Origin of the sequence: Nocardioides yefusunii (assembly GCF_004014875.1) — a bacterium.
In the GTDB taxonomy this organism is placed as follows: Bacteria; Actinomycetota; Actinomycetes; order Propionibacteriales; family Nocardioidaceae; genus Nocardioides; species Nocardioides yefusunii.
This window is the reverse complement of record NZ_CP034929.1, coordinates 1,833,551-1,948,893: the sequence shown is the minus strand read 5'-3', so window position 1 is coordinate 1,948,893 and position 115,343 is coordinate 1,833,551. Positions and strand designations below refer to the sequence as shown.

At 68.8% G+C, this 115,343-nt stretch carries 97 protein-coding genes and 2 pseudogenes (2 of these 99 running past the window's edge); 76 read left to right on the top strand and 23 right to left on the bottom strand.

All coding sequences use genetic code 11. The annotated features are described in order from the left end of the window. Together EOV43_RS08825 and EOV43_RS08820 are read left to right on the top strand one after the other, a co-directional pair. On the top strand, positions 1-2,681 hold the 3' portion of the coding sequence (locus EOV43_RS08825) for a LysM peptidoglycan-binding domain-containing protein (RefSeq protein ID WP_164878799.1). It extends 7 nt beyond the left edge of the window; only the last 2,681 of its 2,688 coding nucleotides appear in the window; the start codon falls outside the window, past its left edge; its stop codon occupies positions 2,679-2,681. A 1,174-nt stretch (positions 2,682-3,855) separates the two neighbouring features. Beyond that, on the top strand, positions 3,856-4,461 hold the full coding sequence (locus EOV43_RS08820; RefSeq protein WP_128220959.1) for an RNA polymerase sigma factor: 606 nt from the start codon (positions 3,856-3,858) through the stop codon (positions 4,459-4,461). 140 nt (positions 4,462-4,601) lie between these two features. Here the strand turns inward: EOV43_RS08820 and EOV43_RS08815 are convergent. The 4 genes and pseudogenes from EOV43_RS08815 to EOV43_RS08800 all read right to left on the bottom strand — a co-directional run bounded on the left by EOV43_RS08815 (position 4,602) and on the right by EOV43_RS08800 (position 12,072). After that, positions 4,602-5,761, bottom strand: a pseudogene (locus tag EOV43_RS08815) (IS3 family transposase). A 648-nt stretch (positions 5,762-6,409) separates the two neighbouring features. Continuing rightward, positions 6,410-7,855: a hypothetical protein gene (locus tag EOV43_RS08810; protein WP_128220958.1), complete on the bottom strand. Its 1,446-nt coding sequence runs from the start codon at positions 7,853-7,855 to the stop codon at positions 6,410-6,412. Positions 7,856-9,099: 1,244 nt separating this feature from the next. Further along, positions 9,100-10,581, bottom strand: coding sequence for an RCC1 domain-containing protein (locus EOV43_RS08805; RefSeq protein WP_239022303.1), 1,482 nt, complete (start codon positions 10,579-10,581; stop codon positions 9,100-9,102). A gap of 327 nt (positions 10,582-10,908) precedes the next feature. Further along, a complete protein-coding gene (locus EOV43_RS08800) occupies positions 10,909-12,072 on the bottom strand; it encodes a MalY/PatB family protein (protein WP_128220956.1) in 1,164 nt (387 codons plus the stop codon). Between the two features lie 221 nt (positions 12,073-12,293). Between EOV43_RS08800 and EOV43_RS08795 the strand changes: the two genes are divergently transcribed. From EOV43_RS08795 to EOV43_RS08770, 6 genes are all read left to right on the top strand, one after another. Beyond that, complete coding sequence (locus tag EOV43_RS08795; RefSeq protein ID WP_164878800.1) at positions 12,294-13,616, top strand: NtaA/DmoA family FMN-dependent monooxygenase; 1,323 nt, start codon at positions 12,294-12,296, stop codon at positions 13,614-13,616. Positions 13,617-13,715: 99 nt separating this feature from the next. Beyond that, positions 13,716-14,537, top strand: a complete 822-nt coding sequence (locus EOV43_RS08790; RefSeq protein ID WP_128220954.1) for an ABC transporter permease — start codon at positions 13,716-13,718, stop codon at positions 14,535-14,537. Position 14,538: 1 nt separating this feature from the next. Continuing rightward, positions 14,539-15,282, top strand: coding sequence for an ABC transporter ATP-binding protein (locus tag EOV43_RS08785; RefSeq protein WP_128220953.1), 744 nt, complete (start codon positions 14,539-14,541; stop codon positions 15,280-15,282). Positions 15,283-15,289: 7 nt separating this feature from the next. Then, entirely contained in the window at positions 15,290-16,294 is a 1,005-nt protein-coding gene (locus EOV43_RS08780; RefSeq protein WP_128220952.1) for an ABC transporter substrate-binding protein, read from the top strand. A gap of 94 nt (positions 16,295-16,388) precedes the next feature. Beyond that, positions 16,389-17,081 (top strand): SDR family NAD(P)-dependent oxidoreductase, encoded by a 693-nt coding sequence (locus tag EOV43_RS08775; RefSeq protein ID WP_164878801.1) that lies wholly within the window; start codon positions 16,389-16,391, stop codon positions 17,079-17,081. Positions 17,082-17,125: 44 nt separating this feature from the next. Then, positions 17,126-18,007, top strand: coding sequence for a sulfurtransferase (locus tag EOV43_RS08770; protein ID WP_128220950.1), 882 nt, complete (start codon positions 17,126-17,128; stop codon positions 18,005-18,007). A 129-nt stretch (positions 18,008-18,136) separates the two neighbouring features. Here EOV43_RS08770 and EOV43_RS08765 read toward each other — a convergent pair whose 3' ends face one another. Both EOV43_RS08765 and EOV43_RS08760 read right to left on the bottom strand, forming a co-directional pair. Continuing rightward, positions 18,137-18,505 (bottom strand): DUF5997 family protein, encoded by a 369-nt coding sequence (locus EOV43_RS08765; RefSeq protein ID WP_206611300.1) that lies wholly within the window; start codon positions 18,503-18,505, stop codon positions 18,137-18,139. Positions 18,506-18,561: 56 nt separating this feature from the next. Beyond that, positions 18,562-19,485 carry a PfkB family carbohydrate kinase gene (locus EOV43_RS08760; protein WP_164878802.1) on the bottom strand — a complete coding sequence of 308 codons (924 nt, stop codon included), beginning with the start codon at positions 19,483-19,485 and terminating at the stop codon, positions 18,562-18,564. Positions 19,486-19,632: 147 nt separating this feature from the next. Between EOV43_RS08760 and EOV43_RS08755 the strand changes: the two genes are divergently transcribed. Together EOV43_RS08755 and ilvD are read left to right on the top strand one after the other, a co-directional pair. After that, positions 19,633-20,634, top strand: a complete 1,002-nt coding sequence (locus EOV43_RS08755) for a phosphatase PAP2 family protein (protein WP_164878803.1) — start codon at positions 19,633-19,635, stop codon at positions 20,632-20,634. A gap of 130 nt (positions 20,635-20,764) precedes the next feature. Then, positions 20,765-22,612 carry a dihydroxy-acid dehydratase gene (gene ilvD, locus EOV43_RS08750; protein WP_128220947.1) on the top strand — a complete coding sequence of 616 codons (1,848 nt, stop codon included), beginning with the start codon at positions 20,765-20,767 and terminating at the stop codon, positions 22,610-22,612. 193 nt (positions 22,613-22,805) lie between these two features. Here the strand turns inward: ilvD and EOV43_RS15985 are convergent. Continuing rightward, a pseudogene (locus tag EOV43_RS15985) lies at positions 22,806-23,201 on the bottom strand (DUF1697 domain-containing protein); the annotation flags it as partial. A gap of 147 nt (positions 23,202-23,348) precedes the next feature. Between EOV43_RS15985 and EOV43_RS08740 the strand changes: the two are divergent. After that, positions 23,349-25,079 (top strand): ABC transporter ATP-binding protein, encoded by a 1,731-nt coding sequence (locus EOV43_RS08740; protein ID WP_128220945.1) that lies wholly within the window; start codon positions 23,349-23,351, stop codon positions 25,077-25,079. Further along, positions 25,076-27,046: an ABC transporter ATP-binding protein gene (locus EOV43_RS08735; RefSeq protein ID WP_128220944.1), complete on the top strand. Its 1,971-nt coding sequence runs from the start codon at positions 25,076-25,078 to the stop codon at positions 27,044-27,046. Before EOV43_RS08740 ends, EOV43_RS08735 begins: the two co-directional genes overlap by 4 nt. A 91-nt stretch (positions 27,047-27,137) precedes the next feature. On the opposite strand, the gene EOV43_RS08730 is transcribed toward EOV43_RS08735, so the two are convergent. Next, on the bottom strand, positions 27,138-28,724 hold the full coding sequence (locus EOV43_RS08730) for a long-chain-fatty-acid--CoA ligase (protein ID WP_128220943.1): 1,587 nt from the start codon (positions 28,722-28,724) through the stop codon (positions 27,138-27,140). A gap of 206 nt (positions 28,725-28,930) precedes the next feature. Here EOV43_RS08730 and EOV43_RS08725 point away from each other — a divergent pair, with 206 nt between their 5' ends. Then, positions 28,931-30,118, top strand: coding sequence for a TetR/AcrR family transcriptional regulator (locus tag EOV43_RS08725; RefSeq protein ID WP_128220942.1), 1,188 nt, complete (start codon positions 28,931-28,933; stop codon positions 30,116-30,118). Between the two features lie 70 nt (positions 30,119-30,188). Here the strand turns inward: EOV43_RS08725 and EOV43_RS08720 are convergent, their stop codons facing one another. Further along, the gene (locus EOV43_RS08720; protein ID WP_239022041.1) at positions 30,189-31,391 is read right to left on the bottom strand and encodes an oxygenase MpaB family protein; all 1,203 of its coding nucleotides are present in this window, start codon (positions 31,389-31,391) and stop codon (positions 30,189-30,191) included. Positions 31,392-31,640: 249 nt separating this feature from the next. On the opposite strand from EOV43_RS08720, the gene EOV43_RS08715 reads away from it, so the two are divergent. From EOV43_RS08715 to EOV43_RS08700, 4 genes are all read left to right on the top strand, one after another. Next, positions 31,641-33,299 (top strand): succinic semialdehyde dehydrogenase, encoded by a 1,659-nt coding sequence (locus EOV43_RS08715; protein WP_128220940.1) that lies wholly within the window; start codon positions 31,641-31,643, stop codon positions 33,297-33,299. Continuing rightward, a complete protein-coding gene (locus EOV43_RS08710) occupies positions 33,296-33,769 on the top strand; it encodes a DUF4334 domain-containing protein (RefSeq protein WP_128220939.1) in 474 nt (157 codons plus the stop codon). Before EOV43_RS08715 ends, EOV43_RS08710 begins: the two co-directional genes overlap by 4 nt. 45 nt (positions 33,770-33,814) lie before the next feature. Then, positions 33,815-34,981, top strand: coding sequence for an acyl-CoA dehydrogenase family protein (locus EOV43_RS08705; protein ID WP_128220938.1), 1,167 nt, complete (start codon positions 33,815-33,817; stop codon positions 34,979-34,981). A 307-nt stretch (positions 34,982-35,288) separates the two neighbouring features. Continuing rightward, positions 35,289-36,461, top strand: coding sequence for an IS30 family transposase (locus EOV43_RS08700; protein ID WP_128222230.1), 1,173 nt, complete (start codon positions 35,289-35,291; stop codon positions 36,459-36,461). Positions 36,462-36,535: 74 nt separating this feature from the next. Here the strand turns inward: EOV43_RS08700 and EOV43_RS08695 are convergent, their stop codons facing one another. After that, positions 36,536-37,582, bottom strand: a complete 1,047-nt coding sequence (locus EOV43_RS08695) for a hypothetical protein (RefSeq protein WP_206611299.1) — start codon at positions 37,580-37,582, stop codon at positions 36,536-36,538. 99 nt (positions 37,583-37,681) lie between these two features. Here EOV43_RS08695 and EOV43_RS08690 point away from each other — a divergent pair, with 99 nt between their 5' ends. From EOV43_RS08690 to EOV43_RS08680, 3 genes are all read left to right on the top strand, one after another. Next, on the top strand, positions 37,682-38,269 hold the full coding sequence (locus EOV43_RS08690; protein ID WP_128220937.1) for a TetR/AcrR family transcriptional regulator: 588 nt from the start codon (positions 37,682-37,684) through the stop codon (positions 38,267-38,269). A 101-nt stretch (positions 38,270-38,370) separates the two neighbouring features. Further along, positions 38,371-38,946 (top strand): thymidine kinase, encoded by a 576-nt coding sequence (locus tag EOV43_RS08685; protein WP_128220936.1) that lies wholly within the window; start codon positions 38,371-38,373, stop codon positions 38,944-38,946. Between the two features lie 7 nt (positions 38,947-38,953). Next, positions 38,954-39,406, top strand: a complete 453-nt coding sequence (locus tag EOV43_RS08680) for an antitoxin Xre/MbcA/ParS toxin-binding domain-containing protein (RefSeq protein WP_206611298.1) — start codon at positions 38,954-38,956, stop codon at positions 39,404-39,406. A 97-nt stretch (positions 39,407-39,503) separates the two neighbouring features. On the opposite strand, the gene EOV43_RS08675 is transcribed toward EOV43_RS08680, so the two are convergent. The 10 genes from EOV43_RS08675 to pstC all read right to left on the bottom strand — a co-directional run bounded on the left by EOV43_RS08675 (position 39,504) and on the right by pstC (position 54,510). Next, entirely contained in the window at positions 39,504-42,122 is a 2,619-nt protein-coding gene (locus tag EOV43_RS08675) for a hypothetical protein (RefSeq protein ID WP_128220935.1), read from the bottom strand. A gap of 227 nt (positions 42,123-42,349) precedes the next feature. Next, the gene (locus tag EOV43_RS08670) at positions 42,350-43,183 is read right to left on the bottom strand and encodes a phosphate ABC transporter ATP-binding protein (protein WP_378529053.1); all 834 of its coding nucleotides are present in this window, start codon (positions 43,181-43,183) and stop codon (positions 42,350-42,352) included. A gap of 337 nt (positions 43,184-43,520) precedes the next feature. Next, positions 43,521-44,753 (bottom strand): Ig-like domain-containing protein, encoded by a 1,233-nt coding sequence (locus tag EOV43_RS08665; RefSeq protein WP_128220933.1) that lies wholly within the window; start codon positions 44,751-44,753, stop codon positions 43,521-43,523. A 55-nt stretch (positions 44,754-44,808) separates the two neighbouring features. Beyond that, positions 44,809-45,414 (bottom strand): hypothetical protein, encoded by a 606-nt coding sequence (locus EOV43_RS08660; RefSeq protein WP_128220932.1) that lies wholly within the window; start codon positions 45,412-45,414, stop codon positions 44,809-44,811. Positions 45,415-45,449: 35 nt separating this feature from the next. Next, positions 45,450-46,730: a substrate-binding domain-containing protein gene (locus EOV43_RS08655; RefSeq protein WP_164878804.1), complete on the bottom strand. Its 1,281-nt coding sequence runs from the start codon at positions 46,728-46,730 to the stop codon at positions 45,450-45,452. 86 nt (positions 46,731-46,816) lie between these two features. Next, positions 46,817-47,746, bottom strand: a complete 930-nt coding sequence (locus tag EOV43_RS08650; RefSeq protein ID WP_128220930.1) for a sortase — start codon at positions 47,744-47,746, stop codon at positions 46,817-46,819. Then, positions 47,743-50,577, bottom strand: coding sequence for a hypothetical protein (locus tag EOV43_RS08645; protein WP_128220929.1), 2,835 nt, complete (start codon positions 50,575-50,577; stop codon positions 47,743-47,745). Before EOV43_RS08645 ends, EOV43_RS08650 begins: the two co-directional genes overlap by 4 nt. Beyond that, positions 50,574-52,367: a substrate-binding domain-containing protein gene (locus EOV43_RS08640; protein WP_128220928.1), complete on the bottom strand. Its 1,794-nt coding sequence runs from the start codon at positions 52,365-52,367 to the stop codon at positions 50,574-50,576. The genes EOV43_RS08645 and EOV43_RS08640 overlap by 4 nt, the downstream gene beginning before the upstream one ends. After that, on the bottom strand, positions 52,364-53,473 hold the full coding sequence (gene pstA / locus EOV43_RS08635; protein WP_239022040.1) for a phosphate ABC transporter permease PstA: 1,110 nt from the start codon (positions 53,471-53,473) through the stop codon (positions 52,364-52,366). The genes EOV43_RS08640 and pstA overlap by 4 nt, the downstream gene beginning before the upstream one ends. Beyond that, positions 53,470-54,510, bottom strand: coding sequence for a phosphate ABC transporter permease subunit PstC (gene pstC / locus EOV43_RS08630; protein ID WP_239022039.1), 1,041 nt, complete (start codon positions 54,508-54,510; stop codon positions 53,470-53,472). Before pstC ends, pstA begins: the two co-directional genes overlap by 4 nt. Before the next feature lie 213 nt (positions 54,511-54,723). On the opposite strand from pstC, the gene EOV43_RS15705 reads away from it, so the two are divergent. The 28 genes from EOV43_RS15705 (at position 54,724) to EOV43_RS08495 (ending at position 85,003) form a co-directional block, all read left to right on the top strand. Then, a complete protein-coding gene (locus tag EOV43_RS15705) occupies positions 54,724-54,984 on the top strand; it encodes a hypothetical protein (protein WP_239022038.1) in 261 nt (86 codons plus the stop codon). A gap of 353 nt (positions 54,985-55,337) precedes the next feature. Then, positions 55,338-56,408, top strand: a complete 1,071-nt coding sequence (locus tag EOV43_RS08625) for an ABC transporter substrate-binding protein (protein ID WP_239022037.1) — start codon at positions 55,338-55,340, stop codon at positions 56,406-56,408. Next, the gene (locus EOV43_RS15425) at positions 56,405-58,051 is read left to right on the top strand and encodes a hypothetical protein (RefSeq protein WP_164878797.1); all 1,647 of its coding nucleotides are present in this window, start codon (positions 56,405-56,407) and stop codon (positions 58,049-58,051) included. The genes EOV43_RS08625 and EOV43_RS15425 overlap by 4 nt, the downstream gene beginning before the upstream one ends. A gap of 11 nt (positions 58,052-58,062) precedes the next feature. Then, entirely contained in the window at positions 58,063-59,070 is a 1,008-nt protein-coding gene (locus tag EOV43_RS08615) for a hypothetical protein (protein WP_128220926.1), read from the top strand. A gap of 137 nt (positions 59,071-59,207) precedes the next feature. Continuing rightward, entirely contained in the window at positions 59,208-60,191 is a 984-nt protein-coding gene (locus EOV43_RS08610) for a FecCD family ABC transporter permease (RefSeq protein WP_239022036.1), read from the top strand. After that, positions 60,188-61,297 (top strand): FecCD family ABC transporter permease, encoded by a 1,110-nt coding sequence (locus tag EOV43_RS08605; RefSeq protein ID WP_239022035.1) that lies wholly within the window; start codon positions 60,188-60,190, stop codon positions 61,295-61,297. The genes EOV43_RS08610 and EOV43_RS08605 overlap by 4 nt, the downstream gene beginning before the upstream one ends. Positions 61,298-61,368: 71 nt before the next feature. Then, a complete protein-coding gene (locus EOV43_RS08600) occupies positions 61,369-62,142 on the top strand; it encodes an ABC transporter ATP-binding protein (protein ID WP_239022034.1) in 774 nt (257 codons plus the stop codon). Next, positions 62,139-63,377, top strand: coding sequence for an alpha/beta hydrolase (locus EOV43_RS08595; protein ID WP_128220924.1), 1,239 nt, complete (start codon positions 62,139-62,141; stop codon positions 63,375-63,377). Before EOV43_RS08600 ends, EOV43_RS08595 begins: the two co-directional genes overlap by 4 nt. 62 nt (positions 63,378-63,439) lie before the next feature. Beyond that, on the top strand, positions 63,440-63,859 hold the full coding sequence (locus EOV43_RS08590) for a Fur family transcriptional regulator (RefSeq protein WP_128220923.1): 420 nt from the start codon (positions 63,440-63,442) through the stop codon (positions 63,857-63,859). An 88-nt stretch (positions 63,860-63,947) separates the two neighbouring features. Beyond that, positions 63,948-66,110: a catalase/peroxidase HPI gene (gene katG, locus EOV43_RS08585; protein ID WP_128222223.1), complete on the top strand. Its 2,163-nt coding sequence runs from the start codon at positions 63,948-63,950 to the stop codon at positions 66,108-66,110. A gap of 297 nt (positions 66,111-66,407) precedes the next feature. Further along, on the top strand, positions 66,408-66,944 hold the full coding sequence (locus tag EOV43_RS08580; protein WP_128220922.1) for a MaoC family dehydratase: 537 nt from the start codon (positions 66,408-66,410) through the stop codon (positions 66,942-66,944). 11 nt (positions 66,945-66,955) lie between these two features. Next, on the top strand, positions 66,956-67,987 hold the full coding sequence (locus EOV43_RS08575) for an LLM class flavin-dependent oxidoreductase (RefSeq protein ID WP_128220921.1): 1,032 nt from the start codon (positions 66,956-66,958) through the stop codon (positions 67,985-67,987). Further along, positions 67,984-69,210, top strand: coding sequence for a CaiB/BaiF CoA transferase family protein (locus tag EOV43_RS08570; RefSeq protein ID WP_128220920.1), 1,227 nt, complete (start codon positions 67,984-67,986; stop codon positions 69,208-69,210). Before EOV43_RS08575 ends, EOV43_RS08570 begins: the two co-directional genes overlap by 4 nt. Then, positions 69,210-70,622, top strand: coding sequence for an MmgE/PrpD family protein (locus EOV43_RS08565; RefSeq protein ID WP_128220919.1), 1,413 nt, complete (start codon positions 69,210-69,212; stop codon positions 70,620-70,622). Before EOV43_RS08570 ends, EOV43_RS08565 begins: the two co-directional genes overlap by 1 nt. Positions 70,623-70,625: 3 nt before the next feature. Beyond that, positions 70,626-71,876 (top strand): RidA family protein, encoded by a 1,251-nt coding sequence (locus tag EOV43_RS08560; protein ID WP_128220918.1) that lies wholly within the window; start codon positions 70,626-70,628, stop codon positions 71,874-71,876. A 9-nt stretch (positions 71,877-71,885) separates the two neighbouring features. Beyond that, on the top strand, positions 71,886-72,404 hold the full coding sequence (locus tag EOV43_RS08555) for an FAS1-like dehydratase domain-containing protein (RefSeq protein WP_128220917.1): 519 nt from the start codon (positions 71,886-71,888) through the stop codon (positions 72,402-72,404). After that, positions 72,401-72,892 (top strand): MaoC family dehydratase, encoded by a 492-nt coding sequence (locus EOV43_RS08550; RefSeq protein WP_128220916.1) that lies wholly within the window; start codon positions 72,401-72,403, stop codon positions 72,890-72,892. The genes EOV43_RS08555 and EOV43_RS08550 overlap by 4 nt, the downstream gene beginning before the upstream one ends. Further along, positions 72,889-74,067: an acetyl-CoA acetyltransferase gene (locus tag EOV43_RS08545; RefSeq protein WP_128220915.1), complete on the top strand. Its 1,179-nt coding sequence runs from the start codon at positions 72,889-72,891 to the stop codon at positions 74,065-74,067. The genes EOV43_RS08550 and EOV43_RS08545 overlap by 4 nt, the downstream gene beginning before the upstream one ends. After that, entirely contained in the window at positions 74,064-74,495 is a 432-nt protein-coding gene (locus EOV43_RS08540; RefSeq protein ID WP_128220914.1) for a Zn-ribbon domain-containing OB-fold protein, read from the top strand. The genes EOV43_RS08545 and EOV43_RS08540 overlap by 4 nt, the downstream gene beginning before the upstream one ends. A 77-nt stretch (positions 74,496-74,572) precedes the next feature. After that, positions 74,573-75,733: an acyl-CoA dehydrogenase family protein gene (locus tag EOV43_RS08535; protein ID WP_128220913.1), complete on the top strand. Its 1,161-nt coding sequence runs from the start codon at positions 74,573-74,575 to the stop codon at positions 75,731-75,733. Continuing rightward, positions 75,733-76,557: an HpcH/HpaI aldolase/citrate lyase family protein gene (locus tag EOV43_RS08530; protein ID WP_128220912.1), complete on the top strand. Its 825-nt coding sequence runs from the start codon at positions 75,733-75,735 to the stop codon at positions 76,555-76,557. Before EOV43_RS08535 ends, EOV43_RS08530 begins: the two co-directional genes overlap by 1 nt. 272 nt (positions 76,558-76,829) lie before the next feature. Continuing rightward, positions 76,830-79,175 (top strand): Ig-like domain repeat protein, encoded by a 2,346-nt coding sequence (locus tag EOV43_RS08525; RefSeq protein ID WP_164900545.1) that lies wholly within the window; start codon positions 76,830-76,832, stop codon positions 79,173-79,175. A gap of 165 nt (positions 79,176-79,340) precedes the next feature. Continuing rightward, positions 79,341-81,320, top strand: a complete 1,980-nt coding sequence (gene thrS, locus EOV43_RS08520; RefSeq protein WP_128220910.1) for a threonine--tRNA ligase — start codon at positions 79,341-79,343, stop codon at positions 81,318-81,320. Between the two features lie 8 nt (positions 81,321-81,328). Further along, positions 81,329-81,856: an HIT family protein gene (locus EOV43_RS08515; protein ID WP_128220909.1), complete on the top strand. Its 528-nt coding sequence runs from the start codon at positions 81,329-81,331 to the stop codon at positions 81,854-81,856. 2 nt (positions 81,857-81,858) lie between these two features. Further along, positions 81,859-82,653, top strand: coding sequence for an inositol monophosphatase family protein (locus tag EOV43_RS08510; RefSeq protein ID WP_128220908.1), 795 nt, complete (start codon positions 81,859-81,861; stop codon positions 82,651-82,653). An 11-nt stretch (positions 82,654-82,664) separates the two neighbouring features. Continuing rightward, positions 82,665-83,291: a phosphatidylinositol phosphate synthase gene (pgsA, locus tag EOV43_RS08505; protein ID WP_128220907.1), complete on the top strand. Its 627-nt coding sequence runs from the start codon at positions 82,665-82,667 to the stop codon at positions 83,289-83,291. 80 nt (positions 83,292-83,371) lie between these two features. Next, positions 83,372-84,337: a pyridoxal 5'-phosphate synthase lyase subunit PdxS gene (pdxS, locus tag EOV43_RS08500; protein WP_128220906.1), complete on the top strand. Its 966-nt coding sequence runs from the start codon at positions 83,372-83,374 to the stop codon at positions 84,335-84,337. A 120-nt stretch (positions 84,338-84,457) separates the two neighbouring features. Continuing rightward, positions 84,458-85,003 carry a DUF6891 domain-containing protein gene (locus EOV43_RS08495; protein WP_128220905.1) on the top strand — a complete coding sequence of 182 codons (546 nt, stop codon included), beginning with the start codon at positions 84,458-84,460 and terminating at the stop codon, positions 85,001-85,003. A gap of 76 nt (positions 85,004-85,079) precedes the next feature. Here the strand turns inward: EOV43_RS08495 and EOV43_RS08490 are convergent, their stop codons facing one another. Further along, positions 85,080-85,619 carry an NADPH-dependent FMN reductase gene (locus EOV43_RS08490; protein ID WP_206611296.1) on the bottom strand — a complete coding sequence of 180 codons (540 nt, stop codon included), beginning with the start codon at positions 85,617-85,619 and terminating at the stop codon, positions 85,080-85,082. Between the two features lie 165 nt (positions 85,620-85,784). On the opposite strand from EOV43_RS08490, the gene pdxT reads away from it, so the two are divergent. The 8 genes from pdxT (at position 85,785) to EOV43_RS08450 (ending at position 93,014) form a co-directional block, all read left to right on the top strand. After that, positions 85,785-86,399 (top strand): pyridoxal 5'-phosphate synthase glutaminase subunit PdxT, encoded by a 615-nt coding sequence (pdxT, locus tag EOV43_RS08485; protein WP_128220904.1) that lies wholly within the window; start codon positions 85,785-85,787, stop codon positions 86,397-86,399. Between the two features lie 37 nt (positions 86,400-86,436). Next, positions 86,437-87,204 (top strand): YebC/PmpR family DNA-binding transcriptional regulator, encoded by a 768-nt coding sequence (locus tag EOV43_RS08480; RefSeq protein ID WP_128220903.1) that lies wholly within the window; start codon positions 86,437-86,439, stop codon positions 87,202-87,204. 176 nt (positions 87,205-87,380) lie between these two features. Then, complete coding sequence (gene ruvC, locus EOV43_RS08475; RefSeq protein ID WP_128220902.1) at positions 87,381-87,974, top strand: crossover junction endodeoxyribonuclease RuvC; 594 nt, start codon at positions 87,381-87,383, stop codon at positions 87,972-87,974. A 53-nt stretch (positions 87,975-88,027) separates the two neighbouring features. Beyond that, positions 88,028-88,627, top strand: a complete 600-nt coding sequence (gene ruvA, locus EOV43_RS08470; protein WP_128220901.1) for a Holliday junction branch migration protein RuvA — start codon at positions 88,028-88,030, stop codon at positions 88,625-88,627. Between the two features lie 74 nt (positions 88,628-88,701). Further along, complete coding sequence (gene ruvB, locus EOV43_RS08465; protein ID WP_128222221.1) at positions 88,702-89,775, top strand: Holliday junction branch migration DNA helicase RuvB; 1,074 nt, start codon at positions 88,702-88,704, stop codon at positions 89,773-89,775. A 61-nt stretch (positions 89,776-89,836) separates the two neighbouring features. After that, a complete protein-coding gene (yajC, locus tag EOV43_RS08460) occupies positions 89,837-90,154 on the top strand; it encodes a preprotein translocase subunit YajC (protein ID WP_128220900.1) in 318 nt (105 codons plus the stop codon). Between the two features lie 2 nt (positions 90,155-90,156). After that, entirely contained in the window at positions 90,157-90,705 is a 549-nt protein-coding gene (locus EOV43_RS08455) for an adenine phosphoribosyltransferase (RefSeq protein WP_128220899.1), read from the top strand. A gap of 20 nt (positions 90,706-90,725) precedes the next feature. Further along, positions 90,726-93,014, top strand: a complete 2,289-nt coding sequence (locus tag EOV43_RS08450) for a RelA/SpoT family protein (RefSeq protein WP_239022033.1) — start codon at positions 90,726-90,728, stop codon at positions 93,012-93,014. A 105-nt stretch (positions 93,015-93,119) separates the two neighbouring features. Here the strand turns inward: EOV43_RS08450 and EOV43_RS08445 are convergent, their stop codons facing one another. Further along, positions 93,120-94,367 carry a DUF349 domain-containing protein gene (locus tag EOV43_RS08445; RefSeq protein ID WP_128220898.1) on the bottom strand — a complete coding sequence of 416 codons (1,248 nt, stop codon included), beginning with the start codon at positions 94,365-94,367 and terminating at the stop codon, positions 93,120-93,122. A gap of 88 nt (positions 94,368-94,455) precedes the next feature. Here EOV43_RS08445 and EOV43_RS08440 point away from each other — a divergent pair, with 88 nt between their 5' ends. The 19 genes from EOV43_RS08440 (at position 94,456) to EOV43_RS08350 (ending at position 113,514) form a co-directional block, all read left to right on the top strand. Next, complete coding sequence (locus EOV43_RS08440) at positions 94,456-95,178, top strand: MBL fold metallo-hydrolase (RefSeq protein ID WP_128220897.1); 723 nt, start codon at positions 94,456-94,458, stop codon at positions 95,176-95,178. A 6-nt stretch (positions 95,179-95,184) separates the two neighbouring features. Next, positions 95,185-96,540, top strand: coding sequence for a histidine--tRNA ligase (gene hisS / locus EOV43_RS08435; RefSeq protein ID WP_128220896.1), 1,356 nt, complete (start codon positions 95,185-95,187; stop codon positions 96,538-96,540). Further along, entirely contained in the window at positions 96,537-98,333 is a 1,797-nt protein-coding gene (gene aspS, locus EOV43_RS08430) for an aspartate--tRNA ligase (RefSeq protein ID WP_128220895.1), read from the top strand. Before hisS ends, aspS begins: the two co-directional genes overlap by 4 nt. A gap of 6 nt (positions 98,334-98,339) precedes the next feature. Then, positions 98,340-99,761, top strand: a complete 1,422-nt coding sequence (locus EOV43_RS08425) for a replication-associated recombination protein A (protein WP_239022032.1) — start codon at positions 98,340-98,342, stop codon at positions 99,759-99,761. 11 nt (positions 99,762-99,772) lie between these two features. Next, entirely contained in the window at positions 99,773-100,282 is a 510-nt protein-coding gene (locus EOV43_RS08420; protein ID WP_128220893.1) for a hypothetical protein, read from the top strand. After that, entirely contained in the window at positions 100,282-100,599 is a 318-nt protein-coding gene (locus EOV43_RS08415; protein ID WP_128220892.1) for a DUF6167 family protein, read from the top strand. Before EOV43_RS08420 ends, EOV43_RS08415 begins: the two co-directional genes overlap by 1 nt. Next, positions 100,599-103,313, top strand: a complete 2,715-nt coding sequence (alaS, locus tag EOV43_RS08410) for an alanine--tRNA ligase (protein ID WP_128220891.1) — start codon at positions 100,599-100,601, stop codon at positions 103,311-103,313. Before EOV43_RS08415 ends, alaS begins: the two co-directional genes overlap by 1 nt. 2 nt (positions 103,314-103,315) lie before the next feature. Then, on the top strand, positions 103,316-103,843 hold the full coding sequence (gene ruvX, locus EOV43_RS08405) for a Holliday junction resolvase RuvX (protein WP_128220890.1): 528 nt from the start codon (positions 103,316-103,318) through the stop codon (positions 103,841-103,843). A gap of 99 nt (positions 103,844-103,942) precedes the next feature. Continuing rightward, positions 103,943-105,214 (top strand): endolytic transglycosylase MltG, encoded by a 1,272-nt coding sequence (gene mltG, locus EOV43_RS08400; RefSeq protein ID WP_128220889.1) that lies wholly within the window; start codon positions 103,943-103,945, stop codon positions 105,212-105,214. Further along, on the top strand, positions 105,214-106,062 hold the full coding sequence (locus EOV43_RS08395) for a shikimate dehydrogenase (protein ID WP_128220888.1): 849 nt from the start codon (positions 105,214-105,216) through the stop codon (positions 106,060-106,062). The genes mltG and EOV43_RS08395 overlap by 1 nt, the downstream gene beginning before the upstream one ends. Then, positions 106,059-106,808, top strand: a complete 750-nt coding sequence (locus EOV43_RS08390; RefSeq protein ID WP_128220887.1) for a prepilin peptidase — start codon at positions 106,059-106,061, stop codon at positions 106,806-106,808. Before EOV43_RS08395 ends, EOV43_RS08390 begins: the two co-directional genes overlap by 4 nt. A gap of 93 nt (positions 106,809-106,901) precedes the next feature. Continuing rightward, positions 106,902-108,080 carry a chorismate synthase gene (aroC, locus tag EOV43_RS08385; protein WP_128220886.1) on the top strand — a complete coding sequence of 393 codons (1,179 nt, stop codon included), beginning with the start codon at positions 106,902-106,904 and terminating at the stop codon, positions 108,078-108,080. Then, positions 108,077-108,583 carry a shikimate kinase gene (locus EOV43_RS08380; RefSeq protein WP_378529051.1) on the top strand — a complete coding sequence of 169 codons (507 nt, stop codon included), beginning with the start codon at positions 108,077-108,079 and terminating at the stop codon, positions 108,581-108,583. Before aroC ends, EOV43_RS08380 begins: the two co-directional genes overlap by 4 nt. Beyond that, positions 108,580-109,698, top strand: coding sequence for a 3-dehydroquinate synthase (aroB, locus tag EOV43_RS08375; RefSeq protein ID WP_128220885.1), 1,119 nt, complete (start codon positions 108,580-108,582; stop codon positions 109,696-109,698). The genes EOV43_RS08380 and aroB overlap by 4 nt, the downstream gene beginning before the upstream one ends. Before the next feature lie 3 nt (positions 109,699-109,701). Beyond that, positions 109,702-110,151: a type II 3-dehydroquinate dehydratase gene (locus tag EOV43_RS08370; RefSeq protein WP_128220884.1), complete on the top strand. Its 450-nt coding sequence runs from the start codon at positions 109,702-109,704 to the stop codon at positions 110,149-110,151. Between the two features lie 131 nt (positions 110,152-110,282). Beyond that, the gene (locus EOV43_RS08365; RefSeq protein WP_128220883.1) at positions 110,283-110,465 is read left to right on the top strand and encodes a CsbD family protein; all 183 of its coding nucleotides are present in this window, start codon (positions 110,283-110,285) and stop codon (positions 110,463-110,465) included. 150 nt (positions 110,466-110,615) lie between these two features. Beyond that, on the top strand, positions 110,616-111,179 hold the full coding sequence (gene efp / locus EOV43_RS08360; RefSeq protein WP_128220882.1) for an elongation factor P: 564 nt from the start codon (positions 110,616-110,618) through the stop codon (positions 111,177-111,179). A gap of 27 nt (positions 111,180-111,206) precedes the next feature. After that, positions 111,207-111,614 carry a transcription antitermination factor NusB gene (gene nusB / locus EOV43_RS08355; RefSeq protein WP_128220881.1) on the top strand — a complete coding sequence of 136 codons (408 nt, stop codon included), beginning with the start codon at positions 111,207-111,209 and terminating at the stop codon, positions 111,612-111,614. A gap of 208 nt (positions 111,615-111,822) precedes the next feature. Next, complete coding sequence (locus EOV43_RS08350) at positions 111,823-113,514, top strand: glycoside hydrolase family 16 protein (RefSeq protein WP_128220880.1); 1,692 nt, start codon at positions 111,823-111,825, stop codon at positions 113,512-113,514. A 40-nt stretch (positions 113,515-113,554) separates the two neighbouring features. Here the strand turns inward: EOV43_RS08350 and EOV43_RS08345 are convergent, their stop codons facing one another. Continuing rightward, on the bottom strand, positions 113,555-114,235 hold the full coding sequence (locus tag EOV43_RS08345) for a TetR/AcrR family transcriptional regulator (protein ID WP_128220879.1): 681 nt from the start codon (positions 114,233-114,235) through the stop codon (positions 113,555-113,557). A 110-nt stretch (positions 114,236-114,345) separates the two neighbouring features. On the opposite strand from EOV43_RS08345, the gene EOV43_RS08340 reads away from it, so the two are divergent. Further along, positions 114,346-115,343, top strand: partial view of an FAD-binding dehydrogenase gene (locus EOV43_RS08340; RefSeq protein WP_128220878.1) — the 5' portion only. 655 nt of this gene lie beyond the right edge of the window; only the first 998 of its 1,653 coding nucleotides appear in the window; it begins with the start codon at positions 114,346-114,348; its stop codon lies beyond the right edge, outside the window.

Sequence of the window (115,343 nt, the reverse complement as noted above, 5' to 3'; positions counted from 1 at the left end):
CAACGGACGAGGTGACCGTGATGCGTCTGGACTCCTTGTGGTCCATCGCTGAACGAGTGCTGGGCGACGGTGAACGCTGGGGCGAGATCGCCGACCTGAACGAGGGCCAGGAGATGTCCGACGGGACACGGTTCTCGGCTGCCGCACCGATCCAGCCGGGCTGGGTTTTACGGGTACCTGGGGAGGCACGCTCCAACGTCCCCCATGAGGTCACTGTCCGGCCCGGCGACTCCCTCTCCTCCCTCGCTCACGAGCATCTGGGCGATGCCCAGGCGTACCCGCTGTTGGCCGAGGCGACCGCTGGGGTGATCCAGCCTGGAGGCGCACGGCTCACCGATCCCGATCTCATCCAGCCTGGCTGGACCGTCCGAATCCCCGGTGCTGACGCAGCGGAGGTGGCCGTTCCGGCGCCGCCCACGCCCGCACCCCGTGTGCCGCATCCAGATGTTGCCGGGCCTGAGGAGCAGACCTCGCAGCAGCCGGCACCAGCTCCGCAGACCGAGGCGCCCTCGGTTGAGGCGGCAAAGGTGCAGACGACCGAGGTCGACTCTCCACAGGACGAACCGCAGGAGGCTGCTTCGACGTCGGACGACCCCGCTGAGCAGAGAACTGATCTGCTCGCGCTCCGGGCATTGCTGGCCACTGCCACGTGTCTGGCTGCTGGTGCGTTCGTGATGGTGGTGCGCAACCGTCGTCGCCAGTTCAAACAGCGGGGGATCGGACGGGCCATCGCTCCCACCCCACCGGTGGTGGGGGAGCGGGAGGAGTCGGTCGTTCTCGAAGGCGTTGAGGCCCAGGTCGACGCCGAGTTCGTCGACCGGGCTCTGCGCCACATCGCGGCTGTCTCTCACGCTCGGGGCACCGCGCTTCCGTTGCTGGCCGCGGTCATTCTCAGTGCCGAGGAACTCACGGTGTTGCTCGACGAACCAGCGAGTGCACCTGCGCCAGAGGGGTGGATCGGCAGCGTCGACAACACCTCGTGGGCGCTGTCCCGCGAGACGTACTTGGACGAGTCCTTGGACTCCCAACCGGCGCCGTACCCGGCGCTGGTGACGGTCGGTCGGGACTCCGCTGGACGGACCTGGCTCCTCGATCTGGAGGCGCTGGGTGACGTCGGGGTGTCAGGTGACAGCGCGCAGGCCGCGGCTCTGGTCCGGTTCGTCGTGGCTGAGTTGGCGGTGAATGCGTGGGCTGAGGGCACCGAGGTGCTTGTTAGTGAGGGTCTCTCTGAGACCGTCCAGATGAATCCTGCTCGGTTGCGTACCGCCACCCCTGAGCAAGCCGCTGCACGGGTGCGTGCGGTCACCCACGACATCGAGGAAGCAACGGTCGCGCTGCAGGCCGATGTTCTGGCTCGTCGTGTCACCGGTCAGGTCCTGGATTCCACGCATCCTCTGGTCGTGGTGGTCTCAGCGGAGACCGGTGAGGAGTTGCGTTCGCGGTTGTCGCCGGTGGCACGTAGCCGTGCCGTGGTGATCCACCACGACCCCACTGCACCGCAGATCGTGGTCTCTGAGGACGGGATCGCCTACGTGCCTCGCTGGAACGTGGCCCTCACCGCGATGGCGATGACGGCTGACCAGGCCGAGGCGATGGCTGATCTGCTCAGCGTCACCCGGATGTGCAGCGACGGCCCTGTCCCTGACGACACTTCCGATGGAGTGTTGGCGGGGTACGCGAAGGTCGACGGGAGCCTGCTCGACGAGTTCCGTACCGAGCGCACCGGCGACACGATCAGCGCTGCTTCGCTGCTGCCGGACGTCGACGAGACCTACCTGTCCCGAGCCGCCACCACCACCGAAGACCTCGCTGAGGTGGCGCCGAGCGTGAGCGCCGAAGCTGCCGAAGCGCTCGAGGAGATCGATCCGGATCTGGCCGCGGATCTGGCGGCGTGGTTCGACCCTGATGCGCACCGTCCGAAGGTGCGGCTGTTGGGTCCGGTGATGGTGACGGCTGCCCAGGGCGGTGACACCTCATCGTTGAGCAACCTGGCTGGGACGACGTCGTTCATCGCGTTCCTGGCATGTCGCGACCGCGGGGTCACTGGTGAGGCAGCAGCCGCTGTGTTCGGGTGGCAGACACAACGCACCGTGCAGAACCGGGCGACCGACGCCCGCCACGTCCTCGGCCATCGACCTGACGGGAGTGACTGGCTGCCTGACGCCAGCAAGACCGAAGGGGCACGACGCGGTAACCCCACCTACGAACTCGACTGCGGCCCCGGCGGCGTCCTGGTCGACGCCGACCTGTTCCGCCGGCTCAGGTTCCGGGCGATGAAGCGCGGCGGACAGGCAGGGCAGGATGACCTGCTTTTGGCTCTGTCGCTGGTCGACGGCGCACCGTTCGAGTCCGCCACCGATCGCCGCTACCCCTGGCTCTTCCGGGGCCAACGCCTGGACGACGTCATGACCTGCGCCATCGAGGACGTTGCTCACATTGTCGCCAACCATGCACTAGCTGGGGGAGACATCGACACAGCACGCTGGGCTGCCGAGATCGCCCGCGAGGCGAACCCGCACGGCGAAGCGTCATGGCTGGATCTGGCGGCAACTCTGGACGCCTCGCAGGGCGCCAAAGCAGCCGAAGCACTGCTGCGCGAACACCTCGGCGATCCGGCGGTCGGGGACGCCTTGCCGCGTACCGAGGGGATCCTCGACCGGCGAGCGTGGCTAGCCAGTTGAAGCCTCAGCGGCGTCATAAGCGGAAGCTGCGACCAACGCACCTGATTGTGCAGCAGGCCCTCTGGCCGGGATCTGCGCCTGCCGCGCGCCCAGCACTGGGTGGCGCTGATGTTTCGGCACAACCGTGACTTCACGCCACGAGTCCGATGGCTCAAGGGAATGGATTCACGGTGCAGCGCTGGTCTGAGTATTCGACCGGCAGGGGCTGGTTCACGGAACATGCCTGGGCGTGATCAGACCTGGGCCCTTCACTCAGTGACGAATGGGAACCGGAACCGGGTCTGAGTGTCAGCGTCGTTGCAGTCGAGCGAGTAGGCGCCGTCACTGGGCCAGAGAACAAGCCGAGAACGGACGGTGCGTACGGGCGGGTCCCGGTGACCCCGCGTTGTGGAGTGCTGGACTGATAGTGGGAGAAGATATTTCAGTGCATCTGTCACATTCGGGTCGTCCGCTGACTTAGTACGGGTATGAACACGCATCAGCACCACAGTGGCGGGTCGCAGAACGAGGACCCGATCGGTGTGGTCATGTCAGAACATGGGATGACTGACTGGTCGAGTGACGAGCGAGTCGTATCCGAACTGCGTCGCCTGGGCCACCTGGTGATGTTGGAGGAGCAGACAGCGAGGAGACCTGCCCGCGTGGCTCGACGACCCGTAGCCCTGGCTGCAGCCGTAGCTCTAGGTGTGGGCGGTACAGCAGCGGCAGCCGCATCTGGACTTGGCCTTTTCAGTGGCTACATCGGCACGGCTCCTCTCGTTCTCACGGAATCTTGGGGCCCCGAGTGGCAGAAGCGCATCGACGCGCACAGCTGGCCTGAGGGTTCCAAGACGTCAACGTTTGTTGACGTGCACGTTGAAGCAGGCGCTGCGCGACCGGACGCTATTCCCTCGGACGATCTGGACCGCGAAGTGTTGGTCTTGAACGGTTGCGCGTGGATGTCCGCCTACCTCGTACGCGTCGCTGACAATCACTTGTCTGGACAGGATGAGGCCCGCACAGCGTTGAGTGCGGCACTGAACCTGCCTGCGGCCGAAGCCTTGGACGACGACCCGCTCCTCAGCACCATCAAGCAGTTCACAGCGGGTGGGGATCCCCTCCCCGTGGCTCGCGAGTTCGTCTCGGCTTCTTGCGACAGAATAATCGTTCAGGACGTCGTACGAGGTGTTCGTTGATGCGCGGCGCGCAGAGGAAATCGCGGCAGCAACTGTTCGAAACGAACGTCGTGCCTCTTGGAAGTGCTCTTCTCAACTACTTCACGCGCCGCACGTCAATCCGGGCAGACGCGGCGGACTTGGTCTCCGAAGTGTTCGTCATCGCGTGGAGAAGGATCGACGATGTCCCTGCCGACACCATCGCAGCCAAACGGTGGCTGTACTCGGTTGCGCGAGGGGTCCTTGCGAACTACCGGCGCGGCGAACTGCGGCGTCATGAACTGTCTGCGGGCCTGAAAACACTTCTGCGCGAGGACGTCCCTCCGGTCCACACCAGGGGTGCTGAGTTGGTGTCGGGTCTGCGCCCTGCCGACCGCGAACTTCTCATGCTTGTGTACTGGGACGGCTTACCACTCACCGAAGCCGCCGGCGTCCTAGGAATTCGCGCCAGCGCAGCGCGTAAGCGCGCCGAGCGCGCAAAGGCACGGCTTCAACAGCGGTTGGAGAACGTTGATCCAGGAGGCGCAAGGGATCGCGAAGGTGGCGAGCGATCACTCCCTAGCACGATCCGCCCAGGTGAAACAATCGACTCGCCTAAAAAAGGAAAGATTCTGACACGTCACTAGACTCTGGCTAAGTTTCCCCCGGCTATGAAGGCGTCCCCAATGGACGCCTCTTGAAGGGGGAAACCATGCGAAAAAGGGACTGCTGCACGGATAGGTGACACCAATGACCTGCCCCACCTTTTGGGTTCCAGTGCCGGTGGCTAACTGGCAGCAGTTTTGGTGTCGGTATCTGACGATAGTTCGAACTCGATCGGGGTACGGTAGCCCAGCGCTGAGTGGCGCCGTTGGCGGTTGTGGAAGATCTCGATGTAGTCGAAGATCGCGTTCGCGAGTTCGACCCTGGTCTTCCATTTCTTTCGGTTCAACAACTCGATCTGCATCGATGACCAGAAGCTCTCCATCATGGCGTTGTCCAGCCCATCGCCCACCGTGCCGAACGAGGGCAGCAGCCCCGCGGAACGGATCTTCTCGCCAAACACCCACGAGGTGAACTGGGTCCCATGGTCCGCATGCACGATCCCTCCAGGTGTCGGACGCCGGTTTCGGATGGCCATGTCGAGTGCGTTGACTACGAGCGTGGAGTCTTGTTTGGAATCGATGGACCAGCCCACGATCCGGCGGCTGTACGCGTCGAGGACGGCCGCGCAATAGACCCACCCTTCCCGTGTGCGGTGTTGGGTGATGTCGGTGACCCACAGCTCGTTGGGGCGGACTCGGTGGAACTTCCGGTTCACCAGATCATCGGCTGTCGCCACACCGCGCAGGCGCTTCGCCCGGGAAGGGCCTGGCAGCCCGTAGATCCCCGCCAGACTCATCAACTGCCACACCGTGCGTTCACACACCGTGATACCCATCCCCAGAGTCAGTTCGGCGTGGATTCGGCGGTAGCCGTACGTGCCTCGGGACGCGACGTGGACCTCCCGAATGAGACCGGTGAGCCACTCACGGCGAAGGCGCGTCGGGGTGGTCGGAGTCCGCTTGTGCTTGTAGTAGTTCTGTCGCGTCACGCCCAGCACGCGGCAACTGTGATCGACCGGAACACCCGTCAGGGCGAGGTGGTCGATCACGGGGTAGATCCTTTTGGGCGGGGTCGGTCCTCCCCGAGGAGCTTCGCGGCCTGGCGCACGATGTGCAGCTCGGTCTCGAGTTCCTTGATCCGGCGTCGGGCCGCTCGTAGCTCAGCCGACTCAACGGTGGCCAGTCCGTCGATCTCGCCGCGGTCGATGCGGTCTTGCCGCATCCACTTCGACAAGGTGACGGGATGGATGTCGAGATCATGAGCGATTTGCTTCTGGGGTTTGCCGGCCCGGACCAGAGCGATCGCCCTGGCGCGAAACTCGGCTGGATACGCACTCGGCATGGTGTTCAGCCTCTCGGAAAGGCCGTCACTTAGCCACCACCACTGGAACCCTTTCGGTGGGGCAGGTCACACTGTCACCTGATCGTGCAGCAGTCCCAAGCGCGCGGGAGCACTCGCCCCTTGACTGGGTCAAGTAGCCGCTCGCCGCGCGACGCGGTCCTAAGGAGAAGTCAGCGTAGGAGACACCCAAGAAAACTCTTCTGAGTCCCCTGCGAGGGGGACCAGACGGGGACCAGAACCATACAAACCATGCATCTCGTGACGCGCTCTGCATGATCTGAGGCCCGGAGTCATGCGGAATCTGGCCTCGTCGGTGTCGTCTGGACGCCTGGGGGTCAGGGGGTCGCAGGTTCAAATCCTGTCAGCCCGACCGAACACAGGCTCCGGCCAGCGGAAACGCTGGCCGGAGCCTGTTCTGGTTTTCCGGCCATTCCTCGGTGTACGGGGCCTTGCGCACCGGCTGGGCCGTGGAAGTCGTGCGCACACGAGACGAAGCGGTTGCGGGTTGTTGCTGGACGTCGTGCGGGACGTGGCCCTTCGCTTGGAGGGCGCAGACGCAGCATGCCCCGGGAGAGGGGTTCCTCTCCCGGGGCATGCTGCGTGCGGTATCTGTGGATCTCTCCTCAGGCGGAGAGAACTCGGGCCAGGTCAGCTGACCCTGTAGGCGGCCCGTGCTGTCGGACGGCCGGAGACCGTCGCGGTCACGTTCCCTGTGGCCTTCTTGGCAGCAACTTGGAAGGTGACCTTGAATCCCTTCCCGCCGGACCGCTTCACCGTGACCGTCGCTCGGTTCCTCTCGGCGACGCGCACCGTGGTCAGGTTCCCGTCGCCGCGGACCTTGACCTGGGCGAGGGTTTCGCCGTTGATCCGGACGGTCACGGTCTCGCCCTTGGCGACGTTTCCGATGGTGATCGTCTGCTTCGCGCTGCGCCTGATCGTGGTCGAGGAGAGCTTCAGTGAAACGGGCGCAGTCACGGTCGACGTGGTCGTCGACACCTTCTGGGCTCGGTACCCGGACTGCTCGACGGTGGCGGTGGCCTTGAGGCGCGCCCCGGCATCGGCGGCCTTGACTGTGTAGGAGGTGCCACGGCCAACGATCTTGGTGCCGCGTGTCCACACGATGGAGACCTTCACCTTCGGGGTTGAGGTGAACGATGCGGTCAGGCGAGCGCCGACCTGAGTCTTGCCGGTGATGCGAAGCTTTGCTCCGGTGACCGAGCCCAGCGCAGGTTTCGGGGCCACTGGCACGGCACCGATCTCGATGGTGCCGCTGGTGTAGGTGATGTGTTCGGGTGCGGTGATGGTGTAGCCGACGGTGATGGTCTTGCCGCGCAGTGCGTCGGTGACCTCAAGGCTGTTACCGGTGTCGATCTTGGTGCCGTTGGCGTACCAGGTGATGTTCACGTCCGCGTCGACGTTGTCGTCGAGTGCGTCGTGGTCGACCGTCAGGGTGAGGGTCTTTCCGACGCGGGGGTCGCCGGTGACCTTGTGGGTCACGCCAGTGATGGCACGCAGTTCGGGAACGGCGCCGATGGTGATGGTGTCGCTGGTGTGGGTGACGTATCCGGGTGCGGTGACGGTGTAGGCGACCGTGATGGTCTTGCCGCGCATCGCGTCGGTGACTTCGAGGGTGTCGCCGGTGGTGACCTTGTCGCCGTTGGCGTACCAGGTGATGGCGGTGGTGGTGGCGACGTCGTCGTCGAGTGCGTCGTGGTCGACGGTGAGGGAGAGGGTGTTCCCGACGCGGGGTTCACCGGTGATCATGGGGGAGACCCCGGGAATTTCGGGGGTCCTCACCACCCCGATCTTGACCCAGACCTCGATCCGGGAGTAGTACCGGTTGTCGAAGATGGGCGCCTCGACGATGACCCACACCTCGCGCCCTTCGGCTTCCGGGCCCAGGACGATCTCTTCCGGTGTGGCCCCCCGCGGAACCGCCGGGCCCCCGACTCTGTCGAAGTGGGCCCGCAGCAGGCCGCCCTGGGTCCAGTCGACGGGGCCCGCGATGTCGGTGATCGGGAGGCGGTAGGTGCGGGATCCGGGCACGATTCCGTCCGGTTCGGGCTCGGCCAGCAGATGGACTTTGCCACCCACAGCCAGTGGGTGAACACGGCCTCACGGTAGGCAGGGTTCTTCACGCGTACGGTGAGGCGCACGCCCAAGCCCCACCAGTCACCGATGGTGAGGGATGCGGTGTCGGAGGCGAACGTCTCGGTCCCGTTGAGTTCGTCCACCAGGTCCCACCTGTACGTGACCTCGTCGTCCGGGCCCAAGTCGTGGAGCACGGCCTCGTGGCGGGTGTCGGGGACAGTGCGCAGGCCCGGGTACTTGGCGGCCTTTGGTTCCTGGCCGTTCACGAGGAGCGAGACGGGGCTCGTGGGCTCCGCGACCACCGGTGTCACGCGGGACCAGTCCGACGTGGCCTGTCCCTGGGTAGGGCTCGTCAGGGTGTAGCGGACGGAGAGCTTGCGGCCGAGGAGTTCGGGGCCGACGACTCCGCTGGAGTTGCTCGTCGAACTCATGCCCTGCCATTCCCAGGTCACGGCCGCGTCAGGGAATGCGTCCAGGAGGGACTGGGGAACGGCGGTGGTCAGGACACCACCGGGGAGCACCTCGTGGTCACCGACGACGCCGGAAAGGATCGGCGCCGGCGGGTTCTGCACGCGCGCGAAATCAGTCGCGGTGGGCAGCGGGACGTAGCCGGGGTGCGTGGCGTCGAGAGTGGCCTTCAGAAAGAGCCCCGCGTCGTCCAGGCGGGGCCGCCAAGCGTTCTGGAACCGAATCTGCGTGTATTCCGCTCCTCTCGACGCCCAGAGCTTGACCTCCGGCCTTGCGTCCCAGGGGGTCATGCCGTAAGTCAGCCGGACGAGGGAGTCCAGTCGCACGGTCCCGGAGTCACTCTGGGGCGTGGTGCTGAACATGATGCCGCCGGTCATCTTCTTGGGTGCCTCGTCCTCCGTGTCAGCGAGGGCGGACGGTGACGTCCCGAGGAGCAGGAGCGTGGCCATGACGCTGGTCAGCAGGGAACGCCATACGTGGCCTCTGGGCCGTGGGGGCGACGCGGGGGATGAAGACGGGGATCGCACGGGTGGGCTGCCCCAAGGTAGACGGAATCCAAATTGACTCGGAAAGTGTGCCATGCCGCGGCCGAGTTGCCGCGGCCGAGTTGCCGCGACCAGGTGTTGCGAGTGGCGCTCGGGAAGAGGCCGGGGAGCCGGGTGACGCGTTCGGTCGGCGCTGGGCGCCGACCGAACGTCGTGATCACGTGACGCCTGCCCCGCTGCACGGGACGGCGCCGCAGCAGGCTCCGAAAGACCTCGAACCGACAGGGTCGAGTGTCAGGGGACGGCGGTCACCTTGACCGGAGTGGCACTGCTGCTCGTCGTCCAGTGGCCCAATCGTCCGTAGGAACCGCTGCCCCACGCGTAGGTGAGTGCTTGGTCGGTGACGGCGTAGGCGCTCTCCGCTGCGGCGGTGACGGTCACGACGTTGGCGGTTTCGGGGATCGCGCCAGGGGAGACCACCACGGGAGCGCGGCGCGAGGAGTAGCTGCCGTCGCCGAGTTGCCCCACGTCGTTCTTCCCCCAGCTGTAGACGCGGCCGTCCGAGCCCAGTACGTAACTGCTGTCGCCGCCGGCGCTCACCGAGGTCACGGCCGTTGAGGTGGGAATGGCGCCGCGCGCTGCGGTGACGGGGCTGGTGCGCAGCAGGGCGCCCCCGTTGGCGACCTGGTCCCACGAGTTGTCGCCCCAGGCGTACACCGCGCCGTCGGAGCCCAGCGCCAGGTTGTGCGAGGTGCCGGCAGCGATGGCGACGAGGGACACGCCCGTGGGTCTGGTGCCGCGGCCCGTGGCGATCGGGGTGCTGCGCTGTGTCGTGGTGGAGTCGCCGAGCTGTCCACGGAGGTTGGACCCCCATGCGTAGACGTTGCCGTTGGATGCCAGGGCAAGGCTGTGGTTCGCTCCCGCAGCGATGCTGAGCACCGAGGCGTCGCCGGGTATCGCTCCGCGGCTGGTGGTGACGGGCGCGGTGCGTCGCGTCTCGGAGCCGTCGCCGAGCTGGACCGAGGAGTTCAGGCCCCAGGCGTACACCTTGCCGTCGGAGCCGAGAGCGAGGCTGTGGTTCCTGCCCGCGGCGATCGCGGTGACGGCGACGCCGCCGGGGATGCTTCCGCGGCGGGTGGCGACCGGCGTCTGACGGCTCGTCGTGGTGGAGTCACCGAGTTGGCCGTAGGTGTTGTCGCCCCAGGCGTACACGTTTCCGTCGGAGCCGAGGGCGAGGGAGTGGCTCCCACCCACCGCGAGGGCGGTGAGGGTGACGTCGTCCGGGATCTCGCCACGCAGGGACGCCACGGGGGCGCTGCGCTGGGTGGTCGTGCCGTCGCCGAGTTGTCCGTTGTAGTTGTTTCCCCACGCGTGGACCCAGCCGTCGGCCAGACCGGTCAGGTGCGAGGCGCTCCCGCCTGTGGCCAGGGCGGTGAACGGGCGGTAGGTGACGACCCACGAGGTCGTCCGGGTGCCGTGGGTCGCGGTCACGGTCACGGCAGTGCCCGGCGTGGGAACGACGTCGGGGAGCGCCGTGATCGTGGTCGATGCCGTGCCGCTGCTGGTGGTGACGGCCTGTGTGGTGCCCAGCGTGAGCCATGAACTCGCGCTGAGGGTGAAGGTCACGGTCTCCCCGGGCCATGCGGCGCCGTCGCGGAACAAGGTGGCTGTCAGCGTGCGCGACGCCGCCGAGTCCTCGGAGAAGTCGGCGGCAGGACTGGTGACCGTGAGTGTCGTGGCGGACGTGGCGAAGGCAGGGCTGGGGGTGGCGACCACCGACAAGGGGGCAGACCATGCAGCGCCGGCGAGGAGTGATCGCCGGGCGAGAGCTCTGGCGGGCGGGACAGGGTGGGAGGGTGAGTGGTTCATTGCATCTCCGGGAGCGTTGAGTGTTCGATGGTCCGTGGCGCACCGAGAACGCCCTCGGCGCGGGGCGCACGGGCAGGCACAGGTTAGACGCGGTCCGTTTCCCGATGGAGAAGAATGTGGAACTCTGTCCGAATCGTGGTGGAGTCCTGTCGGCAGCCACGTCCTGCCGGTCCCATGGCGAGACGACCTCGCCCCTCGATGGTGATGTGCGAGGCCGTCGTGGCTCCGGTGTGGTCAGCTCCGCGCTGCCAGCGCCGCTCCCATCCGCTCCACGGCGTCGAGCAGCACCGGACGCGGGGTGGCGAAGTTGATCCGCGCGTACTGCTCGTAGCCCGTACCGCAGCGGGTGCCGGCCACCAACGCGACCCCGGCCTCCTCGCGGAAGAACTGCTCGGGGTTGCCGAGCCCCAGGGGGGCGCAGTCCATCCAGGCCAGGTAGGTGGCGGCGGGGGAGTGGTGCACGATCTCGGGGGCGTGGGTGCGCAGCGCCTCGGCCAGTGCGCGACGGTTGCCGTCGAGGTAGGTCACGAGGTCGCGTCGCCAGGTCTGGTCGCCGTTGTAGGCGGCGGTGTTGGCCACGACGCCCAGCAGGCCCGCGCCGCCGATCAGCAGGTACTCGTCGGCCTTGAGCACCTTCGCGTGCTCGGGGTTGGTGGCGATGATCTGGGCGCACTTGAGGCCCGGCAGGTTCCAGGCCTTCGACGCCGACGTCGACGTGATCGAGACAGCGGCGGCCTCGTCCGAGATTGACGCGAACGGGACGTGGGTGCCCTCGTAGACCATGCCGGCGTGGATCTCGTCGGAGAAGACCAGGCCGCCGTGACGCGAGGCCAGTGCCGCGATCGTCTCCAGTTCAGCGCGGGTCGCGACCTTGCCGATCGGGTTGTGCGGGTTGCAGAGCACGAACAGCGACGGACCGGCGGCGAAGAGCTCCTCGATCCGGTCGAAGTCGTAGCTCCAGGCGCCCTCGGCGTCCTGCAACATCGGGACCTGCTCGACGCGGCGGCCCAGGGCCGGCGGAATGATCAGGAACGGCATGTAGGCCGGCGTCGGGAGGATCACCGTCGCGCCGGGGGCGGTGAACTTCTCGATCACGGCCGCGAACGCGGAGAGCACGTCGCCGACGCTGACCACGGCGTCGGGGGAGACGGTCCAGTCGAACTCGCGACCCACCCAGCCTGCGAGCGCGTCGGCCAGGTCGGCGTGCGCCTTCGACGGGGCATAGCCGAAGTGGTGACGTCCCACGGCGTCCTGGATCGCGTCCGCGACCTCGGGGGCGGTGCCGAAGTCCATCTCCGCGACGAAGGCACCGATCTTGTCGGGGAACTCCATCCACTTGCGTCCGCCGTTGCGTCGCAGCTGCTCGACGGTGATCTGGTCCCAGGCGTGGGTCGACATCGGAATACCTCCGGGAAGGGGTGGGGAGCGGGGCCTGACGGCTCACGAGGCACGACACCAGGTGTGACGTCAGGGCCCCCAAGTGGGGGGTGGTTGAAAAGTTACATCCTTCAACAGTTAGTGTATTAATTGTTGTGAACTGATCGACATTGAAGTTAATGAATGTCGATCCTGCAGGACCCCCCGCCTGCTCCCCCCACTCGCACGTTCGGAGGCATTCGATGTTCCACCTCGCTTACTTCATGCAGGGCTCCAGCGCCCAGGCCTGGCACAGCCCCTGGGCGGGATCCATCGGCAAGGAGTGGTCGAAGCCGGACTTCCACATCGACTGCGCCCGAGCCCTCGAGCGGGCCAAGTTCGACTACGTCCTCTACGAGGACCTGTACTACGTGCCGGACTACTGGAAGGGCACCACCGACATCTACGTCGAGCAGGCCATCTCCGTGCCGCGTCTCGACACGATGGTGCTGACCCCCGTCGTCGCCCATGCCACCTCCCACATCGGCGTCGTCCCGACCCTGCCGACCTTCGCGTTCGAGCCCTACCTGCTCGCGCGTCAGGTCGCCACCCTCGACCTCCTCTCGCAGGGTCGCGGTGCATGGAACGTCGTCACCGGCACCTCCGACGGTGCGATCCGGGGCTTCGGCAAGGACCAGCTGCTCGAGCCCGAGGAGCGCTACAAGCAGGCCGGCGAGTTCGTCGACGTCGTCAAGCAGCTCTGGAACTCCTGGGAGCCCGACGCGATCGTCGACGACGTCGAGAACGGTGTCTTCGCCGACCCGTCCAAGGTCCACGTCGTCGACTTCGAGGGCGAGTACTACAAGTCCAAGGGCGCGCTGGTCTCCGGCCCGACCCCGCAGGGCACCCCCGTGATCGCCCAGGCCGGCGCCTCGGCCGGCGGCCTCGAGCTCGCCGCCAAGCACGCCGACACCATCGTCGGTGTCGCCGCCACCGTCGAGGGCATGAAGACCTACCGCGACACCGTGCGCTCCCTGATGGAGAAGCACGGCCGCAACCCCGACGACTGCAAGATCCTCTTCCTGATCAACCCCGTCGTCGCCGCGACCAAGGCCGAGGTCGAGGCCAAGCTCGCCGAGATCACCGAGCACGCCCACGCCAACATCGAGCGCGAGCTCGCCGACCACGCCAAGCGCATGGGCGTCGACATCTCCGGCCTCCCGCTGGACGAGCCGCTCACCCAGGAGCTCCTCGACGGCCTGCACACCCGCGGTCACATCTCCCACCTGGAGAAGTTCGTCGCCCGGGCGAACGGCCGCACCCTGCGTCAGGTCGCCTTCGACTTCTGGCGCTTCCCGATCCCGCCGGAGGTCGTCGGTACCTTCGACGAGGTCGCGGACCGTCTCGAGGAGATCGTCAACGAGGTCGGCGGCGACGGCTTCCTGATCTCGCCCCACGGTGTCGGCACCACCCGTCGCTACATCATGGAGATCACCGAGGGCCTCGTCCCCGTCCTCCAGCGCCGCGGACTCACCCGCACCGAGTACTCCTCGACCCAGCTGCGCGAGAACCTGCTCGCCTTCTGACCTGTTCATCTCGGAACCGGTCGGCCCGACGCGACGTCGTCGGGCCGACTTCCCGCCCCCTCGCCCGAACCCGGGCGTGCCCCCAGGAGACCTTGACCCATGAGCGTCATCGACGACACCGCCCCCGCGCGGACCACGAAGCGTCGTAGGCCCAGCCTCGCCCAGCGCATGCCGCTGGGCTGGATCGTGCCCGTCGCCTTCCTCGTGCTCTGGCACGTCGCCTACGAGGCCGGCTGGATCAACCCCACGCTGCTCTCCTCGCCCGTCCAGGTGGCGCAGACGCTGTGGGAGTCCATGCGTGATGGCGAGTTCTGGGACAACCTCGGCATGAGCGTGCGCCGCTGGATCCTCGGATTCCTGATCGGTGGCGTCCTCGGCCTCGTCCTGGGTGCACTCACCGGCCTGTCGCGCTTCTCCGAGCGGATGCTCGACTCCACCCTGCAGATGCTCCGCACGATCCCACTGATGGGTCTCGTGCCGCTCTTCATCGTGTGGTTCGGCATCGGTGAGCAGCCCAAGATCATCCTGATCGCCTACGGCGCCTTCTTCAACATCTACCTCTCGACGTTCGCCGGCATCCGCGACATCGACCGCAAGCTGATCGAGGTCGGCCGCGTCTATGAGCTCTCGCCGCTGCAGATGGCACGCCGGATCGTGTTCCCGGCCGCGATGCCGCAGGTCCTCCACGGCATCCGTCTCTCCCTCGGTGTCGCCTGGCTCGCCCTCGTGATCGCCGAACTCAACGGCGCCTCCTCGGGCATCGGCTTCTGGATGCAGCAGGGCCGTGAGTTCGTCCGCGTCGACATCGTGATCGCCGCCCTCGTCGTCTTCGCCGTCGTCGGCAAGCTCGTCGACGTGTTCGTCCGTGCACTCGAGCGCCGCCTCCTGGGCTGGCGCGACAACCTCGCCAAGGAGATGTGAGATGACCGTCGACCTCACCCTGTCCGGCGTCAGCCGTTCGTTCGGGTCCACCCTCGCCGTCACCGACGTCGACCTCGAGATCGAGGCCGGGGAGTTCATCGTCCTGATCGGCCCCTCGGGCTGCGGGAAGTCCACCCTGCTGCGTGCCCTGGCCGGTCTCGACACCGACTACGACGGCACGATCCTCGCCGGCGGCGAACCGATCAAGGGCCCGAGCCGTCAGCGCGGCGTCGTGTTCCAGGAGCACCGGCTGCTGCCGTGGCTCACGGTCGGCAAGAACATGCTCTTCGGCGCCACCGGCACCGCCGAGGAGCAGGAGGCCCGCCTGGAGCAGATGCTGAAGCTGATGCACCTGGAGAAGTTCCGCGACGCCCACCCGCACCAGCTCTCCGGAGGCATGGCTCAGCGCACCGCGATCGCCCGTGCGCTCGTCCCCGAGCCCGACGTCCTGCTGATGGACGAGCCCTTCGGTGCCCTCGACGCCTTCACCCGGATCGAGATGCAGGACGCCCTGATCGACGTCTGGCAGAAGCAGCGCACCACCGCGGTGCTGGTCACCCACGACATCGACGAGGCCGTCGTCCTGGCCAACCGCGTCGTCGTGATGTCGGCCCACCCCGGCTCGATCAAGAAGGTCGTCGACATCGACCTGCCCTACCCCCGCGAACGCACCTCACCGGAGTTCGCCGAGCTTCGCTCCCTGCTCCTGGAGCAGTTCCTCGAGTCCCACTCCCACGGAAAGTGATCCCCCCATGAAGACCTTCCAGCGCCCCACCGCTCGACGTTCCGGCCTCCGCCGTGCCACCGCCGGCCTCGCCGTCCTCGCGGCGACCTCCCTGGCCCTCACCGCCTGCGGTTCCGACGACGACGCCGAGGGCACCTCGCTGCCGCGCATCGCCACCGTCACCGCCTACCCCTACATCCCGGTCGCGCTCGAGCAGGGCTACTTCGCCGACGAGTTCGACACCGACGACGCCCCGACCGTCAACCCGATCGGCTCGGCCAACGACGCGATCGCTGCCCTGCGCAGCGGCAACGCCGACATCGCCGTCATCGGTTTCGACCCGGCCAACCTGGTGGACGTCGAGGACGTCGTCATCCTGGCCTCCTCCGAGATCAGCCCCCAGACCACCCGCGTCGTGGTCCCGGAGTCCTCGAAGGTCACCGAGATCTCCCAGCTCAAGGGCAAGAAGGTCGCCTCCTACTCGGCCTCCCCGAACATCGCCGTGGTCCAGTCGCTGAACTCCGCCGGCCTCAAGGTCGCCGACGTCGAGTACGTCAGCCTGCAGAACGACGCCGCGCTCTCCACCCTCGCCGGCGGCGGCGTCGACGGCTGGGTCACCTACGACCCGTCCGCCGCGTCGGCGGAGATCGAGGGAGTCGGCCGTGCCATCGCCGACGGTGACGACTTCGGTTACCTCAACCCGGTCTTCATCTACACCACCAAGAAGTACCTCAAGGAGAACCCCGAGGCCGTCGAGTCGACCCTCGAGGTCTACGGCGAGGCGATCGAGTGGATCAACGCCAACACCGACGCTGCCGCCGGTGTCGTCTCCGAGGCCACCGGCCTGAAGAAGGAGATCGCCGCGCAGTCGCTGAGCCACCGCAACTACGCCCTCGAGCCCGTCGAGGGTGACGTCGTCGACTTCATGGAGCGTCTGGCCGACATCAACATCGAGCTCGGCGTCTCCAAGGGTCGCCCGGACTATGACGCGATCATCGACAACTCGGTCGTCTCCGAGATCCTGGCCGACTGAACCCATCGACCGACCGGTCGTGCCGGTGCGCCGGGCCTGACACAGGACCGGCGCACCGGCACGCTGACGAGAACTGACGCCGATGAGAACTGACGTGGAGAAGAACGACGTGCGACGCATCCTCCTCACCGGCGCGGCCGGGGGAGTGGGGACCGCCCTGGTCAGGGCACTGCTCGCCGAGGGCGACGTGGAGGTGCACGCCCTGTGCCGAGACGCGTCTCGGATGACGGTGAGTGACCCCCGCGTGGTCGTCCACACCTGCGACCTCACCCGTCCCGACGAGATCGCCGCCCTCGACCTGCCTGCACAGTTGCACGGCCTCGTGCACACGGCTGCTGCGGGTGCCAACCTCACCGACGTCGAGGCCGGGGTCGCGGAGTGGGAGACCTACCTGGGCGCCAACGTCGTCGGTGCGGTCGCACTGACCCAGCGTTGCCGTGAACGGCTCGTGCCCGGTTCCACGTTGATGTTCCTCAACTCCGGCCTCGGACTGCGGGCCTCGCCCACCTCGGTGCCGTACTCCGCGGCGAAGGCCGCGATCAAGTCCTACGCCGACTCGATCCGCCCCGAGTACAACCAGCGCGGCGTCCGTGTCACCACCCTGTACCCCGGCCAGACCGCCACCCCGATGCTCGCGCACAACACCGCCGTCGTCGGGATCGCGTGGGAACCCGAGCGGTACATCCAACCCGGCGAACTGGCCGCCCTGATCGTCTCCCTGCTCGGGGCCGGCGCTTCCCTGCAGCTCACCGACGTGGCCGTGCGCCCCGCGGTCGAGCCCTGGTGAGCGACGCCCGTCTCCTGCATCCCTGAACTCTCCGAAGGACCCCCATGAACCTCAACGAATCCCCGATCGTCAGCCCTGAGCAGCTCCGCGACGCGCTCGACGACGACCCCAACCTGCACGTCATCGAGGTGCTGTGGAACGCCCCCGAGGTCGGCTCCACCCCCGGACTGATCCCCGGTTCGGTGGCCGTGCACTGGAAGGGTCTGGCCTGGCACGAGACCGACCGCCTGTTCGCCACGGCGGAGGAGTTCGCCGAGCGTCTCTTCGCTCTCGGTGCCGGTGAGGGTTCCACCATCGTGCTGGCCGGTGAGCCGCGCCAGTTCGCCTCCTACGTCGTGTGGGCGATGTGGATGCGTGGCATCCGTGGCATCGGCTACCTCGACGGCGGCCGCGAGGCGTGGACCGCTCTGGGCTACCCGACCGCTGACGACGTCGTGCGCACGCCGGTCCCTGCCACCGCACCGATCGCCGTCCCGGCCCTCAGCACCGAGGAGATCGAGGCCGCCGAGAACGCTGTCTCGCTGGGACGCGACGAGGTGCTCAGCCTGCTCGGTGACGAGAACACCGTGATCCTCGACCTCCGCACCCCGGAGGAGTACGCCGGCGAGCGCGTCCTGGGCTACGAGGACGGCGACGTCGACCACGGCGCCGAGCGCAAGGGCCGCATCCCCGGCGCCACGCACCTCTACTTCCGCGACATCCTCGACGAGCACGGCCGGTTCCTGCCGGCCGAGCAGCTCCGTGAGCTGCTCGCCGAGCGCGGTGCCCTCGACGCCGAGCGCGTCGTCGCCTACTGCCGCCTCTCGCACCGCGCGTCGCTGGGCTGGCTGGCCATGACCCAGGTCGTCGGCATGGAGAACGTCCGCGTCTACAACGGCTCGTGGACCGAGTGGGGCAGCATCGTCGGGTTCCCGATCGAGAAGTGACCGACAGCACAGCGCTGACACAGCGGCACTGACACAGCGGCGCTGATGCATGTGCACTGATGCAGAACGGCCGGGACGTCCGTGGGGGGACGTCCCGGCCGTTCTGTGCGTCGGGGGAGGTGAGGTGTGTCAGTCGAGCGGGGTGTCGACGACCGCGATGAACCGGCTGCCGATGCCCTCCATCTCGACCCGCACGACGTCGTCCGCGGCCTTCGGCACCTGGGAGACCGAGTGGTCGTCGCAGTAGAGGAACGTGTGGGTGGGCCACCACTTCTTGGGGCGCGCCTTCTCGGCGAAGCCGCACACGGCGCACTCCAGCTCGACCCAGACGGCCTTCTTGCCGGTGCGGTTGGCACGCGACTGCACCAGCCAGGCCGGCGGGTTGGCCTCGAGCTCGTCCATCTCGGCCTGCGTCATGACCTTGGGGAGACCATGGCGGGCGGCCATCTCCACGGGGATGTCGAGGCGTTGGGCGGCGTCACGGCGGCTGATCTTCACGCTTCACGATAAGCGGCCGCGGCGCCGAGGGCCGTTTCGGCGCGTTCCTCGGACGCTCAGCCCAGAGGCGGGAGTTCGTCGAGGTGCGCCAGCCAGGTCCGGGTGCCGAAGTGCGCGATCGACAACGACGAGGCGTGGCAGGCCCACTCCAGCGCGGCCACGTGCGACTCCGGCGTCAGGCCGGTCCGGGCGATCGCGAAGGCGTAGGCGCCGTGGAAGAAGTCACCCGCGCCGAGGGTGTCGACGACCTTCGCGACGGGGGCGGGGTCGGTCCAGCCGCGTTCCTGCGGGGTGAACCAGCGCAGCGGCTGACCGCCACGGGTGACCGCGCCGTAGGGAACGCCCGCGGCCTGCAGGTAGTCGACGATCGCGTCGGGGGTGGCGTCGTGGAAGTCCTCGGCGACGATCGCGGAGTCGATGCCGGGCAGCTGCGCCGGGACGACGTCCTTCTCGGTGCCGGCGTCCAGCACCGTCGGGATGCCCAGGGCACGGGCGCGCTCGCAGAGCGCCCGGGAGACGTCGGTCTCGTCGTTGTCGACCAGGACGACGCGGACGTCCTCGGTGAGGAGATGGTCGAAGGAGCGGTCCAGGACGCCGGAGTTGGCGCGCGGGTCAGGGGAGCCGGCGATCACCGAACGGTCGCCGGTCGCCGCGGTGATCTGCACCGACGCCGGGACAGTCATGTAGTCGGTCTCGTCGGCGTCCAGGGTGTTGTGGTGCGTGATCCGCCCCTGCCCGTGACGCAGCAGGTCGCCCTTGAGGGCGTCCCCGAGCGGGTCGTCGGCGATCCGGGACACGAGGTGGCCCTCTCCGCCCAGCGCGGCGAAGAGGACGGCCGCGTTGGTGGCGGGACCACCCGCGGCAACGGTGTGGCGCGTGGAACGCACCTTGCCGTTGACGGGTGCCGGGGTGTCGACGAGCTGGATGACGTCGAGGACCGATCGACCGACGAAGAGGCCGGCGGGAGTGGAGCTGGGCACTGTTCTCCTTCTGGTGGCCGCGGTGCGGCACGTGGGGGAATCCCCATGGTGCAGGACGGAGGAGGACGGGTGGGGCCGGGGGTGCGGAGAGCGGACACCCCTCCCGGGCGAACGACGTTCATGTATCGCATACCTAGAATTGGGTACATGTCGTCGCAGTCAGCCATTTCGTCCACGACCGACGACGTGAAGGAACACCAGGTGCGTGAAGTGCTGCGCCGCCCGGACCCGGCGGACACGCCGTGGACCGTGCGGACTGTAGCGATGATGGTCTACGCCGCGGCCCTCGTGGCGTGGAGCAACGCCATGGGCATCCCGAACGACACCGTCGGTGTCTTCCTGTGGCTCTGGGTCGGGACGGTCGCGTGGAACGTCCAGGCGTCGCCACGCACCCACCTGACGTTCCTGCGGGACTGGTCGTTGCCGGTGCTCGGGCTGGTCGTCTACTTCTTCACCCGCGGCCTGAGCGACGAGCTCGGCATACCGGTGCACTGGACGATGCCGATCACGGTCGACGAGTGGTTCGGCGGCGGGACCACCCCCACCGAACTGCTGCAGAGCGCCTGGTGCGGTGACCCGTGCCTGAAGAGCAGCGAGCCGCGCTGGTACGACGCGGTCCTGGCCACCGTCTACGCCACCCACTTCGTCGCCGGCCTCACGATCGCTGCCGTGCTGTGGCTGCGCAGCCGTCCTGAGTGGGTCAAGTGGATGCGCCGCTACCTGGCGATCAACTTCGCCGGCCTGGTCGTGTACGTCCTCTACCCGATGGCGCCGCCGTGGCTGGCGTCCCAGGAGGGGTACCTGGGTGACGTGGCCCGGCTGACCAGTCGTGGGTGGCGCGACCTCGGGCTCGAGCGCGCCAACATGGTGCTGCACGGTGTCGGCAACCCGGTGGCCGCGATGCCGTCGCTGCACACCGGGATCTCGGCCCTGATCGCGCTCTACGCGGTCCAGCGGCTGCGTTCGCAGTGGCGGTGGCTGCTGCTGGCCTACCCGCTCGTCATGGGTACGGCGTTGGTCTACTTCGGTGAGCACTACGTCATCGACGTCATCGCCGGTATCGCGCTGGCAGGGGCGGTGCTGTGGGCCTGCGAGGTCTGGGAACGACGTCGGGTGTCACGTCGCGTTGCTCTCACTTCGGGCGCGTGAGGGTCACGGTTGGGACAAGGCTCTGTAGGCTAGGAGATGACGCTCCGGCCCCGCCGGGCCGGAACGCCGCCCCTCACACGACCGACGCGTGTCGCCGGCCGTCCGCCCTGACTGAATGAGCACATTCCCCATGCCTACCCTGCGTTCTGCGACGTCCACCTCTGGCCGCAACATGGCCGGCGCCCGTGCCCTCTGGCGCGCCACCGGCATGACCGACGACGACTTCGGCAAGCCGATCATCGCGATCGCGAACTCCTTCACCGAGTTCGTACCCGGTCACGTGCACCTGCGGGACATGGGCAAGATCGTCGCCGAGCAGATCGAGGCCTCGGGCGGTGTCGCCAAGGAGTTCAACACCATCGCTGTCGACGACGGCATCGCGATGGGCCACGGCGGCATGCTCTACTCCCTGCCCTCGCGCGAGCTGATCGCCGACGCCGTGGAGTACATGGTCCAGGCGCACTGCGCCGACGCGATCGTCTGCATCTCCAACTGCGACAAGATCACCCCCGGCATGCTGTTGGCCGCACTGCGCCTCAACATCCCGGTCGTCTTCGTCTCCGGTGGTCCGATGGAGGCCGGCAAGACCCAGGCCGTCGAGGGCCTGGTCCACTCCAAGCTCGACCTCGTCGACGCGATGTCGGCCTCGGCCAACGACGACGTCTCCGACGAACTCCTGGACACCATCGAGCGTTCGGCCTGCCCGACGTGTGGTTCCTGCTCGGGCATGTTCACCGCCAACTCGATGAACTGCCTCACCGAGGCCATCGGCCTGTCGCTGCCGGGCAACGGCTCCACCCTCGCCACCCACGCCAAGCGTCGCGCCCTCTTCGAGGAGGCCGGCCGCGTGGTCATGGACCTGTGCCGTCGCTGGTACGGCGAGGACGACGCTTCCGTCCTGCCCCGCAACATCGCCAACCGCTCCGCGTTCGAGAACGCCGTGGCGCTCGACGTCGCGATGGGTGGCTCCACCAACACGATCCTGCACCTGCTCGCCGCTGCCCGCGAGGCGGAGATGGACTTCAACGTCCACGACATCGACGCGATCTCGCGCCGCGTGCCGTGCCTGAGCAAGGTCGCCCCGAACTCCCCGAAGTTCCACATGGAGGACGTCCACCGCGCCGGCGGCATCCCCGCCCTGCTCGGTGAGCTGAACCGCGGTGGCGCGCTCAACACCGACGTCCACTCGGTGCACTCGCCCGACCTCGACTCCTGGCTCGCGAAGTGGGACATCCGCGCCGAGAACCCGACCCCCGAGGCACTGGACCTGTTCCGCGCCGCACCCGGTGGCGTCCGCACCGTGGAGCCGTTCTCCACCGAGAACCTCTGGGCGAGCCTGGACACTGACGCCGCTGAGGGCTGCATCCGCGACTTCGAGCACGCCTACTCCGTCGACGGTGGCCTCGCGATCCTGACCGGCAACCTCGCCGAGGACGGCTGCGTCGTCAAGACCGCCGGTGTGGCCGAAGAGGTCTGGAAGTTCGACGGCACCGCCATCGTCTTCGAGTCCCAGGACGACGCCGTCGCCGGCATCCTGGGCAAGAAGGTCGAGGCCGGACACGTCGTCGTGATCCGCTACGAGGGCCCCAAGGGCGGACCGGGCATGCAGGAGATGCTGTACCCGACCGCGTTCCTCAAGGGCCGTGGCCTGGGCGCCAAGTGCGCGCTCATCACCGACGGTCGTTTCTCCGGCGGCACCTCGGGTCTCTCCATCGGCCACGTTTCCCCCGAAGCTGCCGGCGGTGGCGTGATCGCCCTGATCGAGGACGGCGACCCGATCTCGATCGACATCCCCCACCGTTCCATCGAGCTCAAGGTCTCCGACGAGGTGCTCGCCGAGCGTCGCGCCAAGCAGGAGGCCCGCGAGAAGCCGTACACCCCGGTGAACCGCGACCGTTACGTCTCCGCCGCACTGCGCGCCTACGCCTCGATGGCGACCGCGGCCTCCGACGGTGCGTACCGCCGCGTCCCGGAGTGATCGACGCCTGAACGGTGACTGAGGGGGCAGAGCCAGTGGCTCTGCCCCCTCGGTCGTCGTCCAGCATCGCTGCGAGGGTGAGCGTCGTGCGCCAGTTCCGTACCGTCAACGAGCCGTAGACCGGGGATCCGACCACCTTCGTGACCTTGCTGCGGCTGGCCAACGCGTTGAAGCGACGGTGGTAGTAGGCGTGCTCGCCGAACGTCACGACGTCGACGTCGGGGTGGGTGGGCACGTGCGGTGCCACGTCGTCGGCGGTCACGTCGAGGTAGAACCCCACGTCGTAGCGGTACGCCTCGGCCTCGTTGCCGAAGCCTGCCGGGGCTCCAGCGACGACGGCACTGTAGGTGGGGGAGTCCAGGGCAAGCACCCGGACCGCAGAGTCGAGTGCGAACGTGTCGGGCAGGACAGCCTCCACCCGCGCGGCCACCCGCTGCGCGGCGAGGTCCGAGGTAAGCACGACGTTGCCGGACTGGATGTAGGTGGCGACGTCGTCGAACTCCTCCGACAGCGCGGCCCGGAGATCGGCCATCGGGATCCTGTTGCGACCCCCGACATTGATCCCTCGCAGCAGGACGACGTGCCTCATGTTCGGAGTCAAGCACGTGGCCCCAGCAAGGGGTGAGAGGTGGCGGGGGTGGGTGCCCCGTGCACGGCACAGGTGCTCAACTAGTCTCGACGGTTGCCGTCCCGACCCCGGGGCTGGCGTGAACCAGAGCTGCAGAACGGAGCGCCGATGCTGCTCAGACTCATCCTGGCCCACCTCAGGCCCTACCGATGGAACCTCGCCGCGATCATCGCGCTGCAGTTCCTCGGCACGGTGGCCCTACTGTGGCTGCCGAGCATCAACGCCGACATCATCGACCAGGGCGTCGTCACCGGGGACATCGGATACATCTGGGCCCAGGGCGGCTGGATGCTGATGGTTTCCGTCGTCCAGGCCCTGTGCGCCATCGCCGCGGTCTGGTTCAGTGCCCGGACCGCGATGGGCTTCGGACGCGACCTCCGGGCGCGGGTCTTCACCAAGGTCGGGGACTTCTCCGCCCGGGAGGTCCAGCAGATCGGTGCGCCGTCGCTGATCACCCGATCCACCAACGACGTCCAACAGGTCCAGATGGTCGTCCTGATGAGCGGCACCGTCATGGTGGCTGCGCCGATCATGATGGTCGGCGGCATCGTGATGGCCTTCAAGGAAGACCCGGGCCTCTCCTGGCTCGTCGCCGTCGTCGTCCCGGTGATGGCCGTCTGCGTCGGCTTCGTCGTCGTCCGACTTGTCCCGAGCTTTCGCCGCATGCAGGGCCGCATCGACGAGGTGAACCGGCTTCTGCGTGAGCAGATCACCGGTGTCCGCGTCGTGCGCGCCTTCGTGCGCGAGGAGCACGAACAGGACCGCTTCGCCGTCGCCAACAACGACCTGACCCGGGTCGCGATCAGCGCGGGGCGGTGGATGGCCTCGATGTTCCCGATCGTCATGGTCGTCTCCAACGTCGCCACCGTCGGCGTCATCTGGTTCGGTGGCCACCGCGTCGAGTCCGGCGCGATGGAGGTCGGTGCGATCACCGCCTACATCTCCTACGTCATGCAGATCGTGATGAGCGTGATGATGGCGACCTTCATGTTCATGGTTCTTCCGCGTGCGGCCGTCTGCGCCGAACGCATCACCGAGGTCCTCGACACCGACTCCTCCGTCGTCCCATCGGCCCAGCCGGTCACCGCACTCGTGCGGCCCGGACACCTCGAGCTCGACGGTGTCGGGTTCACCTATCCCGGCGCCGAGGCGCCCGTCCTCAACGGCGTCGACCTGCACGTCGGGCCGGGGGAGACCGTGGCCGTGATCGGCTCCACCGGATCGGGCAAGACCACCCTGGTCAACCTTGTTCCCCGCCTCTTCGACGCCACTGCCGGAGCAGTACGCGTCGGTGGCGTCGACGTGCGCGACCTCGATCCCGAACTCCTCGGCTCACAGATCGGGCTGGTCCCGCAGAAGGCGTTCCTGTTCACCGGTACCGTCGCCGACAACCTGCGCTACGGCAAGGCCGACGCAGACGAGGCCGAGATGTGGGCTGCGCTGGAGATCGCCCAGGCCCGAGACTTCGTCGAGGCGATGCCCGGCGGACTCGACGCCGAGATCGCCCAAGGCGGCGGCAACGTGAGCGGCGGCCAGCGGCAGCGCCTCGCGATCGCCCGTGCGGTGATCCGACGCCCCGCGATCTACCTGCTCGACGACTCCTTCTCCGCGCTCGACGTCGCCACCGACGCCCGACTGCGGGCAGCGCTCGCGCCCGTCACCACCGACGCCGCAGTCCTCGTGGTCGCCCAACGCGTGGCGACGATCCGTGACGCCGACCGGATCGTCGTCCTCGACGACGGCCGGGTGGTGGGCACCGGAAGCCACGACGAACTCCTGACGACCTGCGCGACCTACCGCGAGATCGTCGAGTCCCAGCAGAGCGGAGCCCTCTCATGAGCAGCCCGGACAACACGGCAGCGGAGAGCACAGCGGCAGAGACCGCGACCGCGGCGCAGGGTGACCTGAAGAAGACCGAGCGGATCCAACGCCCCCGTGGCGGACCGCACGGCGGTGGCGGCGTGGGGGAGAAGGCCGACGACTTCTGGTCCTCGGCTCGACGTCTCGTCGACCGGATGCGCCCCGAACGCGCCCGCATCGGGTTCGTCCTTGTCCTGACCGTGCTGTCAGTGGCAGTGTCGGCCGTGGGTCCGCGGATCCTGGGCCACGCCACCGACCTCGTCTTCAACGGACTCGTCGGGGCCCGGATGGAGCCGGGCACGCAGGTGCCCGAGGACGTCTCCACGATGGTGGAGCAGATGGACGTCGTGCCCGGCCACGGCGTCGACTTCGACGCCGTGGGCAAGGTGCTCCTCGGCGTCCTGGCGCTCTACCTCTTGGGTGCCCTCTTCGCCTGGCTGGCGGGCTTCGTCCTCAACGGTCTCGTGCAGGGCGTCGTACGTCGGCTGCGTGACGACGTGGAGGCCAAGATCCACCGTCTGCCGCTCGGTTACTTCGACCGGCAGCCCCGCGGCGAACTGCTCAGCCGCGCCACCAACGACATCGACAACGTCGCCCAGTCGCTGCAGCAGACCCTGAGCCAGCTCCTCACCGCCCTGCTGACGGTGATCGGTGTGCTCGCGATGATGCTGTGGATCTCCCCACTGCTGGCGCTGGTCGCACTCGTCTCCATCCCGGTGTCGATGGTCGTGGCCGGCCTGGTGATGAAGCGGTCGCAGTCGCTCTTCGTCAACCAGTGGCGCCAGACCGGCGTCCTCAACGGCCTGGTGGAGGAGTCCTACTCCGGCCACGCCCTGGTCAAGGTCTTCGGCCACCGCGAGGAGACCGAGGAGCGCTTCGGCAAGGTCAATGACGAGCTCTACCAGGCCTCGTGGAGCGCGCAGTTCGTGTCCGGTCTGGTGATGCCGATCATGGCGTTCGTCGGGAACCTCACCTACGTGGTCGTGGCCGTGGTCGGTGCCGTTCGGGTCACCGCCGGAACCTTGTCGATCGGTGAGGTGCAGGCGTTCATCCAGTACACCCGCCAGTTCAACCAGCCCGTCTCGCAGGTGGCGTCGATGGTGAACCTGTTGCAGTCCGGTGTTGCCTCGGCCGAGCGCGTCTTCCAGGTGCTCGATGCACCTGAGGAGGACGACACCGGTCGCCTCGCCCTCGTCGACGGTCCCGGTGAGGTCCGCTTCGAGGACGTCTCCTTCTCCTACGACCCTGAACGACCGCTGATCGAGCACCTCGATCTGGTGGCACGTCCCGGCGAGACGGTCGCGATCGTGGGCCCCACCGGTGCCGGCAAGACGACGCTGGTCAACCTCGTCATGCGCTACTACGAGGTGAACGCCGGACGCGTGCTGCTCGACGGCGTCGACATCGCCCAAGTCTCGCGCCGAGACCTGCGCGGCCGGATCGGCATGGTGCTCCAGGACACCTGGCTGTTCTCGGGCACGATCGCCGACAACATCGCCTACGGCCGTCCCGGAGCGACCCGGGACGAGATCGAGGCGGCCGCCCGGGCCACCTTCGTCGACCGGTTCGTGCACACCTTGCCGGAGGGCTACGAGACGGTGCTGGAGGAGGACGGGGCCAACCTCTCGGCCGGCGAACGACAACTGCTGACCATTGCCCGCGCCTTCCTCACCGACCCGGCGTTGCTCATCCTCGACGAGGCGACCAGCTCGGTCGACACCCGCACCGAGGCCCTGCTGCAGCAGGCGATGAAGGCGTTGCGTCAGGACCGCACCTCGTTCGTGATCGCACACCGCCTGAGCACGATCCGGGACGCCGACCTGATCGTCGCGATGGAGGACGGTCGGATCGTCGAGCAGGGAACGCACACCGAACTGCTCGCCGCCGGTGGCCTCTACGCCCGGCTCAGTGCGGCCCAGAGCGCTGCCGCCGGCGGGGAGGGCTGAACAGCGAGGACCCCGAACAAGCGAGGACCCCGAACAAGCGAGGACCCCGAACAACGGTGACGTCGTTCGGGGTCCTCGTTGCTCCTGAGACTCATGCGCCCTGAGGCGCCAGGGTCCGGTCCTGCTCGCGCAGCGTTCCCTTGAGGATCTTGCCGCCGGCATTGCGGGGGAGTTCGGGGAGCACGACGAGGTCCTTGGGCAGCTTGTACGAGGCCAACGAGCCGCGCAGGCTCTCGTGGAGTTCCTCGAGGGTGAGCGTGGTCTCAGGGGCGATCGAGACGACTGCGACGGGGACCTGGCCCCACTTCTCGTCCTCGCGTCCGATCACCGCGACCTCGCGCACGGCCGGGTGGTTGGCGATCGCGTTCTCGACCTCGGCGCAGTAGATGTTCTCGCCGCCGGAGATGATCATGTCCTTCTTGCGGTCGACCACCCAGACGAAGCCGTCCGGGTCCTGCTTGACGAGGTCGCCGGAGTGGAACCAACCACCGGCGAACGCCGCTGCGGTCTCGTTCGGCTTGTTCCAGTAGCCCTGCATGACGGTGGGGCCGCGGTAGACGATCTCGCCGATCTCGCCAGGGGCGACGTCGTTCATGAGTTCGTCGACGATGCGGTACTGGATGGTGGGGATGGGGCGGCCCACCGAACCCAGCTTGGTCAGCGCGTCCTCACCGTTCAGCACGCAGGTGATCGGGGAGGTCTCCGTCTGGCCGAAGACTGCCACGTTGCGGGCCTCGGGGAAGGTGCGTGCCATGGCGCGCAGGGTGGCATCGCTGGCCGGAGCAGCACCCCAGCTGATGATGCGGAGCTTGAGGTTGCGCTCGGCGATGCCGGGCTGGGCACAGATGAGGTCCCACTGCATCGGGACGTTGAAGACGATGGTCGCTCCCTCCTCCTCGTAGGCGTCGAGCACGGCTGCCGGGTCGAAGGCGCCCAGCGGATGGATCACGGTCGGGACGCCCAGGACGATGTTGGCCACGATCGAACCGAGCCCGGCGATGTGGAAGAACGGGGCGGTCAGGAAACCCACGTCGGACTCGTCGACCATGCCGTTGGCGCGGATGCAGGTGAGGGCCTGGATCTGCATGTTGCGGTGCGACAGCATCGCCCCCTTCGGTCGGCCCGTGGTGCCGGAGGTGTACATGATCAGAGCCGTCGCCCCCTCGGAGACGTCGGGAGGGTCGATCGGCTCGTGGGCGGCGATGAACTCCTCGTAGGCGTGGACGTTCGGGGCCTCTGAACTGAGGTCGACGTCGCCGAAGACGACGACGGTCGGGATCGCGGCGGAGTGCGGGGCGGCCTTGAGGAGCGGCAGGAGTGGGGCGTCGACGAAGATCGCCGACGGTGCGGAGTCACTGAGGATGTAGTCGAGTTCCGGGGGAGCGAGCCGGAAGTTGAGCGGCACGGCCATGGCGCCCAGCGTGTTCGCGGCGAAGACCGTCTCCACGAACCAGGGGTGGTTGAGGGTGAGCAGTGCGACCCGGTCGCCGGCGTCGACCCCCGAGGCTCGCAGTGCGGAGGCCCCGCGCCGGACGCGGTCGTCCAAGTCGGACCACGTCGTGACCTGCCCGCGGAACTTGAGGGCGGTGCTGTCGCCACGCATGGCGGCGTGGGTGGCGGTGTGGGCCATCCAGTGGTTGCGAAAACTCCATGCAGGGGCTGTGTCGGTGGTGGTCATGCGTCACTCCTCGAGCTGCGTACGCGGGCTGGTCGTGGTGAGGAGTATGCCGTGGGTCACACCTTCCGGGAAGGCTTTAGTTAATCAGGAATCACATTTTTGTGAACCCGGTGTCACGGGTGTGCTTGCACGTCGAACTTCTTCGGATCCGTGATTGACTTGCCCTCTTGCCGTGCGAGGCACGGCTGATCGATCAGGAGGACTCCATGACGCTCAAGGAGACGCCCGTGCGTCGGCGCCCCCGCAATCGACGCCAGATGGTCGTCGATGCGGCCGGCCCCGTCTTCAGTGAGCGCGGCTACCACGGGGCGTCGATGGAGGAGGTCGCCGCGAAGGTGGGCATCACCGCGGCTGCGCTCTACCGGCACTTCCCGAACAAGTACGCACTGTTCGCGCAGTGTGCCAACCGCATGGTCGACGACCTGCTCGAGGTGCTCGAACTCGACCCCCGCCCCGAGGGTCTGGGCGAACTCCTCCCTGCGCTGGCCGAGGTCACCTTGGGCAACCGGGCCTCAGGTGGTCTCTACCGGTGGGAGTCGCGTTACCTGGAGGCCGAGGACCGCGCGGGCTTGCGGACCAAGTTCGGTGTCCTAGTCGACGCCACCGCTCACGCAGTGGCGCGTGAACACCCCGGCCCCGAGATCCTGCTGCGCGCGAACGCCGCGCTCGGCGCGATCGGCTCGATCACCCAGCACCGCACACCGTTCGCGCGTGGAAAGGCCGTGGAACTTCTCTGCGGAGCCGCGGACCGGGTGGCGTCGGCTGATCTCTCGACGGTGCCGGCGTCGGCGTCCGTGGTGGTGCTCCCGCAGCGCCAGGATCCGCGCGGACGCCGCGGGGAGATCCTCGGCGTCGCCATCCCGTTGTTCGCCGAGCACGGATACCACAACGTCAGCATGGGGCAGATCGCCGGAGAGCTTGGCATGGGCTCCTCGGCCATCTATCGGCACTACCCGGTCAAGGCGGACATCCTTGCGGCGGCATGCCTGCAGGCAGCCGCCTTCCTTGAGCATGCCGTGGCCCAGTCCCTGCACGCCGTGCGGAGTGAAGGGCTCACAGGGGCTCACGCCTCGTTGGTTGCCCTGGTCTCGACCTACGTGGCCTACAGCTTCGAGGACAGCGCGCTGCGCAGTGTGGCCGAGGCCGAGATCATCGGCCTGCCCGCCGACCTTCAGCGTCCGGTTCGGCTGGCCCAGCGCGAGCACGTCTCGCTCTGGGAGCAGTTGCTGGCGCAGGCGCGTCCCGAGCTCGAGCCGCGCCAGGCGCGGACATTGGCCCACGCCGGCTTCGGTGTCGTGGTGGAGTCAGGCCGCCACCTCCGTTGGGAGGACACGCCGGCGCACCGTGACGCCGTCACCGCTCTGGTCCTGGCTGCGCTCGGCATCGCCGCCTGAGCAGCATGCGCAGGACAGGGGCACGGGATCGCCGTGCCCCTGCTCTGGGTGCGGTGCAGAATCCTGGCGGTCAGACGCGGTTCGTCTCCGGCAGGGTGATGAGAGTCGTCTGGGTGCTCTGGCCCTTGTTGAGGAAGGCCATGCCGAACGCCCGGATGAACTGGTCGAGAGCGTAGTAGGACAGCGGCAGGAACGGGATGGTTCCGCGGCGGAAAGCCATGTAGGTGGGCCATGCGACCCGGAGGAGCGCGGCTGCGGCGTAGTCGCGCCTGAGGTTGAGCCAGTCACCGATCTGGTCGCTCAGCAGGTAGCGCGCGAATTCGTTGAGCAGTCCGCGGGTGAGCCCGGCGTCGATGGAGCGAGGCATCTGGAGGAGCTGCTCGGCGAGGTCGCGGCCCTCCACCGTCGGGGCGAGGATCGGAGTCAGGACGTGGCGGGACTGCTCCTCGGCGTCCGCCCACGACTCGGGGATGAACTGCTCCTGGACGCCGAGCATGTGCAGTGCGACCTGCCAGGAGTGCAGGAACGCCTCGTCGTCCTTCCGGTTCTGCAGGAATCCCCAGCTGCGCAGCTTGGTGCGGGCGTAGGTGCCGGTCGAGTGGTAGGTGACCAGGATGTCGGCGTTCGAGATCGGGATGGTCTCGTCGGCGGCGGCGCGCCAGTGCGGGGACTGGGGAAGCAGGTGACGCACGGCCGAGTGCACCATGCGCGTCTTGGTGGCGGTGACGAGGAACTGGCCGCCCGGGTCGAACGCTCCGATCTGGGCGAGGTCGTAGCCGAACGAGAAGGTCTTGGCCGCGCGGTCCTGCATGTCGGAGCCGCCCTTGGACCAGTACACCGAGCGTGCTTCGCGCGGGATGACGGTGGACATCAGTCCGCCGCCGATGCCGTAGAGGATGAACAGGTGCGTGTCCAGGCGCCGGTTCACGTCGGTCGAGTGGGTCAGCATCTTCTTGTCCGCCCAGCTGGGCAGCTTGGCGTTGTCGGCGATCCAGCCCCGCAGGGGATCCGGGATGCCGGTGGGGACGGTGTCGCGGTTGTTGACCCACTTCTCCATGGCGCGGTTGGTCTGGGAGACCTGACCGTTCTGGATGACGTCGGCCATGATCTGGTCGATCTCGTCGTCCCAGATCCAGTTCGGGTCGTTGGTCTGGCCTGCGTAGGCGTTGCCCGCCAAGGATCCCTGGGAGTCCCAGGCCCACGCTGCGCCGGGGGCCATTGTGGCACCCAGCCCGAGGGCGGTGCCGAGGGACAACATGTTGCGTCTGCTCACTTCGGTCATTGCTGTTCCGTTCCGAGAGAGGGGCCACGTCGACGAGCTCAGGAGGCACAGAGGCACGTGATGTCGCGGGGCGCCCGAACTGGTGTGATTCCCGATTAACATAGGGAGCGGCGTTCACGGTTGGCAAGGCCCAGATGTGGACGTTGACTTATTGATCTCCCTGGTCCTAGCGTCCACGGCATGACGTGACGGCATGACGCTGCCGCGTCACTGCCCCGTCGCCGAGCCAGGAGCCACCTGATGACCGCAGAGACCGCTGCCCCCGGGGCTCCCGCCGAGGTGGAGTCCGGTGTCGGACCGACCGCCCCCCGGACGTCGAACGAGGTCGGTTCCGTCCGGCCGACGTGGGTCTCGGACTCCCGTGTTGCCCGGTGGACCAGCTGGGTGAGGCAGGGCGCAGACCCGGACGCGCCGGTCGGGTCCCAGACGGGCCTGGCGCCGTGGACCCTCGAACCCACCGCAGCCGTCCCCGTGAGCACCACCGTCGACGTCACCGACGCGGTACGCAGCGCTCGGGCCGCACACGCGGACTGGGCCCGCACCCCCTTCCGGGAAAGAGCGGAGATCGCCCTGCGGTTCCACGACCTGCTGCTGGCCGAACAGGACGAGGTGATCGACCTCATCCAGTGGGAGACCGGCAAAGCACGCTTCTCGGCCTGGCAGGAGATCGGCCAGGTTGCCGCCCTGGCCCGCCACTACGGACGTCGGGCAGAGCACTACCTGGCGCCACAGAAGCGTCGCGGCATGGTGCCCGGCGCCACGGTGGTCAAGGAACTCCGGGTGCCCAAGGGCGTCATCGGTGTCATCTCGCCCTGGAACTACCCCCTCTACCTCGGTGTCGGCGACGTGCTGCCCGCGCTCCTGGCGGGCAACGCCGTCGTCTCCAAGGCGGACAGCCAGACGCCGCTCACCCTGCTCTGGACGCGCGACCTGATGGCACGAGCCGGACTACCCGACGACGTGTGGCAGGTGGTCACAGGAGCCGGGGGCGTCACCGGTGCGGCGATCGTGGAGGCCGCCGACTTCATCATGTTCACGGGGTCGACGGCCACGGGGCGACGGCTCGGGGCGCAGGCCGGTGAGCGGTTGATCGGTGCCTCCCTCGAACTCGGGGGCAAGAATCCGCTCCTCGTGCGTGCCGACGCCGACCTGGTCGCGGCAGCCCACGGGGCTGCGAACGCCGCCTTCGCCAACACCGGTCAGATGTGCATCCACGTCGAGCGGATCCACGTCCACGAGAACGTTTATGACGAGTTCAAGCACGAGTTCGTGGCAGCCGTCGAGGCGATGCGCCTGGGGGCGGCCTATGACTATGACGTCGAGGTCGGCTCCCTGACCTCGACGGAGCAGTTGGCGACCGTGGCCGAGCACGTGCGCGACGCGGTGGAGCGAGGTGCGTCGCTGCTGTCCGGCGGCCGAGCGCGCCCCGACGTCGGTCCTCTGTTCCATGAGCTCACCGTGCTCGAAGGCGTCACTGCGGACATGAAGGTGTACGACGAGGAGACCTTCGGGCCGGTGGTGTCGCTGTACAGCTTTCGCGACGACGACGACGCGGTCGCCCAGGCCAACCGTGGCAGCTACGGGCTGTCGGCCTCGATCTGGGGCAAGGACGTGCGTGCCGCTGAAGCTCTCGCGCTCAGGATCCGTGCCGGTGCGGTCAACATCAACGACGGTGCCGCGGCTGCCGCCGGAAGCGTCGAGGCCGGGATGGGCGGCATGGGGGACAGCGGACTGGGCCGCCGCCACGGGGCCGAGGGGATCCGGAAGTACACCGACGCACAGACCGTCGCCCGCCAGCGGTGGATGCCGCTCGGGCCGCCGCCCGGCTCGTCGGTCGAGCGTTTCGTCCACGCCACCACCAAGCAGTTGGGGCTGATGAAGAGGATCGGCCTGAGGTGAACGCGATCCAGGCCGCCGCTCGGTTCGGGATCATCCGTGAGGCAGAGGGCCCCGCGGTCCACGATAACCTCGAGGAGATCTGGGACGCACTCGAGACCGTCCGGCCCGAGGAGATCCTCGGTCAGTGGCGTGGTTTCGCCTTCGACACCGGCCACCGCGTGCATGCGCTGCTGGACGGCGCGCGCTGGTACGGCAAGCGGTTCGACGCCCTTGACGACGTCAAGCCGATGGTGTGCCGGGGTGAGGACGGGGAACTCTTCTCCGACGTCGCTGCCGGCCGGGGGGAGGCCAGCCTGTGGAACATCGAGTTCCGGGGGCAGGTGACCGCTTCGATGGTCTACGACGGGCAGGCGGTGATTGACCACTTCAAACGCGTCGACGACCGGACCCTCATGGGTGTGATGAACGGAAAGGCCAGGTGGGTGCTCGACCGAGGGCGCCACTTCTGGTTCGGCCTCGAGCGTGACTGAACGCCACGGGCACCACGAATTCGACAGGAAAAGAGGAACGACACGATGACCAGTGGAGTGGTTTCACCGCACCGGAGCCTGTACGACGAGGACCACGAGGCCCTGCGCGAGACAGTGCGGGCCTTCGTCGCCAAGCACGCCGCGCCCAATGCAGAGAAGTGGGACAAGGAGGGAAAGGTCGAGCGCTGGCTCTTCGCCGAAGCGGCGGCAGCTGGTCTCCTGGGGTTCAACATCCCCGAGGAGTACGGCGGCGCCGGTATCACCGACTTCCGGTTCAACGCCGTCATCGGCGAAGAGTTCTCCCGCAACCCGGTCTCCTCGGGCATGGCAGGCATCGGCCTCTCCAGTGACATCGTGATCCCGTACTTCACCGAGCTCACCAACGACGAGCAGAAGGCCCGCTGGCTGCCCGGGATCGCGAGTGGCGAGCTCATCACCGCCGTCGCGATGACCGAGCCCGGTACCGGCAGTGACCTGGCCGGTATCGCCACCTCTGCGGTCCGTGACGGCGACGAGTACGTCGTCAACGGGTCGAAGGTGTTCATCTCCAACGGTCAGAACGCCGACCTCGTGGTGACCGCGGTTCGCACGAGTGCTGATCCCCACAAGGGGCTCAGCCTGATCGTGATCGAGGCCGACAGTGAGGGCTTCAGTCGTGGCCGCAACCTGGAGAAGGTCGGCCTCCATGCCCAGGACACCAGCGAACTCTTCTTCACCGACGTCCGGGTGCCGGCCGCCAACCTGCTCGGCAACGAGGGTGACGGGTTCATCGGTCTCATGCGCAACCTCCCGCAGGAGCGGATCTCCATCGCGGCCAACGCCGTGGCGTCCTGTGAAGGCGTTCTGGAGCGGACCCTGGAGTACGTCCGTACCCGCAAGGCGTTCGGCAAGCCGATCGGCAACTTCCAGAACACTCGATTCGAGATCGCCGACATGGTCACGGCCGTGCGGGTGAGCCGGACCTACGTCGACGAACTCCTGGCCCGCCATTCCGAAGGTCAGCTCAGCGCTGTGGAAGCGGCTGCAGCGAAGTTCCACTGCACCGAGCAGTACGTGAACGTCGTCAACCGTTGCCTGCAGTTGCACGGTGGGTACGGCTACATGCTCGAGTACCGGATCGCCAATGACTACCTTGACTCCCGGATCACGACGATCTACGGCGGCACGACCGAGATCATGAAGGAGATCGTGGGTCGCGACCTCGGTCTCTGATCACAGCAGCGAGGGCCCGGGACGCGTCGGCGGGTTCTAGCGGTCCTCGCAACACCTTCGATCTGAAGGAGTTGCGAGGACCGTGTCGTTTGAGGACCTGAACGCGGAGTTGAAGGCGAAGTTGTTGGCCCGGCTTGAGGGGTATCCGCACGTGAGTGCGGTGGCGCGCGAACTGGGCATCAATCGCCACACGGCGGCGGGGTGGGCGCGTCAGGCGGGGTGGAAACGCCCGTCGGGAGCACCGAATCTTGGTGGACAAAGGCCGCATCCCCGGCGTGGTGAGTACTTCGAGCTGCGCCGTGTTGGTGTGCCTCGTCGACGTGCGGCTGAGCAGGTGGGGGTGAATGTCCGGACTGCATGGGACTGGGACCAGGGGGTTCGTAAGAGCAGCAACGCTCGGGTGTATCCCGACGGGCGCCGGGTCGACTATCGGACTGGACGCACCACCATGGGCCCCGTGACTTCGCTGTTGGTGGCTGTCGAGAAACCCCTGGACCCGCGGTTCTTGTCCCTGGCTGAGCGCGAACAGATCCGTGATCTGCTCGGTGAGGGCCACTCCTGTCGCGAGGTCGCGCGTCGGCTGGGACGGGCACCGTCCACGATCACCCGCGAGATCCACGCCAACTCGGATGCGGCCGGGAATTATCGTCCCTACGCCGCGCAACGTTCCTCGGCACTTCGTCGGGCACGGCCCAAGAACCGCAAACTGATGCTCGAGGGTCCGCTGCGCGAGTTCGTGGCCGCTGGCCTGCGTGAACGGTGGTCGCCCGAACAGATCTGTCACGCTCTACGAGATGAACATCCCCACGACGAGGCCATGCGTGTGAGCCACGAGACGATCTACCAGGCTCTGTACTTCCAGGCCCGGGGCGGGGTGAAGAAGGAAGTTGCCGCCGCGATCCGGACCGGCCGTACCCGCCGCAAACCACACCGCGACCCCAGCCAGCGCACGAGTCGGTTCGTTGACGAGATGATCATGATCAGTGACCGGCCCGCTGAGGTCGACGACCGCGCGGTCCCCGGACACTGGGAAGGCGACCTGATCACGGGCGCGTTCAACAAGACCGCGATCGGCACGTTGGTCGAACGGAGCACCCGCTACGTGATGTTGCTGCATCTGCCCAACGGGCACAGCGCTGAGGAAGTCCGTGACGCGTTGACCCGCCAGATCCAGACCTTGCCCGAGCATCTTCGGGGGTCGTTGACCTGGGACCAGGGCGCGGAAATGGCCGGGCACAAACAGTTCACGATGGCCACGAACATGCCGGTCTACTTCTGTGATCCCGCGTCACCGTGGCAGCGCGGCAGCAACGAGAACACCAACGGGCTGCTGCGTCAGTACTTCCCCAAGGGCACCGACTTGTCGGTGTACGGGCCAGCAGACCTCGAACACGTGGCCCAGCAGTTGAACGGTCGCCCACGCAAAACGCTCGGCTGGAAGAAACCAGCCGAGCGTCTGCGTGATCTACTCACCGCTTGAAACAACGAGCAGGTGTTGCGTTGACCCCTTGAAACCGCCGTCTGCGTCCCGGGCCCTCGTCGTGCGCTGATCGCTCAGGCGGTGATCGGCGCTGCGTTGGTGTCAGCGTCGGTGTCAGCGCCGGCGTCCGTCGTGGTGGTGCCGCGGACGGCGCCCACCGCCAGGAGGCCGGCGCCGATGATCACCCAGCAGGCCAGGGTGAGGCCGGCGACCGCTCCGCCGGCGAAGTCGAAGTAGGCGGCCGAACGGACCAGCGAACCGGTGGCGCCGGGGGGCAGGATCTGGCCGAAGGTGCCGATGCCCGCGGGAAGCCAGGCGCCGGTGGTGGCGATGCCGGCCAGCGGGTTGCCGAGGAACATCATCGACGCCGCACCGATCGTGAAGCCCTTGCCGCCCAAGACCTCCTGGAGCCCGGCGAGCGGGAACGCGAGGGCCGCGATGCCCAGGGCCATCGCACCGGCGACCTGGAGGAAGACGCCGTCGGTGCTGCCGAACCAGAACTGCAGCACGGCCGAGACGATCAGGCCGCCGACCAGCGAGAACGCCGTGATGCCGGCGATCCGGCCTGCCGCGCTGCGCGGGAAGACGGTGCGGAACGCGACGACGGGGACGATGCCACCGAAGACGAGCGGGAAGGCAAGTCCGCCGATGCCGATGCCCGAGGGGTCCTCGGCGGGCAGGGGCACCACGTCGTCGACGACGACGTCGAGTCCGGCTGCGCGGGCGACCTGGGTGGCGGTGCTCGTCACGGTGCCGGAGATGGCGGTGCCGCCGGCGCTGGCGACCACGGAGGTCACCTCGGTGTCGGTGACGGCAAGTCCGCCGGCGAGGTCACGCTCGCTCACCTGGGTGTGCAGCTCGTCGAGGGTGGCCACTGCGACGACGTCGAACGCGTCGGGGGAGGCGGTGTCGAGCTGCTGCTGCAGGGCAGCGGCGTTCTCGGTGGTGCCGACGACGCCCAGGGCAAGGTCGTGGGGACCGCTCTTGAGGGAGGGCAGGATGAAGAGCGCCAGGAGGACGACGAGGACGGCCCCGAGTGCCACGGTGAGTCCGGTCAGGCGGACCCAGGCGGGCGGCGGCGTCCGGTCGGCTCGAGGTGCGACGTTCTCCTGGCTGGTCATGCGTGTCCCCTTTCGCTCAACTGGAGGGAAATCCTCCGGTTATGAGTGAAACTATCCTCCGGTAAGGTCCGAGGTGCAACTCCTCGGAAGGTGGAACCAGTGCGTGCTGATGCAATGCGACGCAGGGCGGCCCTGATCTTTGCTGCCCGCAAGCTCTTCGCGGAGCACGGGTCCGAGGTCGCCCTGGAGACGGTGGCCACGGAGGCCGGCGTGGGAATCGCCACGCTCTACCGCAACTTCGAGTCCCGGGCCCAGCTCCTCGACCACGTGGCCCTGTCGATCCTCTCGGAGGTGCACGAGGCGACCCTGCGCGCCGAGAGCGTCGCGGCCGGGGAGGAGCGTTCCCACGAGGCATGGGTCGGTCTCGTCGACGACCTCGTCGCCCTCGACCTCGGGGCACTCACCCAGGCGCTGGCCGTCGCCGACGCACGCGAGCTCTCCGCCGAGGTCCGCGACCAGCAGTCCTTGGCCGTGGGCCGCCTCGACGCCCTGCTCCGCACCCTGAGCGCTGCCGGCGTCGTGCGTGAGGACCTCCGGGCCCAGGAACTCGTCGTGGCACTCGCCGTGGTGACCCGTCCCCAGCCGGACGCCATCGTTCGTGCCCTGCCCGGGATCCGCGCCAAGGTGATCGCGATGCTGGTCGACGGGATGCGTCCCGAAGGTGCCCCGGCACTCGTCTCGCCCTGACTCCGAGCACGGCTCCCGGCGGCGTGGGAAATCCCACTGGTGAGCGAGGGCGACCGGTGCCGGGTTCGGGCCGGGGGCCCGCTCTCGCCTACCGTCGTCCGGTGGACCTCACCGTCATTCTCGGCCCGATGAAGTCGGGCAAGTCGCTCGAACTGATCTCCCTGCTCTCCCCGCTGCGTCACTCCAACGTGACCCACGCGGTCTACCAGTCCTCGCGTCACGGCCGCGACGACGGCGTCGTCTCCCGCGTCGGAGGCGTGCTGGAGACCCGTAAGGTGAACGACCTCTCCAGTGCGCTCGACGACGACGTCGAGGTGGTGGGCGTCGACGAGGTGCACATGTTCGGTGCCGACGACGTCGCAGTCGTGGCCGCACTGCTCGAACGTGGCACCCGCGTCGTGGTCGCCGGACTCGACCTCGACCACCTGGGTCGCCTCTTCGAACCCGTCATCGGACTTCTCGAGCTGGGCCCCGCCAAGGTCGTCCACCGGCGTGCCGTGTGCGACTGCTGCCGCCGCTTCAATGCCACCCACACCCAGGTGTTGCACCACGGAGAGCCCTACCTCGCCGACTCCACCGGTGCGCTGCCCGACGACGGTACGTACACCTACGAGGCTCGTTGCCGCTCCTGCTTCGTGGGACCGGTGCGCGCCCCCGGCCCGACGCCGATGGGATGATGTGCAGGTGAAGCGCACCGGCAAGTCCTCGCGACAGACCTCGTCCTCGGGCAAGGGCGGGCGCGCCCCTGCCGTCATGATGAACCCGATGGCCGAACAGGTCGGCCCTGAGTTCCACGACGAGACCGGGATGCGCGACGCGTTGGCGGGGCCGGACGAGGAGCTCCTGACGGCCGCCGAGCTGGACCGTCTCTGCGAGAGCCGCGCAGTGATGGCCGTGGCCGCCTTCGACGGCACCCGGATGTTCCCCACCTGGCAGGTCCGTGACGGCGCTGTCCTCCCGGGCCTGGGTGAGGTGTTGGTCGCGATGACCGGTCAGCCGGCCTGGTCGGTCGCGCTCTGGGTGAGCACCCCGCACGACGACCTGGACGGGCGCAGCCCGCGTCAGCTCCTCGAGGCTGGCGACGACACCGCAGGGCTGGTCGAACTGGCCGCGGAGACCGCCCGACGCTGGAGCTGAGGCTCTCTCCTCTCGTGCTGCGCGTCACCCCGACGACGCGACGAGGCCCGCACCGCCTCCAGGTGGTGCGGGCCTCGTCGCGTTCTCGGCGGTGGGATCAGCGGGCGACCTTGGTGGTGGCCTTCGACTTCTTCGTCAGGGGGGCGTGGCCCGGCTTGGTGCCGGTCACCTTGACGGTGACCTTCTTGCCCTTCTGGGCCTTGGTCAGCTTCAGGGTCTTCTTGGTGGCGCCCTTGATCGCCTTGCCGTTGGCGTACCACTTCACCGAGGTCTTCGCGCCGGTGCTCCAGGAGCCGATGGTCACGGTGAGCTTCTTCCCGACCTTGGCCTTGCCTGACAGCTTCGGGGTGGCACCGGAGAGTGTGCCCTTCTTGACCGCTGCGGTGGCCTTGGACGTGGCCGACTTCTTCGCCCCGGTGACGGTGACGGTCAGCTTCTTGCCGGCGTCAGCGGCCACCGGGGTGTAGGCGGTGCCGGTGGCGCCCTTGATGGCGACGCCGTTGCGCTTCCATTGCTGGGTGAGCTTGGCGGTGGTGGTCCAGGCGCCGACCTTGGCGGTGATCTTCTTGCCGACCTGAGCGGTGCCGGTGATCGTCGGCGTACCAGCGACCTCGACCACCTCGGGTGCGGTGATCTTCTTGGCGGAGATCTTGAACACCTGGTTGTCGGTGTCCTTGTTGACCACGAAGACGTTGCCCTTGCCGTCCTCGTGCACGTGATTGGGCTTGGTGATCGGCAGGTTCGCGACCTTGTTGCCGTCGAGGTCGAGGACGGTGACCGTGGTGCCGCCGAAGTTGGTGACGAAGGCGGTGCGAGAGACGGGCTCGAAGGCGACGTTCAGTGCGCCCGCGCCGGTCGGGACCTCCGTGAGCGTGGTGGCCGCGGTGAAGTCGTCGTTCCACTGCAGGACGTTGACCTCGTCGGTCTGGGCAGCGACGAACATCCGCTTGGTCTTCGGGTCGAAGGCGACGCCGGACGCACCGCGGGAGGTGACGGCCTGGATCTCGGGGAGTTCCACGACGGTGTGCTGGCGGGTGGTGGTGTCGACGACCATCGCGGCCTGCGAAGTGTTGGAGACCGTGAAGAGCTTGCCGTGTTCGACGTCGAGCTCGAGGCTCATGGGGGAGAACTCAGCGCGCGGGACGTCGGAGGCGATCGTGGTGATCAGCTCGTACTTGACCCCGTCCTTGTCGTTGTCGTTCGCCTCGAAGACACCGATCCCACCGAAACCGCTGGTCCCCTCGGATGCGGAGGAGACGTAGACGACGTCGTGGGTGGGGTCGTAGAGCGCGTCGCGGGTGTGGGCCAGGGTGCCTCGCGGGGCCTGGTGCTTGAGTTCGAGCGTGGCAGCGTCGTACACGGCGACGGTGTTCTGACGAGTGTTGGTGACCCACACGTTGCCGTGGTGGTCGTCAACGCCGACGCCGTAGGCGGCCCACTTCACGCCCGCGCTCTCCTCCGCCGGGACCACAGAAGCGCGTACGGCGAGGGTGGTCGGGTCGAGCTTGTAGAGCGTCGAGGTGGCGGTGACGGAGGCAGTGGTCGCGTAGATCGCGTCCTGCTTCTCCGAGTAGGCGGTCTGGTAGAGACCCTGCTCGATCGCACCGGGGGCGGTGCTGAGCATCTCGTAGGAGTCGGTGTTGAGGAGCGCCGAGGAGGGGGAGATCTTCGCGGCGACGGTGAAGGTCGTGGCCGAGGGCGAACTCTGGGCGAGGACGAAGTCGCGGGTGCCCAGATAGGGGCCCTCGGGCAGGGCGAACGTGCCCTGCGCGGAGCCGTCGGAAGCGACGGAGAACGGGGCGTCCAGGACGTTGGTGGGGCCCTTGTCGGTGGTGACGGTGAGGGAGGCGAAGCGCGCGCCGGGCTCGCCGTTCACGATCGTGACGGTGCCCTGGCTGTCGAGGGCGATGTTGGACAGAGTCACCAGTGGAGCGACGGTGAAGGTGGCCACGGCGTCGGGGTCGTTGCCGTCGGCCCGCTCGACGACGACCTGGTGACGTCCACCGAGGAGCGAACCGAGGACGACGGTGATGCTGGCATCGAGCGAGCCGTCGGCCTTGGCGGTCGCGGTGCCGTAGGTAGTGCCGCCGACGGCGGACTTCACCGTCACCACCTCGTTGGCACGGAAGCCGGTGCCCTTGACGGTGATCTTCTGGCTGGTGGTGCCACGGCTGGACGTGACCGGCGCGGAGGCGGTGACGACCGGGGCGGCGACGGCGTCGGCGGCGACCGCGAAGCTGTCGGTGGTGCACGAGATGCCGGGGTCGGAGCCGAGGACGCGGAGGTAGTGGGGGAGCCCGGCGTTCTTCGGGTTCACGGTCGGGCTGTCGATGTCGGCCGGAATCGTGACCGAGCCCTCGAGGGTGCCGTCGGCGTCGAGCTGGACGGTGCCGACCACTCCGCCTGTCGCGGCGACGCCTTCGTAGACGCCTCCGCCGGGGCCGGCCGCGTCGAACTTGATCGAGAGCACCTGCCCCTGCGGGGCCTCGGCGGTGCCGGAGACCTTGAAGCCGGACCCGGCGAAGTGCAGGGTCTGCCCGGCGGCGATCGGGCCACTGGAGGTGACGTACAGCTCACCGGGGCCGTTGCAGGCACCCGGGGCGCCCTCAGGGCCTGCCTGGGCGGCGGTGAGTCCGAGGGACAGGGTGAGGGACGACGCCACGGCGGACGCCGCGAGACCTGCGACGACCCTGCGTCGGATGCGAGTGCTGCTCACGATCTGCTCCTGCTCCTGAGCCCCGAAGGGCAGATGTTGTGTAGGTAAGGCAACCCTTAGTCATGTCAAGGTGAGGGAAACCTAACAGATCAAAGTGGAGCTGCGTACAGGGGTTTCTGGCGTGCGGTCGGCATCACGTGGCGCGGGTGGTCCAGGGGAGGCACGCACAGGACCCCATGGCCGTGAGAGGCCGTGGGGTCCTGTGTGACGTGCGTGAGGTGCTGTGGTCAGCCGAAACGACCGTTGACGTAGTCCGAGGTCCGCTGGTCCTGGGGCTCGGAGAACATCGCCTCCGTGGGGCCGTGCTCGACGATCACGCCCGGGGTGCCGTGCGAGGCGAGGAAGAAGGCGCACTGGTCGGAGACGCGGTGGGCCTGCTGCATGTTGTGGGTCACGATGACGATCGTCACCTGCTCGGCGATCTGGGTGATCGTCTCCTCCACCACGCGGGTGGAGGTGGGGTCCAGGGCCGAGCAGGGCTCGTCCATCAGCAGGACGCGGGGCTTCACCGCGAGCGATCGGGCGATGCAGAGGCGCTGTTGCTGGCCGCCGGAGAGTGCCGAACCGGGCTGACGCAGGCGGTCCTTGACCTCGTTCCAGAGTCCGGCGCGACGCAGCGACTCCTCGACCAGGCTCTCTTCCGCGTCGCGGTCGAGGCGCGCGCCGGTGAGGTGCAACCCGGCCAGGACGTTCTCCTGGATCGACATCGCCGGGAACGGGTTGGGCTTCTGGAACACCATGCCCACCTGGCGTCGGGCGTCAGTGAGACGTCGTTCGGCGTCGTAGAGGTCGACGCCCTCCAGCAGCACCTCGCCAGCCAGGGCGGCGCCGGGCACCAGCTCGTGCATCCGGTTCAGCGTGCGCAGAAACGTGGACTTGCCGCAGCCCGAGGGCCCGATCAGCGCGGTGACCTGACCGGCAGGCATGGTCAAGGAGACGCGGTCGAGGACCTTGCGCTCGCCGAACCACGCCGAGACCGCCCGGGCTTCGAGGGTGGCCGGTTCGGCCGCGACCTCGGGGGCGCTGCGGTGTGCGCGGTGTGCGCCGCTGGTCCACGGCAGGCGGAGGCGTCCACCTGACGGCGTCGGCGGGCGCGGGGCGGGGGCGGTGCTCCGGGAGTCGACGTCGGACCCGTCCTCGAACTGCTCGCCGCCTGCACGGTCGGTGATGAGGGTGGTGTCGAGGAACCCCGCGTCGGTCGGGGTCGGTGAGGCGCTGGTGAGAATCTCGGTCTCGGCGTCCATCGTCGTGCTCCTGGGGGTGTGGTGGCCGCTCACGGGCGGTGGTCGGGGTGATCACAGTGGGTGGCGCAGTGCGTGGCGCGGGTGTGGGCGGGTGGGTGCATCCCTTCCGTGGACGCACCCACCCACCCGAGGGGCCGGACCCGTCAGGGCTCGATCACTTGGCGGTGACCCTGACGCGGGTGGCCTTGCTGGCAGCGGTGGTGCGCGCGACGTAACGGCTGTCGCCGGCGTAGGTGATCTTCGTCTTCCAGGTGCCCTTGGCCAGCTTGGGCAGTGTCACGACGGCCTTGCCCTTTGACAGCGCCTTGGTGACCTTGACCTTCTTCTTGCCCTTGGTCAGGGTCAGGGTCACCTTGCCGCTCGGGGTCGCGAGCCCCTTCGCGGTGGCCACGGTGACGGTGACCTTTCCCTTCTTCTTGACGGTGGCGCGGGTGGTCACCTTGGCGGAGGGGGCAGAGACCTTGCCCTTGGCCACGGTGACCTCTCCAGCCACGGTGCTGCTCCTCCACCTGTCCTTGACGCCGGCGTAGGTCAGCGTCAGGCGCTGCTTGCCCGGCTGCACGGCGCCCGCGGCGACGGTGATCTTCGCGGTGCCGGTGCTCGCCAGACGGGCCTTGCCGAGGACGGTCTTTCCTGTGCTCAGCGTGACGTCGCCGGTGGGGCGGTTGGCGCCCTGCCCGGTGACGGTGACGGTGACGGTGCCGGCCTGGCCGTAGGTGAGGCGGGGCCACGTGGCCCGGGCAGTCGTCGCGACAGCAGTGGGGGTGACCACCGGAGTCGAGGAGTCGCCCGGGATCGGCGCGGTGGTGCTGCTCCAGCGGTTGCCGTCGACCTTGATCCACGCCGCGGCGTAGTCGTCGGAGAGGCCACCGGTGCTCGACGAGGTGCGCAGGCGCAGCTCGTAGACGCCGGCGAAGGAGGCCCCGGTCTCGACGTTCGGCAGGGCTGCGACGAGGTCGGCGACGGTGTAGGCGTCCGAGGTGATGCGGACGTACGGCTTGCCGGCCGCGGTGCTCGGGGCGGTGACCGCGCCGGTGCCGGTGAAACGGTCGGTGCCGCTCACCTGGACGCCGGGCCAGGCGCCCGCCGCTGAACCGGAGCGGGGCAGGTGCGCGAAGAGCTGGGCGTGCGTTGCTCCGGTGCCCACCGCGGCTCCGGCCGCAGCAAGAGCCGCGATCGGGGCCGAGGTGCTGCCCGAGGTCACCGGGGCGCCGGCGGCGTCGAGCAGGGTCAGGGCGGTCTGGGTGCGGTGCGGGTCGGCAACGCTGGTGACGTCCCCGCTGAACCACGACTCGGCCGCGGTGGCGGTCAGGCCGCCCAGTGCCGCCGAGACGGCCAGGGCGGTGCCGGCGACGACTGCGCCGGTCCTGCGTGTGTAGGTCTTCATCGATGTCTCCTCGTGGGGACCGGTGGTCCGGTGGCAGGAAGTGCGCGGGAAAGGGTCAGGAGGCAGAACAGTCGGCGGTGCCCGGCTCGATCGCCCGCCACCTCGACCCGTCGACCCAGAGGTCGAGCGAGTCGTAGGGGGCTGCGGTCAGGGTTCCGAGCTCGGGCGTCCCGAGCACCACACGCAACTGGACGAAGCCGTCCTGGGTGGCGGGGAACGCCGTGACGAAGTCACTGATCGACCACGTCTCCGCGCCGACCTCGACCGACGGAACAGTCGGGTCGGCGAGCACGCCCGTGGCCGAGAGGGCCACGCCGCTGTACTCCTCGCTCATCACGCCGGTGCGCGGCTGGTGAGCGAAGAGCGTGCCCACTGCGCCGGACGGGTCGAGGTCGCTCGGCAGAGCCGTGGTCCCGACCGCGCGGTGCACGAACGGGGAGTCGGCGACGTCCCCTTCGGTGACCGGGTGCCCGGAGGCGTCGCAGAGCGTGATCCGCCCCGCGGAACGGTCGTCGGAGTACGGGGCGTTCGCCGGGACGTCGGCCCCGGCGCTCGCTGCCGTGCCCGAGGACGACCCCGTGAGCCACAGGGCGGTTCCTGCCGCGGCGATCGCCACTGCTGCCCCTGCCCCCAGGAGCGTGATGCGTGCTTCCTTGTCCATCTCTGGTGTCACTTCTTCCTGCCGGACCGACCCGGTCAGTCCAGGTCGATCTCGGCGTTGTCGGTGCCGAAGACGTGGTAGTCGGGCGTCACGCCGGCGGCCTCGAGCAGAGCCTTGCCGGCGGGCGTGCGGACGAACGGCGCGGGGCCGTCGGGGTTGTAGAAGAGCGCCTGGACCCAGTTGAGGGTGCTGCCGGGCTGCCACGGAGTCGCGTCGAGCAGGTCGGACTCGCGGACGATGGCGTTGTAGGCGAAGTTGCCGCCGTAGGGCGAGGCCGGGTTGGCCGAGTCGCTGCTCGAGTTCACGTCGAGGAGCTTGATGCCGTCAGCGTCGGCCGCGGTGCGTCCGCCGTTCTCGGTGTTGTAGTTGTTGGTCTTCTGTCCGTCGAACGTCTGGGTGTAGTACCCGGTGTTCAGGGTGCGGAAGCGACCGCGCGGGAACGGCACGATGGCGTTCTTGCGCTGGGACTCGGAGAGCGCGGTGATGGCGACAGGGTCGTTCTGCTGGACGACGATGCTGTTCTGGTTGCGGCGCAGGGTGCCGGAGTCCACGGTGGCGGACGGGTTCTGCTTGGCGACGTTGGCCACGAAGGTGTTCCACATGCCGGCGTCGGTGGGCAGGATCAGCGGGACGATGGTCTCGCTCGCTCCGGGGCCGGTGTACCCGGGGACCTGGCCCCAGGTCTTCCACTCGCCGGAGTAGATCTTCAGGATCGCCTCGGCCGAGATCGTGGCCGGCGCGTTGGTGGTGGTCGAGGTCGCTATCAGCTGGCGGTCGGTGGCGATCTGGATGCGCAGCAGCTTCGACTTCAAGTTGTTCTGGGCGTTGTTCTGGTGGGTGGTGGTGAGCGGGTCGGGGGAGCGGCCGACGTCGATCCAGCCCAGCTTGTCGTTGATGATCGCGTCACGACCGCCGCCACCGCCGCCGGTCGGGCGAACCACGAGGTCCTGGCCTGCGCGCAGGGCGATGGTGGGGTTGAGGAGCTTGATGTCGGACTGCTTGACGTACTTCTCGCCGTTGACGGTCTCGGTGGGGAGCAGGCGCGGGTCGGTGAAGGCGCTGCGGCCCTGGGCGTCACCGGAGGAGTCGAAGTTGACGAAGCGGTACCTGTTGCCGGCGGCGTTGTAGCCGGGCAGCTCGTGATAGCCGTCAGCCAGGAAGTTGAACGAGTTCTGGAGGATGTCCGAACCCGTGGACACGACGTCCTTGGGAAGCGGCGCCAGGTCGGCCTGGGCCGGGACGGTGGCGGCCACGAGGGCTCCGGTCGCGAGGGTCGCGACGACGGCGGCGCTGAGGCGCTGGCGTCGGTTCTTCATGATTGTGCCTTTCATCTATCTGATAAGTGTTGTTTGAAGAGGGAGGAGAACGCCCCCGCGTCGTGCGGCAGCCGTGGGTCACCGCCTCAGACCAGGCCCGGCAGCAGCCGGGCAGCCAAGGACGAGGTGAGCCAGGCGGCCGCCACCAGACAGGGCAGCGCGACCACGGCAGTCGCACCGGTCCCGAAGCGGCGCCGACACCAGAAAGTGCCCGCGAGCACCAGCGCCAGGACCTGAAGTGCCAGGACCACCTGGGTGGCATCGGTGGTGGAGACTCCCGCATCCATCCAGCGGGCCGCCGGGTCGGTCGTCGACACCGGGCCGGGGGCGACAGCGCCCTCGGCGAGTTCGGCGTCGACGTAGAGGATCTCGCCGGCCCGCAGGCTCGCGAGTCCTGAGGAGCCCTCGCGTCCCGCGGTGACCAACACCAGGCGCCCGGCACCCTCGGCGAGCTTGCCGGGCACGGGGTCGCCCTCACGACGCAGCCCGGTGACGGTGTAGATGAAGTCACCCTGCTGGGTGGTCACCTCCACCAGGTGGCCCGTGCGCAGCGAGGTCAGGTCGGCGAACGGAGCGCCGTGGGTCAGGGAACGACCGGCCAGGACGCTGACGCCCTGCTGACCCGGAAGCACGGACCCCGGCACGTGGCCGGGGCCGTCCTGCAACTGAGCAGGACGAGCGCCTTCGACCGCGACGACGCGGTCGAGCCCGATCGCCGGAACGCTCAGCAGTGCCAGCGGGTCACCCGGCTGGGCGCCAGCTCCCACCGGAACCGTGCCCTCGGCGAGGTCGGAACGCAGTTGGTCGTAGAGACCCACCTGGGCGCGCCCCTGCTCGACGCCGCTGAGCACCAGCAGGTGCAGCAGCGTCCACGCGGCCAGGACGGCCACCGTCACCAAGACGTGGGCCGCCTGCAACCGGGGGCGCAGACGTTCCCCCTGGACGGGAGGCAGGTCGAGGACCGCCCCGTGGTGCACGACCGTGCGCGGGGCCACGTCGGCGGCGAGGACGCTCATCGACGGCTCCTGGCTGCACGACGACGCAGACCCGACAGCGCGGGCAGCAACCGGGCGCCCCACTGCAGCCAGCCCGCGGCCAGCAGTGCAGTCACCGCGGCACCGAGCAGTGCCGGAGCACCCAGTCGGCCCAGCGTCGAGGAGTCCCCGGAGGTGAGCCGGAGGGCCGCGTCGGTGGTCTCCAGCGACGGAGTGCTGACGGTGACCGGGGTGTCCTTCGCGTCCACGTCACCGCCCGCCGGGAGGGGCAGGACTCCGCCGTCGGCGGGTGGGAACAGCACGTCGCCGCCCGGTGCGGAGCCGGGCACGTCCACCGGTGCTGCAGGAGTGCGCTTCGGCTCCTTCGGGGACGACGACGGGGACGGGCTGGGGCGCACCGTGCCGCAGGCCTCGGCCCGACTCGGTGCAGCACCGCTGGCGCGGGGGCTGCCGCCGGCCTGGGCGCGGACCGCGAGTGCGGCACGGAGCAGGTGCTCGGACTGCTTGCCCAGGCCGTTGGCCGCGGTCAGCGGCAGGTATCCCGCTGGGAGCTGGCCGTTCGTCGCACCGGACACCTGGCCGTCGCGATGGGTGTAGCACAGGAACGAGGCGAGGCGCGCCGCCGTGGTGGCGTCGAGGCCGGAGGTGGGTACGACCGTGTTGACGAGCAGGGTGCCGGGGTAGGCGGGTGCGCCGGTGCTGCGACTCAGCGCCGCCACGTCCAAGGTCCAGGAGTTGCTCTTCTCGTCGAGGGCCAGGAAGGAGGTGGCAGCCGTCATCGTCTCCGTCGACGGGGCGACGAAACCGGTCGTGCTGGTGCCCAGCGAGGCGGTGCCGAGGTTGTAGCGCTGCGCCGAGGAGGTGGAGGTGAGTCCGAGGACGAAGCGGTAGCCCACCTTCTGTCGTCCCTGCTGACGCAGCGGCAAGGTGGTGGGGTCGTAGCCGTCGTAGCGGCACACCGTGGCGACCGCCGAGTTGGCGTACTGGACGTTCAGCACCACCGTGGCGAGGTTCGAGGGCGGGTTGGCGACCAGCTGCATCACCGGGGTGGGACTCTTGGCGTAGCAGGCGTTCTGGTCCTGGTACCACTGCGGCGCAATGAAGTCGTCGAGCAGCGGCCAGTTGTCCACCGGCAGTGCGATCGAGGCGTAGGCGGCGTTGACCTTCATGCCCCACGCGTCGGGCTCGCCGTCGAGCCACTTCCGGGCCTCGGTGTCGGCGTCGATCCAGGACGTCAGCGCCCACATCAGGTCCGAGCTCGCCGAGGAGTACTGCAGCGCCGCGGCTGCGTCGAGAGACGAGGACTGGGGAAGGCCGGGGTTGAGTGCCTGGAACTCCGGGTCGAGGGTGATGTTGAGCGGATTGGTGCCGAGCGACCCGTGGTTGTCGCGCACCACTGGCATCGTCGGGTACGAGGATGTGAGGAGCTTGGCGACCAGACGGGGCGTCAGTTTCAGTTCGCGGACCCGCTCGCCGTCGGCGTTGTCGATGGTGAAGGTGATCGCGAAGCCGCCCACCGAGGTGGGGGCCTGCACGACCTCGCGGGTCCAGCCGCCGTCCTGGGGGGCGCTGCTGAACGCGGCCTTGATCTCGCCGCTGTCGAGCAATGTTCGGGCCAGGGAGTCGGACTGCTGGACGTGGGTGAACGGGAACAGTGACGACGTGGTGCAGAAGGCGGGACGCCACGACGCAGTGAGTTCGTTGAGCACCACCGATCCCATGATCTCGGTGGGCGCGCGCGAGCCGGAGGTGTCGCACACGGCTCCGGTGGTGGCGAACTCCAGGGGGACGGTGATTCGGTTGCGCCAGTTGGAGGCCGACCACCACAGGTTGCCGCGCACCGCCTGGTCGGTGGACTCGCTCGCGCGAGTGGCGCCGGGGGCGTAGGCGCCGGTGCGGCGGCAGGTGCTCTCGGCGGTGGCCTTGGCTGACTCGGTCAGGGCGACACCGTTGCGGTTCTCCTGGACGGTCCCGGCGGGCAGGTCGTGTCCCCACGGGTCGCATGAGACCCCGACGACGGGGACGGCCACGAGGGCGCAGTGCACGGTCGGTGAGCAGCCCAGGGAGCCGTTCTCGGCGCTGGTGAAGACGGCGAAGTCGGCCGCTCCCTTGCCCGAGGTGTCAGTGACGCCGTAGGTGGTGTTGCTGGGCAGGCCACCGGACTCGGCGCTGTCGGTCTCGGGCGGCAGGCTCACGCATCCGGCGTCCGGGTCAGGGCCACCGGGGTAGGTGGTGCCGTTCGCGCTGCGGAACGGCAGCCAGCGAGCGCTCAGGGGCGTGGAGACGTTGTCGCACTCCTCCGGCAGCGGGTCCGGGGCGCCGACCACGGCGCGACGGTCCGCGGCCGTGGCGTACCTGTCGAAACGCCACGACGGAGTGGTGGAGGCCGCGGCGACGTAGCGCTCCACCGAGGTCTGGGTCCAGCAGGTCTCCGGGGAGAGCTTGACCTGTCCCTTCGGGGCAGCGCCGTCGGTGTCGACGCCCCGGCACTGCAGCAGCACCATCGGGTACTCCTGGTTGCGGGCCTCGGAGGTGGTGGGGTCACCCACGATGCCGCCGGTGGGCGTGGCGCCGCTCCATGTGACGTGCAGTTCCTGACGACCGCGGAGGTCGGAGGTGGTGTCGACGGTGAGGGTCACCGTGCGGCGGTCGAGTTCGTCGACGCTGCCGTCCTGGGCCACGGCGGTACGCACCGCGGTGACCGAACCGGTGAACTCCGGCGTAGGCCGGGAAGCGGCGTCGGAACCCGGGACCAGGGCTGCGGTCCCGGCGAACAGCACGGCGGCGGCGAGCGGCAGGCGCGGCGCGGCCCGGCGCACCCCGGTACCTCGGCCCTCGAACGTGGTGCTCATCGGGCACCTCCGCCGCTGCCAGCACGTCCTCGGGCGGAGGTGCGGGAGACGACGACGGGTGCGAGGACGCATCCGAGCAGCAGGGCCACGAGGAGGCCCTTGAGCTGGGGGGACGCGGTGGCGGCCTCCCCTGCGGTCAGGGTCGTGGCGACGACCGGTGCGGCCTGCCCGTTCCCGGTGCTGCCCTGGGTGGTGCCGAGTCCGAGGTCGTCGACCCCGGCGTCGGGGGAGTCGCCGGCAGGAACGTCACCGGGGAGGGCTGCGCCGTCTGCGCCGGTCCCGGTGCCGGTCGTGCCCTCGTCGGTTCCCGTGCCGCCGGCACCGCCGATGCCGGGAGCGCCGGGAGCCGTCGGCGAGCCTGCGCCGGGCGTCGTCGGGGAACCGTTCTTGCCGCCGCTGCCACCCTTGGGGGTGGCGTCGGGCACCTTGCCGTCACGGGGGTTGGAGTTGGTCGCACCCACGCCGGGCGCGCACGGGCCCTGTCCGACCTTGTCGCAGTCGGCCGGCATCGGGGCGATCTGGGCCAGGTAGTTCTTCTTCGGCTGGCCGGGCACGAACGTCGGGTTGTGGCAGTTCTTGACGTTGCTGATGATCGAGGAGTCGAACTCGACGTCGTCGTCGGCCTGCTTGAGCTTGTTGACCTGCTTGAACGACGCCTGCACGAGGTTGACCGGCAGCGGCGAGTAACCGATGGGACCGATCTCGGACTGGCCCTCGCAGATGGAGTGTTTGAGGAAGTCCACGACGGTCTGACGCTTGGCGGTCGTCATGCGGGGGTCGTTCTCGGCGGTGGGGATGATCGCGTACACGTACGACGAGAGCGGGTAGGTCCGCTTGTCCGGGTTGACGTAGACCCGGTCGAGTTTCTGGGTCAGGTAGTCGGGGTCGTCGGGGTTCTCGTTGATCTGCGCTGACGTCAGCGCCACCGCGACGTTGTACTGCGTCGGCAGCGTGTAGTAGCCGGACTTGTTGAGCACCTTGGCGACGGGGAAGTTCGCCTGGAGCGGGTAGGAGTACTCCTCCATCGCGATCGAGCCGTTGGAACCCGCACTCTTGACGTAGTTCATGACGCCGTCGGAACCGGACTGGGCCTTCTGCGGTCCGCGGGTGGCGCCACAGTTGAGCGGGAAGTAGTCGGTGGCAGCGAGCCGTCCGCCGTTGCACTCCTTCCACGCCTCGGGGTGCTCGGCGACCATCCAGGTGGAGAACTGGTTGGTGATGCCGGCGCCGTCGGCGCGCACGACCGGGATGATCGGGATCGAGGGCAGCTGGCGTCCGTTGTTGTCACGGGTCACGGCCGGGTCGTTCCAGTTGGTGATCTGGTTGGTGAAGATCTTCGCGATGGTGTCGCCCGAGAGGCGTAGGTCGCGGATCATCTCCCCGCCCACCCGGACCTGGTAGGGGAACGAGGTGCCGCCGGCCACGATCGGCAGGTAGGCGAACGAACGACCCAACGGGGAGTCGATGGCTCCGGTCGAGGGGTCCTTGCCGCGGTAGGGGGAGTCGGTGACGCCGAAGTCGGTGGACTTGTTGGCGTAGTCCTTGCGGCCCTGGGCCGCACCGTTCGCGGTGTAGACGACGCGCAGTCCCTTGGCGTCGACGCCGGCGACCCACTGGTTGACGGCGTTGGCCGCCCACGACGAGCCGGAGCCCTGGATCAACGCGTAGTTGGTGGCCCACGACGGGCTGGAGTGGACGAAGAGGACCAGCGACATGGCCACGGCGGTGGCGCGCCACAGGGCCAGAGCGTTGGCACGCAGCCGGACACCGATCGGACGTCGGGACTTCATCGGGACTTCCTTCCGCCGGCCACGAGCCGGGCGATCACGAACATCAGCAGCACGACGACGAGGAGGACCGCGGCAGCGGCGTAGGCGCGCTGCTCCATCTGTGGGCTGCCGGAGGTGACGGCGGCGTAGATGTAGAGCGGCAGTGAGTTCATCGGTTCGTCGAGCGGGTTGGCGTTGAAGTAGGTGGATGCGCCAGAGGTGAGCAGCACCGGAGCGGTCTCGCCGATGGCCCGGGCCATGCCGAGGATCAGGGCGGTGGCGAGACCGGCGCGGGCGGTCGGCAGAACCACCTTGCGCACCGTCTGCCAGCGGGTCGCGCCGAGCGCGTAGGACGCCTCGCGCAGCCCGCCGGGAACGACGCTGAAGATGACGCAGCTGGCGCGGGCCATGATCGGTAGTGCCATCACCGCCAGCGCGAGCGCGGCGGAGAGTCCGCTGGCCGGCATGCCGAGGTGGACCAGGCAGACGGTGTAGACGAAGAGGCCGGCGACGATCGAGGGGAGTGCGGTCATTGCCTCGACGACCATCCGGACCAGGCGTGCGCCTCGTCCCCCGACCTCGCAGATGTAGACGGCGGCGGCGACGCCCAGCGGCATCGCGATGGCGACCGCGATCCCGACCTCGATCAGCGTGCCCACCAGGGCGTGCAGGATCCCGCCCCTGGTGAACGGATCGTCTGGGCGCACGCCGGCCATGTCGTGGGTGTAGAAGTTGAGGTGGGTCAGCGCCGGCAGACCGTGCATGACGGTGACGACGACGGTGCTGAGCAGGGCGAGCCCGACCAGGAGCGGGGCGCCGACCACTGCGGTGGAGGCCAGGCGGTCCTTGACCACGTGCCGGGGCTGGGTGAGTGCACTCACCGCCGCGTAGACGGTCAGCAGGACCAGGTACCAGAGGCCGGTGAACGCGACGCCGCCCGAGACGGCGAAGATCTTGGTGCCCAGGAGCCAGGTCAGCGCCAGGCTCGCGGCCAGCGAGCCCAGGAGTGCGAACCGGTCCTCGGAGGTGCGGCCGTCGGTGCGGCGCAGGACCTCGCGTTGCGGCGTGGCCACAGCGGTGAGCGCGGTGACGGTCTCGGGGCGGCTCGGAGGCAGGGTGGTGCTCACAGTTCGGTCACCTCACTGCCACGCGAGCGGGAGACGATCACCGCGGCGAGGCTGTTCACCAGCAGGGTCATGCAGAAGAGCACGAAGCCGGCGGTGAGCAGCGCGGACAACTGGGCCGGCGTGGCCTCCTTGAAGCTGGAGGCGATCAGCGAGGAGATCGTCGCGGTGCCGGACTCCAGCACGTAGGGCTTGATCTCGAAGGCCTGGGAGATCACCAGGACCACCGAGATGGTCTCGCCCAGCGCGCGGCCCAGGGCCAGCATGGTGCCGCCGACGATGCCGCTGCGTCCGAAGGGCAGGACGACGGTGCGCACCATCGACCAGCGGGTGGCACCGAGGGCGAGCGCGGCCTCCTTCTCGCCGGCGGGGGCCTCGGAGAAGACCTCGCGCATCACCGAGGTGGCCATCGGGAAGATCATCATGGCGACGGCGATCGCGGCGATGAACGCGCTTCCGGCGTAGGAGGGGTACCCCGGCGCCTGGTTCCAGATCGGGAAGTCGACGTCGGTGCGGACGTGGAAGAGCGGGAACCAGCCGAAGTGCTTGCTCAGCCAGTGCGCCACGACGGTTGCGTGCGGCTGCACGGTGAAGAGGACCCAGAGGCCGAAGACGATGCCGGGGACGGCTGCCATCAGGTCGACGAGGCGGACCAGGCTCGTGCGCCAGCGCGCGGGCGCCCAGTCGGTGATGAACAGTGCGGTGAGCACCGAGAGCGGGACGGCGATGAGCAGGGCGACGAGAGCAACCTGGATCGTGCCCACGACGACGGCTGCGATGCCGATGATGTCCTGGCTGGGGAGCCAGCGGAACTCGGTGAAGAAGTCGAGACCGTAGTGCTGCAGTGTCGGGACGGACTGGGAGCCGAGGAAGACGCCGATCGCGGACACGATCAGGAGCACCAGAAGGCCGACGGACCGGAATCCGGCGACGAAGAGTTGGTCTTCGACGGTGTTGCGCACCGTCAGCGTGCGCGGTACGTCCACCTCGCCCTGGGGACGCTCGGGGAGCGTGGTGCGCTTCGTCTGCGGGGCGGTCACCGGGACTCCTGCTGGTCGCTGGGTGGTGCACAAAGATTCGTGGAGCAAGTCGACCAGAAAGATAAACTTAAGCAAATCCCTAAGGAAAGGTATTTCGGAAAGTTGCAGGCATGGAAGCGCGGTGGTCTGGACGCGCGTGGTGGCGCATTGCAGGGCGCACTGGTCTCGGCGTGCGCATGGGGATCGATGTCGTGCGTCTGGGAGACTGGGGGAATGGCGAAGTCGACCCCTCCTGTTCCGCCCGCGAAGCCCGGCCGCGTCCCGCGCCCTCCGATCGCGTGGGCGACCCACTCGATGCACATCATGATGGTGGTGGCGGTGACCCTGGGTGGCACCGGATTCGGACTCGCGTTCGCACTCTGGCCGACCAGCTCGTTCGAGCGGATCCTGGGCATCGCCGTCCTGGCCGCCGTCGCGGCCACGTGGGTCACGGCGCTCAACTACGTGCTCCGTCCGGTGGAGCGTCGCCGCTGATCCCATCTCCCTGCAGGTCGGAGCGTGAGCTCCGCTGACCCCGAGGCCGCAGTCATGTACTGCGGCCTCGCTGCATTTCGGGGCTTGCGTCCTCGCCCTGGCCTCCACTCGAGTGGTCCGGGAGAGCGTCACCCCGAAGGTGCCTGGGCGGTAGGTCTCCCGGACTCGACGGATGGCGCCTACAGGGCGAGGTGCGAGCTCCGTGGTGGCGGAGCGAGGAGCGGTGTGCGCCTGGGTTGTGCGTGGATGAGCAGTTCCGAGGGGGCGGCGATCCCCGCCGACGCCTTGATCTGATCAATGTTAGGGTCGCCTTGCCTAACTAACGTCCGACGCTGTGAGTCCTGGAGGGCCACGTGAAGATCCAGTCCGGCCGAGCAGGCCAGCCCCGACGCCAGCAGTCCCCGATCGTGCCCAGCGGGGGTCATTCTGCGGGCGGGAGCACCCGTCGACACCTGATCGCCCTGGCTGCGACTCTCCTCGTGGGGTCGTCGTTGCTCAGCGGTTGTGCAGCAGGGTCGGAGGAAGCCCAGGACGCCCCCACCCGTGAGGTCACCGACGTGGAGGGCACCCGCATGGACGTCCCGGTGGAACCGCAGCGTGTGGTCACCCTGAGCGAGCCGACGCTCGATGGAGCCCTGGCGCTGGGTATCACGCCGGTCGGCACCGTCGCCGGTCGTGGCCAGTCGGCGGCACCCGCCTACCTGGGAGACGCCGCAGCCGAGATCCCGGTCCTCGGCACCATCGCGAACCCCGACTACGAGGCCATCGCGACTGCCGACCCCGACCTGATCCTCGTGGACGGCACCAGCATCAACAACGCCGAGGTGATGGGAGTGCTGCGCAAGATCGCTCCCACCTACTACGCCGGGTACGCCGGCGGGAGTTGGCGGGCCACCTTTGGTCAGGTCGCCCTGGCCCTCAACCAGGTCGAGGCCGGCGAGACCGTCCAGGACGACTACGACGCCCACGTGCGCGACGTGGCCGCCACGCTCACCGACCAGGCCGACGAGACGTTCTCGATCGTGCGTTGGCAGGGAGGTTCGGCCTCGGTGATCCTCAAGGAACTGCCCGCCGGGATGGCGCTGGAGGACCTCGGACTCGCCCGACCCGCCGGCCAGGATCGCCGAGGACGCGGGCACAGTGAGCCGGTGTCCTTGGAGAACCTCGCCGAGATCGACGCCGACCACATGTTCTTCGGAACCCTCGGCGGAGCGTCGGAGGGGAACCGGGACGCAGGCGGCGCCAGCGACGCAGAGAGTGCCCGCGCGGCCCTGGCCGACGCCCGTGAAGTGCCCGGCTTCTCCACGCTCGCAGCAGTCAGGAACGACCAGGTGTACGTCGTGGACGGGTCCCTGTGGACGTCCACCGGAGGCCCGCTGCTCATGCGCGGACTCGTCGACTCGGTGAAGGAGAACCTCTCGTGACCTCCAGTTCCACGTATGTTCCGGCCCGGACGAAGGCCCCCAGAAGTGGGCTCCGGCGTCGTGCTGCGCGCGGCCTCGCGACCGCTGCGGTCGGCGGACTGATGGTCACCTCCGGTGCCCTCGGAGCCGGGATCCTCCTCAGCCCCGCCGGCCATGCCGTCACACCCTGCGTGCCCACCCAGGCCAAGCCGTCGCTGAGCATCGCACCGAGCGTGGTGCCTCGTGGTGGCACCGTCACCGTCACGGGTGCAGGGTTCTGCCACCCCACCGACGGTGGCTCCAAGGTGGCACTGAAGATCGACGACGGTGCGTACAGCCGTCTCGACGACACGATCCACACCAACCGCACGATCTGGTTCGTCGTCGAGGCCGACGCTGCGGACGGCACGTTCGTCGCCGACGTGCCGCTGCCCGACGGCACCGACCTCACCTCGACCCCGGCGTTCGTCGACGGGACGCACACGTTGCGTGGCCTGACCGGGTCCGTCAAGGAGGGCGACACCGCCCGGACCGTCGTCTCCGACGAGTTCACCGTCGGCGAGCACCGGCCCGTAGCGCCGCCGGAGGTGCTGGCCGCGGACGACCTGACCCCGGAGACCAAGGGCGCCTTCACCGCCGAACTGGGCAAGCGCCTCGTGCTGACCGTGCCGCTGGGCAAGAAGGACGACTGGGTCTACGCCTCGCTCATGCTCGACGACGGCTCGCCGAGCAACCCGTGGACCGAGTGGCTCCAGCTCGGCGAGGGTGGTGTCGTCACGTTGCCCCTCGACGGGCTGAAGGTGGAGGGCACGCACCGTGTGGTGTTGCAGAACGGCAATGCGGGCGTCGTCGGTGAACTCCTCGGATGGACCTCGGTGACCTTCCCGAAGCAGCCGTGCAAGGACCCGGGCAAGGACCCGGGCAAGGACCCGGGCAAGGAACCGGGCAAGAAGCCCGGCAAGGAACCGGGCAAGAAGCCCGGGAAGGACTCCGTCGATCCGCCCGCTCCTGACCCCGTCCTTCCTCCCGTGACCGTCCCGGCGCCCTACGTTCCCGCGCCCTACGTTCCCGCGCCGTACGTCCCCGTCACCCCCGTCGACCCCACTGTTCCGCTGCTCCCCACCCCGGACGTGCCGATGCCGACCTCGGTGCCCGAGGGCGACGACGTCGCAGCCGAGGGAGTACCGCTGCTCCCGGTGGCCGCAGAGCGTCCCGCCACGATGCCGTCGGTGTACCGCGGGTGGTCCTCGATGCCGGAGACCGCCGAGATCCGCTCTGAACTCGACGGCGACACCCTCGTCGTGAGCTTCGGTGCCGGACAGGGCGAGGTCTTCGTCCACGTCCTCGACAAGGTCGGCGTCCAGGTGCCTGCCGGTTGGGTGGTTCCGGGAGGTGACGGCAAGGCCTTCCTCGATCTCCGTGACCTCACCGACGGTGGCTACCGGTTCTCGTTCCAGACCGCAGCAGGCGTGGCGGTCGGATGGACCGGCGTCGACCTCCAGGGGCGCAACCCTCAGGGGCTGCGCTCGGTCAACGACAACCTCGGCGACCCGCGCCTCGCGCAGCGGGACGTGCTGCTCGGCGGTGTCGGCGTCACGCTGCTGGCCGGCGTCACCTTCGGTACGCGGCTCACTCGCGCCAAGCGCCGTGGCGGTGCCCTGTGAAGACGAAGCGGGTGAAGACGAAGCGGGTGGCGGCGGCCGCGGGAGTGCTGGCCTGCGCCCTGACGACGCTCGCCCTCGGTCCCAGCAGTTCGGCCCTTCCACCCGGTGGGGCCAGCCCTGACACAGGTGGCACCCAGGGGACGGCGAGCCCGTCGACCCTGCGGGCAGGTGAGCGCCTCAGTTTCTCGATCAGCGGCTTCCCTGCCGGTGAGATCGTCAGCGTGAAGATCGACGACGGTGAGTTCTGCTCGGCCAAGGGCCAGCACGGTGCGTGCGTGGTGCACCAGCAGAAGGTCGGTGAGAACGGCGCGGTGCGCGGCTCCTTCGAACTTCCCGCCGACGTGCAGCCCGGCAGCCACTGGCTGCGGTTCCTGGCTTCGGCCGAGATGGTCGACGACGACGGCAACTACCTGGGCGTGAAGCCCTACTCGCTGCGTGGCGACACCGACTTCGTCGTGCCGGGCGCTGGATCCGACTCCGTCGGTACAGGCGCCGCGGAGGGGCAGGGTGCTGGCTCGGCAGGGACAGGCTCGCAGGGCTCCTCGAACACCGGTCAGTCCTCGGCGTCCGGGTCCGGAGCGACCGGCTCGGGCAGTACGGGCACGACTGGATCCGGTCAGGGCAGTGCCGGGGGCGGAGGAACCTCCGGAACCTCCGGGGCCGCCGACTCCGCAGGCTCCCCGGGCAGTGCGGCAGAGAGCAGTGCGGCAGAGGGCAGTGTGCCGGCTGGGACCGACGCCACGGCTCCTGATGCGGGCTCGGGTGCAGCCACTGGCGGGACGTCCACCACTGACGGCATCGCCGGACAACTGCCGGGCACGGCCCCGGCTGCGGCCGGCGAGGCGGTCGCCGGAGAGCCGGCGGCCCTGCGGATCCCCGCGCTTCCCGCAACGGCCGAGAACGTCGCGGCCGACGCCGACGGCCCCCGCGTCCCGTGGATCGGAGTCGGGATCCTGGCGGTGAGCCTGCTGCTGTGCGGTGCTCTGCTGACCGCGCTGCGCTTCGGTCGGCGGGCGTGAACTCGCTGCTCCGCCTGCACGACTCCACTCCTCCCCCCGCTGAGCGCCACGACGCTCACATCGTTGAGCAGGACCGGTCGTCCTCGACGCCGCCCGGGCGCCGAGGCAGCCGTGGTGTGCGCCGGTGGAGGGTGTCCGTGGCGTGTGCGGCGTTGCTGCTCGTCCTGGCCTGTGCCGCCTCGCTCGTCGTCGGGAGCAATCCGATCGCGCCGGCACGGGTGGGGGAGGTGCTGCTGAGCCCGGACGGGACGCAGGCGTCGGTGGTCGTGAACGAACTGCGGCTGCCGCGAACGGCGGTCGCGGTCGCGGTCGGTGCGGCGCTGGCACTGGCAGGTGCCGTGATGCAGGCCCTGACCCGGAATCCTCTGGCCGATCCGGGGATCCTCGGGATCAACGCCGGAGCATCGCTGGCCGTGGTGCTCGGCGTGGTCCTGGGATTCGGCAGCGGACTGGGGTCGACGGTCTGGTTCGCCTTTGCGGGGGCTTCCGTGGCCGGAGCCGGGGTGCACGTGCTGGCCGGCGGCTCGGGTCAGCAGCGTGCTGGAAGCGGATCGCCGGCTCGCCTGGCGCTGGCGGGAGTCACCGTGAGTGCCGCTCTGGCTGCCGTCACCGAGGCGCTCGTGCTCAGTGACCAGCAGGCCTTCAACGAGTTCCGGTTCTGGGTCGCGGGTTCGGTCGAGGGGCGGGGCTGGGACGTGCTCATCGCGGTGGGACCGTTCCTGCTCGTCGGTGGCGTCGTCGCCCTCGCGCTGGGGCCGTCCCTGAACGCGCTCAGCATGGGGGAGGAGACCGGGAAGGCACTCGGCGTCCGGCCCGGCCGGGTCCGAGCCCTGTCGCTGCTCGCCGTGACGCTGCTGGCCGGAGGTGCCACGGCTGCGGCCGGCCCGATCGGGTTCGTGGGTCTGGCGGCCCCGATGCTCGCTCGTGCCCTGGTGGGCCACGACCACCGTCGGGTGGCCGTCCTTTCGCTGCTGCTGGGGCCGGTGTGGGTGCTGGTCGCGGACTGTCTGGCCCGGGTGGTGATCGCCCCGGAGGAGACCCAGGTCGGTGTCGTGGCAGCGCTGATCGGTGCGCCGGTCTTCGTGGCCGTGGTCCGTCGTGGACGGGTGGCGTCGCTGTGAGCACGCTCGAACGTCCGCCGGTTCCCCGGCCGTCCGACCCGATCCCTGTCGAGTCCCGTCCTCGTCTCGATGCCCTCTGGTGGCGCGGCGAGACCCGGGGGAGACCGTGGTCGCTGCTGGTGGCACGCCGATCGCTGGTGCTCGCTCTGGGATGCGTGCTGGCGCTGGCCTTCCTGGGCACGGTCGCACTCGGAGCCGGCGAGTACGCCGTGGCCCCCGACCAGGTGCTCGCCGCGCTCGTGGGGCGTGCGAGTGATCCCTTGGCCGGGTACTTCGTCGTCGAACTGCGGGCTCCTCGTGCTGTCGCGGCGGTGGTCGTGGGGACAGCGCTCGGGGTCTCAGGTGCCCTGTTCCAGGGAGTCACTCGCAACCCACTGGGCAGCCCCGACATCATCGGCTTCACCACTGGTGCCGCAACCGGCGCCTTGGTCCAGATCATCGTGTTCGGCGTCTCGGGCTCGGCCGTCGGCATCGGTGCGCTCGCGGGAGGTGCAGCGACCGCCGCGATCGTCCGACTTCTCGTGGGACGCGACGGACTGGGCGGTCCGCAACTGGTGCTCGTCGGTCTGGGGGTGGGTGCCACCCTGGCCGCGCTGAACACGCTGCTGGTCGTGCGCGCCTCGTTGGAGTCCGCGCAGATCGCGGCCACCTGGCTGGCCGGCAGCCTCACCACGATGCTGTGGCCCAAGGTCCTGGTGGCGGGCGTGTGCGTCCTCGCGCTGCTCGGATGCCTGGCGCCGGTCGCGCGCGGACTGCAGCAGCTCGTCGTGGGCGAGGAAGCAGCCCGGGCCACCGGCGTCGACGTGACCCGGGTACGCAGCGTCGCCGTCGTCGTCGGCGTGGCACTGGTCAGCGTCGCCGTGGCACTGACCGGCCCCATCGCCTTCGTGGCTCTCGCAGCACCCCAGATCGCCCGACGTCTGGCCGGACGCAGCAGCCCCGGTCTCGTCTGCTCGGCGCTGGTCGGAGCGGTCATCGTCCTCGGCGCTGACCTCCTGGCCCAGCACGCTGTCGCCGGACGTGAGTACGCCGTGGGTGTCGTGACCGGCGCACTCGGCGGCGTCTACCTGATCGCTCTCCTGACTCTCGAACGGAAGAAACGATGACGAACTGCCCTGAAATGCCGACGACGGCTCCCACGGCAGAGCCCGGGCGGCTCGTGGCGCGGGGCCTCAGCGTGGGGTACCGCGACCGCGCGGTCGTCGACGGTCTCGGCCTCGACGTCCCGACCGGTGCGATGACGGTGGTGGTCGGCCCCAACGCCTGCGGCAAGTCGACGCTGTTGAAGGCGCTGGCGCGGATGGTTCCGGCGAGCGCCGGGCAGGTCCTCGTCGACGGTCGCCCCCACACCGAGTTCGGCGCCAAGGAGTTGGCGCGGGTCCTGGGCATGCTGCCCCAGAGTGCCACCGCACCCGACGGGATGTCGGTCGCCGACCTCGTCGCCCGCGGGAGGTTCCCGTGGCAGGGCTTGCTGCGTCAGTGGTCGCCGGCAGACGCCCGGGCCGTGGACGAAGCGATGCGTGCCGCCGGGGTGGAGGAACTGGCCGAGCGTCGGGTCGAAGAACTCTCTGGCGGCCAGCGACAACGTGCGTGGCTGGCGATGGCACTGGCGCAGGAGACGCCGTTGCTGCTGCTCGACGAACCCACCACGTACCTCGACATCGCGCACCAGCTCGAGGTTCTCGAACTCTCCCGACGCCTGGCGCGGGCGGGGCGGACAGTTGTCGTCGTCCTGCACGAACTGCACCTCGCCTTCCGCTACGCCGACCATCTGGTGGTGATGAAGGACGGCCGGATCGTGGCGCAGGGTGACCCGCGCGAGATCGTCGACGCCGAGCTGGTCGAGGAGGTCTACGACGTTCCGTGCCGGATCCTGGTCGACCCGCTGAGCAGGACCCCGATCGTGGTGCCGTTGGTGGGCACCAGCCAGCAGGTGGGGGCAGCGCCATGAGTACTGCGTCCACGTTCGGTGCGACGTCCCGCCCGCCCAAGACCCCACGCCCGTGGCCGGTGCCGCGCGTGCCCGGCCCGACGTCGGCCGAGGTGGTGGCTCGCTGGGCGTCGGCCGAGGTCACGCCGTGGATCGATCACTGGTCCGCGAGTGAGGCTGATCTGGCTCCGGGTGCACCGGTGGCGTCGACGGAGAGTCGGATGCGCTGCACCTTCGTGGTGGAGTCGCCCGGTGCGGAGCAGGTCCTGCTGTGGGCCAACCGGCTCTCTGACGAGACGGACCTGTCGACCACCCTGATGGATCGGGTGCCCGGGACCGGGCTGTGGGCGGCGGCCTTCGTGATGCCGACTGACTGGCGTGCCTCCTACTGCTTCCTGCCCCGCGCCGGCGGTGAAACTGCGCCGTGGCTCGGGACGGGGGATCAGGTGCAGTTGCGCGCAGCCCTGGACCGTGGTGCTCGCGACCTGCGCAATCCGACCACCTGCCGCAACCGCGCCGGTGTGCTGCAGTCCGTCGTCGAGGGACCGGAAGCGCCACGGTTGTGGCCCGACGTGTCCGGTGAGCAGACGCCACCCGGTTGGCGACGACGCAGCGTGAGCGTGGCGGGCCGGGGCGTCGCGGTGGTCGAACCCGTCGACGCGCTTCCGGCGACGCCCGTCCTGGTGGTGCTCGACGGTGAGGTCTGGGACCAGTTGCACCACCTGCCTGCCGTCGTGGCTGATTTCGTCGGGCGTGGACGGGTGTGCGCGCAGCGAATCGTGCTGGTTCCCTCGGGGGGACGTGTGGAACGGTGGAGTTCGCTGGCCGGTGACCCACAGGCCCATCTGGCGTGGCTCGCCGACGTGGTCGCCGAGGTGGCGCCGGAGGTGCCCGGACTGCTCGGTCCCGCAGGGGTCACGCTGCTGGGCCAGAGCCTCGGTGGCGTGACGGCTCTACGGGGTGTCCTGGAACGGGGCGACGTCTTCGGGTGGGCGTTGAGCCAGTCCGCATCGACGTGGTTGCCCGGTGTCGCCGACGTGGCGCCGCAGGGGCGCGTCGCCGGGGGAGTGCACCTGGCACACGGCGCCCAGGAGTGGGTGCTCGCGCCGGGCCATGCCGATCTGGTGCCGCGCCTGCGCGCGGCCGACGTGCTGGTCGAGACGTCCGTCCACCAGGGCGGGCACGACTACGCCTGGTGGCGACACGCGGTCGTCGAGGCGCTGCTGTGGCAGGAGGACGTGCGGAGCACGGCGTGATCTGCGGCACCAAAATCAGCCCTTTAACTTGAATGATTCCAGTAAGGGCTACAGTTGGCCCCGTGCTGACGAGAGAGCCTGAAGAACTGCTGCGCGGAGCGTCCCTGCGGGTGACGCGACCCCGCCTCGCGGTCCTGCGTGCTCTCGCCGCTGCGCCGCACGCCGATGCCGACACTGTCCTGAAGATGGTGCGCGCGGACATCGGATCGGTCTCCACCCAGGCCGTCTACGACGTCCTCGGAGCGCTCACCGAGGCCGGCATCGTGCGCCGCATCGAACCGCAGGGTTCTCCTGCCCGGTTCGAGACGCGGGTGGGCGACAACCACCACCACGTGGTGTGTCGTACCTGCGGCGCGATCGGTGACGTCGACTGCGCGGTGGGCCACACCCCGTGCCTGACCGCGTCGGACGATCGGGGCTTCACCATCGACGAGGCCGAGGTCGTCTACTGGGGCACCTGCCCGGCGTGCTCGTCCAGCTGACCCACACCCTTTTTCAACTCTTTTCACCACTGCATGAGGACCGGAAGGAACCAACGTGTCTGAGACCCCCGACGCCGTTGTCGGCGAGATGAACGAGTCCAGCGGAAAGTGCCCCGTGCTCCACGGCCAGCCGCACCCGGGCCAGGGAGACTCCAACAAGAACTGGTGGCCCAACACCCTCAACCTGAAGATCCTCGCCAAGAACCCCGAGGCGACGAACCCGCACGACCCCGACTTCGACTACAAGGCTGCGTTCGAGTCCCTCGACCTCGCTGCGGTCAAGGAGGACCTGCGTGCGGTCCTGACCGACTCGCAGGACTGGTGGCCGGCTGACTTCGGTCACTACGGCGGCCTCTTCGTCCGCATGGCGTGGCACGCCTCGGGCACCTACCGCTCCGGCGACGGCCGCGGTGGTGCCGGTCACGGCCAGCACCGCTTCGCCCCCCAGAACTCCTGGCCCGACAACGGCAACCTGGACAAGGCTCGCCGCCTGATCTGGCCGGTCAAGAAGAAGTACGGCCAGAAGATCTCCTGGGGCGACCTGATGATCCTCGCCGGCAACGTCGCGATGGAGGACATGGGCTTCCCGACCTTCGGCTTCGCCGGTGGTCGCCCGGACGTCTACGAGCCCGACGCCGACGTCTACTGGGGTCCCGAGACCGAGTGGCTCGACGACAAGCGTTACTCCGGTGACCGCGACCTGCTCGACCCGCTGGCCGCTGTCCAGATGGGTCTCATCTACGTCAACCCCGAGGGCCCCAACGGCGTCCCGGACCCGCTGGCCTCGGCCAAGGACATCCGCGAGACGTTCAAGCGCATGGGCATGAACGACGAGGAGACCGTCGCCCTCATCGCCGGTGGTCACACCTTCGGCAAGACCCACGGTGCCGGCGACGCCGCCCTCGTGGGCCCCGAGCCCGAGGCCGCCCCGATCGAGGAGCAGGGCCTGGGCTGGAAGTCCTCGCACAAGTCCGGCAAGGGCATCGACGCCATCACCTCTGGCCTCGAGGTCACCTGGACCTACAACCCCACCCGCTGGGACAACGAGTTCTTCCACATCCTGTTCTCCTACGAGTGGGAGCTCTTCGAGTCCCCGGCCGGCGCCAAGCAGTGGCGCCCGGTCAACAACGGTGGTTCCAACCTCGTTCCCGAGGCCGACGGCTCGGGCAAGCGCGAGCCGCGCATGCTCACCTCTGACCTCGCGCTCCGCTTCGACCCGATCTACGCCGAGATCTCGAAGAAGTTCAAGGACGACCAGGACGCCTTCACCGAGGCGTTCGCCCGTGCCTGGTTCAAGCTGACCCACCGTGACATGGGCCCCAAGGCCCGCTACCTCGGCCCCGAGGTCCCGGCCGAGGACCTCATCTGGCAGGACCCGCTCCCGGTCCACACCGGTGAGGCCCTGACTGACGCCGACGTCGAGACGCTGAAGGCCGCCATCGTCGCGACCGGTCTGTCGAACTCCGAGCTCGTCGCCACTGCGTGGGCCTCGGCTGCGTCCTTCCGTTCCTCGGACAAGCGCGGCGGCGCCAACGGTGCCCGCATCGCTCTGGCTCCGCAGAAGGACTGGACGGTCAACAACCCCGAGCGCACCGCCAAGGTCATCGCGGCGCTGCGTGAGGTCAAGGCCGGCTTCGACACCGAGACCAAGCAGGTCTCCCTGGCCGACCTGATCGTCCTCGCCGGTGGCGTGGGCATCGAGCAGGCCGCTGCGGCTGCTGGCACCCCGGTCACCGTTCCGTTCACCGGTGGTCGCGTCGACGCCACCCAGGAGCAGACCGACGTCGAGAACTTCGCCTGGCTGGAGCCCCGTTACGACGGCTTCCGCAACTACCTGGAGAAGAAGTCGAAGGCTGCCACCGAGTACCTGCTGCTCGACCGCGCCAACCTGCTCGGCGTCACCGCCCCGGAGATGACTGTCCTGGTCGCGGGTCTCCGCGTCCTCGACACCAACTGGGACGGTTCGAAGACCGGTGTCTTCACCGACCGCCCCGGCGTCCTGACCCGGGACTTCCTGACCAACCTGCTCGACTACCAGGTCTGGACCCCGGTGGAGGGCACCGAGGAGGAGCTGTTCACCTCCGACAAGGGCTTCACCGGTTCGCGTTACGACCTGATCTTCGGCTCGAACTCGGAGCTCCGCTCCTACGCCGAGGTCTACGCCGGTGACGACGCGTCGGCCAAGTTCGTCAACGACTTCGCCGCTGCCTGGGCGAAGGTCATGGACAACGACCGCTTCGACCTGCGCTGATCGACTGATCGCGTTGTTCCCCTGTCCGTGAGGGCGGAGGAGCGGTAGCACTGCTCAGGGCCCGGTCGCCTCCTTCGGGAGGCGGCCGGGCCCTGCTGCATGTCCGGGCGCGGCGACCGTTGGGGCGTGTGGGGCTGGTGGTGCACGTGAGCAGTTTCACGGAAGTGGTCCATACCAGCCGAGAAACCGATATGTTTCATGTACGGATTGTCTCGTCAAATCGGCGCAAGCCCTTGACGGTCAAATGTCAGACATTTACGATCGTCGTGCAGTTGACGACTACACAAGGAGTGCACCGTGAGCGTGAAGCCCGGTTGGCAGGGACGTTACTTCGAGGACTTCGAGGTCGGTGACATCTACCAGCACCCGCTGGGTCGCACCGTGACGGAGTACGACAACATCCAGTTCACGCTGCTGACGATGAACACCAACCAGAGCCACTTCAACACCGAGTACTCCAAGAAGTCGGAGTTCGGGAAGCCGCTCGTCGTCTCCACCCTGACGGTCGCCATCGCCGTGGGTCAGTCGGTCACCGACCTCACCCAGAACGCGTTCGCGAACCTCGGCTGGGACGACATCAAGATGACGCACCCCGTCTTCGCCGGTGACACCCTCTGGTCGGAGTCCGTCGTGCTCGAGAAGCGTGAGTCCGCCTCGCGCCCGCACGCTGGCATCGTGACCGTCAAGACCCGCACCCTGAACCAGAACGGCGACGAGGTCTGCTCGTTCAAGCGCATGTTCTACGTCTACAAGGCGGGCGCCGAGCAGCTCGAGGGCATCTTCCCCGAGGGCAAGCGCTCCATCCTCAACGGCACCTTCCTGGCTGAGGGCTGAGGTAGACGACGATGCGGATCACCTTCGCCCCCTGGGGAGAGACGCTCGCGGAGCTCGCCGACGCCGCACGCCGTGCGGAAGAGGCCGGCGCCGAGATCGTCTGGGTCCCCGAGCTGCACCGCTCCGCCGCCGTCGCTGCCGCGGCGCTGGCCCAGGCCACCACGACCGCCAAGGTCGGCACGGCCATCCAGCTCGCGTTCACCCGCAGCCCGATGATCACCGCTCTCGAGGCGCTCGACATCGACGAGCTCGCCGAGGGTCGCTTCATCCTCGGTCTCGGCACCGGCGTCCAGCGACTCAACGAGTCCTGGCACAACGCACGCTGGGGCAAGCCGGTCGGTCACATGCGCGAGGTGGTCCGCAACGTCCGTCACTTCGTGGCGAACGCTCACACCGGTGACGAGATCGCCCTCGAGGGCGAGTTCGAGCCGATGAACATCCGCGGCTACGAGCGTCCCCACGCTCCCACCCGCACCGAGATCCCGATCTACCTGGCTGCCATGGGCCCGGCGATGACCCGCCTGGCCGGTCGCATCGGTGACGGCTGGATCTCCCACGAGCTCTGCTCCCCGTCCTACCTGGCCGAGCGGATCCTCCCCGAGATCAACGCCGGTCTGGAGAAGGCCGGTCGCGAGCGCTCCGAGATCGACCTCGTCGTCTCCGCGTGCTGCTCCGTCGACGAGGACCCGCAGGCGGCCTTCGACCGCGTCAAGGCGCACGTCGGGTTCTACGCCTCGGTCCGCACCTACGCCGACTTCTTCGAGTTCCACGGCCTGGGCGAGGCCCAGCAGGCCGTCATCGAGGCCTTCCGTGCCGGCAAGGGCGCCGACTACCTCGGCGACGTCGTCACCCAGGAGATGACCGACGCGATCACCCTCAACGGCAACCGTGAGCGCGTGATCGAGCAGATCAGCGCCTACGAGGGGATCGCCGACGCCGTCAAGCTCTCCGCACCCACCCACGGCCTCAGCGCCGCCGAGATCCGCAAGGGTCAGGACGAGGTCATCGGCCTCATCGCAGCCATCAAGGGAGGCACCCAGTGAGCACTGCAGCACCCCGCAAGCCGCTCGAGGACATCCGCATCATCTCGCTCGAACAGTACGGCGCCGGCCCCTTCGGGTCCGTGCACCTGGCTGACCTCGGTGCCGAGATCATCAAGATCGAGGACCCGAGCGTCGGCGGCGACGTCGGCCGCTACGTGCCCCCGTACTTCGAGGAGGAGGACTCCCTCTTCTTCGAGACCTTCAACCGCAACAAGAAGTCGATCTCGATCGACATCAAGACCCCCGAGGGTCGTGCGGTCTTCGAGGACCTCGTCCGCAACGCCGACGCCGTCTACTCCAACCTGCGCGGCGACGTGCCGGAGAAGATCGGCATCACCTACGAGCAGCTCAAGCACATCAACCCCAAGATCGTGTGCTGCTCGCTGACCGGCTTCGGCATGACCGGCCCCCGCATGAAGGAGCCCGGCTACGACTACGTGCTCCAGGGCCTCGCCGGCTGGATGGAGCTCACCGGTGAGCCCGACGGCCCGCCCACCAAGTCCGGCCTCTCCCTGGTCGACTTCTCCGGTGGCTACGTCGCCGCCCTGTCGCTGATGTCGGGCCTGCACGCCGCGGCCCGCGACGGCGTCGGCATGGACTGCGACGTCTCGCTGTACGACACCGCGATGGCGATGCTGACCTACCCCGCGACCTGGCACCTGAACGCCGGCTACCAGCCGTCGCGCATCAGCCACTCCGCGCACCCGTCGCTGGTTCCGTTCCAGGCCTTCCAGGCCTCCGACGGCTGGCTCGTCGTGGGCTGCGCCAAGGAGAAGTTCTGGCAGCGCCTCGCCGTCGTCATCGGACGCCCCGAGTGGGCCCTGGAGGACTCGCCGTACGCGACCTTCTCCGACCGCAACGAGCGTCGTGCCGAGCTGATCGCCGAGCTGGACGCGATCTTCGCGACCAACACCGTCGACCACTGGCTCTCGCTGTGCTACCCGGCCTCGATCCCGTGCGGCCCGATCAACGACGTCGAGCAGGCCCTCAAGGACGAGCACCTCGCTGCCCGCAACATGCTGGTCGAGACCGAGCACCCGCGCTACGGCACGGTCAAGCAGCTCGCCTCGCCGGTCCGCGTCGGCGCCGAGATCCCCGAGTACCGTCGCGCCCCGCAGCGCAACGAGCACGCCGAGGAGATCCTCACGCAGGTCGCCGGCTACGACGCGGCGAAGATCGCCGAGCTCACCGCCGCCGGAGCGTTCGGAGCCGTGAAGAACTGATGATCGCCCGCGAACTCGCCGCCTGGGTCGTCGGCCCGGTCACCGTTCCCGCCGCTGTCGAGCACGCCGCCCTGCGGCACCTGCTCGACGGCCTGGGCAACGCCGTGGCCGGCGCCCGGGCGGGTGCCGCCGCACCGGCCGTCACCGTCGCCCTCGGGCTCGGTGGCCCGGCCGAGGCCACCGTCCTGGGCACCACGGAGAAGATCTCCGCGGTGGCCGCCGGACTGGCCAACGGCACCCTCGTCCACGCCCTCGACTTCGACGACACCCACGCCGGGGGACTGGTGCACTCCACCTCCGTCGTGCTGCCCGCCGCCTTCGCGGTGGGTGAGCAGGTCGGCGCCACGGGTCGAGAGATCCTCGACGCCGCCGTCGTCGGCTACGAGGTCGCCTGCCGTGTCGCCGCCGCAGCCCCCAACGGATTCCACTCCGGCGGGTTGCACGCGACGATGGTGGCCGGTGTCTTCTCCTCCGCCGCGATCGCTGCGCGGTTGATGAAGCTCGACGTCGAGACGACCGTGAACGCCCTCGGGTTGGCGGGTTCGCAGGCGGGCGGCCTCCTGGCCTTCCTCGCCACCGGAGCCAGCACCAAGCAGCTCCACCCCGGGTTCGCCTCGCAGGCCGGCATCCAAGCGGCACGCCTGGCCGCGGCTGGCGCGACCGGACCCGACACCGTCTTCGACGGCCCTCACGGCGTCTACGAGGCACTCGCCCCGGCCGCCCTGGCCAAGGGCATCGTCGACCGCTCCGTCCTCACCCGCGGACTGGGCAGCCCCGACGCCGCCGACTGGGAGACCACCCGGATCGGCATCAAGCCCTGGCCCACCTGCCAGCTGGCCCACGTCACCATGGCCGCTGCCCAGGAGGCATTGGCCACCGCCGGTGTCACCGCGGCCGAGGTGGCCGGCGTGCACGCGCAGGTCCACCCCGACTCTGCCGCCGTCGTCTGCGCCACCGACCGAGACCTGGCCCGTCCGGCCTCGGGCTACGCGGCCAAGTTCTCGCTCCCGTGGAGTGTCGCCGCGATCCTCGTCGACGGTCACGTCGGCGTGGAGACCTACACCGAGGCCAACCTCAAGCGTGCCGAGATCTCCGACCTCGCCGCGCGCGTCACCTTCGACGTCGTCGACCCCGGTGTGGTCGCCGCCGACGCCGCCGGTGACGTCGTCCTCACCCTGACCGACGGCCGCACCGTCGCCGGTCACCTGGACCGCAGCCCCGGCGGCGGCTCCAACCCGCTCTCCGACGAGGGCCTCTTCGCGAAGTTCGCCGGCAACGTCGCCCCGAACGAACCGAGCTTGGCCGAGGACCTCGCCGCAGCGCTCCGCGCCCTCCCCGAGGCCGCGGACCTCACTCTCGTCCTGACGCTCGCGGCCCAGGCCGCCAGCCCCGTTCCTGCCCAGGAGGCCTGAGCCATGACCCTGAACGCCATCAAGCCCGCCGAGTTCCCGTGGTTCCCCTACGAGGGCTTCACCTTCTGCCTCGGCCTCACCGAGGGCGACGACGCCTGGACCTCGGGCCACACCTCGGCCCGTCAGGACGCAGCCCTCGGCAAGATGACCGTCAACGGCACCATGACCGAGCAGGCCGAGATCGCGTACCAGAAGACCCTCGCGATCCTGGAGGCCGCCGGCTTCACCGCCGACGACGTCACCCGCATCACTGAGAACGTCACCAAGGCCGGCATGCACGCCTACGAGGACCAGGCTGCCGTGCGTCGTCGCATCTACGGCGACCGTCCGACCGTGCGCACCGTCGCCGTCGAGCGTCTCGTGCGTCGCAACGCCTGGCTCGAGGTCGAGCTGCACGCCACCAAGGGCGGCGGCGAGACCCTGGTCGCCACCTCCACCGAGCCGCAGGCCGGCACCTTCCGCCCCTCCGCGATCACTGAGGGTGCGCACGGCGTCGTCTACCTGCCCACCGTCGTCCCGATCGACGAGAACGGTGAGGTCGTCTTCCCCGGTGACTTCGTGGCGCAGTACCGCTACATCCTGGAGAAGGCCGGCGAGATGCTGGAGTCGGTCGGCCTGACCCTGGGCCACGCCGTCACCACCTTCGACTACTCCACCCCCGAGACCCGCGACGTCTACCGCAAGACCCACTGGGTGCGGAAGGAACTGCTGGGCCAGAACAAGAACGGCGTGTTCCCCGGCGCCGGCGGCATCCTGATGTCGGAGCTGCACGCTCCCGGCGTCATGGTCGCGATGGACGTCACCGCCTCGCGTCACGAGCTCGATGTCGTCAACCCGGGCTGGAGCCGCTACGACACCCTGACCTACGCCCCGGGCATCAAGGCCGGTCGCATGCTGTTCATGTCCGGCTTCGCCTCCCTCGACATGGAGTCGCAGAAGGCGCTGCACGACGGCGACCTGGGCAAGCAGGCCGAGGTCACCTACGGCGCGATCGTTCACCTGCTCGAGCACGAGGGCCTCACCCCGGCCGACCTGCTCGAGACCACCGAGTACTGCGTCGAGTCCTACGTGGGTGACTACAAGGCCGTCGCCGAGGTGCGCGAGCGTCTGCTCACCGCCCCGTGGCCTGCCTCCACCGGCGCCCTGTGCCACTCGCTGCTGCGTCCCGAGTTCGGCCTGGAGGTCTTCCCGACCGCTCTCTACCCCGAGGACCACCCGCGCATCACCGGCTCCGCTGCCGCGACCGAGGCCTGAGGAGCACCGATGACCCTGCTCACCCCCGAGATCGCCGCCCTGGAGGGCACGAAGCGCGTCTACACCGCGCCCGAGCCCTTCGGCGGTGCCGCGGGCCGCTACTTCGGCCTTGCCGTCGGCGACCACAACCCGCTCTACTCCGACCCGGCCTACGCCCGTGCCCAGGGCCTGGCCGACGTCACCGCGCCGCTGACGCTGCTGACCGAGACCAACCAGTACGCCGGTCTCGAGATCAACGACGAGGGCTACGCCGGACACACCTGGGACCTCGACGTCCCGAACACGCGTCAGGTCCGGGGTGGCAACTCCTACACCTTCCACCGTCGTCTGCGTCCCACCGACGTCGTGACGGCGACCTGGTCGATCGACAAGGTCACCTCGAAGGTCAACAAGGCCGGTGCGGAGATGCTGCTGATCAACTCCAGCGCCACCTACACCAACCAGGACGGTGAACTCCTGGCGGAGAACGCCGAGACGATCATCTTCGTCGAACTGACCCCGTCGAAGCCGAAGGAGGACCAGGCATGAGCTGGACCGAGTCGTACCCGACCGAGTTCGTCGACCACGCCTCGATCGCCGTCGGCGACGTGGTGCCGCCCCTGACGCGCACCATCAACCTCACCGACATGGTCGCCTACGCCGGCGCCACCTGGGACTGGCACAAGCTCCACTACGACGCCGAGTACGTGGCGGAGAAGAAGCTGCCCGGCCCGATCGTCGACGGTCAGGTCTACGGCGCGCTGCTGGTCGAGATGATCCAGGACTGGCTCGGCCCGCAGTCCTTCGTGAAGAAGCTCGACTTCGCGTTCCGCAACCTCGTCTTCGCCGGTGAGACCCTGCGCTGCTCCGGCACCGTGACCGAGGTCGTCGGCAACGAGTCCGGCACCGGTGAGATCACCGTGACCATGCAGGTCGTCGTGGTGGACGCCGAGGGCAACGACGGTCGCGCCGCGGCCGCTCCGTGCTCGGCCGTCGTCCTGCTCGGCACCCCGGACGGTCCCGGAGCGTCGGCATGACCAGCGTTGGATCTGCACGAGGCAGTAAGGTCTCCGGAGTCGCCATCGTCGGTGCTGCCGAGTGTGACCTCGGTGTCACCGAGAAGTCGATCCTGACCCTGCAGACCCAGGCGATCACCCGCGCCCTGGCCGACGCCGGTCTCACCCTGGCCGACGTCGACGGCATCGCGACCAACAACGTCTCGCGGTTCTCCGCCACCCAGATGGCCGACTACCTGGGCATCGTGCCCACGTGGACGGACTCGACGTTCGCGGGTGGTTCGGCGTTCGAGATGTACCTGGCGCGCGCCACCCAGGCGATCGAGGCCGGTCAGGCCTCCGTCGTGGTGATCTCGTTCGCCTCGAACCAGCGTTCGGCCCGCTCGCGCAAGATGGGCGGCGTCCACGAGGCGTGGATCCCCGAGGCTCAGTTCGAGGAGCCCTACGACATGCTCTACCCGCTGTCGTACTACGCGATGGCGGCCCAGAGCTACCTGCACCGCTACGGCAAGACCCACGACCAGCTCGCCGAGATCGCTCTCGCCGCGCGGGAGTGGGCCCTGCTCAACCCCAAGGCGTTCCGCTACGGCAAGGGCTCGCTCAGCGTCACCGACGTCACCGAGTCGACCCTGGTCTCCTCGCCGTTGACGGTGGGGGACTGCTGCCTGGTCACCGACGGTGGCGGCGCGATCGTGGTCACCTCCCTGGAGCGTGCCCGCGACCTCAAGCAGAAGCCGGTCCGGGTGCTCGGCTACGGCGAGCGCTCCACCAACACCTCGTTCACCGCCGTCGCCGACCTGTCGGTCCCCGGTGCGCGTGGCTCGGTGCAGGATGCGTTCTCCCGCGCCGGCATCACCGCGGCTGACGTCGACGTCACCGAGGTGTACGACTCCTTCACCATCACCGCTGCCCTCAGCCTCGAGGCCCTGGGCTACTGCGGCGAGGGAGAGGCGCTCGACTTCATCGCCGGCGGCACCATCCGCCCCGGTGGCAAACTCCCGTTCAACACCAACGGTGGCGGCCTGTCCTACTGCCACCCCGGTCAGTACGGGATCCTGCTGCTCGTCGAGGCAGTGCGTCAGTTGCGCGGCGAGTGCGGTCCCCGTCAGGTCGACGGCGCCGAGATCGCCGTGGCCCACGGCACCGGCGGCATCCTCTCCACCCACGCCACCGTCGTCCTGGGAGCTGACCGATGACTGCTGCTGACACTGCCCTGAACTGGGTCCCCGGCACCGTTCCGCCTGCTGACGAGGTCTCCGCCCCGTTCTGGGACGCCACCCGCGAGCACACCTACACCGTGCAGAGCTGCACGTCGTGCGAGCACGTGCAGTACCCGCCGAAGGCGCTCTGCACCGGCTGCGGCTCGATGGACCACCTCACCCAGGTGCCCTCCGCCGGTGCCGGGACCGTCGACACCTTCACGGTGATCCACCGTGGTCCGCGTCCCGAACTCGTGGTGCCCTACACGGTCGCCCGTGTCCGGCTCGCCGAGGGCCCGATCGTGCTCACCCGCCTCGAACCGGCCGTGCCGGGGGAGTCGGGCTGGGCGATCGGCGACCGCGTCTCCCTCGACTGGGTGGACCTGCCCGACGGTCGCGCCCTCCCGTACCACCGCCAGGCCTGAGGCCCGGCTCTTCCGACCCCCTCCCGAGGCACCGCAGAACCGGTGCTTCGGGGACTCACCACTGAAGGAGCCCCGCAATGGACTTCAAGTTCAACGACGACCAGCGCGAGTTCAAGGCGCTGCTGCGCCAGTTCGTCGACAACGAGATCATCCCCGTCGCTCGTGACTGGGAGCAGTCGGGCCGCTACCCGACCGAGATCGTCGACGGGATGAAGGACATGGGTCTCTTCGGCATCACCGTTCCCGAGGAGTACGGCGGCCTCGACCTCGACCCCGTCTCCTTCGGCCTCGTCTTCGAGGAGATCGCCCGTGGCTGGATGGGCATTGCCGGCATCCTCGGCTCGCACTCCCTGGCCTGCCGCCTCATCGCCATGCACGGCACCGAGGAGCAGAAGAACAAGTACCTTCCCGACCTCGCCACCGGCAAGCGCCGCACCGGCATCGGCCTCACCGAGGCCGACGCGGGCACCGACCTGCAGGGCATCCGCACCACCGCACGCCTCGAGGGTGACCACTACGTCATCAACGGTTCGAAGATGTGGATCACCAACGCCCGTTACGCCGACCCGCTGCCCGTCCTGGTCAAGACCGACCCGTCGGCCTCGCCGGCGCACAAGGGCATGTCGGTGATCCTGATCGAGGCCGGCACCCCGGGCTTCGAGGTCACCAAGGACATCCCCAAGCTCGGCTACAAGGGCACCGAGTCCTGCGAGATCCTGCTCGACAACGTCCGCGTCCACAAGGACCAGCTCCTGGGTGGCGTCGAGGGCATCGGCATGAAGCAGGTCCTCTCCGCTCTCGAGTGGGGCCGCGTCAACATCGCCGCCCGCTCCACCGGCATCGCCCAGCGCGCCTACGAGGAGGCCCTGTCCTACTCGCAGGAGCGCAAGGCGTTCGGCAAGGCCATTGCCGAGTTCCAACTGATCCAGGCCAAGCTCGGTGAGCTCGGCACCCAGGTCCAGGCCGCCCGCCTCATGACCTACTGGGCCGCCGACGCCGTCCGCGACGGTCGCGCCGATGGTGCCACCGGCATGGCGAAGATCTTCTGCTCCGAGGTGGCCCTGCAGTCGGCCATCGACTCGCTCAAGATCCACGGCGGATACGGCTACTCCACCGAGTTCGAGGTCGAGCGTCTCTACCGTGACTCGATCCTCATGTCCATCGGTGAAGGGACCAATGACATCCTTCGCACTGTTGTTGCCAAGTCCCTGCTCAAGGGTGAGACGAAGGTCGGTTGATGCTTTCTCGTTCCGCGCTGTACGTTCCCGGTGATGCCCCCGACAAGCTCCGCAAGGCGCTTGACCGGGGTGCCGACGAGTTGATCGTCGACCTCGAGGACGCCGTTGCCCCGGCCAACAAGGCGCTCGCACGCGACGTCGTGTTCGCCTGGCTCGACGGCATCGAGAAGACCGACGTCAAGATCTGGGTCCGCATCAACGCGGGCGAGGACCGCTTCCTCGACGTCGACGCGATCGCCGAGTGCGACGAGCTCGAGGGCTTCGTGGTCGCCAAGACCGAGACCGCCGCCGAGATCGTCGAGCTGGACGAGCGTCTGACCAAGCTCGGGTCGAAGGCCAAGCTGGTCCCGCTGCTGGAGTCGGCCGGCGCCGTCCTCTCTGCTCGCGAGATCGCCCTGGCCCCGCGCGTCGAGCGTCTCCAGGTGGGCGAGGCCGACCTGAAGGCCGACGTCGGCATCGAGGTCGGTGGGGACGAGCGTGAGCTGCTGTTCTCGCGTTCGTTCGTCGTCTTCGCCTCCTCGGCCGCCGGCATCGCGCCGCCGATCGCCCCGGTCTCGACCGAGTTCCGCGACCTCGAGGCCTACCGCGCCTCGACCGAGGCGCTGGCCCGGATGGGCTTCGTGGGCCGTGCCTGCATCCACCCGGCGCAGGCCGCGGTCGCGAACGAGGTCTTCACGCCCTCGGAGGAGAAGGTCGCCTGGGCTCGCGAGGTCCTCGACGCTCTGGCGAACGCCGGCTCCGGTGTGGCTGTCGACTCCCGCGGTCGGATGCTCGACGAGGCCGTGGCCCGTCAGGCTCGTCTTGTGCTGGCGCGCGTGCGCTGACCTTGTTTCATGGGAGGACCCCGTACCGCTCAGGTGGTGCGGGGCCCTTCGCATTTCCGGGGCATTTGAATCAGATCGGTCCTGTTAAACCCAAGGTGCTTGAGCCAATGTTTCCGCCCGGTTAGAACTGTGCGACACGTCACATGAATCTGGACGAAGCCATATGGAATAGATCAGAAATCATATATCGTGTTGTTTGCGTCACAGGGTCTGTGATGCGTCAGCCTTCGCCGCGGGGAGTCAGCGCCCCGCTGCGTCGACAGGAGGAATTCATGCGTAACCGCATCACCGCCGGACTCGCCGCCAGTGCGCTCGTGTCGAGCGTCCTCGCGGCGCCGGTCTTCATGAGCAGCGCCGTTGCCGCTCCGGCCAGCGCCAGCGCCGGCGTCAGCATTGCTGCAGCCGCGGTCACCACCGCAGGCTCGCCGCTCGTCGCCCGCTCCTTCGGTGCCGAGCTCGTGTACAACCCCGGTTTCAGCGTCACTCAGTTGGACCAGGCCATCACGATCAAGCAGGCCGCGTTGCCGACCTTCTCCGGGCCCCCGGCGAGCGTGACCGTCTCGAAGATCCAGGTCGACGCCGTGTTCGACCTCAACGGCACGGACGTTCCGGCCCAGGGCTCGTCCACTCCGCGTGGCACCCTGCCGTTCATCGGTTCGGGCCTGGCCCTGCCCGAGCTGAAGTTCGACCTTCCCTTCGGCTCGCCCGCAGGTGAGCTCGAGCTCAAGAGCTACAAGGTCACCCTGACCACGGCTTCGGGCGACAGTGCCATCAACTTCACCGTGGGTGCTGAGCCGGCCGTCATCGGTTTCGACGCGGTCAGTGACCCGGCACTCCTGGCCAAGTACTCGACCTACGCCCTCGGCGTCGGCGACGGTTTCCGCGTCACCCAGGACGGCACCAAGCTCTCCCTGGCCATCGAGGACTTCCCGAAGCTGGCCGCCATCCCCGCGATGGTGACCGTCTCCAAGGTCAAGCTCGACGCCGTGCTCACCCTGGGTGAGACCGAGATCCCGTTCACCGGTACCTCGATCGTCGACCCGGCCACCCCGATGTCGCAGGGCTTCGCCTTCCCGGCCATCACCGGCACCCTGCCCGCCGGTACCCCGGCCGGTGAGCTGAAGCTCAAGTCGATCTCGGCTGTCGTGACCGCGTTCAACATGGAAAACGACATCGAGATCGACATCCGTCGCGACGTCACCGTCGAGTTCGCCAAGACGCCGTCCACCCTCGAGGCCCGTGCCTTCGGCGCCTCGATCGGTCACGAGCCCAACTTCGTGGCCTCCCAGCTGGACCAGGCAGTCACCATCAAGCAGGCCGCTTTCCCGACCTTCTCCGGCCCGCCGGCGAGCGTGACCGTCTCGAAGATCCAGGTCGACGCCGTGTTCGACCTCAACGGCACGGACGTTCCGGCCCAGGGCTCGTCCACTCCGCGTGGCACCCTGCCGTTCATCGGTTCGGGCCTGGCCCTGCCCGAGCTGAAGTTCGACCTTCCCTTCGGCTCGCCCGCAGGTGAGCTCGAGCTCAAGAGCTACAAGGTCACCCTGACCACGGCTTCGGGCGACAGCGCCATCGACTTCACGGTCAACGAGCCAGTCAGGGTCGGCTTCGACGCCGTCAGTGACCCGGCACTCCTGGCCAAGTACTCGACCTACGCCCTCGGCGTCGGCGACGGTTTCCGCGTCGCCCAGGATGGTGGCAAGCTCTCCCTGGCCATCGAGGACTTCCCGAAGCTGGCCGCCATCCCCGCGATGGTGACCGTCTCCAAGGTCAAGCTCGACGCCGTGCTCACTCTGGGTGAGACCGAGATCCCGTTCACCGGTACCTCGATCGTCGACCCGGCCACCCCGATGTCGCAGGGCTTCGCCTTCCCGGCCATCACCGGCACCCTGCCCGCCGGTACCCCGGCCGGTGAGCTGAAGCTCAAGTCGATCTCGGCTGTCGTGACCGCGTTCAACATGGAAAACGACATCGAGATCGACATCCGTCGCGACGTCACCGTCCCGTTCGCTGCTGTGGCTGCTGAGCCGGTCGAGACTCCGGCTGCCAAGACCGATGCCAAGGCCACGGTCAAGGCGACCGCCGCCAACACCGTCACCGTCCAGGCCTCCGTCGCTCCGGCTGCTGCCGGTGAGTTCCAGGTCGTCGAGGGCACCAAGGTCGTCGCGAAGAAGGCTGCTGTCGCCGGCAAGGCGACGATCACCCTGACCAACGTCAAGAAGGGCACCCACTCCTACGTGGTGAAGTTCGTCCCGGCCGACGCCAAGGCGTTCACCGGTTCGGAGACCTCCGCGATCAAGGTCGCGGTCGTCGACAAGGCTGCCTCCAAGACCACCGTCAAGGTGACCAACGCCAAGATCGGCAAGAAGGCCACCGTCAAGGCGACCGTCAAGGCCGGCAAGAAGGCCGGGGCCGGCAAGGTCGTCATCAAGGTGACCAAGAAGGGTGTCAAGAAGGCCGTCGTCTCCAAGACCGTCACCCTCAAGAAGAACGGGACCGTCTCCCTCAAGACCCCCAAGCTGAAGAAGGGCACCTACACGGTGACCATCTCCTACAAGGGCAACGGCACCACCAAGACCTCCAAGGTCGTCAAGAAGGTCACGGTCAAGAAGAAGTGACCTGACGCCCTGAACCGGTGATCTGACCGATCACCGACAGGGACAGCGAAGGCCCCGGCGGAACTCCGCCGGGGCCTTCGTGCGTCCCGGACGCCACTGTCCGGATACCATCGAGCAGAAAGCGCTGCACCGTAGGCAGCACACCGCCACACCCCAGGAGTTCTCGTGTCCGAGATCAAGATCGTCCGCATCCACGCAGGAGTTCGCGAGGAACGGACGGTGACCGCCGGAACGAAGGCCTGGGAGCTGTTCGCCGACGAGCCCGACGTCATCGCCGCCCGTCTGGGGGAGTCCCTCAAGGACCTCTCCTACGAGCTCGTCGAGGGCGACGAGGTCGAGTCCGTGGAGATGGCGACGAAGGACGGCCGCGACATCCTGCGTCACTCCGCCGCGCACGTCCTGGCCCAGGCCGTGCAGCAACTCTTCCCCGAGGCCAAGCTCGGCATCGGACCCCCGATCAACGACGGCTTCTACTACGACTTCGACGTCGAGACCCCCTTCACCCCCGAGGACCTGGTGAAGATCGAGTCCGCGATGAAGAAGATCGTCAAGGAGAACCAGCGCTTCGAGCGCCGCGTCACCACCGACGAGGACGCCCTCGTCGAGCTCGCCGACGAGCCCTACAAGGTCGAGCTCATCGGCCTCAAGGGCAACGCCGCCAACGCCGCCGAGGGTGCCTCGGCCGAGGTCGGTGCCGGCGAGCTGACCATCTACGACAACATCAACCGCAAGGGTGAGGTCGCCTGGTCCGACCTGTGCCGTGGTCCGCACCTGCCGACCACCAAGCGCATTCCCGCGTTCAAGATCATGCGTTCGGCCGCCGCCTACTGGCGCGGTGACGAGAAGAACAAGATGCTGCAGCGCGTCTACGGCACCGCCTGGGAGACCAAGGAGGCGCTCGAGGAGCACCTGCACCGCATCGAGGAGGCCGAGCGCCGCGACCACCGCAAGCTCGGTCGTGAGCTCGACCTGTTCTCCTTCCCTGACGAGCTCGGCTCCGGCCTGCCGGTCTTCCACCCCCGTGGTGGCGTGCTCAAGCGCGTCATGGAGGACTACGTCCGTGCCCGCCACATCGAGGAGGGCTTCGAGTACGTCGGCACGCCGCACATCTCCAAGGACGGCCTCTTCCACACCTCAGGCCACCTGCCGCACTACGCCGAGACCATGTTCCCGCCCATGGAGTTCGAGGGCGCGAACTACCAGCTGAAGGCAATGAACTGCCCGATGCACAACCTGATCTACCGAAGCCGCGGACGCTCCTACCGTGAGCTCCCGCTGCGCCTCTTCGAGTTCGGTTCGGTCTACCGTTACGAGAAGTCCGGCGTGATCCACGGCCTCACCCGCGTGCGCGGTTTCGCCCAGGACGACTCCCACTCCTACTGCACCCCCGAGCAGGCGCCCGACGAGGTCAAGCACCTCCTCAACTTCATGCTCTCGGTGCTCCGCGACTTCGGTCTCGACGACTTCTACCTCGAGCTCTCCACCCGCGACCCCGAGTCGTCGAAGTTCATCGGCTCCGACGAGCAGTGGGAGGCCGCGACCAAGGTCCTCGAGGACGTCGCGGCCGAGACCGGTCTCGAGCTCGTCCCCGACCCGGGTGGCGCCGCGTTCTACGGCCCCAAGATCTCGGTCCAGGCCAAGGACGCCATCGGCCGCACCTGGCAGATGGGCACCGTGCAGTACGACTTCAACCAGCCCCACCGCTTCGAGCTCTCCTACCAGGCATCTGACGGCACCCGTCAGGAGCCGGTGATGATCCACTCGGCCAAGTTCGGCTCCATCGAGCGCTTCATCGGCGTCCTCGTCGAGCACTACGCCGGCGCCTTCCCGGCCTGGCTCGCGCCCGTCCAGGCTGTCGCGATCCCGATCGCGGAGCGTCACGACGAGTACCTGCGCGACGTCGTCGCCCAGATGAAGGCTGCCGGCCTGCGCGCCGAGCTCGACCTGAGCGACGACCGCATGCAGAAGAAGATCCGCAACGCGCAGCTGCAGAAGGTGCCGTTCATGATCATCGCCGGTGACGCCGACGTCGAGGCCGGAGCGGTGTCGTTCCGTTACCGCGACGGTCGTCAGGACAACGGTGTGCCGATCGCCGAGGCGATCGAGCGCATCGCCACCGTGGTCGCGAACCGCGAGCAGGTCTGAGCACGACGATGAGCGACGACTACGAGGCTCCGCACGGCGACGGTCTGGAGCGGCTCTGGACTCCCTACCGGATGGCGTACATCCGGGGGGAGGCCCTGGCCAAGGAGGAGGGCACCCACACCTGCCCGTTCTGCTCCATCCCGTCCCTGGGCGGCGACGACGGCCTCGTCGTCACGCGCGGCGAGCACTGCTACGTGGTGCTCAACCTGCACCCGTACAACCCGGGCCACCTGATGGTGATCCCGTACCGCCACGTCTCCGAGCTCGAGGACCTCACACCCGAGGAGTCCGCGGAGCTCATGAGCATGACCCAGGCTGCGATCCGCACGATCAAGAAGGTGAGCAGTCCGCGCGCCCTCAACGTCGGTCTCAACCTGGGTTCGGCGGCGGGCGGTTCGCTGGCCGACCACCTGCACCAGCACGTCGTGCCGCGCTGGGTGGGTGACGCCAACTTCATCACCGTCACCGGCAACACCAAGGTGATCCCGCAGCTGCTCACCCAGACCCGCGACCTGCTCGCCGAGGCCTGGCACTGAACATGGACCCGACCGACGGCCACCTCTCCGACGCCGCACTGGCGCACGAGCTGGTGGCCGTCGGCGTCTCCACCGCCCGCGGCCTGTGGGCGCAGGCGTGCCTCGATCCGGCCCGGACCAAGTCCAACCGGACCGACGTCGTCACCCGGGCCGACACGGCTGCCGAGGCGGCCATGGTGGCTCTGCTGGCCGCCCGACGTCCCGACGACGCGGTCGTGGGGGAGGAGGGCGCGTTCCGGCCCGGTTGCTCGGGGCGCACCTGGGTGCTCGACCCCGTCGACGGGACGTACAACTTCACCCGCGGATCCCAGCGGTGGTGCAGTGCTGCGGCCCTCGTCGTCGACGGTGTCCCGGTCCTGGGCGCGGTGGCGAGCGTCTCCGGCGCGGATGCCGACGCCCAGGTCTGGGTGGGCGGCTCCGACGTCGCGCTGACCGAGTCCGGGCGTCCGGTACCGCGGTTGGTCGACGTGACACTGGCTGATTCGTGCCTGCTGACCTATCTGCACCCGCCGCACCACGCGACGGCTGTGGGTGCCGCCTGGCGACGTCTGATGGGTGGTGTCGCGACCTGGCGATCCACGGGGTCAGGATCGCTCGACGCCACCGACGTGGCGGCTGCTCGCGCAGACCTCAGCGTCCAGCACAGCGTCCCACTCTGGGACTCAGCGCCCGGTGAGGCGTTGGTCCGCTCGGTGGGTGGGACGTCGGCCCGGATCGAGGCCGACGGGGTGGAGTGGTTCCTGCTCGGCGCGCCGAGGGCGGTCGCAGAAGCGGCCACACTGCTGCGGGGCGAGTAACCTCACTGATCGTGCTCGATCGGTTCAAGAACTTCTGGCAGGGCGTCATGCTGGCGCCGATCGTCAACCTCCTCATCCGTCTCGGGGTGAGTCCCGACGCCGTGACGTTGGTGGGCACCATCGGCGTGTGCGCCGGGGCCTTGGTCTTCTTCCCCCAAGGCATGCTGCTGACCGGAGTCCTGGTCATCACGCTCTTCGTCTTCTCCGACATGATCGACGGCGCCATGGCGCGCAAGTCGGGTCGGGTCTCGGTCTTCGGCAACTTCTTCGACTCCACCCTGGACCGCTTCGGTGACGCTGCCATCTTCGGTGGCCTCGCGCTCTATTTCGCCAACTCCGGCGACAGCAAGGTGCACCTCGGGGTCGCGCTGTACTGCCTGGTCATGGGCTCGGTGACCTCCTACGCCCGTGCCAAGGCGGAGTCGCTGGGCATGGACGCCAAGGGTGGCCTCGCTGAGCGCGCCGACCGGCTCGTCGCCGTCCTGGTGCTGACCGGCGTGGGTGCCATCTTCGGCACCGACCTGCTCTGCAAGGTGGTGCTGTGGGTGCTGGCGTTCGCGAGCACGTACACCGTGGTCTTCCGCATCCTCAAGGTCCGCAGGCAGGCCCTCGTGATCGACGCCGACAACGCTGTCTGAGGCGTGGTGAGGGCTGGATCCTGAACACTGTTCGGGACCGGTACTGAACACTGTTCAGGTGGGCGCTACGCTCTGGCGCCATGACCACTTTCGTCGACCCTGCCGTCGCACCCCCCGTCACTGGATCCGTCGCTGGATCTGCCACCGCTGGAACTCCTGCACGCCCTGAGATCGCCACCACCCGCGTCAAGCGCGACATGGCCGAGATGCTCAAGGGCGGCGTCATCATGGACGTCGTCACCCCCGAGCAGGCCCGGATCGCGGAGGACGCCGGCGCCGTCGCCGTGATGGCGCTCGAGCGCGTCCCCGCCGACATCCGTGCCCAGGGCGGCGTCTCCCGGATGAGCGACCCCGACATGATCGACGGCATCATCTCCGCTGTCACGATCCCGGTGATGGCCAAGTCCCGCATCGGTCACTTCGTCGAGGCGCAGGTCCTGCAGTCCCTCGGCGTTGACTACATCGACGAGTCCGAGGTGCTGACCCCGGCCGACTACGCCCACCACACCGACAAGTGGGCCTTCGACGTCCCCTTCGTCTGTGGCGCCACCAACCTGGGCGAGGCTCTGCGCCGCATCACCGAGGGTGCCGCGATGATCCGCTCCAAGGGCGAGGCCGGCACCGGTGACGTCTCCAACGCCGTCACCCACATGCGCGCCATCCGTGGTGAGATCGCCCGTCTCGGCGCGCTGGCTCCCGACGAGCTCTACGTCGCGGCCAAGGAGTTGCAGGCGCCCTATGACCTCGTCGCCGAGATCGCCCGCACCGGCAAGCTCCCGGTCGTCCTGTTCAGCGCCGGTGGAGTGGCGACGCCTGCTGACGCGGCCCTGATGATGCAGCTCGGCGCCGACGGTGTCTTCGTCGGCTCTGGCATCTTCAAGTCCGGCAACCCGGCCGAGCGCGCCGCCGCGATCGTCAAGGCCACCGCCTTCCATGACGACCCGGCCGTCATCGCGGAGGTCAGTCGTGGCCTCGGCGAGGCCATGGTCGGCATCAATGTCGAAGAGCTCCCGGTCGGGCACCGTCTGGCCGAGCGCGGCTGGTGACGAACGTCCCGCACTCGTGATCTCCGAGGACACGGGTGCGGGGCCGACGTCGGTGGCTGCCTAGGATCGAGGCGGACCACCGAAGTCCAGCAGGTGGCGTGCAGTGAGGAAGGATCCGGTGTGAGCGAGAGTCGTGCGGAACGGGACCTGCGGGACTCTGCCCGCCTCATGGTGAGGGCCGGCCTGGTGCCCGAGACCGAGCAGGAGCAGGTCTTCGCGGCGATGGTGGCCGAGCTCATGCCCGACACTGATCCCACGATCATGGCCAAGGGGTGGTTGCTCGCGGCCCGCCGCGAGTACCGCACCGAAGCTGCGGCCTGGACGGCGCCGACCGACCACGACCGGCTCCGCGCTGCGATGTCGGAGTGCCAGCGCCACGACATTCCGGTGCTCGCCGGGGTCGACGACGTCGCCGAGGTGAGGAACCGTGTCGAGCAGGCGCCCACGCCGTTGCGCGGCATCATCTGGTTCTCCGAACGGGCCGTTTGGGACGCCGTCCTGGGCGGTCGACTCGAACTGGGCCTCCGGCACGGCACCGGCCACCCGGTGCAGCCCGGTGACCAGCTGGCGGCCGCCGTGCTCGGCTGTCTGGAGCGCCATGGCCTGCAGGGTGTCGTGCGGCCGGGAGCGGTGGACGTCGCCTGCTCCTGGCAGCGTCGGCCCTGAGTCCGACTCGACGCTGCATCGAAATCACCGAAGGGCCCCGCTGTGCGGGGCCCTTCGGTGGTGTTTCAGGGGTCGATCAGACCTGCGCGTTGGCGGCGATCGCGGCGACGAACTCGGCGGCGCGGGCCTTGGTCTCGTCCTCGGCGAAGTCGCCCTCGGCGGTGAAGGTGGACTCGCTGACGGTCAGGTTGAACTGGGTCTCGAGGACCTTGGCCTCACCGAAGCCGAGGACGTCGGCGACGTGGTTGGCGGCCGGGGCACCGGCGTGGCCGGAGGGGGAGGCCGAGGCGACGGCGACGGGCTTGCCGGCGAAGGAGTTGTTGCCCCACGGGCGCGAGGACCAGTCGAGAGCGTTCTTCAGGGCACCCGGGAGGGAGTTGTTGAAGGTCGGGGTGACGACGACGAGAGCGTCGGAGGCCTCGATGGCGTCCTTGAAGCCCTGTGCGACGGCCGGGAACTCGACCTCGGCGTCCTGGGAGTAGAACGGGAGCTCGGAGATGGCGATCTCGGAGAACTCGACGCCAGCGGGGGCGTTCTTCTTCACGGCCTCGAACGCAGCGCGGTTCATCGAGGTGGAGGAAAGGGATCCGATGATGTAGCCGATCTTCACGGTCACGGTGGTGCTCCTCAGGAGGGGTACGAGATGGTTGATGAATCAACCTTCTAACGCCGGCGATGGGTCCCGCATTCCCGTAGGCACGGGAAAGTTCTGTGAGGTGAGTCACCCAAGCGTTGAGCGGGAGCCTCGAACTTCCCTGACGTCGGCGACTAGCGTGTCCACGTGAACAGTGTTCAGGTAGGTGTCCTCTCCCTCCAGGGTGACGTGCGCGAGCACGTCGCCGCACTCGAGGCCCTGGGGTGCGCAGTGCGCCGTGTGCGTCGTCCGCACGAGCTCGAAGGTCTCGACGGTCTGGTGCTGCCGGGTGGTGAGTCGACCGCGATCTCGCACCTCGCGCGCACCTTCGGACTTCTCGACCCGCTGCGTGTTGCTGTGGCCTCCGGGCTGCCGATCTTCGGAACCTGTGCCGGCATGGTGCTCCTGGCTGATCGCCTCGTGGACGCCAAGGAGGGCCAGGAGGGCATCGGCGGGCTGGACGTGACCGTGCGACGCAACGGTTTCGGTCGTCAGTCCGACTCCTTCGAGACCGATCTGCGGGTCGCGGGTCTCGACTCACCCGTCCGGGGGGTCTTCATCAGGGCTCCGTGGGTGGTCGACGTCGGGTCCGAGGTCGAGGTGCTCGCGGTCCTCGAGGGCGACGCTGCGCATGCGGGGGAGGAGGGCGGTAGGATCGTCGCCGTTCGTCAGGGAGTGCTCATGGCCACCTCCTTCCATCCGGAGGTCGGCGGAGACCTGCGCCTGCACCGGTCGTTTCTTGATCTGGTGCGCGCTGCCTGACAGTGACGCCGGAACGGACGAGACGGAAGAGGGACCCATGTCAGGGCACTCCAAGTGGGCAACCACGAAGCACAAGAAGGCCGCGATCGACGCCAAGCGCGGCAAGCTCTTCGCCAAGCTCATCAAGGGCATCGAGATCGCGGCGAAGATGGGTGGACCTGACCCGTCCGGCAACCCGACCCTCGTCGACGCCATCCAGAAGGCGAAGAAGCAGTCGGTCCCCAACAAGAACATCGACGCCGCGGTCAAGCGCGGTGGCGGTCTCGACGGCGGCAGCGTCAACTACGAGTCGATCATGTACGAGGTCTACGGTGCCGGCGGCGTCGGCATCCTGGTCGAGTGCCTCACTGACAACAAGAACCGTGCCGCGATGGAGACCCGCACCGCGGTCACCCGCAACGGCGGAACCATGGCCGACCCCGGTTCGGTCTCGCGTCTCTACGAGCGTCGCGGTGTGGTCGTCGTGGCCAAGAACCAGGACGGCAAGTCGGTCTCCGAGGACGACGTCCTCGAGGCGACCCTCGACGCAGGTGCCGACGAGGTCAAGGACGCCGGTGAGAACCTCACCATCATCTCCGAGCCCAACGACGTGGTCGCGGTCCGCTCCGCGCTGCAGGAGGCCGGTATCGACTACGAGTCCGCCGAGGTCGAGTTCGTCCCCAGCATGGAGATCCCGGTCGACGCCGAGGCTGCGGCCAAGGTCTTCAAGCTGATCGACGCGATCGAGGACCTCGACGACGTCCAGAACGTCTTCGCCAACGTCGACGTCTCCGACGAGGTCATGGCCGAGCTCGACGCCGAGTGACCTGAGTTCGAGCCCCGAGGGCCCGCTGCGTTCCGTGGGAGCGCTGCGGGCCCTCGTGCGTGTTGGCGGCTGCGGCAGGCTGGAATGGACTACCGTTGCCATGCGAACATGTGTTCGGACGCGGCCCGGTGGGCCGTAGAAGCGCCACACCCGGTCGACTGGAAGGACGGTGTCCCGTGCGAGTGCTCGGCATCGACCCCGGTCTGACCCGCTGCGGTGTGGGCGTCGTCGAGGGAGACCCCGGACGTCCGCTGTCGCTGGTCGACGTCGGCGTCATCCGGACCAGTTCCGACCTCGACGTCCCGCGACGTCTGGTGACGATCGAGAAGGGCATCGACGCCTGGCTCGACGAGTACGCCCCCGACGCGGTTGCGATCGAACGGATCTTCGCAAGGTCGGACGTCAGCACCATCATGGGCACCGTCCAGGCCGCCGGCATCGCCATGGTCTGCGGAGCTCGACGTGGCATCCCGGTCGCCCAACACACGCCCAGTGAGGTCAAGGCCGCGGTGTCCGGCAACGGCCGCGCCGACAAGGACCAGGTCACCGGCATGGTGACGAGGATCCTGCGGCTCGACGCCCCGCCCAAGCCAGCCGACGCCGCTGACGCCCTGGCGATCGCGATCACGCACCTCTGGCGTGGCGGAGGCCAGACCCGGGTGGACACCGCCCGCGGGGCCGCTGCCCCGACTGCTGCCGCGCAGCGCTGGGCCGAGGCCCTGGCGGCGAGCAAGGCGGCCGGCAAGTCGGCCACGCGCAAGCGCCCCTGAACACGTTCCGTCCCCTGTCCACCCTGCTGCCCCCCTCCTGAGGAGCTCATCCCGTGATCGCCCACGTGCGTGGCACCGTCCACTCCGTCACCCTCTCCTCCGCCGTGCTGGAGGTGGGCGGCCTCGGCTACGAGGTCCTCTGCACCCCCGACACCCTGGCCGGTCTGCGGGTCGGTGAGGAGGCGCTGCTGGCGACCAGCTTCGTGGTCCGTGAGGACTCCATGACCCTCTTCGGCTTCCGTGACGCCGACGAGAAGAGCTGCTTCCAGGTCCTGCAGACCGCCTCCGGCGTCGGCCCCAAGCTGGCCCAGGCCGTGCTCGCGGTGATGAGCCCGGACGCGCTGCGCCAGGCCATCCACGCCGACGACGCCAAGGCGCTCACCAAGGTCCCCGGCATCGGCGCCAAGGGCGCAGCCAAGATCGTGATCGAACTCAAGGACCGGATCGGCCACCCGCACGGCACCGTCACCTCCGGCGGCCCGACGGTCACCGTCGTGACCTGGCGCGAGCAGGTCGTCGAGGGTCTCGTCGGGCTGGGCTACTCGGCCAAGGACGCCGAGAAGGCCGCCGACGGCGTTGCTGCGACCCTGGGCGACAACCCCGACGTCGGCGTGGCACTGCGTGCGGCGCTCCAGCACCTGAGCCGCGGCTGATGGCCTTCGACCGCCGCTTCGACGGCGACGACTTCTCCGACGACTTCGACGAGGGCCCCGTCGAGCTGTCGGCGATGGAGGAGGAGCACCTGCGCGCCCTCACCCAGGCCGACGCTGACGGTGACGACCGCGTCGTCGACGCCGCACTGCGCCCCAAGAGCCTGGACGAGGTCGTGGGGCAGCACCGCGTTCGCGACCAGCTCGGGCTCGTCCTCGAAGCAGCCCGCCAGCGCGGCCGCGCCCCTGATCACGTGCTGCTCTCGGGTCCTCCCGGACTCGGCAAGACGACCCTGGCCATGATCATCGCCAACGAGATGTCCGCACCCCTGCGTGTCACCTCGGGGCCGGCGATCACCCATGCCGGTGACCTCGCCTCGATCCTCAGCGGCATCAACGAGGGCGACGTCGTCTTCGTCGACGAGATCCACCGGATGTCGCGCCCGGCCGAGGAGATGCTCTACATGGCGATGGAGGACTTCCGGGTCGACGTCGTGGTGGGCAAGGGCCCCGGTGCCACCGCGATCCCGCTCGACATCCCGCCGTTCACGCTGGTGGGTGCCACCACGCGTGCAGGTCTGCTGCCCGGTCCGCTGCGTGACCGCTTCGGCTTCACTGCGCACCTGGACTTCTACGAGCCGGCCGACCTGGACCTGATCGTGCGTCGCTCGGCGGGTCTCCTCGGCGTCGAGATCACCGACGGGGGAGCGGGACGGATCGCGTCGCGTTCGCGCGGCACCCCACGCATCGCCAACCGTCTCCTGCGCCGGGTGCGTGACTACGCCCAGGTCCGTGCCGACGGTGTCCTCACCGACGAGGTGGCCGCAGCGGCCCTCGACCTCTACGAGGTCGACGACCTCGGACTCGACCGGCTCGACCGGTCGGTGATCGAGGCTCTCTGTCTGCGTTTCGCCGGTGGCCCGGTGGGCATCGCCACCCTCGCGGTGGCCGTCGGGGAAGAGCGCGAGACCGTCGAGGAGGTCGCAGAACCCTTCCTCGTGCGTAACGGTTTCCTCGTCCGGACGCCCCGCGGCCGGGTCGCGACCCCGGCGGCGTGGGAACACCTGGGGCTCACTCCGCCCAGGATCGACCCGGCGGGAGGCCGTTCGTCGACGTCGGGGACAGGGCAGCAGGAACTCTTCGAGGACTGAGGTCGCCGGGGGCCTTCCCCGTAGGATCGAGGGCGATCTGACCCCCGCCTGAAAGGCCGTCGTGGAACTCCTTCCTCTCCTGTTCGTCTTCATTCTGATGTGGCTGCTGATGGTGCGCCCCGCCCAGAAGCGCGCCAAGGCTGCGCAGGCCATGCAGGCCTCCCTGCAGGTGGGTGACAAGGTCATGCTGACCTCCGGCATCTTCGGCACCGTCGTCGAGCTGGTCGACGGACGCGCTGTCCTGTCCATCGCCGCCGGTACCGAGATCGAGGTCGTGCGTGCCGCGATCGCCGAGGTCGTGCGCGAGGAGCAGACCTCCGCGACCACCGAGTCCGCCGAGACCACGGGCATCGACCTCGACAAGGGCGAGGACGCCTGAGCATGAGCACCCTCGCAGCAGCCCGTGAGGCCATGGCCTCGCTGATCGCCGACGTCCCGGACTACCCCCAGCCCGGCGTCGTGTTCAAGGACATCACCCCGCTCCTCGCCGACCACGCCGGTTTCTCTGCCGTCGTCGAAGCCCTGGCCGACGCCGGCCGGGACGCCGAGGGCAACACCGTTGTCACCAAGGTGGTCGGCACCGAGGCCCGCGGCTTCCTGTTCGCCGTCCCGGTCGCGATGGCCCTCGGCGTCGGCTTCGTCCCGGTCCGCAAGCCGGGCAAGCTCCCGCGCGAGTGCCACTCCGAGGACTACGCCCTGGAGTACGGCACCGACACCCTGCAGATGCACGTCGACGCCGTGGGCCCCGAGGACAAGGTCCTCATGGTCGACGATGTCCTCGCCACCGGGGGCACCCTCGCAGCGACCCGTCGTCTGATCGAGTCCTGCGGTGCCGAGGTCGTCGGCGCAGCGGTCCTGATGGAGCTCTCCTTCCTCCCCGGACGCGAGACGCTCGGCGCAGTTGACTGCTTGGCGCTCGAAGTCTTCTGAGGCCCGTCTAGACTGGCCCAATGGCAGAGGACAAGGGTGTTGTCAGTGAGCGTCACCGGGTGAGTGACGCGCCGTCGACACGCTCGATGCGAGCGAGGTTGGCGCGCATCGGCTCGCGGAGCCAGAGCGGCAACCCCGTCCTCGAGCCGCTGTTCCGGGCCGTGCGGACCAACCATCCCAAGGCGGACCTGGCGCTGCTCGAGCGGGCGTACCTGACCGCCGAGCGGCTGCATGCCCCGCAGAAGCGCAAGAGCGGCGAGCCCTACATCACGCACCCGCTCGCAGTGACGACGATCCTCGCGGAGATCGGCATGACCGAGGCCACCCTGGTGGCCGCGCTCCTGCACGACACCGTCGAGGACACCGACTACACCCTCGACCAGTTGCGCGGCGACTTCGGAGACGAGGTCGCCGCGCTGGTCGACGGCGTCACCAAGCTCGACAAGGTCAAGTACGGCGACGCCGCACAGGCCGAGACCATCCGCAAGATGCTGGTCGCGATGTCGAAGGACATCCGCGTCCTGGTGATCAAGCTGGCCGACCGTCTCCACAACATGCGGACCCTGCGCTACGTGCCGCAGAAGTCGCAGGAGAAGAAGGCCCGCGAGACCCTCGACATCTACGCACCGCTCGCGCACCGCCTGGGCATGAACACGCTCAAGTGGGAGCTGGAGGACCTCGCGTTCTCCACCCTGCACCCCAAGATCTACGACGAGATCGTCCGGCTCGTGGCCGAGCGTGCGCCCTCGCGTGACCAGTTCCTGGCCCAGGTCATCTCCCAGGTGGAGAAGGACCTCAAGGACTCCAAGATCCCGGCCAAGGTCACCGGTCGCCCCAAGCACTACTACTCGATCTACCAGAAGATGATCGTGGGCGGCCGCGACTTCTCCGACATCTACGACCTGGTCGGCATCCGGGTCCTGGTCGACGACGACCGTGACTGCTACTCGGTCCTGGGCGTCCTGCACGCGCGCTGGAACCCGGTCCTGGGCCGGTTCAAGGACTACGTCGCGATGCCGAAGTTCAACCTCTACCAGTCGCTGCACACGACGGTGATCGGCCCGACCGGCAAGCCGGTCGAGATGCAGATCCGTACCTTCGCGATGCACCGTCGCGCCGAGTACGGCGTCGCGGCGCACTGGAAGTACAAGGAGAACAACCGCGCCGGTGTCGACACCGACAAGATGGGCGACAAGGAAGACCTCGCCTGGCTGCGTCAGCTCATGGACTGGCAGTCCGACGTCGACGACCCGGGCGAGTTCCTCGACTCCCTGCGCTTCGAGATCAACCGCAGCGAGGTGTACGTCTTCACCCCCCGCGGTGACGTGATCGCGTTGCCCGCCGACGCCACCCCGGTCGACTTCGCCTACGCGGTGCACACCGAGGTTGGGCATCACACCATCGGCGCCCGCGTCAACGGACGCCTGGTGCCGTTGGAGTCGACCTTGGCCAACGGTGACGTGGTGGAGGTCTTCACCTCGAAGTCAGACACCGCCGCACCGTCGCGCGACTGGCTGCAGTTCGTGAAGTCCCAGCGCGCCAAGAATCGCATCCGCCAGTGGTTCACCAAGGAGCGTCGCGAGGAGGCCGTCGAGCGCGGCAAGGACCAGATCACCAAGGCGATGCGCAAGGAGGGCCTGCCCCTCAAGCGACTGCTCTCCACGGAGTCCCTCACCGAGGCTGCCGAGCACTTCAAGATCGCCGACATCACTGCGTTGTACGCAGCGGTGGGGGAGAACCAGCTCTCCGCCCAGGCCGTGGTCAAGCGGGTCGTGGAGTTCCATGGCGGTGCCGAGCCTGAGCCCGAGGACGCGTCCGCGATCTCAGGGCGCCGTAACCGTCCGCGCCAGCACGGTCCTGACGACGTCGGCGTCGTGGTCGGTGGCAGCCAGAACGTCCTGGTCAAACTGGCCAAGTGCTGTACGCCGGTCCCGCCCGACGAGATCCTCGGCTTCGTCACCAAGGGTGGTGGCGTCTCGGTGCACCGCACCGACTGCACCAACGCCGGCGACCTCGAGCAGCAGCAGGAACGTCTCATCGACGTCACCTGGGCCCCGAACTCCGCGACCACCTACCTGGTCAACATCCAGGTCGAGGCGCTCGACCGGGCCCGGCTGCTCTCCGACATCACGATGGCGCTGGCCGACACCCACGTGAACATCCTCAGCGCCACCCTGCAGACCACCCGCGACCGGGTCGCGAAGAGCCGGTTCAGCTTCGAGATGGCCGATGCGATCCACCTCGACAGCGTCCTGAAGGCCGTCAGGCGAGTCCCAGGAGTCTTCGACGCGTACCGCGTCACCCAGTGACTCCGGAGCCCTCAGCGGCGCTCCTGTGACGCGAGAAGGCCCGCCACCCCGTGAGGGGCGGCGGGCCTTCGTCGTGGTGCGGTGCTCAGTGACCGAGCCGGGGGATCAGCCCGAGAACTCCTCGGCGGCCTTGCGAGCCATCTCGAGGAAGGCCTGACGGTTGGCGATGTCGGCCTCGAGGTCGGCGACCTTCTTGGCGTTGCCGGCAGCCTTGGCGGCCTCCAGCTTCGACTCGACCTCGGCGATGGCCTGCTCGAGCTTGGTGACCATGTCGTTGGCGCGGCCGGACTTCTCCGGGTCGGACTTCTTCCAGGCCTCTTCCTCGACCTGACGGATCGCGGTCTCGACCTTGCGCATGCGGCCCTCGAGGTCACGGATGCGGTCGCGGGGGACCTTGCCGGCCTCGTCCCACCGGTCGGCGAGGTCGCGGAAGGCAGCCTTGGCGGCGTCGAGGTCGGTGACGGGCAGCAGCGCCTCGGCCTCGACCAGGATGGCCTCCTTGACCTCGGCGTTGCCGGCGAACTCGGCGTCGAGCGCGGCGTTGGCCTCGTCACGGGCACCGAAGAAGGCGTCCTGGGCGTTGCGGAAACGCTTCCAGAGCTTGTCCTCGACGTCGCGCGGCGCGGGTCCGGCGGCCTTCCAGTCACGCATGAGGTCGCGGTAACGACCGGCGGTGAGGCCCCAGTCCGTAGAGGTCGAGAGAGCCTCGGCCTCGGTGACCAGACGCTCCTTCACCGAGCGGGCGGCCTCACGGCGCTCGTTCTGCTCGGAGAAGTGGGCCTTGCGGTGGCGCGTGTAGGTGGTGCGTGCGGTGGAGAAACGGCGCCACAGGGCGTCGTCGGTGGGCTTGTCGAGACGGGGGAGCGCCTTCCACTCGTCCAGAAGGACGCGGAGACGGTTGGCGCCGTCGCGCCAGTCGGTGCTCTCGGCGAGCTTTTCGGCCTCGCCGACGATGCGCTCCTTGGCGACCTTCGACTCGGCGTTGCGGGCGGCACGCTCGGCCTTCTTGGCCTCGCGCTGGGTGGCGATCACCGGGCCGAGGGCGTCGAGCTTGGCGACCAGGCCGTCGAGGTCGCCGACGGCGTTGGCGCCCACGACCTGCTCACGGACCTGCTTGACGGTGGTGACGGCCTCGTCGGGGGACACCTTCGAACCGTTGACCCGCTGCACCAGCAGCTGCACCTCGAACTCGAGGGCGGCGAACCGCTCGGTGAAGAAGGCCAGGGCCTCCTCAGGCGTGCCAGCGGGGTAGGAACCCACGGCCCTCTCGCCGTTCTCGGCGGTGGACGTGCGGACCCAGACGGTGCCGTCCTCGGCCACTCGGCCCCAATCGGACTGCTTCTCAGCGCTCATGGTCGCCCATGCTAGTCAATGAACCCGGAAGTCTCGGTAGGCTGACACCCTGCCAACCCTCACCGATCCGGAACTGAAGGTCACATCAGTGTTCATTGCCGGCTTCCCCGCAGGCCCCTGGGGAACCAACTGCTACGTCGTCTCCACCGGACCGGGCAACGAGTGCGTGGTCGTCGACCCTGGCAAGGACGCCGCTCCCGGCGTTGCCGACGTGGTCCGCGAGCACCACCTCAAGCCGGTGGCGGTCCTGGTCACTCACGGTCACGTCGACCACATGTGGAGCGTCGCCCCGGTCTCGGGCACCTACGACGCCACGGCCTGGATCCATCCCCGGGACCGGCACCTGCTGGCTGACCCGATGCAGGGCATCTCGGCGGACTCCGCCGGCATCCTGCTGGGCAGCAACGCCACCTTCGTGGAGCCCGACGACGTCCGTGAGCTCGCCGACGGGCAGTCCCTCGAGATCGCCGGAATCACCTTCGACGTCGACCACACCCCCGGACACACCGCGGGTTCGGTCACCTTCCGGATGCCCTACGGCGACGCTGCCGGTGTCCCGGAGATCTCCCAGGTGATGTTCTCCGGAGACCTGCTCTTCGCCGGCTCGATCGGTCGCACCGACCTGCCCGGCGGGGACCACCCCACGATCCTGCGCTCCCTGCGCGACAAGGTCCTGACCCTGCCGGACGACATCGTCGTCCTGCCGGGCCACGGTGAGCAGACCTCCATCGGTCGCGAGCGCGCCACCAACCCCTTCCTTCGAGACCTGCAGGCAGACGGCACTGCGGGTCGTGCAACCCGAGGACTCTGAAATCCCATGAGCAAGCCCCGCCCCCTGAGCGGCTTCCCCGAATTCCTCCCTGCCCAGCGCAGCGTCGAGCGTGAGGTCGTCGAGACCCTCGCTCGCACCTTCGAACTGCACGGGTTCTCCGGCATCGAGACCCGTGCGGTCGAGCCGATGGACCAGCTGCTCCGCAAGGGTGACACCTCCAAGGAGGTCTACGTCCTCAAGCGCCTGCAGGACACCGAGGCGGGCAAGGACGCCGGCATGGGTCTGCACTTCGACCTGACCGTGCCGTTCGCGCGCTACGTCCTGGAGAACGCCGGCAAGCTGGAGTTCCCGTTCCGTCGCTACCAGATCCAGAAGGTCTGGCGTGGCGAGCGTCCCCAGGAGGGACGCTTCCGTGAGTTCATGCAGGCCGACATCGACATCGTGGGCCAGGGCGAGCTGCCCTTCCACCACGACGTCGAGGTCACCCGCGTCATGCTCGAGGCCCTCTCGAAGCTCACCTTCCTGCCCGGCTTCCGCCTCCAGGTCAACAACCGCAAGCTGCTCCAGGGCTTCTACGCCGGCCTGGGCCTCGACGACGTCGACGAGGCCATGCGCCTGGTCGACAAGCTCGACAAGCTCCCGGTCGAGAAGGTCCGCGAGATGCTGCTCGCCGAGGCCGGTCTCACCGCTGACCAGGCCGACAAGGTGCTCGGCCTGGCCGACATCTGCACCCCCGACGACTCCTTCGTCGAGCAGGTCCGCGCCCTCGGCGTCACCCACGAGCTCCTCGACGAGGGTCTCGCCGAGCTGGCGCAGCTGGTGCGCGAGTGCCAGGACCTCGTCACCGACACCGTCCGGATCGAGGCCGACCTCAAGATCGCCCGCGGCCTGGACTACTACACCGGCACCGTCTTCGAGACCCGCCTGGACGGCTACGAGTCCCTCGGCTCGATCTGCTCCGGTGGCCGCTACGACGCGCTCGCCTCCGACGGCAAGAACACCTACCCCGGCGTCGGCATCTCCCTCGGCGTCAGCCGGGTCCTGGTGCCGCTGCTCAACAAGGGCGTCCTGGTCGCCGACCGGTCCGTCCCCAGCGCTGTCCTCGTCGCCCTGGTCGACGAGTCCTCGCGCGCGTCCGCGACCGCCGTGGCTACGGCTCTCCGCGCGAACGGCGTACCGTGTGAGGTGGCAGCGACCGCGTCGAAGTTCGGCAAGCAGATCCGCTACGCCGAGCGTCGGGGCATCCCGTTCGTCTGGTTCACGCAGGACGACGGCACCCACCAGGTCAAGGACATTCGGTCGGGAGACCAGGTGACGGCCACGCCCGACGCCTGGACGCCGCCCGCAGAGGACCTGCGTCCGCAGGTCGTCACGAACACCGCTTCAAAGGAGAACAAGTGATCCGCACCCATGACGCCGGCGCCCTGCGCGCCGAGCACGTCGGCCAGACCGTCACCCTCGCCGGGTGGGTCGGACGTCGTCGCGATCACGGCGGAGTTGCCTTCCTCGACCTGCGCGAGGCCTCCGGCGTCGTCCAGGTCGTCGTCCGCGACGAGGAGGTCGCCCACAGCCTCCGCAACGAGTTCTGCCTCAAGGTGACCGGCGAGGTCGTCGCCCGCACCCCCGAGAACGTCAACCCCAACCTCGTCACCGGCGAGGTCGAGGTCGTCGCAGCCTCGATCGAGATCCTCAACACCTCGGCCCCGCTGCCGTTCCCGATCGACGACGCTGCTGCCTCCAAGGGCGGCGAGGTCGGCGAGGAGACCCGTCTCAAGTACCGCTACCTCGACCTGCGCCGTTCCGAGCCGCAGCGTCTCCTGCGCCTGCGCAGCAAGGTCAACGCCGCGGCCCGCCGCGTGCTGGAGCGTCACGACTTCGTCGAGATCGAGACCCCGACCCTGACCCGCTCCACCCCCGAGGGTGCACGCGACTTCCTGGTGCCGGCCCGTCTGCACCCGGGCAACTGGTACGCCCTGCCGCAGTCCCCGCAGCTGTTCAAGCAGCTGCTGATGGTCGGTGGCATGGAGCGCTACTACCAGATCGCGCGTTGCTACCGCGACGAGGACTTCCGTGCCGACCGTCAGCCGGAGTTCACCCAGCTCGACATCGAGATGTCGTTCGTCGACCAGGACGACGTCATCGGTCTGATGGAGGAGCTCATCAAGGAGGTCTGGGCCACCAACGGCGTGGACGTCCAGCTCCCGATCCCGCGCATGACCTACGCCGACGCGATGGCCAAGTACGGCTCCGACAAGCCGGACCTGCGCATGGGCCTCGAGCTCGTCGACTGCACCGAGTACTTCGCCGACACCACCTTCCGCGTCTTCCAGGCCCCGTACGTCGGTGCCGTGGTGATGCCCGGTGGCGCCGACCAGCCGCGTCGTCAGTTCGACGCCTGGCAGGAGTGGGCCAAGCAGCGTGGCGCCAAGGGCCTTGCCTACGTCACCGTCTCGGCCGAGGGCGAGCTCGGTGGTCCGGTCGCCAAGAACCTCTCCGACGCGGAGAAGGAGGGCCTCGCGGCTCACACCGGCGCCCAGCCCGGCGACTGCATCTTCTTCGCCGCCGGTGCCGCCAAGGCGTCCCGTGCGCTCCTGGGCGCGGCCCGTCTCGAGATCGGTCGCCGCGGCGGCCTGATCGACGACTCGAAGTTCGCCTTCACCTGGGTCGTCGACGCTCCACTGTTCGAGCCCGCCGACGACGCCGTCGCCTCGGGTGACGTCGCCGTGGGTGCTGGTGCGTGGACGGCTGTCCACCACGCCTTCACCTCGCCGAAGCCGGAGTTCATGGACTCCCTGGAGTCGAACCCGGGCGAGGCCCTGGCCTACGCCTACGACATCGTCTGCAACGGTTCCGAGCTCGGTGGCGGTTCCATCCGCATCCACCGCGAGGACCTGCAGAAGCGAGTCTTCGACATCATGGGCATCACGCCCGAGCAGGCTGACGAGAAGTTCGGCTTCCTGCTCGACGCGTTCAAGTTCGGCGCCCCGCCGCACGGCGGCATCGCGCTCGGTCTTGACCGCGTCGTGGCGATCCTCGGTGGCGCGGACTCGATCCGCGACGTCATCGCGTTCCCGAAGTCGGGCGGTGGCTTCGACCCGCTGACCGCAGCTCCGGCCGCGATCACCGAGCAGCAGCGCTCCGAGGCGGGCGTCGACTTCGTCGCCGACGAGGACGAGGAGCAGGCGGAAGCCTGATCCCTCTTGGCTGACGACGGTCTTTTCGACGTTCCCGGGACGCGCCCCGGTGGTGGTGGCTCACTGAGCTCGACCAACCACCGGGGCGCGCCCCTGGCCGTACGCATGCGGCCTCGGACGTTGGACGACCTCGTCGGCCAGCAGCAGCTGCGCGCCACTGGCTCACCGCTGCGTCGTCTGGTGGAGGGTGACGCCTCGATGTCGGTCCTGCTCTGGGGGCCTCCGGGCACCGGCAAGACCACCATCGCCGGCATCGTCAGTCACTCGACCAACCGCCGTTTCGTCGAGATCTCCGCGGTCTCGGCCGGCGTGAAGGAAGTCCGGGCTGCGATCGACCACGCCCGCAACGAGTTGGCAGTTGCCGGCACCGAGACCGTGCTCTTCGTCGACGAGGTCCACCGCTTCTCCAAGGCGCAGCAGGACGCCCTGCTGCCCGCGGTCGAGAACCGCTGGGTGACGTTGGTCGCAGCAACCACCGAGAACCCGTTCTTCTCCGTCATCTCGCCGCTGATGTCGCGCAGCCTGCTGCTCAAGCTGGAGTCGCTCACCGACGCCGACATCGACGAGGTCGTCCAGCGTGCACTCAGCGACGAGCGCGGCTACGGCGGCCGCGTCGACGTCGACGACGACGCCCGTGAACACTTGGTCCGTCTCGCCGGGGGAGACGCCCGGCGCGCGCTCACCTACCTGGAGGCCTCAGCCTCCGCGGCGGGGGCCAAGCTGCTCGACCGCTCCCACCCTGACGTGCCGTTGCCCGAGGCGGACGACGACGCCGGGCGTCCGCACGTCACCCTTGCCCTGGCCGAGACCGCGGTCGACCAGGCCGCGGTCCGCTACGACCGCGACGGCGACCAGCACTACGACGTCACCAGTGCGTGGATCAAGTCGATGCGCGGTTCCGACCCGGACGCCGCGCTGCACTACCTCGCCCGGATGATCGAGGCCGGCGAGGACGCCCGGTTCATCGCCCGACGCCTGGTCGTGCACGCCTCCGAGGACGTCGGCATGGCCGACTCCTCGGTCCTGGCCACCGCAGTCGCTGCGGCCCAGGCCGTGCAGCTGGTCGGCCTGCCCGAGGCCCGGCTCAACCTCGCCCACGCCTGCGTCGCGATCGCGATGGCACCCAAGTCGAACGCCGTCTACGCCGCCTACGGCGCGGCGGAGGCCGACGTCCGCAAGGGCAAGCTGGGCACGGTCCCGCCGCACCTGCGCGACTCCCACTACGGCGGCGCGAAGAAGCTCGGCCACGGCGAGGAGTACGTCTACCCGCACGACACCCCGCACGGCGTGGCCACCCAGCAGTACCTTCCCGACGTCCTGACCGGCGCCGTCTACTACCGCCCCACCACGCGTGGCACCGAGGGTGCACTGCGCGAGACGTGGGAGCGGGTCCGGAGCATCGTCCGGGGCAAGCGGAACGGAAGGTAGGGTTTCCCTCCGTGGACGAGTGGACGGCGACGACGTGGGTGACGGCGGCAGGACTCCTGCTGGCGGTGCTCGGTGTCGTCGTGCTCGGTGTCGCCCTGGCACGTCAGCGCCGCACCACCCGGCACCTGCTGGAGACCGCTGCGGCTGAACGCGAAGCCTTCGAGACCCGCCTCGCAGCGCTCGAGGCCCCGGTCCCGGCGCCCGCCACGGGCGGCCCGGTCGAGGAGTTCGTGATCACCGAGATGGGTGCGCCGGGCAGCGACGTCCGCGCCCCGGCCGACGACGCGGTGGCCACCCGGATCGGCGGGCGTCTCTTCGCCGACGTCGTCCTGCGGGAGTCGGTCGTCAAGGCTGCTTCGTGGACCCACGGTGTGCGGACCGCCCTCTCGGCCGAGAACCGCAACCGCATCCGGTTCGAGGTGAAGCGCGAGACCAAGCGCGCCACCCGTCGACGCAAGGCCGACGTCAAGGAGGCCCTGCGTCAGTACTACGCCCGCCAGGACGCCGAGGAGCAGAACTGATGAGCCGAGCCGTCTGGTTCGTTGCCGGGGCCTCCGCCGGCGTGTACGCCATGAACAAGGCCCGCCAGTTCGCCGGAACCCTCTCCGCCGAGGGCATGAAGGCACGCTGGCAGGGCGTCACCCACGGGGCACGCCTCGTGGTGGCCGACGCCAAGCAGGCCCAGGCCACCAAGGAGGACGAGCTGCGCGTCAAGCTCGGCCTCCCCGCCGTCAGCCCGGACGCCGGGCGACAACTCGGCGCCGGCAGCTCAGCCGCTGCCACCGCCACCCCCGCACTTGCACCAACCGTCGAGAACGACAAGAAGGACACCCACTGATGGACACCGCAGAGATCCGCCGCCGCTTCACCGCGCACTTCGCAGCCGGAGGAAGCGTGGGGGCGCACACCGTCGTGCCGTCGGCCTCGCTGCTGCTCGACGACCCCAACCTGCTCTTCGTGAACGCGGGCATGGTGCCGTTCAAGCCGTTCTTCCTGGGCCAGGAGACGCCCTCCTTCCAACGTGCCACCAGCATCCAGAAGTGCGTCCGCACCCCCGACATCGAGGACGTCGGCAAGACCACCCGCCACGGCACGTTCTTCGAGATGTGCGGCAACTTCTCCTTCGGTGACTACTTCAAGGAGGGTGCCATCACCCTCGCCTGGGAGCTGCTCACCAAGTCCGAGGCCGACGGTGGTCTGGGCCTGGACGAGTCCCGCCTGTACCCCTCCGTCCTCGCCGGCGACGACGAGGCCGTCGAGCTGTGGATGAAGGCCACCGGTCTCCCGCGCCACCGCATCGTCGGTCTGGGCAAGAAGGAGAACTACTGGTCGATGGGCATCCCGGGCCCCGGTGGCCCGTGCTCGGAGATCCTCTACGACCGTGGCCCCGAGTTCGGCCCGGACTTCGACCCCTCCACGCTCGGCCCGGACATGCCGTTCGAGCTCGAGGACCGTCTCCTGGAGATCTGGAACCTCGTCTTCATGCAGGACGAGCTCTCCGCGGTCCGCTCCAAGGAGGACTTCGACATCGCGGGTCAGCTCCCGCAGCGCAACATCGACACCGGCATGGGCCTCGAGCGCGTTGCCTTCCTCAAGCAGGGGAAGAACAACATGTACGAGATCGACGTGATGTTCCCCGTCATTCAGCGCGCCGAGGAACTCACCGGCCGCAAGTACGGCGCCGACCAGCTCGACGACGTCCGCTTCCGCGTCGTGGCCGACCACGTCCGTTCCTCGATGATGCTCATCGGCGACGGCGTCACCCCGGGCAACGACGGCCGTGGCTACGTGCTGCGTCGTCTGCTGCGTCGCGCGGTCCGCTCGATGCGCCTGCTCGGCTTCGAGGACCGCGCGCTGCCCGAGCTGATGCCGGTCTCCCGCGACAAGATGGGTGTCACCTACGACAACCTCGTCACCGACTGGGAGCGCATCGCTCGGATCGCCTTCGCCGAGGAGGACGCGTTCCGCAAGACGCTCCAGGCCGGCACGCAGATCTTCGACCTGGCTGCCCTCGACGTGAAGAAGTCGGGCGGTTCCACCCTCGCCGGTGACCAGGCCTTCCAGCTCCACGACACCTACGGCTTCCCGATCGACCTGACCCTGGAGATGGCTTCCGAGGCCGGTCTCAAGGTCGACGAGGACGGCTTCCGCTCGCTCATGTCCGAGCAGCGGGCCCGCGCCAAGGCCGACGCCAAGGCGAAGAAGGGCCAGCACGCCGACACCCACGCCTTCCGTGCGGTGCTCGACTCCCACGGCCCCACCGAGTGGCTGGCCTACGAGACCCTCGAGACCGAGTCTTCGGCCCTCGCACTGGTCCAGGACGGCGAGAACGTCAACGTCCTCACCCAGGGCCAGGTCGGCGAGCTCGTCCTGGACCGCACCCCGTTCTACGCCGAGTCCGGTGGTCAGGCGGCTGACGCCGGTCGCATCGAGTTCGACGGCGGTGTCCTGGAGGTCCTCGACGTCCAGCGTCCCGTCCGTGGGCTCGTCTCCCACCAGGTCCGCGTCCTGGAGGGCGAGCTGCCCGCCGATGCCCCCAACCTGCGTGCGCTGGTCGACCCGGAGTGGCGCATCGGCGCCCGACAGGCCCACTCCGGCACCCACGTGATCCACGCGGCCCTGCGCGAGGTGCTCGGCCCCACCGCCCTGCAGGCCGGTTCGTACAACCGCCCCGGCTACCTGCGTCTCGACTTCGGCTGGAGCAGCGCGCTCAGCCCGGCCCAGCTGGCCGACATCGAGAACGTCTCCAACGAGGCCCTGCGTGCCGACCTCGCGGTCACCGCGCAGTACATGACGCTGGCCGACGCCAAGGACTGGGGCGCGATCGCCCTGTTCGGCGAGACCTACGACGACACCAAGGTCCGCACCATCGAGATCGGCGGCCCCTGGTCGCGTGAGCTCTGTGGTGGTACCCACGTCTCGCACTCCTCCCAGATCGGCACCATCGCCGTCACCGGTGAGGCGTCCGTGGGTTCGGGCAACCGTCGCATCGAGGCCTTCACCGGCATCGAGGGCTTCAAGTACCTGGCCCGCGAGCGCGACATGGTCGACGAGCTGACCGGTCTGCTCAAGACCCAGCCCGGTGACCTCGTGGGTCGCGTCGCCGACCTCATGGAGCGCCTCAAGCACACCGAGAAGGAGCTGGCCAAGCTGCACGTGGCCCAGCTCCTCGCCGGTGCCGGTGAGATCGCCGCCAACGCGGTCGACGTCAACGGCGTCGCCGTCGTCGCCCAGCGTCTCGACGGTGTCTCCGGCGGCGACGTCCGCACCCTGGCCACCGACGTCCGTGCCCGTCTCGCGGCCGGTCGTCCCGGTGTCGTGGTGCTGCTCGGCGTCGACGGCGACAAGATCGCTGCGCTCGCCGCGACCAACGACGAGGCCCGCGCACTGGGTCTTTCGGCCAACGACCTGCTCCGCGCCGTCGCCCCGCACATCGGTGGCAAGGGTGGCGGCAAGGCCGACATGGCGCAGGGCGGCGGCACCGATGTCTCCGGCGTCGACGCAGCCCTGGCTGCTGTCGCCACCGACGTCGCCCGCGTCGTCGGCGCCTGAGCATGAGGTTCGGAGTCCGCGTCGGCGTCGACCCGGGTGATGCCCGGGTCGGCGTCGCGCGGTCCGACCCGTCAGGCGTCCTGGCCACCCCGGTCGAGACCGTCCGTCGTGGCAAGGGTGACGTGCGTCAGGTCGCGAAGATCATCGCCGCCGAGGAGGCGGTCGAGGTCGTCGTCGGCCTGCCCCGCAACCTCAAGGGCAAGCAGACGCCGTCCACCACCAAGGCACTGGAGTTCGCCGAGGCGCTGGCCCGTCGGATTGCCCCGGTGCCGGTGCGGATGGTCGACGAACGCCTCACCACCGTCACCGCCGAGTCGATGCTGCGTGACCAGGGCCGCAAGGGTCAGAAGCGTCGGGCCGTCGTCGACCAGGTGGCGGCCGTGGTGATCCTGCAGCACGCCCTCGACTCCGAACGCACCAGCGGCCGACCCCCCGGCGACGTCCTCGTCGTCACCCCGGCGGCACCGGACGAGGCATCTGCGGGACCGGACGCCTCCGCTCCCGGTAGCGTCACGCCCGACCAGGTCTGAGACCACCCCCGTCCTGCGGGACGACGCGTGCCGGTCGGTGTCGTGACGACAACGACCGGCACGCGTCGCCCCCGACACCTCCCCGAACCGAGGAGCACCGTGAGCGAGTTCCCCACTCCTGACGACACCCAGTCCGACCTGGTCCCGGTGACCGATCCCCGCAGCACGCCGCCCGCCCGGGCCTCGCGTGGCGGCTCACGCAGGGCGCCGACGAAGGCCGAACTGCGTCGCGCGCGACGCGCCGGTGGTGGCGGTCGCAGCAGCGGGGGAGGGGGACGAGCCAAGCGTGGGCTCGTCGGGATCCTGGTGATCGTCCTGGCCGTCGTCCTCGGTGCAGGAGCGCTGTTCTGGGGCGCCACCCAGGGTGTGAAGGCCGTGCAGGGCATGTTCGCCGGTCCTGAGGACTTCAGTGGCACCGGCAACGGTGACGACGTGCTCTTCGAGGTCGCCCAGGGCGACACCGCGAGCGCCATCGGACGAGGGCTCAAGGAGCAGGGCGTCGTGGCGTCGGTCCAGGCGTTCATCGATGCCGCCAACGCGGACCCGGCCTCGTCAGGCATCCAGGTGGGCCACTACGCGCTCAAGCCCGGCATGAGCGCGCAGGCCGCGCTGGACGTGCTGGCGAACCCTGCGAACAAGATCCAGGCGACGGTGACCGTGCCCGAGGGGCTGCGCGTGGAAGACGTCGTGGACCTGCTGGTCAAGAAGACCGACTTCACGCGCGGCGCGCTGGAGAAGGCCCTGAGGAACCCAGACCTGGGACTGCCCGAGTACGCCGAGGGCAACCCCGAGGGCTACCTCTTCCCGGCCACCTACGCGATCGCCCCCGGTGACACCGCGCTCGACCTGATGAGCGCGATGGTGGAGCGCTGGGGCCAGGCCGCCCGCGAGTTCGACCTCGAGAACCGCGCCGCCGAGCTCGGCAAGACACCGCAGGAGATCATGACGATCGCCTCGTTGGTGGAGGCCGAGGGTCGCGGCGATGCGATGGCGAAGATCGCCCGCGTCATCTACAACCGCCTGGACGGTCCCGGCAACAAGGGCGGCACGAACGGTCTGCTGCAGATCGACGCGGCCGTCAACTACGCCCTGGGTCAGACCGGCACCACCGAGTTCACCGAGGCCCAGAAGGCGTCCGTGGCGAGCTCTCCGTACAACACCTACTACCAGGTCGGTCTGCCCCCGACGCCGATCGAGGCGCCGGGCGACGACGCGATCGAAGCGGCCCTGAACCCGGCCGAGGGTGACTGGTACTACTACGTGACCGTCGACCTCGAGACCGGCGAGACCAGGTTCTCGGAGAACTACTCCGACTTCCTCGTCGACAAGGCCGCCTACAAGAACTACTGCCTCGGATCGGACCGCTGCTGATGACCACCGTTGCTCGTACCTGCGGCGTCCTGGGTGATCCGATCGCCCACTCGCTCTCCCCGGTGCTGCACCGTGCCGGGTACGAGGCCGTGGGTCTGGAGTGGACCTACGACGCCCACCAGGTGGCTGCGGGTGGACTGCCGGTGTTCCTCGCCACCCGCGACGAGAACTGGCGCGGTCTCTCGCTGACGATGCCGCTCAAGCGTGAGGCGGTGCCGCTGGTCGACACCCTCACCGAGCGTGCCCGTCGTGCCGGAGCGGTCAACACGCTGGTCCTGGACACGCCCGAGGACGGGAGTCGTCGGATCCACGGCGACAACACCGACATTCCCGGTGCTGTCGCAGCGATCCGTGAACGAACGGACGCGGAGCTGCGCACCGCCACGGTCCTGGGCGGGGGGGCCACCGCCACCTCGACCGGTCTCGCGCTGGCTGACCTCGGCGTGCGTCACGTCGACCTCCTGGTGCGCACTCCCGAGCGTGCCGCCGAGACGGTCGAGGTGCTCACCTCAGGCCCGGACGGAATCAGCGTGGACGTCCACCTCCTCACCGACGACGTCGCTCCCGGTGACGTCGTGGTCTGCACCGTCCCCGCGTCGGCGCAGACTCCCGGGCTCGTGGCACGGCTCGCGTCTGCCCCGGTCGTCTTCGACGTCATCTACGACCCGTGGCCCACGCCGTTGGCCGCAGCCGCGACCGGCGTCGTGGTCTCGGGGCTCGACCTGCTCGTCCACCAGGCCGCGGTGCAGTTCACGCTGTTCACCGGTGTCGAGGCGCCGCTGGCCGCGATGCGTGCCGCCGGTGAGGCGGCACTGGCTGCTCGTGGCGGCGTCGGGAGCCACGCGTGACGTTGCTCGCCGCCCTGTGCGGGGCGGTCGTGGGGGGAACGGGCAGCGTGTGGTCGCCGGCGATGGTGCGAGCCGTGCCGGAGCCCGACGACGAGAACGCCACCGACGCGGCGACTGACAAGTCCGCTGACCAGACCGTGACCGCGGCCGTGGTGGAGGAGGAGCCCAAGCCGCTCTACGCCGACCTCGGTGCCCGCCCGGGTCTGTGGTGGCGCACCGCGCTGGTCGGTGCCGTCTCCGGCGCGGTCATCGGTGCCACCCAAGGATGGTCGTGGACCTTGCTGGTCCTGCTCCCGCTGGTCCCGGTGATGGTCGCCCTGGGCCACATCGACTGGAACACCCGGCTGCTGCCCACGTGGCTGATCAAGCCCGCCTACGTCGCCGTCATCGCCCTGGTCCTCGTCGCCGGCATCGCCTCCGGCGACCTTGGTGCGATCGGGCGGGCCGCCCTGGGGTGGCTCGTCCTGGGTGGCTTCTACTTCCTGCTCTGGTTCATCAACTCGGGCGGCCTGGGCTACGGCGACGTCCGACTCAGCGGTGTCCTGGGCATCGCCCTGGGGTTCGTCGGCTGGGCCGAACTGCTCAGCGGCGCCTGGTGCGGGTTCCTCGCCGGGGGAGTGATCGGTGCCGTCCTGGCTGCCGCGAAGGTGGTTGACCGCAAGGGCGTCCCCTTCGGGCCGTTCATGCTCGTCGGCGTGCTGATGGGGCTCGCGGCCGGGCCGTGGTTCGCCACCGTGATGGGCTGAACGGGCTCCGCGCCCGTCGATGCAGGCCCGTGACGGTCTCGTGACACCCCCGAGGTGCAGGACCGCACCGGGGGTCATGGGAGAATGTCGCCCATGCTTCGTTGGCTCACTGCGGGTGAATCCCATGGTCCTTCCCTGGTCGCGATTCTCGAAGGTCTCCCTGCCCACGTGCAGGTGACCACCGAGGACATCAACGACTCCCTCGCGCGCCGTCGCCTCGGCTACGGACGCGGCGCTCGGATGAAGTTCGAGCGCGACGAGGTCACCATCAACGGTGGCGTGCGCCACGGCGAGACCCTCGGTGGTCCGGTGGCCATCACCGTCGGCAACACCGAGTGGCCCAAGTGGGAACAGGTCATGTCCTCGGACCCGGTCGACCCCGAGATCCTCGCCAACTCCGCGCGCAACGCCAAGCTCACCCGTCCCCGTCCCGGCCACGCCGACCTCGCCGGCATGCAGAAGTACGACTGGGACGAGGCCCGCCCGATCCTCGAGCGCGCCTCCGCCCGCGAGACCGCTGCCCGCGTCGCGCTCGGTCGCGTCGCGGCCAACTTCATCCACCAGGCCATCGGCGCCGAGATCGTCTCCCACGTCATCGAGCTGGGTGGCGTCCGTGCCCCCGCCGGCGTGATCCCTGCGAAGGCCGACGAGGTCGCCCTCGACGAGAACCCGGTGCGCTGCCTCGACCCCGAGACGTCCGAGGCGATGGTCGCCCGGATCGACCAGGCCCACAAGGACGGCGACACCCTCGGTGGTGTCGTCGAGGTCGTGGTCCACGGTCTGCCCGCCGGTCTCGGCTCGCACATCCAGTGGGACCGTCGTCTCGACTCCCGCCTGGCCGCTGCGCTCATGGGCATCCAGGCGATCAAGGGTGTCGAGGTCGGTGACGGCTTCGAGCTCGCCGCGACCCCCGGTTCCCTGGCCCACGACGAGATCGTCCCCACCCCCGAGGGCATCAAGCGCGTCTCCGGTCGCGCCGGCGGCATCGAGGGCGGCATGACGATCGGCGAGGTCGTGCGCGTCCGCGCCGCGATGAAGCCGATCGCCACCGTTCCCCGCGCCCTGCGCACCGTCGACGTCACCACCGGTGAGGAGGCCGTGGCCCACCACCAGCGTTCCGACGTCTGCGCCGTGCCGGCTGCCGGCATCGTCGCCGAGGCCATGGTCGCGCTCGTCGTGGCCGAGGCCGTCCTGGAGAAGTTCGGTGGAGACTCGGTCGCCGAGACCCGCCGCAACTACGAGAGCTACGTCGCGAACCTGAGCTTCCGGTGACCCGTCCCCGCGCGGTCCTCGTCGGCCCCATGGGGGCCGGCAAGACCACGGTGGCGCACCTGCTCGCCGAGCGGTGGGGCGTCGCGGTACGTGACACCGACGCCGACGTCGTGGCCGCGCAGGGACGTCCGATCAGCGACATCTTCGTCGACGACGGCGAGCCGTTCTTCAGGGAACTGGAGGCGGCCGCCGTCGCGACGGCGCTGGTCGAGCACGACGGCGTCCTCGCCCTCGGTGGCGGCGCCGTGATGGACCCCCGCACCCGCGAGGCGCTGGCCGGCCACCCGGTGGTCTTCCTGCGCGTCGGGCTGGCCGAAGCCGTCAAGCGAGTTGGACTGGGAGCCCCTGGCCGACCGATGCTTCTCGGAGACGTGCGTTCGCGCGTCAAGGCGCTCCTCGACGAGCGCACCCCTGTCTACGAGTCCGTCGCTGCCCTCAGCGTCGACACCGACGGTCGAACGCCTGCCCAGGTCGTCGACCAGATCATCGAGGAGATGAAGTGAGCTCCAGCTCCGCATCCACGTCCGAGCCCACCGTCCTGCACGTCGGCGGTGCCTCGCCCTACGACGTCGTCGTGGGCCACCACCTCGCCGAGCGTCTGCCCGCGATGCTCGGTGACGACGTCACCCGCGTCGCTCTGCTCTACGCCGGCCCCTTGGGCGCCCTCGCGCAGCCCGTGGCCGACGCCCTCGCCACGAAGTACGACGTCCTGGCTCTCGGCCTGCCCGACGGCGAGGACGCCAAGCACGCCGCCGTGGCCAACGACTGCTGGGAGGCCCTCGGCGAGGCCGGGTTCACCCGTAGCGACGCCGTCGTCACCGTCGGTGGCGGCGCCACCACCGACCTCGGCGGTTTCGTCGCGGCCAGCTGGCTGCGCGGCGTCAAGGTCGTCCACGTCCCCACCACCGTCCTGGCGATGGTCGACGCTGCCGTCGGCGGCAAGACCGGCGTCAACACCGGTGCAGGCAAGAACCTGGTCGGTGCCTTCCACGAGCCCGCCGGCGTGATCTGCGACCTCGCGTTCCTGGAGACCCTCCCGCGTGACGAGTTCGTCGCCGGACTCGGTGAGGTCGTCAAGTGCGGCTTCATCTCCGACGCCCGGATCCTCGAGATCGTCGAGACGATCGACCCTGAGGCCCTCACCTGGAACTCCGCCGAGCTGCGTGAACTCGTCGAGCGTGCCGTGCAGGTCAAGATCGACGTCGTCGTCGACGACCTCAAGGAGACCGGTGGCAAGGACGGCCACCCGGGTCGTGAGGCACTGAACTACGGCCACACCCTGGCTCACGCGATCGAGAAGACGTCCGACTACACCGTGCGCCACGGCGAGGCCGTCGCGATCGGCTGCGTCTACGTCGCCGAGGTCGCCCGTCGTGCCGGTCTGCTGACCCCGGAGGAGGTGGCCCGTCACCGTGCGGCGTTCTCCCGCGTCGGTCTGCCCGTCTCCTACGACGCCGCGACCTTCCAGGACCTCCTGGCCGTGATGAAGGTGGACAAGAAGGCCCGCGGCAACCAGCTGCGTCTCCTGGCCCTCGACGGCATCGGTCGTCCCACGGTCCTCGCCGGTCCGCAGGACGAGTGGCTGCGTGAGGCCTACTCCGCCATCGCGAAGGCCTGAGCGATGAGCGCCACCGACGCCTCGCGGAAGGTGCTCGTCCTCAACGGCCCCAACCTGGGCCGTCTGGGGAAGCGTCAGCCCGAGATCTACGGCACCACCACCCACGCCGAGCTCGTCGAGCTGTGCGTGGCGTGGGGGAGCGAGCTCGGCCTCGACGTCGAGGTGCGCCAGACCAACCACGAGGGCGTGATGGTGGACTGGCTCAACGCCGCCGCTGACGACGCGACCCCGGTGGTGCTCAATGCAGGCGCCTGGACGCACTACTCGCTGGCCGTCTACGACGCCTGCGCGCAGTTGGAGGCGGCATTGGTGGAGGTCCACCTCTCCGACCCCAAGGCGCGTCCCGAGGTGTGGCGACACACCTCCTACGTCGAGCCGCACGCGGCCCTCACGGTGGCGGGGCACGGTGTGGACGGGTACCGCCGGGCTCTGGAGTTCGTCGCCGCCGGCTGACACGTGGATCACTTCTGACGGATCGACACCGAACCGCGACCTGTTCCTCTTCAACGCCCCTCCACCTGTGGTTACGGTGGAGGGGCGCGGTCGTCCGGCTGCGCGCCACGCGCGAGTGAGGGGAGACACCCATGGGTGACTGGAAGCACAAGGCGGAGGAAGGCCTGGGCAAGGCCAAGGAGACCGTCGGCGACGCGACCGGCCAGGACGACCTCAAGACCGAGGGCCAGGCCGACCAGGCCGAGGCCAAGGTGAAGCAGGTGGGCGACAAGATCAAGGACGTCGCCCAGGGCCTCAAGGACAAGCTGACCTGATCGCGGCGAGCCCGCTCAGGGCTCACTGAACCGGCACGGACGCCTTCCCTTCCTCGGGACGGCGTCCGTGCCGGTTTCACGGGGTGTCCGAGCGACCACTAGAGTTGCCCCTCGGCCCTCAACCCACGAACAAGAAGGCGGTCGACGCACATGGCTACCACCAACGACCTCAAGAACGGCATGGTCCTGAACATCGACGGACAGCTCTGGGCTGTCGTCGAGTTCCAGCACGTGAAGCCGGGCAAGGGTCCCGCCTTCGTCCGCACCAAGCTGAAGAACGTCGAGTCGGGCAAGACCGTCGACAAGACCTTCAATGCCGGCACCAAGGTCGAGACGGCCAACGTCGACAAGCGCACCATGCAGTACCTGTACAACGACGGTCAGTCGTACGTCTTCATGGACGTCTCGACGTTCGACCAGATCGAGGTCACCCCCGAGATCGTCGGCGACGCCAAGAACTTCATGCTCGAGAACCAGGAGGCCATCGTCGCGACCAACGACGGTCGCGTCCTCTACGTCGAGCTCCCTGCCTCCGTCGAGCTGCTGATCGCCGAGACCGAGCCCGGTCTCCAGGGCGACCGCTCCACCGGTGGCACCAAGCCCGCGACCCTCGAGACGGGTCACGTCATCCAGGTTCCGCTCTTCATGACTTCTGGCGAGAAGGTGAAGGTCGACACCCGCGACTCCTCCTACCTCGGCCGCGTCAAGAGCTGAACGAAGTACTGAGAGAGGTCTGCGGCCATGGCTGCACGGAGCAAGGCGCGCAAGCGCGCGCTTGACATCCTGTTCGCGTCGGAGCTTCGCTCCGACAACCCGATCGAGGCGCTGGCGACCACTGTCGCTGACGGCGAGGGTCCCGTGAACGTCTACACCACCGAGCTGGTGGAGGGTGTTCACGAGAACCGCGACCGCATCGACGAGGTCCTCAGGGAGTACGCCCAGGGCTGGACCCTGGAGCGGATGCCGGCCGTGGACCGCAACGTCCTGCGGATCGGTGTCTTCGAGATCCTCTTCAACGCCGACGTCCCCGACGCCGTTGCGATGAGCGAGTCCCTTGCGCTGGTGCGCGAGTTGTCGACCGACGACTCTCCCGCCTTCGTCAACGGTGTACTCGGCGCGATCGCGCGCGACAAGAGCAGTTTGGTCTGATTCAGTCCGCCGCATTTGTCACATGCGACGAGGCCCCCGCCAAGTTGGCGGGGGCCTCGTGCATTTCCGAGACTGTGAACGTCACCACGTGACCTGCACGGCGTCACCTGCGTCACACCAACACCACTCGTCCCTGTCTCACCGCCATGCGGGCAGGGGCGACCATCCCCCCATCCGACGCCATGCAGTTCTCTGACTCGGAGCACTCATGTCCCATCTCGCACGCGCGACCGCGACCGCCGCCCTCGTGGGCGGCCTGTCCCTGTCCCTCCTCCCCGGCGCCACGACGACGGCCCAGGCCGTCCCCGGCGCACCCGTCGTTGCCACTGCTCTCTCCACCGGCATCGCGACCCCCACGGTCGCAGCGGCCAAGAAGACCGCGGTCGGCTACGCCAAGCTCGACGCCGTCACCGGCACGATGCTTCCCACCACGCCGATCACCTTCACCGGCGTGCTGGGCCGGCTGCCGGCCCGCAAGGTCGTCCTGCAGCGGGTCACCGGATCGGTGACCTCGAACATCGCCACCGCCACCTCGCGCCCCGACGGCACCTTCACCTTCACTGGCGTGAAGCTGAAGAACTCCGCGCAGGTCCGGGTGGTCTCCCCGGCCGCGAAGGTCGTGGTGGACAACGGCCGGACCGCGCACCGTCGCTACGAGGCCGCAGTGGTCAAGCTCGCGGCCCAGACGAAGAAGCTCAAGCGGCTGAAGAAGAAGAAGCAGACCCCTGCGGTCAGGGGCAAGGTGAAGGCCCAGCGTGGCGTCGTCTCCGCCGTGACTCGTCAGGTGAAGTTCTTCGAGAAGAAGCTGACCAAGACGGTCGCGATCCCGCGTGCGGAGTCGAAGACCATCTCCGTGAGCGTCGTCGCTCGGCAGAGTGTCACTGCTGCGGCGCTCCCGGCCGTCGCACAGGCCGGACCGTCGGCGGCCAAGCCTGCTGAGGGTCACACCGTCGCGGCCGAGTTCGTCCCCGCCCGCGCGGGACGACCGGTGAGCCTTGAACGTCTCCAGGGCGATGAGTGGACGGTCGTCTCCCGAGACGTCCAGGACCGGTCCGGTCACGGAGTCTTCACCGTCGCTGACGCCGGCACCTACCGCGTCGTCACCCAGGCGACCACCGAGGCCGAGGCGGTGACCAGCAACGCAGTCGTCACCCGGGACTGGACGCTGGACTTCGAGGACACCTTCAGCGGCTCCGCCCTGGACGCGACCAAGTGGAGCGTCCAGAAGCGCTCGATCGGCACCGGCTCGCGTTCGTGCGCGTCCACCGACGCCTCGTCGATGAAGGTCAAGAACAACGTCCTCACGATGGGTGTCTCCAAGGACCCCAAGCGCTCCGCCAAGTGCGTCTACGTGGACAAGGACGGCGTCAAGCACAAGCTGCCCTACATGCGGAACACCCAGATCGCGACCGAGGGCAAGTACGACTACCGCTACGGCGTCGCTGCGGCCCGGGTCAAGGTCCAGTCGGCCGTCGGCATGCATTCGGCGTTCTGGAGCAACCCGAACCGTTCAATGACCCGCAACCGTCCTGACCTGGGTGTCGAGGTGGACGTGATGGAGTACTTCGGTTCGCGGACCAAGGACAACGGGGTCGCCGCCTTCGTGCATCACCTCGATGCCAAGGGCGTGACGCAGAAGGTCGGTGCGGAGTTCGCCGAGACCACCCTGATGAAGGGCCCCCAGCGGTTCCACGAGAACTTCCACGTCTTCTCGGTGGAGTGGACCCCCACGGCCTACGTCTTCCGCGTCGACGGCCGGGAGTACCACCGCGTGACCCGCACGGTCTCCCAGGTGAACCAGCACCTGGTGCTGTCCAACCTGACCTCCAGCTACGAGTTGGTCGACCTCAAGAACTTCGGCTCCACCGCCGCCGTCGACTGGGTCCGCGTCTGGCAGTGAGTCGGCTCGACCGCCCGCGGCCACCTGCTGACGGCGAGGCTCACGCCTCGTCGCGGTAGGTGGCCAGGGCCACTGCCGAGCGCACCAGGTACGCCTTGGCCTGTTCGTCGTCGATCGCCCGGACCGTCGGGTTGCCCGGCGAGTGTTCGAGCAGGAGCCCCACCCGGACCAACTGCAGGGCCCCCAGTGCCGTGGCGTAGAGCAGGTTGGCCTGGCCGTCGGGGTCCTCGACGTGGAAGTGCCCCTCGACGGTCCCGCGTCGCAGGACCGAGGCCAGCAGCGACAGCGGAGCCGACATGGCCCGCCCCAGACGCAGAGCGGCGTCCTCGGTCATCTCGTCGAGGAGCTCGGCGGTGCTGCGCCGCATCAGTGACTGCGCGCAGTCCACGAACGCCGGACGGGCCAGCCCGTACTCGGAGAACGTCTCCACCAGGCGACGCAACCGCACCGGTGCCGGCTGCTCGGGATCGTCGACCTCGGCCAGCAGCGCGAAGACCTCGTCGAGGTAGGTCACCAGGGTGAGCGCGAACAGTTCTTCCTTGCCGGTGAAGTGCCGGTAGACGATCGCCCGGTTGATCCCGACGGCCCGGGCCACGTCCTCGATCTGGGCGTCGCGCATGCCGCGCTCGTCGAAGAGCATCCGGGTGGCGGTGATGATCTCCCGGGTCCGCTCGCGACGACGGGTCGCAGCGGTGCTCCGCGGCTGCTCGGTGGAGGGCATGAGGGGAGTGTAATCAGCCGACACGTCACGGTGACACTGCGTGACACACTGTGTGACAGTTCTGGTCCGCCCCCTTGCGCCGAACGGCCTGCAGCCTCCACCCTCGTGGCATGAATGCAGATCTCGTCGTCGTGGGCCATGGCCTGGCCGGGCTCGTGGCTGCGGCCGAGGCCGCCGACCGGGGGCGCAGCGTGCTCCTCGTCGACCAGGAGCCCGAGCAGTCCATCGGGGGCCAGGCCCATTGGAGCCTGGGCGGTCTCTTCATGGTCGACACCCCCGAGCAGCGGCGGATGGGAATCAAGGACTCCCACGACCTGGCGCTCCAGGACTGGTTCGGCTCCGCACAGTTCGACCGTCCCGAGGACCACTGGCCCCGTGAGTGGGCCCAGGCCTACGTCGACTTCGCCGCCGGGGAGAAGCGCGCCTGGCTGCGAGCGATGGGCCACCGAATCTTCCCGGTGGTGGGCTGGGCTGAGCGCGGGGACGGCACCTTCGACGGGCACGGCAATTCAGTGCCGCGCTTCCACCTCACCTGGGGCACCGGTCCCGGCGTGGTCGCCCCCTTCGAACGTCGGGTCCGTGAGCACGTGGCGACGGGCCGGATCCGGTTCGCGTTCCGCCACCGGGTCGATGAACTGGTGCTCAGCCACGGCGCGGTCACCGGTGTCCGGGGAGCCGTCCTCGCTCCCAGCGACATCGAGCGTGGACGCGCCAGCAGCCGCGTCGTCGTGGGAGACTTCGAGTTCTCCGCGCAGGCCGTGGTGGTCGCCTCCGGTGGCATCGGCGGCGACCACGACCTGGTGCGCAAGGCGTGGCCCCCGCGGCTCGGGCCGCCGCCGCGCACGATGATCGCCGGCGTCCCCGCGCACGTCGACGGCCGGATGGTCGCGATCTCCACCGACGCCGGGGCGCACGTCGTCAATCCGGACCGGATGTGGCACTACGTGGAGGGGATCCGCAACTGGGACCCGGTCTGGGACAACCACGGCATCCGGATCCTGCCCGGTCCCTCCAGCCTCTGGCTCGACGCCACCGGGAAGCGGCTGGGGGGTCACAACCTGCCGGGCTTCGACACTCTGGGCACGCTCAAGGCGCTGCGCGCCACCGG

Coding starts and splice junctions, on each gene's coding strand:
- EOV43_RS08820 (WP_128220959.1), top strand. CDS start 3,856: ATGCGCGGCGCGCAGAGGAAATCGCGGCAGCAACTGTTCGAAACGAAC.
- EOV43_RS08800 (WP_128220956.1), bottom strand. CDS start 12,072: ATGTCGACCCACGCCTGGGACCAGATCACCGTCGAGCAGCTGCGACGC.
- EOV43_RS08795 (WP_164878800.1), top strand. CDS start 12,294: ATGTTCCACCTCGCTTACTTCATGCAGGGCTCCAGCGCCCAGGCCTGG.
- EOV43_RS08790 (WP_128220954.1), top strand. CDS start 13,716: ATGAGCGTCATCGACGACACCGCCCCCGCGCGGACCACGAAGCGTCGT.
- EOV43_RS08785 (WP_128220953.1), top strand. CDS start 14,539: ATGACCGTCGACCTCACCCTGTCCGGCGTCAGCCGTTCGTTCGGGTCC.
- EOV43_RS08780 (WP_128220952.1), top strand. CDS start 15,290: ATGAAGACCTTCCAGCGCCCCACCGCTCGACGTTCCGGCCTCCGCCGT.
- EOV43_RS08770 (WP_128220950.1), top strand. CDS start 17,126: ATGAACCTCAACGAATCCCCGATCGTCAGCCCTGAGCAGCTCCGCGAC.
- EOV43_RS08755 (WP_164878803.1), top strand. CDS start 19,633: ATGTCGTCGCAGTCAGCCATTTCGTCCACGACCGACGACGTGAAGGAA.
- ilvD (WP_128220947.1), top strand. CDS start 20,765: ATGCCTACCCTGCGTTCTGCGACGTCCACCTCTGGCCGCAACATGGCC.
- EOV43_RS08740 (WP_128220945.1), top strand. CDS start 23,349: ATGCTGCTCAGACTCATCCTGGCCCACCTCAGGCCCTACCGATGGAAC.
- EOV43_RS08735 (WP_128220944.1), top strand. CDS start 25,076: ATGAGCAGCCCGGACAACACGGCAGCGGAGAGCACAGCGGCAGAGACC.
- EOV43_RS08730 (WP_128220943.1), bottom strand. CDS start 28,724: ATGACCACCACCGACACAGCCCCTGCATGGAGTTTTCGCAACCACTGG.
- EOV43_RS08725 (WP_128220942.1), top strand. CDS start 28,931: ATGACGCTCAAGGAGACGCCCGTGCGTCGGCGCCCCCGCAATCGACGC.
- EOV43_RS08715 (WP_128220940.1), top strand. CDS start 31,641: ATGACCGCAGAGACCGCTGCCCCCGGGGCTCCCGCCGAGGTGGAGTCC.
- EOV43_RS08705 (WP_128220938.1), top strand. CDS start 33,815: ATGACCAGTGGAGTGGTTTCACCGCACCGGAGCCTGTACGACGAGGAC.
- EOV43_RS08695 (WP_206611299.1), bottom strand. CDS start 37,582: ATGACCAGCCAGGAGAACGTCGCACCTCGAGCCGACCGGACGCCGCCG.
- EOV43_RS08665 (WP_128220933.1), bottom strand. CDS start 44,753: ATGAAGACCTACACACGCAGGACCGGCGCAGTCGTCGCCGGCACCGCC.
- EOV43_RS08660 (WP_128220932.1), bottom strand. CDS start 45,414: ATGGACAAGGAAGCACGCATCACGCTCCTGGGGGCAGGGGCAGCAGTG.
- EOV43_RS08655 (WP_164878804.1), bottom strand. CDS start 46,730: ATGAAGAACCGACGCCAGCGCCTCAGCGCCGCCGTCGTCGCGACCCTC.
- EOV43_RS08650 (WP_128220930.1), bottom strand. CDS start 47,746: ATGAGCGTCCTCGCCGCCGACGTGGCCCCGCGCACGGTCGTGCACCAC.
- EOV43_RS08645 (WP_128220929.1), bottom strand. CDS start 50,577: ATGAGCACCACGTTCGAGGGCCGAGGTACCGGGGTGCGCCGGGCCGCG.
- EOV43_RS08640 (WP_128220928.1), bottom strand. CDS start 52,367: ATGAAGTCCCGACGTCCGATCGGTGTCCGGCTGCGTGCCAACGCTCTG.
- EOV43_RS15705 (WP_239022038.1), top strand. CDS start 54,724: ATGGCGAAGTCGACCCCTCCTGTTCCGCCCGCGAAGCCCGGCCGCGTC.
- EOV43_RS08595 (WP_128220924.1), top strand. CDS start 62,139: ATGAGTACTGCGTCCACGTTCGGTGCGACGTCCCGCCCGCCCAAGACC.
- katG (WP_128222223.1), top strand. CDS start 63,948: ATGAACGAGTCCAGCGGAAAGTGCCCCGTGCTCCACGGCCAGCCGCAC.
- EOV43_RS08575 (WP_128220921.1), top strand. CDS start 66,956: ATGCGGATCACCTTCGCCCCCTGGGGAGAGACGCTCGCGGAGCTCGCC.
- EOV43_RS08565 (WP_128220919.1), top strand. CDS start 69,210: ATGATCGCCCGCGAACTCGCCGCCTGGGTCGTCGGCCCGGTCACCGTT.
- EOV43_RS08560 (WP_128220918.1), top strand. CDS start 70,626: ATGACCCTGAACGCCATCAAGCCCGCCGAGTTCCCGTGGTTCCCCTAC.
- EOV43_RS08555 (WP_128220917.1), top strand. CDS start 71,886: ATGACCCTGCTCACCCCCGAGATCGCCGCCCTGGAGGGCACGAAGCGC.
- EOV43_RS08550 (WP_128220916.1), top strand. CDS start 72,401: ATGAGCTGGACCGAGTCGTACCCGACCGAGTTCGTCGACCACGCCTCG.
- EOV43_RS08545 (WP_128220915.1), top strand. CDS start 72,889: ATGACCAGCGTTGGATCTGCACGAGGCAGTAAGGTCTCCGGAGTCGCC.
- EOV43_RS08540 (WP_128220914.1), top strand. CDS start 74,064: ATGACTGCTGCTGACACTGCCCTGAACTGGGTCCCCGGCACCGTTCCG.
- EOV43_RS08535 (WP_128220913.1), top strand. CDS start 74,573: ATGGACTTCAAGTTCAACGACGACCAGCGCGAGTTCAAGGCGCTGCTG.
- EOV43_RS08530 (WP_128220912.1), top strand. CDS start 75,733: ATGCTTTCTCGTTCCGCGCTGTACGTTCCCGGTGATGCCCCCGACAAG.
- EOV43_RS08525 (WP_164900545.1), top strand. CDS start 76,830: ATGCGTAACCGCATCACCGCCGGACTCGCCGCCAGTGCGCTCGTGTCG.
- EOV43_RS08515 (WP_128220909.1), top strand. CDS start 81,329: ATGAGCGACGACTACGAGGCTCCGCACGGCGACGGTCTGGAGCGGCTC.
- EOV43_RS08510 (WP_128220908.1), top strand. CDS start 81,859: ATGGACCCGACCGACGGCCACCTCTCCGACGCCGCACTGGCGCACGAG.
- pdxS (WP_128220906.1), top strand. CDS start 83,372: ATGACCACTTTCGTCGACCCTGCCGTCGCACCCCCCGTCACTGGATCC.
- EOV43_RS08480 (WP_128220903.1), top strand. CDS start 86,437: ATGTCAGGGCACTCCAAGTGGGCAACCACGAAGCACAAGAAGGCCGCG.
- ruvB (WP_128222221.1), top strand. CDS start 88,702: ATGGAGGAGGAGCACCTGCGCGCCCTCACCCAGGCCGACGCTGACGGT.
- EOV43_RS08455 (WP_128220899.1), top strand. CDS start 90,157: ATGAGCACCCTCGCAGCAGCCCGTGAGGCCATGGCCTCGCTGATCGCC.
- EOV43_RS08450 (WP_239022033.1), top strand. CDS start 90,726: ATGGCAGAGGACAAGGGTGTTGTCAGTGAGCGTCACCGGGTGAGTGAC.
- EOV43_RS08445 (WP_128220898.1), bottom strand. CDS start 94,367: ATGAGCGCTGAGAAGCAGTCCGATTGGGGCCGAGTGGCCGAGGACGGC.
- hisS (WP_128220896.1), top strand. CDS start 95,185: ATGAGCAAGCCCCGCCCCCTGAGCGGCTTCCCCGAATTCCTCCCTGCC.
- EOV43_RS08415 (WP_128220892.1), top strand. CDS start 100,282: ATGAGCCGAGCCGTCTGGTTCGTTGCCGGGGCCTCCGCCGGCGTGTAC.
- alaS (WP_128220891.1), top strand. CDS start 100,599: ATGGACACCGCAGAGATCCGCCGCCGCTTCACCGCGCACTTCGCAGCC.
- ruvX (WP_128220890.1), top strand. CDS start 103,316: ATGAGGTTCGGAGTCCGCGTCGGCGTCGACCCGGGTGATGCCCGGGTC.
- EOV43_RS08395 (WP_128220888.1), top strand. CDS start 105,214: ATGACCACCGTTGCTCGTACCTGCGGCGTCCTGGGTGATCCGATCGCC.
- aroC (WP_128220886.1), top strand. CDS start 106,902: ATGCTTCGTTGGCTCACTGCGGGTGAATCCCATGGTCCTTCCCTGGTC.
- EOV43_RS08370 (WP_128220884.1), top strand. CDS start 109,702: ATGAGCGCCACCGACGCCTCGCGGAAGGTGCTCGTCCTCAACGGCCCC.
- EOV43_RS08365 (WP_128220883.1), top strand. CDS start 110,283: ATGGGTGACTGGAAGCACAAGGCGGAGGAAGGCCTGGGCAAGGCCAAG.
- efp (WP_128220882.1), top strand. CDS start 110,616: ATGGCTACCACCAACGACCTCAAGAACGGCATGGTCCTGAACATCGAC.
- nusB (WP_128220881.1), top strand. CDS start 111,207: ATGGCTGCACGGAGCAAGGCGCGCAAGCGCGCGCTTGACATCCTGTTC.
- EOV43_RS08350 (WP_128220880.1), top strand. CDS start 111,823: ATGTCCCATCTCGCACGCGCGACCGCGACCGCCGCCCTCGTGGGCGGC.
- EOV43_RS08345 (WP_128220879.1), bottom strand. CDS start 114,235: ATGCCCTCCACCGAGCAGCCGCGGAGCACCGCTGCGACCCGTCGTCGC.